This window comes from Pseudomonas sp. NCCP-436 (genome assembly GCF_019656335.1).
In the GTDB taxonomy this organism is placed as follows: domain Bacteria; phylum Pseudomonadota; class Gammaproteobacteria; order Pseudomonadales; family Pseudomonadaceae; genus Aquipseudomonas.
In genome coordinates this window covers 1-111,397 of sequence record NZ_BPLZ01000012.1, presented here as the reverse complement: position 1 = coordinate 111,397, position 111,397 = coordinate 1, and the positions used below count along the sequence as shown (strand labels likewise).

105 protein-coding genes (1 of these 105 cut by a window edge) are annotated in these 111,397 nt (G+C 62.4%); 43 read left to right on the top strand and 62 right to left on the bottom strand.

The genetic code is table 11. From position 1 onward, the window contains the following. Both NCCP436_RS13335 and NCCP436_RS13330 read right to left on the bottom strand, forming a co-directional pair. Positions 1–705, bottom strand: the 5' portion of a protein-coding gene (locus NCCP436_RS13335) for an ABC transporter ATP-binding protein (protein ID WP_220804484.1). The gene continues 411 nt to the left of window position 1, outside the view; the window shows 705 of its 1,116 coding nt (coding positions 1–705); it begins with the start codon at positions 703–705; its stop codon lies beyond the left edge, outside the window. A gap of 136 nt (positions 706–841) precedes the next feature. Next, positions 842–1,879: a spermidine/putrescine ABC transporter substrate-binding protein gene (locus NCCP436_RS13330; RefSeq protein WP_220804483.1), complete on the bottom strand. Its 1,038-nt coding sequence runs from the start codon at positions 1,877–1,879 to the stop codon at positions 842–844. Between the two features lie 228 nt (positions 1,880–2,107). Between NCCP436_RS13330 and NCCP436_RS13325 the strand changes: the two genes are divergently transcribed. Beyond that, on the top strand, positions 2,108–2,941 hold the full coding sequence (locus NCCP436_RS13325) for a MurR/RpiR family transcriptional regulator (RefSeq protein WP_220804482.1): 834 nt from the start codon (positions 2,108–2,110) through the stop codon (positions 2,939–2,941). A gap of 37 nt (positions 2,942–2,978) precedes the next feature. Here the strand turns inward: NCCP436_RS13325 and NCCP436_RS13320 are convergent, their stop codons facing one another. The 5 genes from NCCP436_RS13320 to NCCP436_RS13300 all read right to left on the bottom strand — a co-directional run bounded on the left by NCCP436_RS13320 (position 2,979) and on the right by NCCP436_RS13300 (position 7,760). Next, on the bottom strand, positions 2,979–4,595 hold the full coding sequence (locus tag NCCP436_RS13320) for a gamma-glutamyltransferase family protein (protein WP_220804481.1): 1,617 nt from the start codon (positions 4,593–4,595) through the stop codon (positions 2,979–2,981). Positions 4,596–4,657: 62 nt separating this feature from the next. Continuing rightward, complete coding sequence (locus tag NCCP436_RS13315) at positions 4,658–5,437, bottom strand: amino acid ABC transporter ATP-binding protein (protein WP_259651491.1); 780 nt, start codon at positions 5,435–5,437, stop codon at positions 4,658–4,660. 1 nt (position 5,438) lies between these two features. Further along, positions 5,439–6,206, bottom strand: coding sequence for an amino acid ABC transporter permease (locus NCCP436_RS13310; RefSeq protein WP_220804480.1), 768 nt, complete (start codon positions 6,204–6,206; stop codon positions 5,439–5,441). 9 nt (positions 6,207–6,215) lie between these two features. Further along, positions 6,216–7,022 (bottom strand): ABC transporter substrate-binding protein, encoded by an 807-nt coding sequence (locus NCCP436_RS13305; protein ID WP_220804479.1) that lies wholly within the window; start codon positions 7,020–7,022, stop codon positions 6,216–6,218. 63 nt (positions 7,023–7,085) lie between these two features. Then, a complete protein-coding gene (locus tag NCCP436_RS13300) occupies positions 7,086–7,760 on the bottom strand; it encodes a GntR family transcriptional regulator (RefSeq protein ID WP_220804478.1) in 675 nt (224 codons plus the stop codon). Positions 7,761–8,128: 368 nt separating this feature from the next. On the opposite strand from NCCP436_RS13300, the gene modA reads away from it, so the two are divergent. From modA to modC, 3 genes are read left to right on the top strand one after another with little or no spacing between them, the layout of a single operon-like run. After that, on the top strand, positions 8,129–8,884 hold the full coding sequence (gene modA, locus NCCP436_RS13295) for a molybdate ABC transporter substrate-binding protein (RefSeq protein WP_220804477.1): 756 nt from the start codon (positions 8,129–8,131) through the stop codon (positions 8,882–8,884). Positions 8,885–8,929: 45 nt separating this feature from the next. Continuing rightward, on the top strand, positions 8,930–9,610 hold the full coding sequence (gene modB, locus NCCP436_RS13290) for a molybdate ABC transporter permease subunit (RefSeq protein WP_220804476.1): 681 nt from the start codon (positions 8,930–8,932) through the stop codon (positions 9,608–9,610). Next, positions 9,610–10,734 (top strand): molybdenum ABC transporter ATP-binding protein, encoded by a 1,125-nt coding sequence (gene modC, locus NCCP436_RS13285; RefSeq protein ID WP_220804496.1) that lies wholly within the window; start codon positions 9,610–9,612, stop codon positions 10,732–10,734. The genes modB and modC overlap by 1 nt, the downstream gene beginning before the upstream one ends. Positions 10,735–10,889: 155 nt before the next feature. Here modC and NCCP436_RS13280 read toward each other — a convergent pair whose 3' ends face one another. Next, positions 10,890–11,714, bottom strand: coding sequence for a sigma 54-interacting transcriptional regulator (locus NCCP436_RS13280; protein ID WP_220804475.1), 825 nt, complete (start codon positions 11,712–11,714; stop codon positions 10,890–10,892). A gap of 97 nt (positions 11,715–11,811) precedes the next feature. After that, positions 11,812–12,393, bottom strand: a complete 582-nt coding sequence (locus NCCP436_RS13275; RefSeq protein ID WP_220804474.1) for an alpha/beta hydrolase — start codon at positions 12,391–12,393, stop codon at positions 11,812–11,814. A gap of 247 nt (positions 12,394–12,640) precedes the next feature. On the opposite strand from NCCP436_RS13275, the gene oscA reads away from it, so the two are divergent. From oscA to NCCP436_RS13245, 6 genes are all read left to right on the top strand, one after another. Beyond that, positions 12,641–12,823, top strand: a complete 183-nt coding sequence (gene oscA, locus NCCP436_RS13270; protein WP_220804473.1) for a sulfur starvation response protein OscA — start codon at positions 12,641–12,643, stop codon at positions 12,821–12,823. A gap of 101 nt (positions 12,824–12,924) precedes the next feature. Then, positions 12,925–13,926 carry a sulfate ABC transporter substrate-binding protein gene (locus NCCP436_RS13265; RefSeq protein WP_220804472.1) on the top strand — a complete coding sequence of 334 codons (1,002 nt, stop codon included), beginning with the start codon at positions 12,925–12,927 and terminating at the stop codon, positions 13,924–13,926. Between the two features lie 75 nt (positions 13,927–14,001). Then, positions 14,002–14,814, top strand: coding sequence for a sulfate ABC transporter permease subunit CysT (cysT, locus tag NCCP436_RS13260; protein ID WP_220804471.1), 813 nt, complete (start codon positions 14,002–14,004; stop codon positions 14,812–14,814). A gap of 9 nt (positions 14,815–14,823) precedes the next feature. Then, a complete protein-coding gene (gene cysW, locus NCCP436_RS13255) occupies positions 14,824–15,687 on the top strand; it encodes a sulfate ABC transporter permease subunit CysW (RefSeq protein ID WP_220804470.1) in 864 nt (287 codons plus the stop codon). A 56-nt stretch (positions 15,688–15,743) separates the two neighbouring features. After that, entirely contained in the window at positions 15,744–16,736 is a 993-nt protein-coding gene (locus tag NCCP436_RS13250) for a sulfate/molybdate ABC transporter ATP-binding protein (RefSeq protein ID WP_220804469.1), read from the top strand. A 263-nt stretch (positions 16,737–16,999) separates the two neighbouring features. Continuing rightward, on the top strand, positions 17,000–17,746 hold the full coding sequence (locus tag NCCP436_RS13245) for a hypothetical protein (protein WP_220804468.1): 747 nt from the start codon (positions 17,000–17,002) through the stop codon (positions 17,744–17,746). A 152-nt stretch (positions 17,747–17,898) separates the two neighbouring features. Here NCCP436_RS13245 and NCCP436_RS13240 read toward each other — a convergent pair whose 3' ends face one another. Further along, positions 17,899–18,423 carry a DUF962 domain-containing protein gene (locus tag NCCP436_RS13240; protein ID WP_220804467.1) on the bottom strand — a complete coding sequence of 175 codons (525 nt, stop codon included), beginning with the start codon at positions 18,421–18,423 and terminating at the stop codon, positions 17,899–17,901. 114 nt (positions 18,424–18,537) lie between these two features. On the opposite strand from NCCP436_RS13240, the gene NCCP436_RS13235 reads away from it, so the two are divergent. Both NCCP436_RS13235 and NCCP436_RS13230 read left to right on the top strand, forming a co-directional pair. Next, a complete protein-coding gene (locus tag NCCP436_RS13235; RefSeq protein ID WP_220804466.1) occupies positions 18,538–19,281 on the top strand; it encodes a Crp/Fnr family transcriptional regulator in 744 nt (247 codons plus the stop codon). Beyond that, on the top strand, positions 19,278–21,254 hold the full coding sequence (locus NCCP436_RS13230; protein ID WP_220804465.1) for an alkaline phosphatase D family protein: 1,977 nt from the start codon (positions 19,278–19,280) through the stop codon (positions 21,252–21,254). Before NCCP436_RS13235 ends, NCCP436_RS13230 begins: the two co-directional genes overlap by 4 nt. Here NCCP436_RS13230 and NCCP436_RS13225 read toward each other — a convergent pair. Both NCCP436_RS13225 and NCCP436_RS13220 read right to left on the bottom strand, forming a co-directional pair. After that, positions 21,196–22,524, bottom strand: a complete 1,329-nt coding sequence (locus NCCP436_RS13225) for an APC family permease (RefSeq protein WP_220804464.1) — start codon at positions 22,522–22,524, stop codon at positions 21,196–21,198. The genes NCCP436_RS13230 and NCCP436_RS13225 overlap by 59 nt on opposite strands. A 108-nt stretch (positions 22,525–22,632) precedes the next feature. Then, a complete protein-coding gene (locus NCCP436_RS13220) occupies positions 22,633–23,448 on the bottom strand; it encodes a carbon-nitrogen hydrolase family protein (RefSeq protein WP_220804463.1) in 816 nt (271 codons plus the stop codon). Between the two features lie 140 nt (positions 23,449–23,588). Between NCCP436_RS13220 and NCCP436_RS13215 the strand changes: the two genes are divergently transcribed. Then, the gene (locus tag NCCP436_RS13215; protein WP_220804462.1) at positions 23,589–24,374 is read left to right on the top strand and encodes a helix-turn-helix transcriptional regulator; all 786 of its coding nucleotides are present in this window, start codon (positions 23,589–23,591) and stop codon (positions 24,372–24,374) included. Positions 24,375–24,428: 54 nt separating this feature from the next. Here the strand turns inward: NCCP436_RS13215 and NCCP436_RS13210 are convergent, their stop codons facing one another. From NCCP436_RS13210 to glnK, 7 genes are all read right to left on the bottom strand, one after another. Beyond that, the gene (locus NCCP436_RS13210) at positions 24,429–25,742 is read right to left on the bottom strand and encodes an FAD-binding oxidoreductase (RefSeq protein WP_220804461.1); all 1,314 of its coding nucleotides are present in this window, start codon (positions 25,740–25,742) and stop codon (positions 24,429–24,431) included. Positions 25,743–25,849: 107 nt separating this feature from the next. Continuing rightward, positions 25,850–27,217 carry a glutamine synthetase family protein gene (locus NCCP436_RS13205; RefSeq protein WP_220804460.1) on the bottom strand — a complete coding sequence of 456 codons (1,368 nt, stop codon included), beginning with the start codon at positions 27,215–27,217 and terminating at the stop codon, positions 25,850–25,852. 401 nt (positions 27,218–27,618) lie between these two features. Beyond that, entirely contained in the window at positions 27,619–29,106 is a 1,488-nt protein-coding gene (locus NCCP436_RS13200; protein ID WP_375709494.1) for a methyl-accepting chemotaxis protein, read from the bottom strand. A gap of 442 nt (positions 29,107–29,548) precedes the next feature. Continuing rightward, positions 29,549–29,860 carry a transcriptional regulator SutA gene (gene sutA, locus NCCP436_RS13195; protein WP_220804458.1) on the bottom strand — a complete coding sequence of 104 codons (312 nt, stop codon included), beginning with the start codon at positions 29,858–29,860 and terminating at the stop codon, positions 29,549–29,551. 76 nt (positions 29,861–29,936) lie between these two features. Further along, the gene (locus tag NCCP436_RS13190; protein WP_220804457.1) at positions 29,937–30,362 is read right to left on the bottom strand and encodes a secondary thiamine-phosphate synthase enzyme YjbQ; all 426 of its coding nucleotides are present in this window, start codon (positions 30,360–30,362) and stop codon (positions 29,937–29,939) included. Positions 30,363–30,461: 99 nt separating this feature from the next. Continuing rightward, a complete protein-coding gene (locus NCCP436_RS13185; RefSeq protein ID WP_220804456.1) occupies positions 30,462–31,718 on the bottom strand; it encodes an ammonium transporter in 1,257 nt (418 codons plus the stop codon). 312 nt (positions 31,719–32,030) lie between these two features. Then, positions 32,031–32,369: a P-II family nitrogen regulator gene (glnK, locus tag NCCP436_RS13180; RefSeq protein ID WP_003096476.1), complete on the bottom strand. Its 339-nt coding sequence runs from the start codon at positions 32,367–32,369 to the stop codon at positions 32,031–32,033. Between the two features lie 409 nt (positions 32,370–32,778). On the opposite strand from glnK, the gene NCCP436_RS13175 reads away from it, so the two are divergent. The 4 genes from NCCP436_RS13175 (at position 32,779) to NCCP436_RS13160 (ending at position 36,443) form a co-directional block, all read left to right on the top strand. Further along, positions 32,779–33,039, top strand: a complete 261-nt coding sequence (locus NCCP436_RS13175; RefSeq protein ID WP_220804455.1) for an accessory factor UbiK family protein — start codon at positions 32,779–32,781, stop codon at positions 33,037–33,039. Between the two features lie 31 nt (positions 33,040–33,070). Continuing rightward, positions 33,071–34,564 (top strand): YifB family Mg chelatase-like AAA ATPase, encoded by a 1,494-nt coding sequence (locus NCCP436_RS13170; protein ID WP_220804454.1) that lies wholly within the window; start codon positions 33,071–33,073, stop codon positions 34,562–34,564. 162 nt (positions 34,565–34,726) lie between these two features. Then, positions 34,727–35,053 carry a thioredoxin TrxA gene (gene trxA, locus NCCP436_RS13165; protein ID WP_220804453.1) on the top strand — a complete coding sequence of 109 codons (327 nt, stop codon included), beginning with the start codon at positions 34,727–34,729 and terminating at the stop codon, positions 35,051–35,053. Between the two features lie 160 nt (positions 35,054–35,213). Then, positions 35,214–36,443: a nucleoside recognition domain-containing protein gene (locus tag NCCP436_RS13160; protein WP_220804452.1), complete on the top strand. Its 1,230-nt coding sequence runs from the start codon at positions 35,214–35,216 to the stop codon at positions 36,441–36,443. Positions 36,444–36,518: 75 nt separating this feature from the next. Here NCCP436_RS13160 and NCCP436_RS13155 read toward each other — a convergent pair whose 3' ends face one another. The 7 genes from NCCP436_RS13155 to NCCP436_RS13125 all read right to left on the bottom strand — a co-directional run bounded on the left by NCCP436_RS13155 (position 36,519) and on the right by NCCP436_RS13125 (position 43,631). After that, positions 36,519–36,734, bottom strand: coding sequence for a dodecin (locus NCCP436_RS13155; RefSeq protein ID WP_220804451.1), 216 nt, complete (start codon positions 36,732–36,734; stop codon positions 36,519–36,521). 194 nt (positions 36,735–36,928) lie between these two features. Next, entirely contained in the window at positions 36,929–37,834 is a 906-nt protein-coding gene (argB, locus tag NCCP436_RS13150) for an acetylglutamate kinase (RefSeq protein ID WP_220804450.1), read from the bottom strand. A 15-nt stretch (positions 37,835–37,849) separates the two neighbouring features. Continuing rightward, positions 37,850–39,244, bottom strand: coding sequence for a phosphomannomutase/phosphoglucomutase (gene algC / locus NCCP436_RS13145; RefSeq protein WP_220804495.1), 1,395 nt, complete (start codon positions 39,242–39,244; stop codon positions 37,850–37,852). Positions 39,245–40,454: 1,210 nt separating this feature from the next. After that, positions 40,455–40,910: a dUTP diphosphatase gene (gene dut / locus NCCP436_RS13140; RefSeq protein ID WP_220804449.1), complete on the bottom strand. Its 456-nt coding sequence runs from the start codon at positions 40,908–40,910 to the stop codon at positions 40,455–40,457. A gap of 2 nt (positions 40,911–40,912) precedes the next feature. Beyond that, positions 40,913–42,121 carry a bifunctional phosphopantothenoylcysteine decarboxylase/phosphopantothenate--cysteine ligase CoaBC gene (gene coaBC / locus NCCP436_RS13135; RefSeq protein ID WP_220804448.1) on the bottom strand — a complete coding sequence of 403 codons (1,209 nt, stop codon included), beginning with the start codon at positions 42,119–42,121 and terminating at the stop codon, positions 40,913–40,915. 873 nt (positions 42,122–42,994) lie between these two features. After that, on the bottom strand, positions 42,995–43,456 hold the full coding sequence (locus tag NCCP436_RS13130; protein ID WP_220804447.1) for an inhibitor of vertebrate lysozyme family protein: 462 nt from the start codon (positions 43,454–43,456) through the stop codon (positions 42,995–42,997). Between the two features lie 10 nt (positions 43,457–43,466). Beyond that, positions 43,467–43,631: a DUF1328 domain-containing protein gene (locus NCCP436_RS13125; RefSeq protein ID WP_220804446.1), complete on the bottom strand. Its 165-nt coding sequence runs from the start codon at positions 43,629–43,631 to the stop codon at positions 43,467–43,469. A 402-nt stretch (positions 43,632–44,033) separates the two neighbouring features. On the opposite strand from NCCP436_RS13125, the gene NCCP436_RS13120 reads away from it, so the two are divergent. Beyond that, positions 44,034–44,438, top strand: a complete 405-nt coding sequence (locus tag NCCP436_RS13120; RefSeq protein WP_220804445.1) for an acyl-CoA thioesterase — start codon at positions 44,034–44,036, stop codon at positions 44,436–44,438. A 70-nt stretch (positions 44,439–44,508) separates the two neighbouring features. Here NCCP436_RS13120 and NCCP436_RS13115 read toward each other — a convergent pair whose 3' ends face one another. Then, complete coding sequence (locus NCCP436_RS13115; protein WP_220804444.1) at positions 44,509–45,609, bottom strand: TRAP transporter substrate-binding protein; 1,101 nt, start codon at positions 45,607–45,609, stop codon at positions 44,509–44,511. Positions 45,610–45,852: 243 nt separating this feature from the next. Between NCCP436_RS13115 and NCCP436_RS13110 the strand changes: the two genes are divergently transcribed. The 3 genes from NCCP436_RS13110 to NCCP436_RS13100 all read left to right on the top strand — a co-directional run bounded on the left by NCCP436_RS13110 (position 45,853) and on the right by NCCP436_RS13100 (position 48,769). Next, on the top strand, positions 45,853–46,398 hold the full coding sequence (locus NCCP436_RS13110) for a TRAP transporter small permease subunit (protein ID WP_220804443.1): 546 nt from the start codon (positions 45,853–45,855) through the stop codon (positions 46,396–46,398). Further along, positions 46,391–47,767, top strand: a complete 1,377-nt coding sequence (locus tag NCCP436_RS13105) for a TRAP transporter large permease subunit (RefSeq protein ID WP_220804442.1) — start codon at positions 46,391–46,393, stop codon at positions 47,765–47,767. The genes NCCP436_RS13110 and NCCP436_RS13105 overlap by 8 nt, the downstream gene beginning before the upstream one ends. A gap of 99 nt (positions 47,768–47,866) precedes the next feature. Then, positions 47,867–48,769 carry a D-hexose-6-phosphate mutarotase gene (locus NCCP436_RS13100; protein ID WP_220804441.1) on the top strand — a complete coding sequence of 301 codons (903 nt, stop codon included), beginning with the start codon at positions 47,867–47,869 and terminating at the stop codon, positions 48,767–48,769. A 27-nt stretch (positions 48,770–48,796) separates the two neighbouring features. Here the strand turns inward: NCCP436_RS13100 and NCCP436_RS13095 are convergent, their stop codons facing one another. After that, complete coding sequence (locus tag NCCP436_RS13095; RefSeq protein WP_220804440.1) at positions 48,797–49,717, bottom strand: LysR family transcriptional regulator; 921 nt, start codon at positions 49,715–49,717, stop codon at positions 48,797–48,799. Between the two features lie 181 nt (positions 49,718–49,898). Here NCCP436_RS13095 and NCCP436_RS13090 point away from each other — a divergent pair, with 181 nt between their 5' ends. Both NCCP436_RS13090 and sstT read left to right on the top strand, forming a co-directional pair. Then, on the top strand, positions 49,899–51,287 hold the full coding sequence (locus NCCP436_RS13090) for an L-serine ammonia-lyase (RefSeq protein ID WP_220804439.1): 1,389 nt from the start codon (positions 49,899–49,901) through the stop codon (positions 51,285–51,287). Positions 51,288–51,523: 236 nt separating this feature from the next. Further along, on the top strand, positions 51,524–52,756 hold the full coding sequence (sstT, locus tag NCCP436_RS13085) for a serine/threonine transporter SstT (RefSeq protein ID WP_220804438.1): 1,233 nt from the start codon (positions 51,524–51,526) through the stop codon (positions 52,754–52,756). Positions 52,757–52,805: 49 nt separating this feature from the next. Here sstT and NCCP436_RS13080 read toward each other — a convergent pair whose 3' ends face one another. Further along, entirely contained in the window at positions 52,806–53,588 is a 783-nt protein-coding gene (locus NCCP436_RS13080; RefSeq protein ID WP_220804437.1) for a type IV pili methyl-accepting chemotaxis transducer N-terminal domain-containing protein, read from the bottom strand. A 276-nt stretch (positions 53,589–53,864) separates the two neighbouring features. Here NCCP436_RS13080 and NCCP436_RS13075 point away from each other — a divergent pair, with 276 nt between their 5' ends. Further along, positions 53,865–54,032, top strand: coding sequence for a rubredoxin (locus NCCP436_RS13075; protein ID WP_220804436.1), 168 nt, complete (start codon positions 53,865–53,867; stop codon positions 54,030–54,032). A gap of 43 nt (positions 54,033–54,075) precedes the next feature. On the opposite strand, the gene NCCP436_RS13070 is transcribed toward NCCP436_RS13075, so the two are convergent. The 7 genes from NCCP436_RS13070 to NCCP436_RS13040 form a co-directional block, all read right to left on the bottom strand. After that, positions 54,076–54,972, bottom strand: a complete 897-nt coding sequence (locus tag NCCP436_RS13070; RefSeq protein WP_220804435.1) for a peptidoglycan DD-metalloendopeptidase family protein — start codon at positions 54,970–54,972, stop codon at positions 54,076–54,078. Positions 54,973–55,147: 175 nt separating this feature from the next. Next, positions 55,148–56,068, bottom strand: coding sequence for a response regulator (locus NCCP436_RS13065; protein WP_220804434.1), 921 nt, complete (start codon positions 56,066–56,068; stop codon positions 55,148–55,150). A gap of 95 nt (positions 56,069–56,163) precedes the next feature. Continuing rightward, positions 56,164–56,886: a phosphate signaling complex protein PhoU gene (gene phoU / locus NCCP436_RS13060; protein WP_220804433.1), complete on the bottom strand. Its 723-nt coding sequence runs from the start codon at positions 56,884–56,886 to the stop codon at positions 56,164–56,166. A 113-nt stretch (positions 56,887–56,999) separates the two neighbouring features. Beyond that, positions 57,000–57,833 carry a phosphate ABC transporter ATP-binding protein PstB gene (gene pstB / locus NCCP436_RS13055; protein ID WP_220804432.1) on the bottom strand — a complete coding sequence of 278 codons (834 nt, stop codon included), beginning with the start codon at positions 57,831–57,833 and terminating at the stop codon, positions 57,000–57,002. 54 nt (positions 57,834–57,887) lie between these two features. Beyond that, positions 57,888–59,504, bottom strand: coding sequence for a phosphate ABC transporter permease PstA (pstA, locus tag NCCP436_RS13050; RefSeq protein WP_220804494.1), 1,617 nt, complete (start codon positions 59,502–59,504; stop codon positions 57,888–57,890). 200 nt (positions 59,505–59,704) lie between these two features. After that, positions 59,705–61,990 (bottom strand): ABC transporter permease subunit, encoded by a 2,286-nt coding sequence (locus NCCP436_RS13045; protein WP_220804431.1) that lies wholly within the window; start codon positions 61,988–61,990, stop codon positions 59,705–59,707. Positions 61,991–62,146: 156 nt separating this feature from the next. After that, on the bottom strand, positions 62,147–63,112 hold the full coding sequence (locus tag NCCP436_RS13040) for a PstS family phosphate ABC transporter substrate-binding protein (protein ID WP_220804430.1): 966 nt from the start codon (positions 63,110–63,112) through the stop codon (positions 62,147–62,149). 369 nt (positions 63,113–63,481) lie between these two features. Here NCCP436_RS13040 and algB point away from each other — a divergent pair, with 369 nt between their 5' ends. Together algB and NCCP436_RS13030 are read left to right on the top strand one after the other, a co-directional pair. Beyond that, positions 63,482–64,834 carry a sigma-54-dependent response regulator transcription factor AlgB gene (gene algB / locus NCCP436_RS13035; protein WP_220804429.1) on the top strand — a complete coding sequence of 451 codons (1,353 nt, stop codon included), beginning with the start codon at positions 63,482–63,484 and terminating at the stop codon, positions 64,832–64,834. 13 nt (positions 64,835–64,847) lie between these two features. Further along, entirely contained in the window at positions 64,848–66,647 is a 1,800-nt protein-coding gene (locus tag NCCP436_RS13030; RefSeq protein ID WP_220804428.1) for an ATP-binding protein, read from the top strand. Between the two features lie 20 nt (positions 66,648–66,667). Here NCCP436_RS13030 and NCCP436_RS13025 read toward each other — a convergent pair whose 3' ends face one another. The 6 genes from NCCP436_RS13025 to NCCP436_RS13000 all read right to left on the bottom strand — a co-directional run bounded on the left by NCCP436_RS13025 (position 66,668) and on the right by NCCP436_RS13000 (position 73,425). Continuing rightward, positions 66,668–66,853, bottom strand: a complete 186-nt coding sequence (locus NCCP436_RS13025; RefSeq protein WP_220804427.1) for a PA3371 family protein — start codon at positions 66,851–66,853, stop codon at positions 66,668–66,670. An 18-nt stretch (positions 66,854–66,871) separates the two neighbouring features. Beyond that, positions 66,872–67,165 carry a hypothetical protein gene (locus tag NCCP436_RS13020; RefSeq protein ID WP_220804426.1) on the bottom strand — a complete coding sequence of 98 codons (294 nt, stop codon included), beginning with the start codon at positions 67,163–67,165 and terminating at the stop codon, positions 66,872–66,874. Between the two features lie 182 nt (positions 67,166–67,347). Further along, positions 67,348–68,535 (bottom strand): hybrid sensor histidine kinase/response regulator, encoded by a 1,188-nt coding sequence (locus NCCP436_RS13015; RefSeq protein WP_220804425.1) that lies wholly within the window; start codon positions 68,533–68,535, stop codon positions 67,348–67,350. After that, positions 68,529–69,140, bottom strand: coding sequence for a chemotaxis protein CheB (locus NCCP436_RS13010; RefSeq protein ID WP_220804424.1), 612 nt, complete (start codon positions 69,138–69,140; stop codon positions 68,529–68,531). Before NCCP436_RS13010 ends, NCCP436_RS13015 begins: the two co-directional genes overlap by 7 nt. Further along, on the bottom strand, positions 69,137–69,946 hold the full coding sequence (locus NCCP436_RS13005; protein ID WP_220804423.1) for a protein-glutamate O-methyltransferase CheR: 810 nt from the start codon (positions 69,944–69,946) through the stop codon (positions 69,137–69,139). The genes NCCP436_RS13010 and NCCP436_RS13005 overlap by 4 nt, the downstream gene beginning before the upstream one ends. Continuing rightward, complete coding sequence (locus NCCP436_RS13000; protein WP_220804422.1) at positions 69,946–73,425, bottom strand: response regulator; 3,480 nt, start codon at positions 73,423–73,425, stop codon at positions 69,946–69,948. Before NCCP436_RS13000 ends, NCCP436_RS13005 begins: the two co-directional genes overlap by 1 nt. Positions 73,426–73,572: 147 nt before the next feature. Here NCCP436_RS13000 and NCCP436_RS12995 point away from each other — a divergent pair, with 147 nt between their 5' ends. The 5 genes from NCCP436_RS12995 to NCCP436_RS12975 all read left to right on the top strand — a co-directional run bounded on the left by NCCP436_RS12995 (position 73,573) and on the right by NCCP436_RS12975 (position 78,880). After that, positions 73,573–73,983, top strand: a complete 411-nt coding sequence (locus NCCP436_RS12995) for a response regulator (protein WP_220804421.1) — start codon at positions 73,573–73,575, stop codon at positions 73,981–73,983. A gap of 226 nt (positions 73,984–74,209) precedes the next feature. Then, a complete protein-coding gene (locus NCCP436_RS12990) occupies positions 74,210–75,103 on the top strand; it encodes a LysR family transcriptional regulator (RefSeq protein ID WP_220804420.1) in 894 nt (297 codons plus the stop codon). A gap of 90 nt (positions 75,104–75,193) precedes the next feature. Beyond that, positions 75,194–76,009 (top strand): formate dehydrogenase accessory sulfurtransferase FdhD, encoded by an 816-nt coding sequence (gene fdhD, locus NCCP436_RS12985; protein ID WP_220804419.1) that lies wholly within the window; start codon positions 75,194–75,196, stop codon positions 76,007–76,009. Next, the gene (locus tag NCCP436_RS12980) at positions 76,006–78,342 is read left to right on the top strand and encodes an FdhF/YdeP family oxidoreductase (protein WP_220804418.1); all 2,337 of its coding nucleotides are present in this window, start codon (positions 76,006–76,008) and stop codon (positions 78,340–78,342) included. The genes fdhD and NCCP436_RS12980 overlap by 4 nt, the downstream gene beginning before the upstream one ends. Positions 78,343–78,427: 85 nt before the next feature. After that, the gene (locus NCCP436_RS12975) at positions 78,428–78,880 is read left to right on the top strand and encodes a glycine zipper domain-containing protein (RefSeq protein ID WP_220804417.1); all 453 of its coding nucleotides are present in this window, start codon (positions 78,428–78,430) and stop codon (positions 78,878–78,880) included. Here NCCP436_RS12975 and NCCP436_RS12970 read toward each other — a convergent pair. From NCCP436_RS12970 to NCCP436_RS12955, 4 genes are all read right to left on the bottom strand, one after another. Continuing rightward, complete coding sequence (locus tag NCCP436_RS12970) at positions 78,874–79,614, bottom strand: DUF4824 family protein (RefSeq protein WP_220804416.1); 741 nt, start codon at positions 79,612–79,614, stop codon at positions 78,874–78,876. The two genes, NCCP436_RS12975 and NCCP436_RS12970, sit on opposite strands and share 7 nt — an antisense overlap. Further along, entirely contained in the window at positions 79,611–80,675 is a 1,065-nt protein-coding gene (locus NCCP436_RS12965; RefSeq protein ID WP_220804415.1) for a DUF2157 domain-containing protein, read from the bottom strand. The genes NCCP436_RS12970 and NCCP436_RS12965 overlap by 4 nt, the downstream gene beginning before the upstream one ends. A gap of 42 nt (positions 80,676–80,717) precedes the next feature. Beyond that, the gene (locus NCCP436_RS12960) at positions 80,718–81,152 is read right to left on the bottom strand and encodes a thioesterase family protein (protein ID WP_220804414.1); all 435 of its coding nucleotides are present in this window, start codon (positions 81,150–81,152) and stop codon (positions 80,718–80,720) included. 367 nt (positions 81,153–81,519) lie between these two features. Next, on the bottom strand, positions 81,520–81,690 hold the full coding sequence (locus tag NCCP436_RS12955) for a hypothetical protein (RefSeq protein ID WP_220804413.1): 171 nt from the start codon (positions 81,688–81,690) through the stop codon (positions 81,520–81,522). Positions 81,691–81,907: 217 nt separating this feature from the next. On the opposite strand from NCCP436_RS12955, the gene NCCP436_RS12950 reads away from it, so the two are divergent. Genes NCCP436_RS12950 through NCCP436_RS12935 form a run of 4 tightly spaced genes read left to right on the top strand, consistent with a single transcriptional unit; the run spans position 81,908 to position 85,340 of the window. Continuing rightward, on the top strand, positions 81,908–83,047 hold the full coding sequence (locus NCCP436_RS12950) for an ABC transporter permease (protein ID WP_220804412.1): 1,140 nt from the start codon (positions 81,908–81,910) through the stop codon (positions 83,045–83,047). Beyond that, a complete protein-coding gene (locus tag NCCP436_RS12945) occupies positions 83,044–83,829 on the top strand; it encodes an ABC transporter ATP-binding protein (RefSeq protein WP_220804411.1) in 786 nt (261 codons plus the stop codon). Before NCCP436_RS12950 ends, NCCP436_RS12945 begins: the two co-directional genes overlap by 4 nt. Further along, entirely contained in the window at positions 83,830–84,747 is a 918-nt protein-coding gene (locus NCCP436_RS12940; RefSeq protein WP_220804410.1) for an MlaD family protein, read from the top strand. Continuing rightward, the gene (locus tag NCCP436_RS12935) at positions 84,744–85,340 is read left to right on the top strand and encodes an ABC-type transport auxiliary lipoprotein family protein (protein WP_220804409.1); all 597 of its coding nucleotides are present in this window, start codon (positions 84,744–84,746) and stop codon (positions 85,338–85,340) included. The genes NCCP436_RS12940 and NCCP436_RS12935 overlap by 4 nt, the downstream gene beginning before the upstream one ends. A 66-nt stretch (positions 85,341–85,406) precedes the next feature. Here NCCP436_RS12935 and NCCP436_RS12930 read toward each other — a convergent pair whose 3' ends face one another. Both NCCP436_RS12930 and hslO read right to left on the bottom strand, forming a co-directional pair. Then, positions 85,407–86,948 carry a phosphoenolpyruvate carboxykinase gene (locus NCCP436_RS12930; RefSeq protein WP_220804408.1) on the bottom strand — a complete coding sequence of 514 codons (1,542 nt, stop codon included), beginning with the start codon at positions 86,946–86,948 and terminating at the stop codon, positions 85,407–85,409. 159 nt (positions 86,949–87,107) lie between these two features. Continuing rightward, positions 87,108–87,995, bottom strand: coding sequence for an Hsp33 family molecular chaperone HslO (hslO, locus tag NCCP436_RS12925; RefSeq protein WP_220804407.1), 888 nt, complete (start codon positions 87,993–87,995; stop codon positions 87,108–87,110). A gap of 213 nt (positions 87,996–88,208) precedes the next feature. On the opposite strand from hslO, the gene NCCP436_RS12920 reads away from it, so the two are divergent. Continuing rightward, positions 88,209–89,003, top strand: a complete 795-nt coding sequence (locus NCCP436_RS12920) for a phosphatase PAP2 family protein (protein WP_220804406.1) — start codon at positions 88,209–88,211, stop codon at positions 89,001–89,003. A gap of 140 nt (positions 89,004–89,143) precedes the next feature. On the opposite strand, the gene NCCP436_RS12915 is transcribed toward NCCP436_RS12920, so the two are convergent. Then, on the bottom strand, positions 89,144–89,572 hold the full coding sequence (locus NCCP436_RS12915) for an RNA-binding S4 domain-containing protein (RefSeq protein WP_220804405.1): 429 nt from the start codon (positions 89,570–89,572) through the stop codon (positions 89,144–89,146). A gap of 117 nt (positions 89,573–89,689) precedes the next feature. Between NCCP436_RS12915 and NCCP436_RS12910 the strand changes: the two genes are divergently transcribed. Together NCCP436_RS12910 and rimK are read left to right on the top strand one after the other, a co-directional pair. After that, the gene (locus NCCP436_RS12910) at positions 89,690–90,160 is read left to right on the top strand and encodes an ATP-dependent zinc protease (protein WP_220804404.1); all 471 of its coding nucleotides are present in this window, start codon (positions 89,690–89,692) and stop codon (positions 90,158–90,160) included. Beyond that, positions 90,157–91,062, top strand: a complete 906-nt coding sequence (gene rimK, locus NCCP436_RS12905; protein ID WP_220804403.1) for a 30S ribosomal protein S6--L-glutamate ligase — start codon at positions 90,157–90,159, stop codon at positions 91,060–91,062. Before NCCP436_RS12910 ends, rimK begins: the two co-directional genes overlap by 4 nt. A gap of 6 nt (positions 91,063–91,068) precedes the next feature. Here rimK and NCCP436_RS12900 read toward each other — a convergent pair whose 3' ends face one another. Together NCCP436_RS12900 and ompR are read right to left on the bottom strand one after the other, a co-directional pair. Beyond that, a complete protein-coding gene (locus NCCP436_RS12900) occupies positions 91,069–92,385 on the bottom strand; it encodes an ATP-binding protein (RefSeq protein WP_220804493.1) in 1,317 nt (438 codons plus the stop codon). 93 nt (positions 92,386–92,478) lie between these two features. Next, a complete protein-coding gene (ompR, locus tag NCCP436_RS12895) occupies positions 92,479–93,216 on the bottom strand; it encodes a two-component system response regulator OmpR (protein ID WP_220804402.1) in 738 nt (245 codons plus the stop codon). 286 nt (positions 93,217–93,502) lie between these two features. On the opposite strand from ompR, the gene NCCP436_RS12890 reads away from it, so the two are divergent. The 4 genes from NCCP436_RS12890 to rmf all read left to right on the top strand — a co-directional run bounded on the left by NCCP436_RS12890 (position 93,503) and on the right by rmf (position 98,194). Continuing rightward, complete coding sequence (locus NCCP436_RS12890) at positions 93,503–95,809, top strand: Tex family protein (protein ID WP_220804401.1); 2,307 nt, start codon at positions 93,503–93,505, stop codon at positions 95,807–95,809. Further along, positions 95,806–96,192 (top strand): PaaI family thioesterase, encoded by a 387-nt coding sequence (locus NCCP436_RS12885; protein ID WP_220804400.1) that lies wholly within the window; start codon positions 95,806–95,808, stop codon positions 96,190–96,192. The genes NCCP436_RS12890 and NCCP436_RS12885 overlap by 4 nt, the downstream gene beginning before the upstream one ends. Before the next feature lie 102 nt (positions 96,193–96,294). Continuing rightward, positions 96,295–97,878, top strand: coding sequence for a glutamate--cysteine ligase (gene gshA, locus NCCP436_RS12880; RefSeq protein WP_220804399.1), 1,584 nt, complete (start codon positions 96,295–96,297; stop codon positions 97,876–97,878). Positions 97,879–98,002: 124 nt separating this feature from the next. Continuing rightward, entirely contained in the window at positions 98,003–98,194 is a 192-nt protein-coding gene (gene rmf, locus NCCP436_RS12875) for a ribosome modulation factor (RefSeq protein ID WP_220804398.1), read from the top strand. 36 nt (positions 98,195–98,230) lie between these two features. Here the strand turns inward: rmf and argA are convergent, their stop codons facing one another. The 4 genes from argA to NCCP436_RS12855 form a co-directional block, all read right to left on the bottom strand. Continuing rightward, positions 98,231–99,529, bottom strand: coding sequence for an amino-acid N-acetyltransferase (gene argA / locus NCCP436_RS12870; protein WP_220804397.1), 1,299 nt, complete (start codon positions 99,527–99,529; stop codon positions 98,231–98,233). A gap of 66 nt (positions 99,530–99,595) precedes the next feature. Continuing rightward, the gene (gene argE / locus NCCP436_RS12865; protein ID WP_220804396.1) at positions 99,596–100,762 is read right to left on the bottom strand and encodes an acetylornithine deacetylase; all 1,167 of its coding nucleotides are present in this window, start codon (positions 100,760–100,762) and stop codon (positions 99,596–99,598) included. Positions 100,763–100,867: 105 nt separating this feature from the next. After that, positions 100,868–102,133: an inorganic phosphate transporter gene (locus NCCP436_RS12860; protein ID WP_220804395.1), complete on the bottom strand. Its 1,266-nt coding sequence runs from the start codon at positions 102,131–102,133 to the stop codon at positions 100,868–100,870. Positions 102,134–102,171: 38 nt separating this feature from the next. After that, the gene (locus tag NCCP436_RS12855; protein ID WP_220804394.1) at positions 102,172–102,849 is read right to left on the bottom strand and encodes a TIGR00153 family protein; all 678 of its coding nucleotides are present in this window, start codon (positions 102,847–102,849) and stop codon (positions 102,172–102,174) included. 173 nt (positions 102,850–103,022) lie between these two features. Between NCCP436_RS12855 and NCCP436_RS12850 the strand changes: the two genes are divergently transcribed. Next, positions 103,023–104,387 carry an inorganic triphosphatase gene (locus NCCP436_RS12850; RefSeq protein WP_220804393.1) on the top strand — a complete coding sequence of 455 codons (1,365 nt, stop codon included), beginning with the start codon at positions 103,023–103,025 and terminating at the stop codon, positions 104,385–104,387. A 69-nt stretch (positions 104,388–104,456) separates the two neighbouring features. Here NCCP436_RS12850 and NCCP436_RS12845 read toward each other — a convergent pair whose 3' ends face one another. The 7 genes from NCCP436_RS12845 to NCCP436_RS12815 all read right to left on the bottom strand — a co-directional run. Continuing rightward, a complete protein-coding gene (locus NCCP436_RS12845) occupies positions 104,457–105,335 on the bottom strand; it encodes an ABC transporter permease subunit (RefSeq protein WP_220804392.1) in 879 nt (292 codons plus the stop codon). Beyond that, positions 105,332–106,213: an ABC transporter permease subunit gene (locus NCCP436_RS12840; RefSeq protein WP_220804492.1), complete on the bottom strand. Its 882-nt coding sequence runs from the start codon at positions 106,211–106,213 to the stop codon at positions 105,332–105,334. Before NCCP436_RS12840 ends, NCCP436_RS12845 begins: the two co-directional genes overlap by 4 nt. A 23-nt stretch (positions 106,214–106,236) precedes the next feature. Beyond that, entirely contained in the window at positions 106,237–107,391 is a 1,155-nt protein-coding gene (potA, locus tag NCCP436_RS12835; RefSeq protein ID WP_220804391.1) for a polyamine ABC transporter ATP-binding protein, read from the bottom strand. 52 nt (positions 107,392–107,443) lie between these two features. After that, complete coding sequence (locus NCCP436_RS12830) at positions 107,444–108,535, bottom strand: polyamine ABC transporter substrate-binding protein (RefSeq protein ID WP_220804390.1); 1,092 nt, start codon at positions 108,533–108,535, stop codon at positions 107,444–107,446. 68 nt (positions 108,536–108,603) lie between these two features. Next, positions 108,604–109,698 carry a polyamine ABC transporter substrate-binding protein gene (locus tag NCCP436_RS12825; protein ID WP_220804389.1) on the bottom strand — a complete coding sequence of 365 codons (1,095 nt, stop codon included), beginning with the start codon at positions 109,696–109,698 and terminating at the stop codon, positions 108,604–108,606. A gap of 69 nt (positions 109,699–109,767) precedes the next feature. Then, positions 109,768–110,865, bottom strand: a complete 1,098-nt coding sequence (locus tag NCCP436_RS12820; protein ID WP_220804388.1) for an extracellular solute-binding protein — start codon at positions 110,863–110,865, stop codon at positions 109,768–109,770. Positions 110,866–110,979: 114 nt separating this feature from the next. Continuing rightward, a partial coding sequence (locus NCCP436_RS12815) for an aminotransferase class III-fold pyridoxal phosphate-dependent enzyme (RefSeq protein WP_220804387.1) occupies positions 110,980–111,397 on the bottom strand: 418 nt, incomplete at its 5' end.

Here is a 111,397-nt window from a genome sequence, read left to right as displayed (position 1 = left end):
GTGATAGATATCCGCCGGAGCGCCGATCTGCTGGATATGGCCGCCATTGAGCACGACGATGCGGTCACTCATGGTCAGCGCTTCTTCCTGGTCATGAGTGACGAAGACGAAGGCGATGCCCAGCTCGTGCTGCAGATTCTTCAGCTCGCGCTGCATGGCCTGGCGCAGCTGGCGGTCGAGCGCCGACAGCGGCTCGTCGAGCAGCAACAGCGCCGGGCGATCGACAATGGCACGGGCCAGGGCCACGCGCTGCTGCTGGCCACCGGAGAGCTGCCCCGGCTTGCGTCGCTCCATACCGGCCAAACCAACCAGTTCCAGCGCTTGGCCGACACGCTGACGCTTCTCGGACTTGCCGACACCGCGCACATCCAGCGCGTAGCCAACGTTGTCGCCGATGCTCATGTGCGGAAACAGCGCATAGCTCTGGAACACCGTATGCACCGGACGCAGATGCGGCGGCACCCGGTTCATCGGCCGGCCCTGAATCAGCAGCTCACCGTCGTCCAGTTGCTCAAAGCCGCTGATGGTGCGCAGCAAAGTGGTCTTGCCGCAGCCGGACGGCCCCAGCAGGGTAACGAACTCGTTGGCACCAACGCTCAGGTCAAGGCCGTCTAGGGCACGCACCAGGTGTCCCTCGGGGGCACGGTAGTGCTTTACCGCACCGCGGATTTCGACCACGGATGCAGCAGGGTTGATAACACTCATGGATGACTCCGGCAGAGAGCCCGGTCGCCAGCTATAGGGCGCAGCAGGCTTTGCAGGGTGAGCGAAACCGAAGGGCTTCGCTCACCATTGACAACTCCGGCTGTGCAGCGCCCGGAAAGGCCTGCACAACCCATCCTCAGTTGGCGGTACGCACACGCGTCCACACTCGGTCGTACTGCCTCATACCCTTGCCCAGATCTTCAAAGATCTGCAGCTTGGCCATTACTTCGGCCGGCGGGTTGACCTGCGGGTTGTCGCGCAGCTCGGCCGGGAGCAGCTTGATGGCTTCCTTGTTGGGCGTGCCGTTCATCTGCTGCGCGGTGTTCAGCGCGGCGATCTCCGGCTGCAGGAAGAAGCTCATGAAGCGCTTGGCGTTGGCCTTGTTCGGCGCGCTCTTGAGGACGCACATGTCCTCCTGGTACATGGTCGCGCCTTCCTTGGGGATAACGTAGGCGAGGTTCTGCGGATCCTGTTTCACGTACATCATGGCGCCGACGAAATAGTGCGAGGCAGCGGCGTCGCCGGACTGCACCATCGGCACGCTGTCGTAGGTGAAGGCGGAGATCAGCGGCTTGCGCTCGATCAGCCAGTCGGCGGCCTGCTTGAGTTCGGCTGGCTCGGTGCTGTTGACCGACTTGCCGTCCTTGATCAGGCCGACACCGAGGGTCTCGCGCATGTCGTCGAGCATGATGACCTTCTTCCCCTCCTGGGCCTCGGCGAAGAAGTCGTCCCAGCTTTCGATCGGCTTGGAGACCTTGTTCTTGTTGTAGAAAATGCCCACCGTGCCCCAGGCGTAGGGCAGGCAGTACTCACCCTTGGGGTCGGACTTGGCGCGCAGGAAGGCCGGATCGATGTTGGTAAAGGCCGGATCCTGATTGATGTCGGTCTTCTCCAGCAGTCCAAGGGCCGCCATGGTGTCGTGCATATGCACCGAGGGGAAAACGATGTCGTAACCTTGCGCGCCGGCCTGCAGCTTGGCCAGCATCTCTTCGTTGCTGCCATAGGTGTCGAGCGACACCTTGATGCCGGTCTCGGCGGTAAAGCGGGTCAGGACTTCGGGGTTGATGTAGTCGCCCCAGTTGTACAGGCGCAGCTCTTCGGCGGCCTGGGCGGTTGAGGCTACAAGGCCGCCACTGATGGCGACACAAAGGGCGAGATGACGCAGTGTGGGCATGTTCCTGTTCTCCACTGTTGTGGCCGCGCGGATGCGGCGTTTGCTTGTTGCGGCAGGAAGCGCGAGCGTCGGCTGCGGGCGGGAAGGCTTCTGACGGCCTGCCTCGCGGACGTGTCGGCCAGTCGACATCTCTTTGCGTGACGCCTGGAGGATAGAATATATTTCTTCCAAAGATCAACATCATGACATTTAAATGTCATTAAATCCGGCATGACATAGGATCCGGACATGCTCGATAGCAAGATGCAACACCTCGAAGGCAAGCTGACACCAGCCGAACGCACCCTCTGGGCCTACATCCAGGCCAACCTGGAAACCCTGGCTTTCGAGAACGGTGCCAGCCTCGCGGCCAAGAGCGGGGTCAGCCCCAATACCGTCAGCCGCTTCCTGCGCCGGCTCGGCTACAAGGGGCTGAAAAGCCTGAAGGACGAACTGCGCGACGAGGTACGCGTGCAGTCGCTGCTCAACACCACGCTGATCGACCGCGTCGAGCAACCGGAAGATCTGGTGGCCCATCTCAATGAGGAGATCGAAGCCCTGCGTGCCTTTGCCGATCTGCTTGGCAGCCAGCACTGGCGCGACATCGTGGCCCGCGTGGCGAACGCCGAGCGGGTGTTCGTCTGCGGTTTTCAGACCATCCGCGGGCTGGCCGAGGACTTTGCCAACCGCCTGGCGCTGGTACGTTCCGGCGTCGAGTTTCTCGACCTCTACAGCGGCGTGCTCGGGCAATGGCTGGACAGCCACAATCAGCGCTGCTGCGTGATTCTGGTGGATATCGCCCCCTATGCAGATGCCGGCATCGCCTTCGCCAACAACTGCCTCAAGCAGAACACCGATCTGGTGGTGTTCACCGACGAATACGGCATCGCCCGCCATATCGACACGCCGCATATCGTCACCATGAAGACCAAGACCGGGCTGATCCTCGAATCCACCGGCGGACTGACCAGCGCCCTGAACGTGCTGCTGCACTGCGTCGCCAGTGCGCACAAGGGCCAGCTCAAGGAGCGTCTCGACGCTTATCGGGCACGCGTCGAGAGCCTCAAGCTGTACCGCAGCTGAGCACCCTCCCGGCCATGCCGGCCGGGAAGGCCGCCAGTCAGTAAACGGCGATATGCGAGTCGGCGCGCGGCTCGGTGCCGCCGCAAAGCACGCCGGTCTGCGCATCACGCACGATGATCTGGCCACGCCCGTAGTCGGTACGGTCGCAGGCCACCTCGACCTGGTGACCGCAGCGGGCCAGGGCGAAGCTCAGGTCGCGTGAGGTTTCCTGCTCGATGCCGACCTTCTGCCCACCCAGCCATTGCCAGCGCGGCGCATCCAGGGCTGCCTGCGGGTTGAGACCGAAGTCGACCATATTCATCACCATCTGCACGTGCCCCTGCGGCTGCATGTAGCCGCCCATCACGCCGAACGGGCCGACCGCCACGCCGCCCTTGCTGAGAAAGCCCGGAATGATGGTGTGGAAGGTCTTCTTGCCTGGCAGCAGGTAGTTGGAATGCTCCGGGTTTAGGCTGAACTCCGAACCACGGTTCTGCAGGGCGATACCGCTGTCCGGCAGCACCACGCCCGAGCCGAAGCCGTGATAGGCACTCTGGATGAACGAGACCATGTTGCCCTCGCCATCGGCCGTGGCGATGTACACCGTGCCGCTGGCCCTGGGATCGCCATGGGCCGGCTCGCGGGCATGCTCGCTGATCAGCGCGCGGCGGCGGGCGCAGTAGTCATCGGCGAGCAGCTCCTCGGCGAGCACGCGCATGTGCTCGGGATCCGTGATGTAATGCAGGCCGTCGGCATAGGCCAGCTTCATCGCCTCGATCTGGCGGTGCCAGGTCTGCTTGCTGTCGCGGTGATCGAAATCGAAGCCTTCGAGGATCTTCAGGGTCATCAGGGCGATCAGGCCCTGGCCGGCCGGCGGGATTTCCCAGACATCGTAGCCGCGGTAGTTGACCTTGATCGGCTCGACCCAGCGCGGCAGGTAGCCGGCCAGGTCGGCGGCGGCGAGCTTGCCGCCGGTGGCGGCGGCATGGCTGGCCAGGCGCTCGGCGATGGCGCCGCGGTAGAAGCTTTCGCACTGGGTCTCGGCCAGTTCGGCCAGGGTCTGCGCCTGTGCCGGATTGCGGAACAGTTGCCCGGCGACCGGCACCTGGCCGTCGATCAGGTAGGTATCGAACCAGGCCTGCAGCTCGGGGAAGGCCTCGCGGCTGGCCTGGTATTCGTCAAAGGCGATGCGCCACTGGTGGGCAACCACCGGCGACACCGGAAAGCCGTCGCGGGCCAGCTCGATGGCCGGCTGCAGCAACTCGGCGAACGGCAGCTTGCCGAAGCGCCGCGACAGTTCGGCCCAGGCCGAGGGACAGCCCGGCACGGTGACCGGCAGCCAGCCATGCACGGGCAGGCGTTCGTGACCGGCAGCCTTGACTACCTCGCTGGACAGCGCCGCCGGTGCATGACCGCTGGCGTCGAGTCCGTACAGCTTGTCCCTGATCCAGACCAGGGCGAAGGCGTCGCCACCGATGGCGCAACCGGTGGGCTCGACCACCGTCAGCGCAGCAGCGGTGGCGATGGCGGCGTCCACCGCGTTGCCGCCACGGCGCAACATGGCAATACCGGCCTCGGCCGCCAGCGGCTGCGAGGTGGCCACCATGCCCTTGCGGGCAAACACGCTCTGGCGTTGAGACGCGTAGGGATATTCGTGAGCAGAAAACTTGAGCATGAATAGAACTCGATACGGAGATTGAGCGAAAGGCCGAGCGGCACAGGCGTGCCGCTCGCCGTTCACAGAACGCGACTGAGAAATTCCCGTGTACGCGGGTGATGGGGGTTACCGAACACCTGAGCCGGCGGCCCCTCCTCGATCAGCTCGCCCTGGTGCAGCACCACCACGCGATCTGCCACCTCACGGGCGAAGCCCATCTCATGAGTGACGACGACCATGGTCATGCCCTCTTCGGCCAGCTCCTTCATCACCTGCAGCACTTCACCCACGGTCTCCGGGTCGAGGGCACTGGTGGGTTCGTCGAAGAGCATGGCCTGTGGCTTCATCGCCAGAGCACGGGCGATCGCCACGCGCTGCTGCTGGCCACCGGAGAGCTGGCTGGGGTAATGCTCAGCCTTGTCCGCCAGGCGCACACGGCTCAGCAGCTGCCGCGCCTGTTCCTCCGCCTCGCGGCGGCCGATGCCGAGCACCTGGATCGGCGCCTCGATGATGTTTTCCAGCACGGTCATGTGCGGGAACAGGTTGAAGCGCTGGAACACCATGCCGATGTCGCGGCGCATGCGCGCGATGTTGCGCTCGGAGTCGCGTACGCGCTTGCCGTCGGGGCGCACGCTGTAGCCCATCGGCTTGCCGTTGACCAGAACGTAGCCGCCCTGGATGTCCTCGAGGAAGTTGAGGCAGCGAATGAAGGTGGTCTTGCCCGAGCCGGAGGCGCCGATCAGCACCACCACCTCACCGCGACGCACGTTCAGCGACACGCCCTTGAGGATTTCCAGTTCGCCGAAGCGCTTTTGCACATCCTGTGCCTGGATCACCCAGGCTTGATCCGATGCGTTCATCTCAACGCCCTCTCAGAAATTTCATGGCGCCCAGGCCGAACATCCGTCCACCCGCCTGCACATGCCCGTCGGTACGCCCGAAGCGCGCCTCCAGCCAGCGCTGGAACAGGCCCCAGAGCGTGGTCAGCAGCAGGAAGTAGATGGCCACCACCAGGTACAGCTCGAACACCCGGAAGGTCGCCGAGGTGATCATCTGGGTGCTGAGCAGCAGCTCCTGCACGCCGATCACGCTGACCAGAGTGGTGTTCTTGAGCATCACGTTGAATTCGTTGCCCAGCGGCGGAACGATGACGCGGAAGGCCTGCGGCAGGACGATGCGACGCATCAGCCGCGGATAGGTCATCCCCAGCGAGCGTCCCGCCTCGTACTGGCCGCGATCCACCGCATTGATCCCGGAACGGATGATCTCTGCCATATAGGCCCCTTCATTGAGGCCCAGGGCGATGATCGCTGCCTGGATGTTGCCGGGCAGGATGAACAGGCCCAGATCCAGATCCTCGAAGCGGAAGATGCCGCCAGCCGCCAGCGCGGTGTAGAGAAAGACGATCTGCACCAGCAGCGGCGTGCCGCGCATCAGCCAGATGTAAAAGCGCACCGGATACTGCAGCAGCGGATTGCTGGAGGCGCGCATAAGCGCCGCCAGCAACCCCAGGACGCATCCCAGCAGCATCGCCATCACCGCAATCACGCAGGTCAGCCAGAGGCCGTAGAGGTATACGTCGCTGGGCTGCAGCAGGTATTGCCAGAATATGTCCCAGTTGAAGTTCATCGTCTTACCTCAGTCCAGACGGTTGCCTTCGATGTGCCACTTGCCGAGCAGGGCCATGTAGCTGCCATCGGCGCGCATCGCGTCGAGCGCCTGGCTGACTGCTGTGCTCAGCTCGCCGTCCTCCTTGCGGATACCGAAACCGGTGAGAATCTTGGCGAAGGCCGGCACGCCGGTCTCGAACAGCTCGGGGGCCATGCTCTGGTAGTAGCCGGCGGTTTCCATGGTGGTGCCATAGGCATCAGCCTGGCCGACGCGCAGTGCCTGGAAGGCATCGGTATCGGCGTTGAACACCACCAGCATCATCGGTGCCTTGCCAGCCTGGCTCAGCTTTTCGTTGTGTGCTTCGAGCAGGGTGCGAATGGTGGAACCGTTGAGCACGGCAACGCGCTTGCCGGACAAATCGTCCAGGGTGTGAATGCCGACCGGGTTGCCCTTGAGCACGGTGACGGCCTGACTGGAATACATGTAGTTGACGATGTCGATAACTTCGCGGCGCTCGGGCTTGTCGAACAGTTGATCGACGATCATGTCGCACTGACGCGCCATCAGCGCCGGAATCAATCCGGAGAAGGGCGTCACCCGCCACTCCACGCGCTTGTCACCAAGGCGCCTGGCAATTTCATCACCCAGCTCGACGGTGATGCCGGCGGGTTTCTGCTTCTCATCAAAGAAGCCCATGGGCGGCGAGTCCATTGCGCCGCAGTAGACGATCTTGTCCACCGACTTCAACCGCTCGGGAACCGTGACATCCGCCTGGGCCAGAGCAGCCGTCAGGGAAAGGGTCACCAGGGTGGCTGCGAGGGTACTTTTGAACATGTTCGACTCCTGTGTGCAGTAAGGGGACATGGCAGTACAACAGTGGGCAGGAATGACGGGGTCTCAGGCGCCCGTCTTTTCCAGAAATTCGAGCAGGTCGGGCACCGTGCCCTCGATGTGCGCACAGAGAATGCGCTCGGCGTGCCGGGCATCCCCCGTGCGCAGGGCGTCGAGGATTACCTGGTGTTCCTCACGCGCACTCAGCGGCTTGTCGACGTGCTTGAGCCACAGACGCATGTAGGGTTCGAGCAGGGCGTAGAGCGCACTGATCTGGCGCATCAGCCGCGGCCGCTCGCTAAGGCTGCAGAGGTACTCGTGGAACAGACGGTGGCGCACCACCCACTCCGAGCTGTCCTCGCTGCACTCGTCCATTTCGTCGAGCAGGCGCGTCAGACGTGCCAGGTGACGCTCGTTGATCTTGGGCGTGGCCAGGCGAATCGCCAGACCTTCGAGAGCGCTGCGCATTTCGAATACTTCGCGCATCTGATCGAGATTGAGGCCACTGACCACTGCGCCACGGTTGGGTCGCAAGGTCACCAGCCCCTCGGCAGCCAGACGCTTGAAAGCCCCACGAACCGGCATGCGGCTCATCTCCAGCTCACTGGCGATGTCCTCGGCAATCAGCCGGTCGCCGGTGCGGTAACGCCCCTGACAGATGGCGTCCAGCAGGTGCTTATAGGCTTCGTCCTCGGCTGATATGGCCGGTTGGGCATTAAAGCTGGTAACGGCAAAAGGCATTCTGCGGATTCCTGAATTTTTGGATCCAAAAACACAATCATCCAATGCAGGAGCCATGCCAAAAACCGCAATCCATTGTTTTTCAATAAAAACTGACTTTCAGAGCGATTAAAGACCAAGGGAAATGCCCCAAATCGTTACCAAACGCCCCGTAACAGTGCAGAGGTCAGAGGGAGTTCACACGATCGACCCGTTCGGATAACTGCCACAAACGAGCACTGCTGGCCAAAGGAGATAGCGGGAATCCACTTTTCTTCTGAAATACAGTCCACCAACGCTATATACAAAACAATATAGCGATGTAGGATGGTCATCTTCGGCGTACCGCATGAGCGGCCTGCCAGCTCTAAATAAGAAAGGGATTCCAGATGCTCAAACCTCTCAAGCTCAGCCTGGCCGCTCTCGCCCTACTGCTTGCCGGTACCGCCAATGCCGGAGAAGTTCGGGTCGCGGTAGCTGCCAACTTCACCGCACCGCTCCAGGCCCTCGCGCCAGAGTTTGAGAAAGCCACCGGGCACAAGCTGACAGCCTCTTTCGGTGCCTCCGGCCAGTTCTATGCGCAGATCAGCCATGGTGCCCCCTTCGATGTGCTCCTCAGTGCCGATGACAGCACGCCGGCCAGGCTGGAGAAAGAAGGCCACAGCGTGCCGGAGTCGCGCTTCACCTACGCCATCGGCAGCCTGGTGCTGTGGTCGGCTGATGACAGTTACCTCGATGGAACCGATGCCGCACTGAAGGCCGGGCAGTTCAGGCACCTGTCTATCGCCAATCCAAAGGCCGCGCCCTATGGCCTGGCAGCAACCCAGGTGCTGGACAGGCTGGGCCTAAGCGAGGCAGTGCAGAGTAAGCTGGTCGAGGGCCAGAACATCACTCAGGTGCATCAGTTCGTTTCCACCGGCAATGCCGAACTGGGCTTTATCGCGCTGTCGCAGGTATACCGGGACGGCAAGCTCAGCAGCGGCTCGGCCTGGATCGTGCCGGAGGCGATGTACGACCCGATCAGGCAGGATGCGCTGATCCTCAGGCAGGGCGCGAACAATCCGGCTGCGACAGCGCTGGTCGAATACCTGAAAAGCCCGGAAGCCGCCAGGGTGATCGAGTCGTTCGGCTATAAACTGCCGTAACAGTCCGTCTGACTGGGTCTGGATCGCACCTTACGGAATCCGTACATGCCACTGTCGAGAAACGACCTTGATGCCATCCTCCTGACCCTGGAGCTGGCCTCGCTGAGCACCGTACTGCTGTTGATCATCGGCACGCCCATCGCCCTGTGGCTGGCCCGCACCGACTCCTGGCTAAAACGCCCGGTCGGCGCCGTGGTGGCGCTGCCGCTGGTACTGCCACCGACGGTGATCGGCTTCTATCTGCTGGTCAGCATGGGCCCCAACGGTTTCTTCGGCCAACTGACGCAGAGCCTCGGTCTGGGCACGTTCACCTTTACCTTCACCGGCCTGGTGATCGGTTCGATCTTCTATTCCCTGCCCTTCGTCGTGCAGCCGCTGCAGAACGCCTTCGAGGCCATCGGCTGCGGCCCGCTGGAGGCCGCCGCCACCCTGCGCGCCAGCCCCTGGGACAGCTTCTTCAGTGTGGTACTGCCACTGGCTCGTCCCGGCTTCATCAGCGCCGCGATCCTGGCCTTCGCCCACACCATCGGCGAATTCGGCGTGGTACTGATGATCGGCGGCAATATCCCCGGCAAGACCCAGGTAGTCTCGGTGCAGATCTACAACCACGTGGAGACCATGAACTACGCCCAGGCGCACTGGCTGGCCGGCGGCATGGTGGCGTTCTCCTTCATCGTTCTGCTGACACTGTACGGCGGGCGTAGCGGCAAGCTGAGGGCCTGGTGATGTTCGGACTCGGCAAGAGCGCGCCCCTGCCCATGACGGATGACGGACGCATCCGCGCACACTTTCTGGTGCAACGCGCCGGCTTTCGCCTGGACGTTGACCTCGACCTGCCGGCGCGGGGCGTCAGCGCACTGTTCGGTCATTCCGGTTCGGGCAAGACCAGCTGCCTGCGCTGCTTTGCCGGGCTCGAGCGACCGCAGCAGGGTTACCTGCAAGTAGCCGGAGAACTGTGGCAAGACAGCGCACAAGGCTTCTTTCTTCCCGCCCACCGGCGCGCCATCGGCTACGTGTTTCAGGACGCCAACCTGTTCCCGCATCTGAATGTGCGACGCAATCTGGAGTACGGGCAGAAACGCATCCCCACCGCACAGCGCAAGGTGGCGCTGGATCAGGCGCTGGAACTGCTTGGCATCGGCCACCTGCTTGAACGCATGCCCTCGGCGCTGTCCGGCGGTGAGCGCCAGCGCGTCGGCATCGCCCGCGCACTGGTGACCAGCCCACGCCTGCTGTTGATGGATGAACCGCTGGCCTCGCTCGATCTCAAGCGCAAGCAGGAGGTGTTGCCCTATCTGCAGCGCCTGCACCAGGAACTGGATATCCCGGTGCTTTACGTCAGCCATGCGCCAGACGAAGTGGCACGGCTGGCCGATCACCTGGTGTTGCTCGACGAAGGCCAGGTGCGCGCCAGTGGCCCGCTAAAGGAAACTCTGCTGCGCGCCGACCTGCCCTTCGCCAGCGATGATGATGCCGAGGCGGTGATCGACGGCCGGGTCAGTGCCCACGATCCGGCCTACCAGCTACTCAGCCTGACCCTGCCAGGCAGCGAGGCACAGTTGCGTCTGCCGCACGCACCATTGCCGATTGGCGCGCCGGTAAGGGTGAAGATCAAGGCGCGCGACGTCAGCCTCAGCCGACGTCGTGCCGAGGACAGCAGCCTGCTCAATCTGCTGCCTGTGACGGTGGAAAGCTGGCAGCCACTGGAGGCGCAGGTGCTGCTGACCCTGCGTCTGGGCGAGCAGCGCCTGCTGGCGCGGATCACCCGCTTCTCCTTCGATCAGTTAGCGATCAGTAACGGCCAGGCGCTCTGGGCACAGGTGAAATCGGTGTCGCTACTGGCGCCCTAGGGTCTGGATGAAAAGGCGTCGAGCGAAGGTCAGACAAGGCAAAAGCAGGCGAGGAAGCGGAGTTTAGATGCTGTAAATGAGCAGTCTGAGCCTGTTTTTAACGCAGCATCACCCAGTGCAGGCACTTTTCGTACAGGGCCTAAGTCGCAGCGCGCTCAGTCCACCCCTGGTAACTGCAGGTGCTCCGGAGTGATCTCGGCAGCACCGGCCTGCAGCAGGGCAAAGTGGATGACATTCTCCAGCTCGCGAGTGTTACCGGGCCAGCGATGGGCCTCCAGTACGGCCTGCGCAGCCGGGCTGATGGGCAGTACGGCCAGTCCCAGGCGCTGGGCATGAACACCAAGAAAGTATTCAGCCAACGGCAGTATGTCGCCAACCCGCTGGCGCAGTGCCGGAAACTCCAGCTGACCATCGCACAGGTAGCCGTACAAGCGCTCGTCAAAGGTGCCGGCCGCCACCGCACGGGCCAGGTCTATGCTGCTTGCTGCCAGCAGGCGCACATCTACCGGCAGTGCCTGGCTGGCGCCGACGCGGTACACCTCACGGGTTTCCAGCACGCTGAGCAACCGGCTCTGCAACGCGCGTGGCAGATCGGCAATCTCATCCAGATAAAGCGTGCCGCCGTTGGCCGATCCGTACCAGCCGGCCCGGCTGCCAGGCGAGGCGGCAAAGGCACCGGCAACATGGCCAAACAGCTCGGCCTCGCCCCATTGCGGGCTGATCGACGCGCAACTCACCGCCACAAACAGCCCACTGCGCTCACTGTGACGGTGGATATAGCGGGCCAGCAGTTCCTTGCCGGTGCCGGTTTCTCCGTAGATCAACAAGGGCTGGCCATTGCCGGCCAGCCCTTCAGCTTGCTGGCGCAGCCGCTGTGAAAGCGGATCGACGAACACCAGCGCCCGGGCACGAATGCTCAGCGGGCTGCGTTCCGAATCGGCAAAGGTCAGGGGCGTTAGCGGCCCGGCTGGAAGGCTCATTACTCATCCTCCACGACCCGTGCTGCGGCCGTATGAAGAAAAAGAGCGGACGGCTACCTGGCCCGTCTCCGCTGCGAAAAGTCTGACGACTGCCGGCTCAGGCGCGCAACCGCGACTGCCGTTCAATATGCCCCTGCAGCCGATAGAGATAACCAAAGCCCTGCTCCCACTGGTGATGGCCGGACTTGACGTTGATATGCCCTGCCCCGCTGAGGATGGCCACATCGCTGCCCCAATCGCGCGCCAGCTCCAGAGCGCGCAGGGCACTGGCGGCGGCATCGTTATCCGAGCCCACCAGCAGGCTGGGGAATGGCAGTGGCGAGCGGGGAATTGGGGCGAAGTTTTGCAACGCTTCCGGGCAGCCTGGGCGCTCCACATCGGCCGGAGCAACCAGCAGCGCGCCACACACACGCCGAAGCTGCTGCGACGACGCCTGGCGGGCCCAGTGCGCCACGGTGATGCAACCCAGACTGTGGGCAATAAGGATGACCGGACGTGGATCCGCACTAACGGCGCGGTCGAGCTCGGCGACCCAGTCACCGCATATCGGGTACAGCCAGTCAGCCTGCTCGACCCGCGCGCTATTAGGCAGGTTACGTTGCCAGTGACTCTGCCAGTGCTCCGGCGGCGAGCCTTGCCAGCCCGGCAGGATCAGGTAACGGATTGCTTGGCTAGTCATGATGGCGGCCCCTTAAGAATCGAATGGCCACAGTCTAGGCTGTCCCTTAGAAAACCAAAAAGAATAAGAACTTATTTGCTTATTCCAAAAATAAAGAGCTAACTCACCGCACACATATGCAAAAAACGAATATAAATGTTCAAAAACAATATTTTTAAGAATATCCCAGCTTCTCTACTATCCGCTCCACGCCAGCGGCCTCACCTTTCACCACTGCCGCGGCAACCTCACAACAAGGAGCCTGGAAATGACCGCGACGCTGAGAAACCTTGAAGGCCAGGATGAAGCCAGCATCCTGCGCGAGATCCAGACCGCCCTGCATGGCCTGAAATTCGGCTCGGTGGAAATCACCGTGCACAACAGCCAGGTGGTGCAGATCGAACGCAAGGAAAAGATCCGCCTGCAACAACCGGGCAGCAAGAACAGCTGACCAAACACCGCCGCCATGATGCAGCCCGACTGGACCACCAGAGGGCATGTAGCCAATCGCCCTACGCCAACAAAGAACTTATCCAGTCTAGGAGCTGCACCATGTCCATTCGCCATTTCGCCCTGGCCGCACTGGCCAGTACCCTGATCGCCGGCCCCGCTGTCGCCGAGACTTTGCTCAACGTGTCCTACGACCCGACCCGCGAGCTGTACGTCGAATACAACGCCGCCTTCAACAAGCACTGGCAGGCCCAGGGCAACCAGCCGCTAACCATCCAGCAGTCCCACGGAGGCTCGGGCAAGCAGGCCCGCGCGGTGATCGATGGCCTGCGCGCCGACGTGGTGACCCTGGCGCTGTCCGGTGACATCGACGCGATCAACCTCAACCAGCAACTGATCGACCCCAACTGGCAGGCCCGTCTGCCGGACAACAGCACACCCTACACTTCCACCATCGTGTTCCTGGTACGCAAGGGCAACCCGAAGCAGATCAAGGACTGGGATGACCTGGTCAAGGATGGCGTGGAAGTCATTACTCCGAACCCGAAAACCTCCGGCGGCGCACGCTGGAACTTCCTCGCCGCCTGGGCCTTCGCCCGCGAGAAATACGGCACTGAGGAAAAGGCTCTGGAGTTTGTCACTGAGCTGTACCGCCACGCGCCGGTACTCGACACCGGCGCACGCGGCTCAACCATCAGCTTCGTTCAGCGCGGCCTAGGTGACGTGCTGCTGGCCTGGGAAAACGAGGCCTACCTGTCGCTGGCTGAAGAAGGCGGTGACCAGCTGGAGATCGTCACCCCGTCGCTGTCGATTCTGGCCGAACCGCCGGTGGCGGTGGTCGATGCCAACGTCGACCGCAAAGGCACCCGCGCCGCAGCCGAAGCCTACCTGCAATACCTGTACAGCGAGGAAGGCCAGCGCATCGCCGCGAAGAACTTCTACCGCCCGCGCAACGAGAAGGTAGCGGCTGAGTTCAAGGAGCAGTTCAAGGAGCTGAAACTGGTCACCATCGACAAGGACTTCGGCGGCTGGAAGGAAGCCCAGCCCAAGTACTTTGGCGACGGCGCAGTGTTCGACCAGATCTTCACCCAGATCAACCAATAACCTTGTCCTCAGAGGGCATCGCCAGAGCGGCGGTGTCCTCTTTCGTCGTTTTCGCACTGACCACAAGGAAGCCTCATGTCACGGCGCACATCCCCAGTCATACCCGGCTTCGGGCTGACCCTGGGTTACACCCTGACTTACCTGGCGCTGATTGTCCTGATCCCCTTGGGCGCCATGTTCGTATACTCCCTGCAGCTTTCAGCCGAGCAGTGGTGGGGTCTTATCAGCAGCCGTCAGGTGCTGTTCTCTCTGAAACTTTCGTTCGGCACGGCGCTGCTGGCCGCGCTGCTCAATGGCGTATTGGGCACTGTAATCGCCTGGGTATTGGTGCGTTACAACTTCCCCGGCCGGCGCATTATCGATGCCATGGTCGATATGCCGTTCGCCCTGCCTACAGCGGTGGCCGGCATCGCCCTGACCGCGCTGTACGCGCCCAACGGTCTGATCGGTTCGCTGTTCCCGTTCAAGATCGCCTATACCCCGCTGGGCATCACCCTGGCACTGGTGTTCGTCACCCTGCCGTTCGTGGTGCGCACCCTGCAGCCGGTGCTGGCCGACATCCCCAAGGAAGTCGAGGAAGCAGCCGCCTGCCTGGGCGCCAAGCCGCTGCAGGTGTTCCGCCACGTGCTGCTGCCGAGCCTGCTGCCTGCCTGGCTGACCGGATTTGCCCTGGCTTTTGCCCGTGGCGTCGGCGAGTACGGTTCGGTGGTGTTCATCGCCGGCAACATCCCGCTGAAAACCGAGATCCTGCCGCTGCTGATCGTCTCCAAGCTCGACCAATACGACTACCCGGCTGCCACCGGCATTGGCGTGATCATGCTGGCGGTGTCGTTCATTCTGCTGCTGCTGATCAACGTGCTGCAGCGCCGCATCCAACCGCACAACTAAGGAGCCGCCATGAGCCTTGCATCCCTCGGCAATGACGCCGCTCGTCAACGCAGCCGCACGCCGGGCGCCATTGCCCTGATCGTGGTCGCCTGGCTGGTGTTCGCGGTGATTCTGGTGCTGCCGCTGTATATCGTCGCCACCCAGGGTTTGAGCCGTGGCCTTGAGTATTTCTGGGAAGCGATCCGCGAGCCCGATGCCATTGCCGCATTCAAACTCACCCTGCTGGCCACCGCTATTTCCGTGCCGCTGAACCTGGTCTTTGGCCTGGCCGCCGCCTGGGCGGTGACCAAATTCGATTTTCGCGGCAAGAGCATTCTGGTCACCCTGATCGACATGCCGTTTTCCGTATCACCGGTAGTGGCCGGCTTGATCTACGTACTGTTGTTCGGCACCCAGAGCTTTCTCGCGCCGTATCTGGACAGCTACGACCTGCAGATCGTCTACGCCGTGCCGGGCATTGTGCTGGCCACCATCTTCGTTACCTTCCCCTTCGTCGCCCGTGAGCTCATTCCGCTGATGGAGGAACAGGGCAGCACCGAGGAGGAGGCCGCGCGCCTGCTCGGCGCCAACGGTTGGCAGATGTTCTGGTATGTCACGCTGCCTAACGTAAAATGGGCGCTGATTTACGGCGTGGTGCTATGTACCGCGCGGGCGATGGGCGAGTTCGGCGCAGTATCGGTGGTTTCCGGGCACATCCGCGGTTACACCAACACGCTGCCGCTGCACATCGAGATTCTCTATAACGAGTACAACATCGTCGCTGCCTTCAGCGTGGCGATCCTGCTGCTCGTCATGGCCCTGGTCGTGTTGCTGCTTCGCCAGTGGAGCGAGGCGCGTCTGAGCCGCCAGTTGCAAGCCAACCGAGAAGATTGATAGCCGCAGCGCCGCCTGAAGGGCGGCCCGGCTTACGGAACTACCAGGGGTAAGTCATGAGTATCGAAGTCAAAGGCGTCAACAAGCAGTTCGGCCAGTTCAAGGCGCTGAACGACATCAACCTGAGCATCCAGAGCGGCGAACTGGTCGCCCTGCTCGGCCCGTCCGGCTGCGGCAAGACCACCTTGCTGCGCATTATCGCCGGCCTGGAAACCCCGGATAGCGGCAGCATCGGCTTCCACGGTGAAGACGTGTCAAACCACGACGTGCGCGACCGCAACGTCGGTTTCGTGTTCCAGCACTACGCGCTGTTCCGCCACATGACGGTGTTCGACAACGTCGCTTTCGGCCTGCGCATGAAACCAAAGCGCGAGCGCCCGAGCGAAGAAGTGATCAAGCAGAAAGTACATGAGCTGCTCAACCTGGTGCAGCTCGACTGGCTCGGCGACCGCTACCCCGAGCAACTCTCCGGTGGTCAGCGCCAGCGTATCGCCCTGGCCCGCGCTCTGGCGGTGGAACCCAAGGTGCTGCTGCTCGACGAACCATTCGGCGCTCTCGATGCCAAGGTGCGCAAGGAGCTGCGCCGCTGGCTGGCGCGCCTGCACGAAGAAGTGCACCTGACCAGCGTGTTCGTGACCCACGACCAGGAAGAAGCCATGGAAGTGGCCGACCGCATCGTGGTGATGAACAAGGGCGTAATCGAGCAGATCGGCACCCCGGCCGAGGTCTACGAGCATCCGGCCAGCGATTTCGTCTACCACTTCCTGGGTGATGCCAACCGGCTTTACGTCGGCGACGATCATCACGTGCTGTTCCGTCCGCACGAAGTCGATCTGACCAGCGAACCGAGCCCGGAATACAAGGCCGGCGAAGTGCGCGATATCCGTCTGCTCGGCGCCATTACCCGGATTACCCTCAAGGTCGAGGGCCAGGAAGAGCTGATCGAGGCAGAAGTGGCCAAGGATCACCTGACCCTCAACAACCTCGGCCGCGGCACCACCCTGTACTTCAAGCCCAAAGGTGGCAAGCCGGTAAACACCCCGGCCTGAGCCTTAACCTCGCGCTCCTGCCTCCCGCAGGAGCCGCGCCCCACGGCGGGCATCAGCCCTACCAGCCTGCCCCATTCACGTCGGGGCAGGCGTCCCTGCAGCAACCTCCGCTCTGCGGCGAACGCCACCTTCCACCGGCGATCCAAAAACGACGAAATCACTCTTTCGGGTCATGTCAGCTCCTGTCATGCGCAGTAGTCTTTGCGCCAGCATCACTGATACCCGTTTCCCGAAAGTTCATGACAATAACAAGGAGCACCCTGATGCGCCGTTATGCACTGTTGCGTCGTTTTTTTATTTGGACGCTGGGACTTCTGGCAGGTCTTTCACCGCTGGCCCTGGCCGAAGCGGTCAGCCTCCAGGAACAGATCCAGGTCCATGCCTGTCGCGCCACCAGCAGCCTGATGCTGCTACGTGGCGAAGGTTTCCAGAAGGCCCATCAGCAACGTCTGGATAACGATCTGGCTGCGCTGGAAAGCACTATACAAAGCCTGCCACAGCGCAGCGAAGCGCTTGCCGAAACCCACCAGGCACTCGTTACCCAACTGCGTAACGGTGTTTCCTATGGCCCCGGCGAAGACAACGTGCCCTGGCGCTTCCCGGAAGACCTCAGCCGTGCCCTGCGCGACTTTCTCAGCGCCGTCCGCGCCCTACCCAATAGCGACTCGTCGAGCGAACTGGCAGCCAGGATCGAATACCTCGGCGTGCAGTACCTCAGCCGCTCCTACCTGGGAACCTTCGAAATTGCCCGGGAACAACCCGCCACCTACCTGGGACAGGATGAACGGCTGCTGCTGCCGGCTATCGACAATGAACTCGCCGCCCTGGATGCCAAGGCCGACCCGCAAGTCGACCGGTTGCAGACCCGCTGGGCATATCTGCGCGCCGCCCTGGCGGACATGAACAGCCAGAGCAACACCCTGCAGAGCGTGTCCGGCCGGCCCTTCGCACCGATCACGGTAGATCGCCACACCCGCGCACTGACCAGCCAGTGGATGAAAATGCATTAAGGCAACCAGCCTGCGGGAGACTTCTCCTGACAACCGGCACCACAGACAGCCTCATTCATACCGGGGCGGTGCTCCTACGGAAAACCTCAGTCCTGTAGGAGCTGCGCCCTCGCGGCAAACAAGGTTTCCAGCACATTTCGCAGCCAACAGACTCAGGCCAGTGCCTTCTTCTGACGAATGCAGGTTGGCCCGGCAATTTCCACCACGGCCTGCTCGATCTCCTTGCGCAGATTAAGCAGGAAAGCCACCTCAGCCACCACGAACAGCGGGCCGATGGCCAGGCCCATGATGTCGTCGACGAACGCCGGCTTGCGCCCTTCGTAATAATGCCCGACGAACTGGATGATCCAGCCGATCACGAACAGGCCCAGCCCAGCCGCCAGCCACAGACCGGTGCTCGCCACCGCCAGCTTGGCAGCGGCCCATAGGCTCAGTACCAGCAAGGCGCTCATGACCAGACCGAAGCGAATGTCCAGACGCAGGTAGAACCAGGCCGCCGCCAGCGCCACCAGCGTTGCCGGGGCCAGCCACAGACCGGCCAGCTCGATACCCGGGCGTGACAGCAGCACGGCAACGGCCAGCACTATGATGGGGATGCCGATGAAATGACTGGCGATGTTGCGCCGGTCGCGATGGTAGGCGGCATACTGCGCCAGATGATCGACGAGGGTTTTCATTGTTATCGTCCTCAGGCTGGGAAAAGTCCCGCTCATCATCTCCGACAACGCTCTGCCGCTCTGTCAGCTAGCCGACAAAGACCGGCACGGCCTTCAGCATCCACAGGAGTCGTCATGACGGATCCCATCGCCTTTCTGCCCCGACTGCGCCAGGGACACTGGTTCGCCGGATTGCCGCAGCAGCTGCAGCAGGAGCTGCTGGACATGGCCCAACTGCAGATCCTCGCGGTTGGCCAGCGTCTGTTCCGCCGTGGCGACCGCCCCAGCGGACTGTATGCCGTGGTGGAAGGTGCAGTGCGCATCGGAGCGGTCGGAGCGAATGGCAAGGAGGCGCTGCTGACGCTGGTCGAGCCGCCCTACTGGTTCGGCGAGATCGCTCTGTTCGACGGCCTGCCACGTACCCACGACGCCTTTGCCGAAAGTGCCAGCACCCTGCTGCTGTTACCACAGGCCGAGCTGCTGGCCCTGCTCGAACGCGAGCCCCGGTACTGGCGCGACTTCGCCCTGCTGATGAGCCAGAAACTGCGCCTGGCCTTTGTCGCACTGGAGGATATGAGTCTGCTGCCAGCCGCGCAGCGACTGGCCCGGCGCCTGTTGCTGATGGCCGAGAACTACGGCGAGGGCGAGCCTCGCCAGGTACTGCACCTAGCTCAGGAACAGCTGGCGATGATGCTGTCACTGTCACGCCAGACCACCAACCAGATCCTCAAAGAGCTGCAGACTCGGGGTGTGCTTCAGTTGACCTACGGTGAGATCGCCATTCTCGATTTCGAGCGCCTGCGCCAGGCTGCCGAGCTGAACCACCAAGCTCCGGCTACTGTCCAAGCCCCGTCCCTTTTATCAGACACTACGCCGTGACCCAGCAACCCTTGCCCGATGTTCTTGCCGGCCCGCTACTGCGCCGCCTGGAGCCGACCCGGCTGGTACTCTGGCTGGTGGCCAGCCGGACGCTGAGTCTGCAGCTGTGGCTGCAGGCCGACGGCGAGCAGCCACAGACTCTGGTTCTCGACGGGCACTGCCGGCGTCTGCCACTGGGTCGTCATGCCGTGCTGCACCTGATCGACCTACCGCTGGAACAGGCCCTGCCGCAGGACGTGCACATCGCCTACGACCTGCAGATCGTCGAGCAGAACAACGCTCGCGGCATGGCCGACTGGGCGCCGCACCTGCTCTATGACGGCGCCAGCCATGCCGACTTCGTCCTGCGTTCACGGCTTGACCAACTGCTCCACGGCTCCTGCCGCAAACCACACCATCCGGCTGCCGACGGCCTGCTCTGCGCGGATCGTCTGCTGGCTGAACAGCGTTCGCCGGAGCAGCGCCCGGCCCTTTTGCTGATGAGCGGGGATCAGGTCTACCTCGACGATGTAGCCGGGCCGATGCTGTGCGCCATCCACCAATTGATCGAACGCCTGGAGCTGTTCGACGAGTTTCTTGAAGGCGCCGTGGTCGAAGACAGCCAGGCCCTCTACACCAGTTCGATTGGTTACTACCAGCGGTCCGAGCTGCTACCAGCGGTGAAGAACAACCAGACACTGCGCGACAAGTTTTTCGGCGGCGTGGAAAAGCCGGTGTTCACCAGCAACAGCGCCGACAACCATCTGGTGACCTTCGCCGAAATAATCGCCATGTACCTGCTGGTCTGGTCGCCGCTGCCCTGGACACTGATAACCGAAGACCCGCCAGTGCTGGACGAGGAGCAACGGCAGCGTTACGCCATCGAGCGCGAGTGCATCGATGCATTCCGCCGCAGTCTCGGCCAGATCGCCCGCGTATTTGCCCACCTGCCTACGCTGATGATCTTTGACGATCACGACGTTACCGACGACTGGAACCTGTCCGCTCGCTGGGAACAGACCGCCTACGGCCACCCCTTCTCCCGGCGCATCATCGGCAATGCGCTGCTCGCCTACCTGCTGTGCCAGGGCTGGGGCAACAACCCGGAGGTGTTTGAACAGCCGCTTCAGGATCTGTCCGAGCTGCTGGAGCAGCGCCAGGGCAACCATCTGCAGCGTGAAATTCAGGATGCGCTGATTGAGCGCCTGAGGCACTTCGAACAGTGGCACTACGTACTGCCAACCAGTCCGGCATTACTGGTACTGGATACCCGTACGCGCCGCTGGCGCAGCGAAGGACGCTTATCGAAACCCTCGGGGCTGATGGACTGGGAGGCGCTGTGCGAATTCCAACAGGCCCTGCTCGACCATCCCTGCTGCATCATCGTCTCGCCGGCGCCGATGTTCGGCGTCAAGCTGATCGAAGGCATTCAGAAGCTGTTCACCCTTGCCGGACATCCACTGATGGTCGATGCGGAGAACTGGATGGCGCATCGCGGCGCGGCCAACGTAATGCTGAACATCTTCCGCCACTCACGCACGCCGGGGGATTTCGTCATCCTCTCCGGCGATGTGCACTATTCCTTCGTCTACCGCATACGCATCCGCCACCGGCGCACCAGCCCAACCATCTGGCAGATCACCAGCAGCGGCATCAAGAACGAATTCCCACGCAGGCTGCTGGACTGGCTCGACCGCCTCAACCGCTGGCTCTATGCCCCCTGGTCGCCACTGAACTGGCTGACCAAGCGCCGTCGCATGCGCGTCACGCCGCTGATCCCGGATCGCAGCCGCGCCGGGGAACGACTGTGGAACAGTGCCGGCCTGGGCCAGGTGTTCTTCGACCAACAGGGCCGCCCCGAGCGAATTCTCCAGCTCAACGCCGACGGCTCGGCACCGGTGACCTTCCTCAGCGCCCGCGAATCAGGCACGCAAATCAGGCATCCGGGGCATCGAAACTCAGCTCCGGCGGACGGCGACGAAAGCCTCCGGTAAGCCAGGCCAGGCACAGGAAGCCGATCACCAGCCAGGCGCAGCCCAGCATGATCGCCAGGCGATCCAGACTGAGCATCAGCCACAGGGTCGCCAGCAGGCCAATTGCCGGGCACAGCAGATAGCGCAGTAGTTGCAGCGGGCCGCGTGCCTGCGGCTGACGGGCGAAATGCACGATCACCGCCAGATTGACCAGGCTGAAGGCCAGGAAGGCGCCAAAGTTGATGAAAGAGGTCGAGGTGGTGACATCCAGCTTCAGCGCCAGCAACGCCACCACCGCGCACACCGCAATGGCGCCTACCGGGGTGCCGAAACGCGGGCTCAGGGTGCCGAGCAGGGCACGCGGCAGCACGCCGTCGCGGCCCATGGCGTACATCAGGCGCGAGGCACTGGCCTGAGCCGAAAGCCCCGAAGTGAACTGGCCGACAATCAGGCCGATAAGGAAGAATGACACAAACAGATCGCCGCCAATGTTGCGGGCAATCTCGTAGGCCGCGGCATCACTGCTCTCAAAGATGGTGGACGGATGCGCCAGCTGCACGAAGTAGGCGGTGACGACGAAGATCAGCCCGCCAATCAGGGTGATCAGCAAAATCGCCCGTGGAATGGTACGCTGCGGCTCATGGGTTTCCTCGGTCAGGGTACTGACCGCATCGAAACCGAGGAACGAGTAACAGGCCACAGCTGCGCCAGCCATCACCAGATTCAGATTCATGCCCTCGCCAATGAAGGGGGCGAGCGACCACAGCGGCCTGCTCGCGTCGCCCAGCACGTAGTGCACGCACAGCGCCACGAAGGCCAGCAACACGAGAAACTGCACCAGCATCAGCACACCGTTGATGCCCTTGGCCAAGCGCAGGCCGATCATGTTGATCAGGCTGGTAACCAGGATGAAGGTCAGTACCCACAGCGCCTGCGGTACCTCGGGGAAAGCCGAGTGCAGGTAGGCCGCACCAATCAGCCAGATGGCCATGGGCAGGAAGAGATAGTCGAGCAACACGGACCAGCCGGCGATAAACCCCAGGTGGTCATTGATGCTGCGACGCACATAGCTGTAGGCCGAACCAGCTACCGGGAACAACCCGGCCATGCGTGCGTAGCTGAGAGCGGTGAACAGCATCGCCAGTGACGCGACGATATATACCGTAGGCACCGTGCCCTGACTAATTTCGGCGAGAATGCCGAACGTGCCGAGGACAATAATCGGGGTCATGTAGGCGATGCCGAACAGCACCACCGCGCCCAGAGATAGGGATCGTTGCAGACGAGCCATTACTTGCTACTCCTGTTTTGAAATTGTTATGGCAGAGCCGAAGTCAGCGAAAAGCAGGTGCGGCGAAGCCGCAGCGGGTGTCACAAGGACACCCGTCGAGAGAGGTACTCAGGGAATCAGCAGCTCGCGCAGACCGTTGTCGTGCTCGACACGCCGGCCCGGCATCGGCATGCGCCGTTCATCCAGATAACGATAATCGCGACGGGCCTCATCCAGGCGTTGGAAGTCCAGCACGATGGTTTGCCGACACGGCTCGCGTCCGGCCTCCAGCAGCAGATTGCCGGCCGGGTCTACCACCGCGCTGCCACCGGCGAATACCAGGCCGCCGTCCCCCTCGCCGACGCGGTTGGTCATCACCGCATAGGCCTGGTTTTCCATGGCCCGCGCCATGATCGCGGTGCGGTGCGTCGGCCCATAAGGATCCATGTTGCCGTTGGTGACGATCAGCAGTTCGGCGCCCAGCTCACCCAGGGCGCGGGCGCTTTCCGGAAATTCGATGTCGAAACACACCAGCAGACCGACACGCACACCATCGAGCAGTGTCGTGACGTAGCGGTCGCCGGGCTCGAAGACACCCCGGTCAGAGGCCCAAAGATGGGTCTTGCGGTAACTGAGCAGGATGTCATCACCATCGAGCAACACCGTGGTGTTGTAGAAACGCTCGCCGTCACGCTCGGCGATACCGATGGCCACGGCCAGGCCGCGCTCGGCAGCGGCGCGGCCAATGGCCCGAAGCGATGGGCCATCTAGCGGCTCAGCCAGTTCGGCGATGTTCTCGGTAGTGGGAAAACCCGTCAGGTAGGTTTCCGGAAAGACCACCAGGCGAGTACCGGCCGCACAACCGGCAATGGCCTCCAGCGCGGCGGCGAGGTTATGGGCGGTATCGCCATCACGGCCAGCGAGCTGGACGAGTTCGACTTGCATGACAAGGCTCCGGTTCTTGTTGTTGCACGGCGAGCGGCGGCTGCCCAAAATGCCGGCAGCCATCCGCCAGGGTTCAAGTATGGAGACAGGGCCGCCCGGGCGAAATCACGCACGTGGGGTAACCCCCGGGGGGTAGAGGCATGACCATGACCTTGCACGACATCGCCTTTCATCGCAGCGTAGGCGATCTCATCGACGCCCTGCCCAGCCCGCACTTCTGGCGCGCGCTGGTGCGCACGCTGGGGCAGTATGTGGCGCACGACAGCTGGGTGGCGCTGATTTTCAGTGAAGGGCGACCACAAGTACTGGCCGAGTGTGCCGGCGACGACGGCGAGCCCGACCTGCTGTTTCAGGATTACCTGCGTGGCCTATACCTGCTCGACCCCTTCTACATCGCCAGCCGTGAAGATCGCCGCGACGGTCTGGTGTGCCTGAGCGAGGTCGCCCCTGAATGCTTCGAACAGACCGACTACTACCGTCGTTACTTCAGCCTTAACGTCGTGGCCGACGAGGTGCAGATCAACCTGTCACTGGCCGGCGAACGCACCCTGTGTCTGTCACTGGGCTCGCGGCAAACCTTCCGTCCCGAGCAAGTCGCCCTGCTCAGTCTGGTACAGCCCTGGGTCACCGCACTGATGCGCCAGCGCTTGGCCTTCGAGCCGGAGCCGGGCGAACCCAGCGCGCCGCCGCCCTGGCAGGAACGCCTGGAGCAAATGGCCCAACAACTGCAAACGGCCCTCACCGGGCGTGAGCTGGAAGTGGTACGCCTGATGCTCAGCGGTCATTCGAGCAAGGAGGTAGCGCGCAAGCTGGCCATCTCGGCGGAAACCGTGAAGGTTCACCGCAAGCACATCTACAGCAAGCTGGGGATCAAGTCGCAATCAGAACTGTTTGCCCTGTTCCTGCAGGCGCAGGGCGGCGCATAAATGCCAAACGCCCTGCATGAACCTACAACGCACTTGTTTTAGGACAAACAGTTTTCAGCGCAGCTTTTCCATCATCTGGTAGTACCACATGCCGGCTGCCAGCATCGGGTTGCCGAGCTGGTCGCCCAGCGGCACCTTGATGTGCTTGCAGGCGGCGAAGGTGTCGAACTGCTCCAGGTCGCCGGTAATCGCCTTGGCCATGATCTCGCCCATGATGTGGGTAGTCGCCACGCCGTGGCCCGAATAGCCCTGGCAGTACCAGACATTGGACGACAGCTTGCCCAGTTGCGGGATGCGATTCATCACAATGCCCATGGCACAGCTCCACTGAAAGTCGATACGCACACCCTTGAGCTGCGGGAAGGTGCGCTCGATGCACGGCCGCAGCTCGCCGGCGATATCGCGCGAATCGCGTCCGGAGTAGTTGGCGCCGCCGCCGAACAGCAGGCGGCCATCGGCGGTCAGGCGATAGTAGTCGAGCACGAAGCGGCAGTCGTACACCGCCAGGTCCTGCGGGTTGATCTCGCGCGCCAGCTGGCCCAGCGGCTCGGTAGTGACGATGCCGCCCATGGCCGGGAAGATCAGGCCCTTGAGCTTTTTGCGTTCCAGCTTGTGGTAGACGTCGCCAGCCAGCAGTACCTGCTTGGCCTCGATGCGCCCACCTGCAGTGACGACGGCCGGCCGCGGGCCATGGACGATGTCGAGCACCTCGGAGTGCTCGAAAATCAGCGCACCGAGGCTTTCCGCCGCCTTCGCCTCGCCGATGCACAGGTTCAGCGGGTGCAGGTGCATGTTGCGCATGTTCTTGATCGCCCCGCAGTAGAGGTTACTGCCAAGCTGCGCACGAACACCGTCGGCGTCGAGCAGGGTTACATCGTCGCCCATGCCACGGCGAACTGCCTCATCGTAGGACGCCTTTAGCTCATCCATGTGGCTGGGCTTCATTGCCGCATGCAGGTGACCATGTTTCAGGTCGCACTGGATACCATACTTGGCCACACGGTTCTTGATGATCTCATGGCCGCGCCAGCGCAGGTGCCAGATGAAGTCGTCCACCTCGCTGCCAAGGGTATTGCGCATCTGCTTGCGCATGGCCTCGTCGCCGGACAGGCTGCCAGTGACCTGGCCACCATTGCGCCCCGAGGCGCCCCAGCCGATCTTGTTGGTTTCCACCACCGCTACCTTGAGACCACGCTCGGCCAGTTCCACGGCTGTGGCGATACCGGTGAAGCCGCCGCCGATGATGGCGACATCGACGGTGACATTACCCTGCAAGGTCGGATAGTCGGTTTCGAAGTTCAGCGTGGCCGAATAGTAGGATGGCGCGCGCTCAGGGGCTGGTTTGACGGACGGGTTGATCGCGTTCATGACAAATCCTTGGGTTATGGTTGCCTGCCGCTGCGTGAACGCGGCAAGGCAGTCTATTCGATCGCTGGCGGGAGCAACTGACGCTGCCAGCGGGTTTCAGGGCCTTGTCAGGCGTTACTCAGGTACCAGCGCCAGTCCTGCTCGCCCACCTCCCCCATAAACTGGCGGTATTCGGCACGTTTGACCGCCAGGAACACCTTGAGGAACTCGGCGCCGAATGCCTCACGCGCCCATGGTGAGCTTTCCAGCGCCTGGATCGAGGCCGACCACTCAGTGGGCAGCAGTGTAGTGGCCTGGGCATAACCGTTGCCTTCGACCGGCGCACCGGGATCGAGTTGCTCACGCAGGCCGCGATGGATACCGGCCAGGATCGCCGCCGCCGCCAGATAGGGATTGGCGTCAGCGCCGCAGATGCGGTGCTCGACGTGGCGCGTATTGGCCGGCCCACCCGGAATGCGCAGGCTTACCGTGCGATTGTCCACGCCCCAGGTCGGCGCCAGCGGCGCGTAACTGTTGGCCTGGAAGCGCCGGTAGGAGTTGGCGTTGGGGCAAAACATCAGCAGCGACTCATGCAGGCTGGCGAGCATGCCGCCGACCGCCTGGCGCAACAGCGGCGTGCCAGCCGGATCCTCGCTGGCAAACAGGTTGCGCCCCTGAGCATCAGCCACACTGACGTGCATATGCATGCCGGTGCCGGCAATCTCGGCGAACGGCTTGGCCATAAAACAGGCCTGCATCCCATGCCTGTGCGCCACGCCCTTGACCAGACGCTTGTAGCGCACGGCCTGATCCATCGCTGCCAGCGCCGGCCCGTGCTCCAGGGTGATTTCCACCTGTCCCGGGGCGTATTCGGAAATGGCCGTGCGTACCGGGATACCCTGGGCCTTGCAGGCCTCGTAGAGATCCTTGAGAAATGGCTCGATCTGCTCCAGCTCACGCAGGCCGTAGACCTGTGTCTGGTGCGGCCGGCCGCCATCAGCGTCCAGCGCCGGTTGCGGACGGCCGTTGGCGTCACGCTTCTGGTCGAGCAGGTAGAACTCCAGTTCGCAGGCCATCACCGGGTGGAAACCGTCGGCCTGCAGCCGCTCGATCACCCTGATCAGCAACTGGCGCGGATCCGCCGGGGTCGCCGGCAAGCCTTCGGTGGGGTGCATGGAGACTTGTACCGCCGCAGTGGGAATCTGCCGCCAGGGCAGACGTACCAGGCTGCCGGGCAGCGGATAGGCGCGACAATCGATGTCGCCCACCTCCCAGACCAGCCCGGAGTTCTCGACATCCTCCCCAAGGATCGACAGGCCGAGCATGGTGCTGGGCAGCGGCCGGCCGCTCTCGTACAGTGCCAGCAGCTCCTCGCGGTGCAGCAGCTTGCCGCGCGGCATACCGTTGGCGTCGATGATGAACAGCTCGATCAGCTCGATGTCCGGGTTCTGCTCCAGGAAGTCGCGGGCTTCCTGGACGGGTGCAAAGGTCGTCATGTTGCGCTCGCTTGCGCCACTGAGGCGCTCGGTGTCCGCACATGCCATCCGCTTTGCGGACGACTTGCTCAGACAGACAGGGTTGGCATAGACGGCTGCGGACATGGCGCAGCCATTGGAATCAGCAGGCGGGGAGCGCGTCAGGGGGCCGGGCGTGGCGGCAATGCCAAAGCGCCCAGAAGGCAAGGATGATGGTCAGCAGCGGATTCAACCGTTCCAGCAGGAGTCGACGCGCCGGGGCACGGTAAAGCGAAACGAGCTGTTGGCAAACCGGGATTGTCATGGCTTGGCAGCGTCGCACAGGCTTTGCGTCGTATTAAATCGGGTTTTTCAAACGCTTTGTTAAGTCCCGGCTAAACATTAGAGCTGTTTTGGATGTTCTCCTAAACCTTTGATCCGGCTCAGGGTTCCGGTCGATAACCGAGACGCAGTCCACCCCAGTGACGGCCATTGACCATGATTGGTACCGACAGATCGTGCATCAGTTCACCGGTGTCACGCATGTAGGTCTGCAACAGCAAAGCCTGGCAGTGACTGCCGCAACGCAGCCCGGTTCGATCATTGAACAGACGCTTGCCCCGGCTTCGTGCTGCATCCACCGCCGGGTTGCCGGTGGGCGGATGGTTGAACTCGGCATTGTGCGTCGGCACATAGCCTTCCGGCGTGGTACAGATGGCAAACACCAGCCCCTCATGCCGTTTCAGCAAGGGTTCCTGCAGACCTGGCAGCACCTGATCGGTGTAGCGGTCGAAACGGGTGGCGTACTTCTGCGGCTGAGTGCCAGGAATGGGCTGATAGTCGCGATCGAACAGATCAGCCTCGCTGATCCGTCCGGCGCGCAGATCTTCCTCGAACCGCGTGGCGATGGCTGTGGCAGCCTCGCGCGCCAGGTCGTAAGCGCGCTGGTGATAATTGTCCAGCCCCACTTCGGCAAGCTGCTCGCTGACCGTCTCGGCCTGGCCGACCAGATGTTCGGCGGCCTCGGCCAACTGCCGGGTCTGCTCCTCGCTGCCCTGCACATCATTTTGCAACTGCAATGCCGCAGCGGACAGACTGGCCAGGCGCTGATGATTGTCGGCTGTACCCGCGCTGATCTGCGCAACCTGCTGCTCGACCGCCTCGGCCTGATCGGCAATGCCGCACAGATGGCTGCCGGCCGCTTCGATCTGCTGCGCGGCCTGCTCCAGCTCGTCACTCTGGCGCTGAATGTGGGCCACTACCGCGGCGCTTTGCTGACGGATGTCGGCAACCATCTGGCTGACCTCTCCGGTAGCGCTGGCAGTACGCGCGGCCAGGTTGCGCACCTCATCGGCGACCACCGCGAAGCCACGTCCCATCTCACCAGCACGGGCCGCCTCGATGGCCGCATTGAGCGCCAGCAGGTTGGTCTGGCTGGCGATGGACTGGATCACCTGAGTAACCTGCTCGATCTGCTCGGTACGGCTGCCCAGGCCGTCGATCAGTTCACGACTGGCCAGATTCTGTGCACTGAGCTGCTGCATGCGGGCAATCGCCTGGCTCAGTTCGCCCTGACCATTGGCGCTGGCCTCACGCACGAGGCGGGCGGCCGCCAGGGTGCGCTCAGCCTGCTTGGCGCTGTCCTGTTCGGTGTGGGTGATAGCCTCGGCTGCCTGACTGACCTGCTGCACGGCCGTCAGTTGCGACTGCAGGCGACCGGCCAGATGCTTGACGGCATGCGCCACCTTGGCGGCGGACAAGGCATTGTGGCAAGTGTGCCGGGAAAGTCCGCGGCTGAATTCGACGAAGTCCCCTTGCTGGGACGCTGGATCCGACTGCTGCAGGTCATCATGCCGCTGCCAGGGCCCCAGCCAGGGCCACAGCGCCAGCAGCAGATAGGACGGAACGCTGACATAGGCTGGCAGTTGCATCATTTGGTAAGTCAGCATCAACCCGGCCAGGCCCGCGGCATGCAGGAAGAAGGTGAACGGGGAACGGATAAAAGCAGCTTGCATGACCGATCTCAGGGTTCTTGTTATCAAAGGCTGCGAGGCGTTACAGGCGAACCGGTTCACGACGGACTTTCTCCTCGAATGCCCGTACAGTCTGGCTGCAGGGTCAGCGAACCCCGTAGAAACTGCTTACGCAAGCGGGGCACAGTGAAGGGAATTCGAGCAGCTTGAAAGCAGCTACGCCATCGCACTTTGGTAGCACTCCGCCACGACTGTAGATCAGGTCAGCCAATCTCGCGACGTTGCCCCGGAGAATCACTCTGTCAGGCGCTTATACGATCCGGCGGGCACAAAAAATCCGATGCCGTCGACCGGCATCGGATTCTGGAAAACGGGAGGCGATATACCTCCTGCAAAGCCCTCAGATGGGGCGGCTGCCGTACTTGCTGTCCGGCTTGCGGGGCGGGTCGGCAACCACATTGGGCTCAACCTCCTGCACCTTGCCGCCACGAGCGAGAAACTCCTCCATGGCCCGGGCCAGTGCATCGCGCTCCTTCTGCTTGGCCTCAATGCTGGGCAGTTCGTCGACATCGGCAGCCTTGACCTTGCTCTTCTTGCTGCCAACTACGACATCAACCTCGTCGCCGTCATCGTCACCGGCGGCCACCAGCTCCTCGCCTTCGTCTTCCTCAGTCCCTTCCAGATCGTCTTGTTCCAGATCTTCGTCGCTCATGTTCAACCTCATGACTTGCGAAAAGCAGGTTAGTTATAGACCAGTCGTACAGGCTTTACTGCCCGACCGGGAAAATTCATCCGGCCTCGCCCTGCAGGGTGGCCACCACCCGCCGCGCCCCGCCATGATCACGGTGCTCGCCGAGGTAAATCCCCTGCCAGGTGCCCAGGGCCAGTTGTCCGTTGCTCACCGGCAGCTGCAGCGCAACACCCAGCAGACTGCCCTTGAAATGCGCCGGCAGATCATCCGGGCCTTCGTAATCGTGTTCGTAGCCTGGCTCGTCTTGCGGGACCAAACGATTGAAGAAACGCTCAAAATCACGGCGCACGGCCGGATCCGCATTCTCGTTGACCGTCAGCGACGCCGAGGTGTGCTGCAGCCAGAGGTGCAAAAGACCGACCCGTGCCTGCCGCAATTCCGGCAATTGCCCGAGGATTTCCTCCGTCACCAGATGAAAGCCCCGGCTACGCGGACGCAAGGTGAGCGTGCGTTGCCACCACATCCTATTTGCCTCCCACAGACCTCAGCGCGCGCATTCTAACGCGCTCCCGAAAAAAGCAAAGGGCGCCCGAAGGCGCCCCTGACTTTTACGAGCAAAGCATCATTTTCTGCTGCTGGTGAACTCCGGATAGGCTTCCATGCCGCACTCGACCAGATCCACCCCCTGGTACTCTTCCTCTTCGCTGACCCGCAGGCCAACCACTGCCTTGATGATCGACCAGACAATCAGGCTGGCGATAAAGACCCAGGCAAACACGCAAACGATACCGAGCAGTTGGGCGCCGAGGCTGGCATCAGGGTTGGTCAGGCATACGGCCAGAGTGCCCCAGATGCCGACCACGCCGTGTACCGAGATGGCACCGACCGGATCGTCGATCTTGATCTTGTCGAAGCCGAGGATGGCAAACACCACCAGCACACCACCGACACCACCGATCAGAGTGGCCTGCAGCGCAGTCGGGGTCAGCGGCTCGGCGGTGATGGCCACCAGGCCAGCCAGCGCACCGTTGATGGCCATGGTCAGGTCAGCCTTGCCGAACAGCAGGCGAGCCACAAGCAGCGCCGCGATCAGGCCACCGGCGGCCGCCATGTTGGTGTTGACGAACACCTGAGCGACAGCGTTGGCATCTTCAACGGTGCTCATCTTCAGCTGCGAACCGCCGTTGAAGCCGAACCAGCCCATCCACAGGATGAACATGCCCAAGGTTGCCAGCGGCAGGTTGGCACCCGGAATCGCGTTGATCTGACCGTTGGCGCCGTACTTGCCTTTACGCGGACCGAGCAGCAGTACGCCAGCCAGAGCAGCGGTAGCGCCGGCCATGTGCACCACAGTGGAACCAGCGAAGTCGAGAAAACCGGCTTCGTTGAGGAAACCGCTGCCCCACTTCCAGTAACCCTGAACCGGATAGATGAAGGCGGTCATCACCACTGCGAAGGCGATGAAGGGCCACAGTTTCATGCGCTCGGCCACCGCGCCGGAAACCACCGACATGCAGGTCGCGGCGAACACGATCTGGAAGAAGAAGTCTGCACGAGCGGCGTAGTAAGGAGCATCCTCGCCACCGGCCAGAACGGCCTCTACAGTGTTCTCATCGCCAATCAGGAAGCCCAGGCTCGGCAGAATTCCACCCTCGGGGCTGGAGTACATGATGTAGTAGCCGACCAGCAGATACATGACACAGGCTATAGAAAACAGCGCCACGTTCTTGACCAGGATCTCGGTTGTATTTTTCGAACGTACCAGACCGGCTTCGAGCATGGCGAAACCTGCCGCCATCCACATCACCAGAGCACCGCAAATCACGAAATAGAAGGTATCGAAGCCGTACTGCAATGCAGTCAATGCTGTGTTATCCATGTTTCACCTCTTGCCCGCGCATTTCACGCGTTTATCGGTCGATGCGCCCGGATTGGCTCCGGACGCGGTCCGCATGCTTTATCGCTAGTTGTTATCAGCAGCCTCCGCACGGACGCAGCCAGGAACGGCCATCACTCGGATAGTCGCGAGACCAAAGAGGGGCGGGAACAGCAGCAGAGAAGGCCTCACTGCTGGCGGGCTTTGCCATTGAAACCAGGGCCGGGCCTGAAATCACGGACAAAGGGGTTCCTAGCCCTGCGAAAGTTCGCAGAGTCATGGTTCTACTCCTGGGGCGTGGGGTTCTGAGGCTGCTTAGATCGCGTCGGTATCGGTTTCGCCGGTACGGATACGGATCGCTTGTTCCAGGTTGACGACAAAGATCTTGCCGTCACCAATCTTGCCGGTGTTGGCTGCCTTGGTGATGGCCTCGATCACGCGGTCGAGCTGATCGTCAGCGATGGCCACGTCGATCTTCACCTTCGGCAGGAAATCGACGACGTACTCGGCACCACGATACAGCTCGGTGTGACCCTTCTGGCGACCAAAGCCTTTGACCTCGGTTACGGTGATGCCCTGCACGCCGATCTCGGACAGCGACTCACGTACGTCGTCCAGCTTGAACGGCTTGATAATGGCAGTGACTAGTTTCATTAAACTTTCTCCCGTGTAAGGTGGACTTGCCCCAGGAATTGCGAACCCGGCTCAAGTCTAAGCGCAGTGTCTGGCTTTTGTAACGCGCTGCCCGCACCTGCCTGGCGTGGGCAACATCCACCATCCGCTCCCGACGAAACACTCCCTGCTTCGCCCGACGCACCGCTACTGCATCGGTGCATGCCTCACCCGGATCCAAAGCAGAAACCTTGCCAGATCTCTCAAAGCCCCGTACCACGGCACTTTCGAGCCTGTCACCGGAGATTTTCCGGATTCGACCGCCCCCTCATGCACAAAACAGGTGCACCGGCCCCGTGCAAAATATCCGAAACCGTGCACGCACATCGCCTGGCAGTTCACGCGGGCACTGCGTGCTAAACTGCCTGCCACCTGAATCCGGAATTTCTCCATGCTGCCGCCCAAAGCCCTGCTCGACACGCTCAGTAGCCACGCCTCCCGCCTCTTCGCAGGCGACAGCCCGCTCCCCCGCGCCGAACTGGAGGCCCAGTTCAAGGCCCTGCTGCAAAGCGGGTTCAGCAAGCTCGATCTGGTCAGTCGCGAAGAGTTCGACAGTCAGATGGTGGTGCTGGCTCGAACTCGCGCCCGTCTCGAGGCTCTGGAGGCTCGGGTTGCCGAGCTGGAAGCCCAGTTGAACCCGCCCGCCGACTGATCTCTCCGGCGGGACTGATCAAGGAGCGATCATGTCCCTGGCTATCGTCTACAGCCGTGCCCAGGTCGGGGTAGAAGCCCCGCCCGTCACCGTCGAAGCGCACCTGGCCAATGGCCTGCCTGCCCTGACCCTGGTCGGGCTGCCGGAAACCGCAGTAAAGGAAAGCAAGGATCGCGTGCGCAGTGCCATCCTCAACTCGGCCTTCGACTTTCCCGCCAAACGCATCACCCTCAACCTGGCTCCGGCCGATCTGCCGAAGGACGGCGGCCGTTTCGATCTGGCCATTGCCCTTGGCATTCTCGCCGCCAGCGGTCAGGTACCCTGTGCCAGCCTCGACGAGTACGAGTGTCTTGGCGAACTGGCGCTATCCGGCGCAGTACGGCCGGTGCAAGGCGTGCTGCCCGCTGCCCTAGCAGCCCGTGCGGCCGGACGCACCCTGTTGGTGCCGCAGGCCAACGCGGAGGAAGCCAGCCTGGCCTCCGGACTGAAGGTGATCGCCGTGGAGCACCTGCTGCAGATCGCCGCCCACCTCAACGGCAGTGCACCGCTGGCGTCCTATGAGTCTCAGGGGCTGCTGCGTCAAAGCCTGCCCTACCCGGATTTGGCCGACGTGCAGGGTCAACAGGCGGCCAAGCGCGCCCTGCTGATAGCTGCCGCAGGGGCACACAACCTGCTGTTCAGCGGCCCACCCGGCACCGGCAAGACCCTGCTGGCCAGTCGCCTGCCGGGACTGTTGCCGCCGCTGGACGAAAGCGAGGCGCTGGAAGTGGCCGCCATCCACTCGGTGGCCAGTCACACGCCGCTGCAGCACTGGCCACAGCGTCCATTCCGCACACCGCACCACAGTGCCTCCGGCCCGGCCCTCGTGGGTGGCGGCAGTCGCCCGCAACCGGGCGAGATCACCCTAGCCCACCTCGGTGTGCTGTTTCTCGACGAGCTCCCCGAGTTCGACCGCAAGGTTCTGGAGGTACTCCGCGAGCCTCTGGAATCAGGTCATATCGTGATTGCCCGGGCACGGGACAAGGTACGTTTCCCCGCCCGCTTCCAGCTGGTGGCCGCGATGAACCCCTGTCCCTGCGGCTATCTGGGCGATCCAAGCAACCGCTGCCGCTGCTCGCCGGAACAGATCCAGCGCTACCGCGCCAAGCTCTCTGGACCACTGCTCGACCGCATCGACCTGCACCTGACCGTCGCCCGTGAAACTACTCTGCTGGGCACTCCGCCAGCTCAGGGCGACAACAGTCGCCAGGCCGCAGCCCGGGTAGCACAGGCCCGACAGTTGCAGATACGCCGCCAGGGCGTGGCCAATGCCTTTCTCGACCTGCCCGAGCTGCGCCGCCACTGCGCCCTGGACATGGCAGATCGCCAATGGCTGGAGAGCGCCTGTGAACGGCTCGGTCTGTCCCTGCGGGCCGCTCATCGGGTACTCAAGGTAGCCCGCACTCTGGCCGATCTGGACGAGCAGCCGGCCATAACCCGGACACACCTGGCCGAGGCCCTGCAATATCGCCCGGCATCGGGTTGAAAATCATGCCGCCGTTCAGTCCATGTGCCAGCAAGGCGCCTCGTATTCATTGAGGAACGAGGCACAGGCCATTGACAGCTTCCTTCACCAGCGCCTTTCGAAGCGAGGTGAGGCGGGCTATGATGTGGCAACTTTTTGCTTCCGCATACTCGGAGAGTTTCCATGAGCGAATTCATCACCAACGTCAGCGATGCCAGCTTCGAGCAGGAGGTTATCCAGGCCGAAGGCCCGGTTCTGGTCGACTACTGGGCCGAATGGTGCGGCCCGTGCAAGATGATCGCACCGGTGCTTGACGAGATCGCCAAGGAATATCAGGGCCGCCTGAAGGTCTGCAAACTGAACATCGACGAGAACCAGGACACCCCGCCGAAGTATGGCGTGCGCGGTATCCCGACTCTGATGCTGTTCAAGAACGGCAACGTCGAGGCCACCAAGGTCGGCGCGCTGTCCAAGTCGCAACTGGCTGCCTTCCTCGACAGCAACATCTGAGTGCAGCCGAAGCAGTACCGGCGGCCTGCAGCCTTTACTGAAAATCCGATGCCCCGGCATCGGATTTTTTATTTACGCAAGCCGCAAAGCCCGACGAGTGCTGCGCAGCCACTGGATGGGCGCGTTATCATCCGTGCAGGACAATGAGGGGGGGTACGGCATGCTCAATGGCCTGTGGCTGAGCTTTTTCCTGGTAGCGGCAGCGGCCGGCTTTTCCCGCTGGCTGATTGGCGGCGACCCAACGGTATTCGGCGCCATGGTCGAGAGTCTGTTCGCCATGGCCAAGCTGTCGGTGGAAGTGATGGTACTGCTGTTCGGCACCATGACGCTCTGGCTCGGCCTGCTGCGCATTGCCGAACAGGCCGGCCTGGTGGACGGTCTGGCGCGGCTCCTCGGCCCGCTGTTCGCCCGCCTGATGCCGGAAGTGCCACGAGGCCATCCGGCGCTTGGTCTGATCACCATGAACTTCGCCGCCAACGGCCTGGGGCTGGACAACGCCGCCACGCCCATCGGCCTGAAGGCCATGCGCAGCTTGCAGGAACTCAACCCGAACAGCACCACAGCCAGCAATGCACAGATTCTCTTCCTGGTGCTCAACGCCTCCTCGCTGACTCTGCTGCCGGTGTCCATCTTCATGTACCGCGTGCAGCAGGGGGCGGCGGATCCAACCCTGGTATTCCTGCCCATCCTGCTGGCCACCAGCGCCTCGACCCTGGTCGGCCTGCTGTCGGTGGCGCTGATACAGCGCCTGCGCCTTTGGGATCCGCTAGTGCTGTCCTACCTGGTACCGGGCGCACTGCTGCTCGGCGGTTTCATGGCCCTGCTGGCCAGCCTCAGCGCCACCGCCCTGGCGGCACTGTCTTCGCTGCTAGGCAACCTTACCCTGTTCGGCGTGATCCTGGCCTTTCTGCTGGTGGGCGCACTGAAACGGGTCAAGGTCTATGAGCAGTTCATCGAAGGCGCCCGCGAGGGCTTCGATATCGCCAAGAGTCTGCTGCCCTATCTGGTGGCCATGCTTTGCGCCATTGGCGTGCTGCGTGCTTCCGGGGCACTGGAATTCTGTCTCGACGGTATCCGCTGGATGGTGGATACCCTGGGCTGGGACACCCGCTTCGTCGAGGCGCTGCCTACAGCCCTGGTCAAGCCGTTCTCCGGCAGTGCGGCGCGGGCGATGCTGATCGAAACCATGCAGACCCACGGGGTCGACAGCTTCCCGGCGCTGGCTTCTGCGACCATCCAGGGCAGCACGGAAACCACCTTCTATGTGCTGGCCGTTTATTTCGGCGCAGTGGGTATCCAGCGGGCACGCCATGCGGTGGGCTGCGCTCTGCTGGCAGAGCTGGCCGGCGTAGTGGCGGCGATCAGCGTAACCTACTGGTTCTTCGGCTGACGGCCCGTCTCAGTCGGCAGTCAAGAATCGCTCTCGCACAAGTCTGCCAATACGGGGAATTATTGTCCGCGCCAGCTAGCTGTCACTCACTCGGAAGCCAACCTTGAGCGTCACCTGATAGTGGCCGACCCGGCCGTTTTCGATGTGCCCGCGGGTATCCACCACCTCAAACCAGTCCATATTTCGAACGCTGCGGGCGCACTCAGCCAGGGCGTTCTCGATGGCATCCTCGATACTGGAGCGGGACGAGCCCACGATTTCGAGCTTCTTGTAGGTGTGATGGTCGGTCATGGCGCTCTCCCGGTTCAGGTCTACGGTTTCCTGAGACTAGTCGAGTCTGGCCACTGCGGTGGATTGAATGCGGCCGAGGCCGCGCTGGCGGGTATTTCAGAAATAACAGGACAGGCCTTTCGATGGCCCGTAGCAGGCGAAAAGCACAGCGGAAAGACCGCAGGCGCCGCCTCTTTCGAGGCGGCAAATGCAGCTCAGGGACGCTTGCGGTTGGTAATCAGGGTGCCGACGCCGGTATCGGTGAAGATTTCCAGCAGCACTGCATTGGGCACCCTGCCGTCGATGATGTGGGCGCTGTGAACGCCGCCCTGGACGGCCTCGAGTGCGCAGCGGATCTTCGGCAACATGCCACCGTAGATGGTGCCGTCTGCGATCAGTTCATCCACCTGCTCGGTAGTCAGCCCGGTGAGCACTGCGCCCTGCTTGTCCATCAGCCCGGCGATGTTGGTCAACAGCATGAGTTTTTCGGCTTGCAGCGCCTCGGCCACCTTGCCGGCCACCAGATCCGCGTTGATGTTGTAGGACTCACCATCAGGTCCGACCCCAATGGGGGCGATGACCGGGATGAAGTTGCCCTTGACCAGCATGCCCAGCAGCTCGGTATTGACCCCGGTGACCTCGCCGACATGGCCGATATCGATAATCTCCGGCTTGGTCATTTCCGGCGTCTGGCGGCTGACCTTGAGTTTCTTCGCGCGGATCAGGCCGGCATCCTTGCCGGTCAGGCCGATGGCACTGCCGCCATGCTGGTTGATCAGGTTGACGATGCTCTTGTTGACCTGCCCGCCGAGCACCATTTCCACAACGTCCATGGTGGCGGTGTCGGTAACGCGCATGCCATCGATAAAGTGGCTCTCGATATTCAGGCGCTTGAGCAGATCCCCGATCTGCGGGCCACCGCCATGCACCACCACCGGGTTGATGCCAACCGCCTTCATCAGCACGATGTCACGTGCGAAGCCCTGCTTGAGCTCTTCGCTTTCCATGGCGTTGCCGCCGTATTTGATCACCAGGGTCTTGCCGACGAAACGGCGGATATAGGGCAGGGCTTCGGACAGTACCTTGGCAACCTGGGAAGCGGCGTCACGCTCTAGGGTCATGCAGGGGCTCCTGGATCAGAATGGCAGTTGCAGGTCGGGAGCGACCTTGAGAAGTTGGGTGCGGAAGATACCCTGGATACGCTCCAGTTCCTCCTGATTGTCGGCTTCGAAGCGCAGTACCAGTACCGGTGTGGTGTTGGAGGCACGGATCAAACCCCAGCCCTTTGGATAGTCAACCCGAACCCCGTCGATGCTGGTGATGCAGGCTTCGCCCCACTGGCCTTCGCGCTGCAGGCGCTCAATCAGGCTGAACTTGTTCTGCTCCGTCACCTGGATATTGATCTCCGGTGTGGAGATGTCGTTGGGGAAGGCGCTGAACACATGCTCGGCACTGCGCTTATCGAGGCTGAGGATCTCCAGCAGCCGCGCAGCACTGTAGATGCCGTCGTCGAAACCATACCAGCGTTCCTTGAAGAAAATATGGCCGCTCATCTCACCGGCCAGCAGGGCGCCGGTTTCCTTCATCTTCTTCTTGATCAGCGAGTGACCGGTCTTCCACATGACCGGGCGACCTCCGTAGCCGCTGATCAGCGCCGTCAGGCGACGGGTGCATTTGACGTCGAAAATGATGTCGGCACCCGGGTTGCGTGACACCACATCCTTGGCAAACAGCATCAGCAGACGATCCGGATAGACGATGGTGCCGGCATTGGTCACAACGCCCACGCGGTCGCCGTCGCCGTCAAAGGCCAGCCCGAGATCGGCGTTCTCGCTTCTCACCCGCTCGATCAGATCGACCAGATTCTCCGGCTTGCCCGGATCCGGATGATGGTTGGGGAAGGTGCCATCCACCTCGCAGTACAGCGGGATAACACTGCAGCCCAGGGCCTCGATCAGTTGTGGGGCGATCACCCCGGCGGCACCGTTGCCACAGTCGACCACTACGCGCATCGGCTTGGCCAGGGCAATATCGTCGCGGATGGCCTTGAAGTAGCGCCCAAGCACGTCAACCTGCTGCACACTGCCAACGCCGCTGACTAGATCGTTATTGTCCAGGCGGGCCTTGAGTGCCTGAATCTGCTCGCCGGCCAGAGTGTCCCCGGCGATGACGATCTTGAAGCCATTGTAATCCGGCGGGTTGTGACTGCCGGTAAGCATCACTGCCGAGCGCCCCTCCAGCACATTGGCGGCAAAGTACACTACCGGAGTCGGCACCATGCCGACATCGGTGACTTCACAGCCGCAATCCAACAGCCCCTGCACCAGTTGCTGCAGCAGCTCGGGACCGGACAGGCGCCCGTCACGCCCGACGATGACCCGCGGCTCCCCCTGAGCCAGACTCTGCGAGCCGACCGCACGGCCGATCCAGTAGGCGAACTCGGGGACCAGGGTATCGCCCACCACACCACGGATGTCGTAGGCGCGGAAAATGTCGGCTGGCAGTTGCGGGATGCTCGAGGTGTTGCTCATCGGGGGGCTCTGCTCCAATCCCAGTAGATCCTGGTCTTCATCGAGAATGTCGATATCGAGGATATCGGTGTCCTGAAACAGTGGATTGACCAGCTCCTCCGGACGGACAGACGGTTGCGCAACAGATGACGCCAGCGCTGCCTTGGCGCTGTCACCTTCTGCTGCACTGCGCTGCGGCAGCCGGGCCAAGGCCTGAGCCAGTCCATCGAGAGCCGGAACGCTGAGACTGAAGGGCTTGACGCGCTTGCCGGCAGCGAGTTCTTTAAGCATTTGCCCGAGTTGCCGGGCGTCATTGCTGACACGGCGCTGCTGCGCCCTCTGCACCAGCATCAGGCCGATCAGCGCGCCGCCCAGGGCGATCAGTGCGGCCAATGCCAGCAGCAGTGGTGACGGCAAGGCTCCGCTCAAACCCGGCCCGGCACTGAAGGTGAGCTTCCAGTGCGGGTTGCCGGTGGGAAATACCAGAGGACTGCCCTCGCCGGCCTGACCGCGCTGCAGCAGGATTTGCTCAGGAGTGTTGGCAAACTGCTGTACCAGTTGCAGCTGGCCGTAATCAGCCGGCAATGGCGGCAAGGCCGCCAGCAAGCGCTGCAGATCCACCGCCAGCAGGAGCGTGCCCTGCGTCGGCAGGTTGTCCCCCGGACGCAGCGCCACGGCACTGTAGACCAACCAGCGCTGACCAACCCGGTAGGCCTCCGCAGGCGGCTGCTGACCGGCCTCCACCCGACGAAGCAGATCCAGCCCGGCAAAATTCATGGGCGCCGCACGATTGGGGTTCTGCGACGCCTCGCCACGGCGATTGAGGTGTACGTCGACCACTCCGTCCCAGTACCGCAGGCGCCGCTCGACGCTGCCAATCTGTGGATTCTCAGCCTGCTGCAGTGCCTGCAGTAGTTCAGGATTGCGCGCAGCGGCCAGGGCATCGGCCTGCAGCTGCCGCAGGGCCTGCTGCACCGCAGCAGCCTGGCTGCCACCAATAGCCTGAGCCAGTTCCTCCTGGCGCGCCTGCTGGTGACTCATCTGAGCCAGCCACAACAGAGCGGCGGCAGCAGCGACACCGAGCAGAGCGACGAGCAGACCGGGCAGCAGCGGCCCGAGATCCCCGGTTTTGCCGGCGTTGGCCGGTGTTGCGGGGATATCGACTTCCTTGGCTTTACGCTTGAAGAGTTTCACGCAGAGGCTCCTCGGCGAGATCCAGTAGACGCGAGCGTCAGTGACTGCCGGAGTGACCGAAGCCGCCACTGCCGCGTTGGGTTTCATCGAATTGCTCGACCAGCTCGAAACGGGCCTGCACCACCGGCACCAGTATCAGTTGAGCAATGCGCTCGCCAACAGCAATGGTGAAAGGGCTCTGCCCGCGATTCCAGCAGGACACCATCAGTTCACCTTGGTAGTCCGAGTCGATCAGCCCCACCAGGTTGCCGAGGACGATGCCGTGCTTGTGGCCCAGCCCCGAGCGCGGCAGGATCATCGCGGCCAGGCCGGGGTCGCCGATATAGATCGACAGGCCGGTGGGAATCAACAGGGTCTGACCCGGCTCGAGGACGCAGTCCTCCTTGAGCATGGCGCGCAGGTCGAGGCCCGCCGAACCGGGAGTGGCGTACTGCGGCAGGGGGAAGTCCCGGCCGAGGCGCGGGTCGAGGATCTTGGCTTGCAGGGCGTGCATGGTCAGCTCTTGTTCAGTCGGTCGGCAATAAGGGTGATCAGTTGGCGGGCGATCTTGCCCTTGCTGGTCTGGGCAAAGCTGGTCTGCTGCAGCCCCCGGTCGATCACGGTGATGGCATTTTCCTCACTGTTGAAGCCGATGTCCGGGTTGGCCACGTCATTGGCAACAATGAGGTCGAGGTTCTTGTCACGCAGCTTGCGCGAAGCGTACTCCAGCAGGTTCTCCGTCTCGGCGGCAAAGCCGACACTGAACGGACGATCCGCGCGGCCAGCGATAGTGGCGAGGATATCCGGGTTGCGCACCATTTGCAGGACAAAACCCTCACCACTGGCAGGGTCTTTCTTCAGTTTGTGCGGCGCAACCACTTCCGGCCGGTAGTCGGCCACCGCCGCAGCGGCGATCAGGATGTCACAGGGCATGGCCGCCTCGCAGGCTGCCAGCATGTCGCGAGCACTGACCACGTCGATGCGCTCAACCCTATCCGGAGTACGCAGATGTACCGGACCGCAGACCAGGGTGACGCGCGCACCGGCTTCGGCCGCCGCCTCGGCCAAAGCAAAGCCCATCTTGCCGGAGCTGTGGTTGGTGATATAACGCACCGGATCGATGTTTTCCTGGGTCGGACCGGCGGTAATCAGCACATGCTGACCATCCAGTGCCCGGCGCTGGAAGCTGTCGGCGGCCAGTTGGGCCAGTTCGGCGGCTTCAAGCATGCGACCGAGGCCGACGTCGCCGCAGGCCTGGCTGCCGGAGGCAGGGCCGAACAGACGCATGCCACGCTGCTGCAGCAGCTGCAGATTGTCGGCAGTGGCTGGATCGCGCCACATGGCCTGATTCATCGCCGGAGCCAGAGCCACAGGCGCATCGGTGGCCAGCACCAGGGTGGTCAGCAGATCATTGGCCAGCCCCTGGGCCAGGCGCGCAATCAGATCCGCAGTGGCCGGAGCGATCAGCACCAGGTCGGCCCAACGTGCCAGCTCGATATGCCCCATGGCCGCCTCGGCAGCGGGGTCGAGCAGGTCGAGGTGCACGGGATGGCCGGAAAGCGCCTGCAAGGTCAGCGGAGTGATGAATTCGCGGCCGCCCTGAGTCATGACGACACGGACTTCCGCGCCCAGATCCTTGAGGCGACGAACCAGTTCGGCACTCTTGTAGGCAGCAATACCACCCCCCACGCCGACGATGATGCGTTTGCGATAAAGCCGCTGCATAGATCTGCCTTTTGTTTACCGGTGAATGTGCGTCACGCTGCCAGTGCCTCCCCAGGCTGGCCGCGTGCAGAGTCGGGTCGGACGCCCCGCCCGGGAGTCGCCTCGTTTCGGGGCCATAAGCGCACCCTGTGCCCGGCCCGCGTACCCGTGCGACACCTGACAGCTGAACCGGCGGAGCACGGAGACAGCGTCGGATTCTACAGCCATCGGCAGGGAAACCGTAGCGTTCTCTCCTGTGCAGCTGGTGTCGGCTTCTGCACCGGATCTGCGTCCTTAATGTCTCGTGCGCCGAGCTCCGGGCCAAGGCTCGGCCAACGGAGACAGCAGCGATAGTGGCGCTGAGAGATTGTCGAGAATCACCCTGTTGAAGGAAGGTCTGGACTGCGCTGTTGAGCTACTTGCCCCGCGCATGCACCAGAAAACCGGCACGACCGGTACGCTAGCTGAAACGAATCTGCCCGCTGTCGGGCATTTCCTTCAGCCTGAAGACCAGCCCCCGAGTCTTCGGTTGAGCGTCAGGATTAGTGATTGTAGATCAGCATGTTCGATGGACGACTGTAGGGACAATGGCCTGGGCACAGCCTGGGTACAAATGATGCTGATGGTATTCCGGCATGGGAGTGACGGATACGCGCCATGCCCTGCCTCTGCGGCTGCGGCTGCGGCTGCGACTGCGACTGCGACTGCGACTGCGATGAAGCATGCAGCCCTTCAGCTGCGCGGTTCAGCGCGAGGTGGATCGGCCGATCTTCAGCTGGAGCACTCCGCTCGACTACGCCTACATGGTCACCATGCACCACGAACATTATGGTCACGTGTAAGCGGCCATAACCGCGCCGACCGGACTATGCAGTTCCGGCCGGCATTTCACTGCTAGTACCAGTTCGGGTCGCTGCGCAACTGTTCCAGCAGCATCCGCCGAATCTCCTCGTTCGGATCACCCAGCCAGCGCAGGCTGGCATGCTCGCTGGGCGCCCGATCCTCCGCCAGTCCATCCGGCACCTGAACATAGAGCGCATAGGCGTCGTCGTCCTGCCATTCGAAGGCCACATAAACGCGCTGCGCAAAGCAGTTGTGCGCCTCGCATACCTGACCGACCAGATAGCGGTCGCTGTCGACTTCCACCACCTGTATCGACGTAGACGGGCCGCTTAGATTGATCAGCCAGTCGGGTAATCGCTGCTCATCGCTCAACAGCTCCTGCCAGGCCTCGCGATACTCGGCATTGCTGCCCAGCAGTTCGGCAGGCAGGAAAGCGGCGTCATGATCGGCGGCCTGCGCCGTCAGCACACCGCCCAGCAGAAGGGCGGCGACAGTGACGTTTAGACGCTGCATCTATTTCTCCTCAAATACGCGGTCGACGCCCCATGACCAGCGAGATGACGAACAGCACCAGAAAAACCACAAAGAGGATTTTGGCAATCCCGGCGGCGGTACCGGCAATGCCGCCAAATCCCAGGACAGCAGCGACAATGGCAATAATCAGGAAGGTAATGGCCCAGCTCAGCATGGCGTTTCTCCTTGCGACTCTGCGGTATGAAAGCCGAAGACCCCATATCCCTATGGACATGACAGGACTCCGGGCCGGAGACGACAGCATGTGTCTCCCATTGCCAGACCGATACGTACCGATCCGTTAGCTAAGACTCTGCATCCCCCATGCCAGCCTGTAGCAAACGAAAAATGTCTTAAGAAACAACCATTTGTTTATTGGCCTGGAAATCAGCAACGGGCATCCTGCACGAATATTCCTCATCGGCCCTTGCGTTTTGCCCGAAGACCAGGCCCGCCGGCACTTTTGAGCCATTGCGCAATGGTCGCCCGGCGACCGTTCAGTCGGTATACTCACGGCACCCACCTACCCATAGGGTGCGCGTCTAAAAACAGCAACCGCGCCGCGAGTCTTGAGCCGATGAACGACTACGAACAGGAAGACCCGATTCCCCAGGGCGACCTTGCCCTGCAGATCACCGCCCTACCGCGCGAGACCAATGGTTTCGGAGATATCTACGGTGGCTGGCTGGTCGCGCAGATGGATCTGGCCGGTACGGCCATGGCCAGCAAGATCGCTGCAGGACGCGTGGCCACCGTAGCCATCGACCGCATGGCCTTCCTCGTACCTGTGGCCGTGGGTGCGCAACTGTCGTTCTACACCCAGGCACTGGAGGTAGGACGCAGCTCCATCCAGATGATGGTGGAAGTCTGGAGCGACGACCCGCTCTCAAACGAGTGGCGCAAGGTCACTGAAGCGGTATTCGTCTTTGTCGCCATTGACGGCAGCGGCCGAACCCGTCCTCTACCGCCACGTCGGGGCTGATGCTCCAAGAGCGCAACACCGAATACGAAAACGCCGGCCCTCAAGGCCGGCGTTTTTCATGGCGGACAGATCAGCCGCGGATATTGTAGATATCCTTCTCGTTGCTTTCGGCGTAGTCGTACAGCCGCTGCAGATAGGCCTTCTGGTGATCCCAGACCTTCTTCGCCACAGGGTCGGCATTGGCCGAGGCCTCGACCACTTCGGTGGCGACTTCCTTCAGGCGAGCCAGTACTTCGTCAGGCAGGCGACGGACATCGACGCCTTCGGACTTGAGCTGCTCCATGGCCTCCATGTTCTTGGCGTTGTAGTCGTCGAGCATGTCGCCATTGATCGCGCGAGCGGCGCTGCGAACGATGGCTTGCAGGTCGGCCGGCAGGGTTTCCCAGGCCTTGAGGTTGACGTCCAGCTCGAACTGTACGCTCGGCTCCTGCCAGCCCGGGGTGTAGTAGTACTTGGATGCCTTGTGCAGACCCAGGGCCAGGTCGTTGTACGGGCCGATCCATTCGGTGGCGTCGATGGCGCCGGTCTGCAGCGCGGTGAAGATCTCGCCGGCCGGCATGTTGACCACGGTTCCGCCCATCTTGGTCAGCACTTCGCCGCCCAGGCCCGGGGTGCGCATCTTCAGACCCTTGAAGTCGTCGACCGAAGTGATTTCCTTGTTGAACCAGCCGGCGGTCTGTACACCGGTGTTGCCGCAGGCCATCGGCAGTACGCCGAACGGTTTGTACACCTCTTCCCACAGCTGCATGCCGCCGCCGTAGTGCAGCCAGGCGTTCATTTCCAGTGCGTTGGGGCCGAACGGCAGGGCGCAGAAAAACTGCGCTGCCGGTACCTTGCCCTTCCAGTAATACGGTGCGCCGTGGCCCAGTTCGGCTGTGCCACGGGAAACTGCATCGAATACTTCCAGCGCCGGCACCAGCTCGCCTGCAGCGTAAATGCGGACTTTCAGGCGACCGTTACTCATTTCCTCCACGAGCTTGGCGAAGCGCTCTGCGCCTACGCCTACGCCGGGGAAATTCTTCGGCCAGGACGTAACCATCTTCCAGGTGAAGGTTTGCGAGCTCGAGCCCTCTTGAGGCGCGGCGGCGCTTTTCGAATCTTCTTTGCAACCAGCCAGGGCGGTTGCGGCAAGGCCTACGCCCGCTGCGGCGAGTATGTCGCGACGTTTCATTCGATGCTCCTTTTTTGTTGTATTGGTCTGACCACGGGATCGCCGGCGTCAAACCCGACCTGAGTAACATAAGGCGGCGACACCCTCAAGCCACGGAAGTGCGACTAAAGTTGTAGTGGCATTGCTGATCCGCGCGCAGCCCGCATAAAATCGCCGCCCGCACCCCACAAGGATGCGCTCGGCGCGACGACATGCCAACAGGCTCGTCGTCATGTCCATAAACCATAACGATAAGGACTCCCTATGTCCGACAAGCCTTCAGTACCCCTCAAGCTTGCATGCCTCATCGACAGCCTTAACGGCTGGATCGGCAGAGTAATCGCCTGGCTCACCCTGTTCCTGGTCTTAGGTACCGCTGTTGTGGTGGTGCTGCGTTATGGCTTCGGTATTGGCGCCACTGCCCTGCAGGAGGCCGTTCTCTACGCTCACGCGCTGGTCTTCATGGGCGCTTCTGCCTGGGTTCTGCAGCGTAACGGTCACGTGCGCGTAGACATCTTCTTCCAGAAATTCAACGGTCGTCGGCAGGCGGTGGTGGAGCTCTTCGGCACACTGTTCCTGCTGCTGCCGGTCTGCCTGTATCTCGGCTGGGCCAGTTGGGACTACGTGGCCAACTCCTGGGCGACCAAGGAGATTTCCAACGAAACCGGCGGGCTGCATTTCGTCTACCTGCAGAAGAGCATCATCCTGGTGCTGGCTGCGGCCATGAGCCTGCAGGGCCTGTCCAATCTGATCAAGGCTGCGTACATCATCGCTGGCCGCATTCCGGCGCCGGAGGTGAAGCATGGCTGAGGTGATGGCGATTCTGTTGTTCATCAGCATCTGTGTGGTGCTGATGGCTGGCTTCCCGGTGGCGTTTACGCTGGCGGGTGTTTCCCTGTTGTTCGCCGGCCTTGGTGTGCTCACCGGGACCTTCGATCCGGGATACCTGAGCGCACTGCCCAACCGTCTGTTCGGGATCATGAACAACCAGACCATGCTGGCTGTGCCGCTGTTCGTGTTCATGGGGGTGATGCTGGAGAAGTCCAGGGTCGCCGAAGATCTGCTTGAGTCCATGTCGCGCCTGTTCGGCCGCCTGCGTGGCGGCCTGATCATCTCGGTCTGCGTAGTGGGCGCTCTGCTGGCCGCATCGACTGGTATCGTCGGCGCCACCGTGGTGACCATGGGCCTGCTGGCCCTGCCGACCCTGCTCAAGCGCGGCTACGACCCGGGCGTAGCCACCGGTACTCTGGCTGCCACCGGTACTCTGGGCCAGATCATTCCACCGTCGATCGTGCTGGTGCTGCTGGGGGACGTGATGTCCAGCGCCTACCAGCAGGCGCAACTGAAGATGGGCATCTTCTCGCCCAAGACCGTGTCGGTCGGCGACCTGTTCATGGGCGCGCTGATTCCCGGCCTGATGCTGGTCGGCCTGTACGTCACCTACCTGATCGTGATGATCTTCCTCAAGCCGGAGAAGATGCCGGCGATTCCCAAGGAAGAGCTGGGCGAGGTGCAGTGGGGCAAGCTGCTTGGCGCCCTGGTGCCGCCGCTGGCGCTGATCGTCATCGTGCTGGGGTCGATCCTTGCCGGTTTTGCCACCCCCACCGAAGCGGCTGCTATCGGTGCCGTTGGTGCGACCCTGCTGGCGCTATTCAAGGGCCAGCTGAACATCCCTCAGCTACGTAATGTGGCTCATGGCACCACCGAGATCAGCTGCATGGTGTTCCTGATCCTAATCGGTGCCTCGTTGTTCTCGCTGATCTTCCGCGGCTTCGGTGGCGAGCATCTGATCGAAGAGGTGTTCCACTCGCTGCCGGGCGGCGTGCTGGGTGCTTTCTTCCTGGTGATGCTGGTGATCTTCCTGCTCGGCTTCATCCTCGACTTCATCGAAATCATTTTCGTGGTGGTGCCGATTGTCGGGCCGGTACTGCTGGCCATGGGGCTCGACCCGATCTGGCTGGGTGTGATGATCGCGCTGAACCTGCAGACGTCGTTCCTCACACCGCCGCTGGGCTTCTCGCTGTTCTACCTGCGTGGCGTCACGCCACGTTCGGTGACTACCGGCACCATGTATCGCGGTGTGATGCCCTTCATCGGTATCCAGTTGCTGATGCTGGTGATCGCCTACCTGTTCCCGGGCATCATCACCTGGCTGCCGGAGCAGATTTACGGCAAATAAGCGTCACTGGTGCGGTTTGGAAAACGCCCGTCCTCGTGACGGGCGTTTTGCTTTTTGCGTTGTCACACTATGCATCATCCATCTCAAGGAGAGGTCGTAATGAGCGCTGCCCAAGTCGAACGCGTGGAACTGGATCAACTGATCTGCTGGCGAATTCGTGCTGCTGGCAGCGAACTGCTGGTGACGCAGCAGGGCGCGCAGATACTCGGTTACCGACAGGCCGAGCAGCCACCGCTGATCTGGCTGAGCCCGGACGCGGCTTATCGAACCGGGCAAAGCGTGCGCGGTGGTGTGCCGGTGTGCTGGCCCTGGTTCGGCGACCTGCGGCGCAATCCGCAGGCGGTGCAGGCGCACTACCGGGCGGACGAAGCCCCGGCCCACGGCCTGTTGCGCACACTGCCCTGGGAACTGCAGGACATCCAGCAGCAGGCGGGCGGCGTCAGCCTCAGGCTGACCTACGACACAATCCGCCATCCCCTGCCGCACTGGGACGGCGAGGCCAGCCTGAGCCTGACGCTGGAGCTGACCGAGCAACTGCAACTGCATCTGGAAACCCACAACCTGGGGCAGTCACCACTGACTTTCAGCCAGGCCCTGCACAGCTACTTTGCCGTCAGCGATGTGCACACAGTACGTATCGAAGGATTCGACGGCTGTCGCTACATCGATACTCTGCAGGACTGGCAGATCCTATTGCAGGAGGGCGAACCACTGATCGAAGGCGAAACCGACCGCCTCTACCTCAATGTCCCGGCCCGCCTTGTCATCAACGACCCTGCCTGGAACCGGCGCATCCTGCTGGAAAGCCGCGGCTCGGCGTCAGCCGTGCTATGGAATCCATGGACAGACAAGGCCCGTCGCCTCTCGCAGTTCCCGGACTCGGCCTGGAAAGAGATGCTGTGCATCGAAACCGGCAATCTGTGGGATGACATCGTCAGCCTACTACCGGGACAACGACACCAGCTAAGCCTGCGCATTTCCAGCGAACCTCTGGACGACTGACATACTCTGGACGCCCCCGTACAAAGCCTAGCGCGCCAGTTGGTACTGGCTCAGCACCTTGTCTGCCGTATATACGGCCTCGTCGATAAAGACGTTGACCGCCGGGTGATCGCGCTCCCCTTTGCGATAGGCAAGGAATACCCCACGACGAATACCTGGCAGTAGCGGCACGGCCATGACCCCGTGCAACGGGTGAACCAGGCGCAGGCCCGATACCACGGATATGGAGTTACCGGATGCGACCATTGCGGCGACCATCTCGAAGCCGGTGCAATGAGCATTGATGCGCGGCGCATAGCCTGAGCGGCGGCACAGATTGGTGATGAATTCACCAAAAGAGCTACTGGTCGAATCCAGCGCCCAGGCTTCGTCGCGCAGATCCGCTATGGACAGTCCCTCGCGACTGGCCAGTGGATGATCAGCAGGCAGCAATACATGCAGCAGATCCTGAGTCAGCGGGATCAACCCGTAGTGCTCGTGCTTTTCGTCAGGCTCAACGGCCAGATCATCGATCACCGCCACATCAATCTGCCAGCCGCCCAAAGCGCTGAGGCTTTCCTGCGGCTCCAGCTCCACCACTACCACTTCCAGCTTCGGATAGGCACTGCGCAGGGCACGCACGGTCTCGGCCACCACGGCCACGGCGATGGAAGGAAAGGCGGCTACCCGCAACTCTCCGGCAATTTCGCTGCGCATCTGCGCCAGTTCGGAGCGCGCCTCGTCAAGCACCACCATGATCCGCTCCACATGCCCCGCCAGACGCTCACCCGCCGGGGTCAGAACGACACCGCGCCCGCGTCGCTCGATCAGCGCCACCTCGGCCTCGCGCTCGAGCTGGGCGATTTGCTGTGAAACCGCGGACGGTGTGAGGTGCAAGGACTCGGCAGTGGCCGCCATAGTGCCGCAACGGGCCAGCTCTCTCAGGGTACGCAGACGGGTTATGTCCATGAGCGGATTTCAATAGGTAAGAATTGCTAATTAATACATTAAAAATAAATCAGTATACATAATGATAAAGCCGTTCTTAGATAGGGTTATCCACATGTGCGTGACCGGGCACATGGTTCATCCACAAAACGGCCCTGCCGCCCCGTGCTGCGCAGGCGCCCCATAAGAAAGAACACTTGCCATGGCGATCAGCGTATTCGACCTTTTCAAAGTAGGCATTGGCCCCTCCAGCTCCCACACCGTCGGCCCCATGCGTGCCGCAGCCCTGTTCACTCATGCCCTGGAGAACCACGGCTACATGCCGAAGGTGACCCGTGTTGCCGCTGAGCTGTATGGCTCGCTGGGAGCCACCGGCAAGGGTCACGGCAGCGACAAGGCAGTGCTGCTCGGTCTCAGCGGCCATGAGCCGGATACCGTCGACGTGGATCGGGTAGCGGGCTATATCGAAGCAATTCGTCGCGACAAGCGCATCGTCCTTGACGGCAAGCATGCCATCAGCTTCGACGAAAAGACCGATCTGAAGATGTTCCGCAAGGCCCTACCGCTGCACGCCAACGGCATGCGCTTCGCCGCCTATGACGCCGCCGGCCTGCAACTGCACGAGGCCACCTACTACTCGGTGGGCGGCGGTTTCGTAGTCAGCGAGGCAATCCTGGCCGATGGCAGCAAGCACAAAGTCATCGCCCCCGACGCCACCACTCTGCCACTGCCGTTTCGTACCGGCGCCGACCTGCTGCGCCTGAGCCGCGAGCACGGAATCGGCATTGCCGAGATCATGCGCCGTAACGAACGCCACTGGCGCAGCGATGAAGAAACCGATGCCGGTCTGCTGGAGATCTGGAAGGTAATGCAGGCCTGCGTCGAACGCGGCTGCCGCACCGAAGGAATCCTGCCGGGCGGCTTCAAGGTGCGCCGCCGGGCCGCGATACTGGCACGCAAGCTGGGCGGCTTCCAGCGCAGCCACATGGAAGACCCGCTGCGCATGCTCGACTGGGTCAATCTCTGGGCCCTGGCGGTGAACGAAGAAAACGCCGCTGGCGGTCGTGTAGTAACCGCACCAACCAACGGCGCCGCAGGCATCATCCCGGCAGTGCTGCACTACTATGCCAACGCCATCTCCGGCGCCAGCGAGCGCGGCATCATCGACTTCCTGCTGACTGCAGGCGCCATCGGCATTCTGTACAAGGAAAACGCCTCTATCAGCGGTGCAGAGGTGGGCTGCCAGGGTGAAGTTGGCGTGGCCTGTTCGATGGCCGCCGGCGCACTGTGCGCGGTACTGGGCGGCACCCCGGAACAGGTCGAGAACGCTGCCGAAATCGGCATGGAGCACCATCTGGGACTGACTTGCGACCCGGTCGGCGGCCTGGTGCAAATCCCCTGCATCGAGCGCAACGCCATTGCCTCGGTCAAGGCCATCAACGCCGCGCGCATGGCCCTGTACGGCGACGGCTCGCACTACGTGAGCCTGGACAAGGTGATCAAGACCATGCGCGAGACAGGTGCCGACATGCTTACCAAATACAAGGAAACCGCTCGTGGCGGTCTGGCGGTGAACATCATCGAGTGCTGAAGCGGCACATTCCGATTTCCCCGGTCATCCGGCGCGCCGCGCCGGAGCCGGCTGCACAACAACAATAAGCGAGACCCTACCATGCTCATCGAACCGACGTAATACCCTGCGCTTTTCTCTCCCACTCCTATAATCACGCCTTCTTGCCGCCATTCGCCCCTGCACGCTCATCTGCGTCGCAGTGGATGCGCTTTGGCGCTGCATACGACACGCAATACGGAAAAGCCCAAGCTCACATGAACGTCTTCAAACTGCTTCTCGAACGCTACACCAGTATCAGCCTGGTGCTACGTATCTTCATCGGCCTGGTGCTCGGCATCCTGCTGGCCTGGATAGCCCCAGCCATCGCCCTCAAGGTGGGGCTGCTCGGCGAACTGTTCATTCTTGCCCTGAAGGCGGTGGCACCAGTTCTGGTACTGGTACTGGTAACCGCCTCGCTGGCCTCGCGCCAAGGCAGCCAGCCAACCCATGTTCGCCCGGTGCTGATGATGTATCTGATCAGCACTTTCTGCGCCGCTGCTCTGGCGGTTTGCGCCAGCTTCCTGTTCCCCACTACCCTGGCACTGGATGTGAGCAAGGCCGAAGGCAATCCACCCGGCAGCATCCTGGAAGTACTGCACAACCTGCTGGTAAGCATCTTCGTCGGTCCGGTACAGGCGCTAAGCAGCGCGAACTTCATTGCCATCCTCGCCTGGGCCGTGCTACTCGGCGTATTCCTGCGGCATGCCGCGCCATCGACCCGAACCCTGCTCAGCGACCTGTCCGATGCCCTGACCCGTGCGGTGCAGTTCGTCATCAACCTGGCGCCGTTCGGCATCTTCGGCCTGGTGGCCAATACCCTGGCCGATGCCGGCTTCGGCGCCCTGGCCAGCTATGCCCACCTGCTGGCGGTGATGGTCGGCTGCATGCTGATCATGGCCCTGCTGATCAACCCGCTGTTGATGTACCTGAAGTTGCGCCGTAATCCGTACCCGCTGCTACTGACCATCCTCCGGGAGAGTGCGATCACTGCCTTCTTCACCCGCAGCTCGGCGGCCAATATCCCGGTCAACCTGCGGCTGTGCGAGAAGCTCAGGCTCGACCGCGAGACCTATTCGATCACCATTCCGCTGGGTGCCACCATCAACATGGCCGGCGCGGCGGTGACCATCTCGGTAATGGCGCTGGCAACCACTCACACGCTGGGTATCCCGGTGGATCTAGCCACCGCCCTGCTTCTGTGCGTGGTCTCCTCGCTGGCTGCTGCCGGAGTGTCGGGCGTCGCCGGTGGCTCGCTGCTGCTGATCCCGATGGCCACCAGTCTGTTCGGCATCGATGCCGAAATTGCCATGCAAGTGGTCAGCATCGGCTTCGTCATAAGCGTGGTACAGGACTCCTTCGAAACTGCCCTGAACTCACACACCGACGTGGTATTTACCGCTGTGGCGTCCTATGACGCCGAGTCCGCCAAGGCCAACCGCGGCGCTTGAAGCTCCGCCCCTGGGCGTCTCCACGACGACGCTCGGGGCTGCTGCCGGCTCAGGAGTCGCCGGCATCCAGCCCGGCATACAGACGAGTCAGTTCGTTAAGCTGGCGGAACAGCGAATCAGTGCTGACCGTAACCATAGTCGGCACAAACTCCTGCGAGGCATGCAGATCAATGCCCTTGAGGGTGAAGCTCCAGTGAGCCCGGGCGCGACGCTGGGCGCTGGCGATTTCCTCGTTGGGCGCGCCGCGTGCCTCCAGCTCCTTGAGAATGCCCTCAAAGTCTCGCACCGATTGATCCAGCGCAACATCCAGATCCGCTGCAGGCACGCGCCAGGCCTTGGCCATGTATAGCATGGCAATCCGCTGGGTCTGCACCCGTGCCCAACCGGCTCGGTTGACCATGGCGCCCATGGCACCGTGATGCTCGGCCATCAGGTCGGTAACGGCCTGAGTCTGCTGCAGCAGTTGCTCGCCGGTTTCCAAAACCTCCAGAGCACGATCTGCCTGCGGTTTGTCCTCCAGCAGCCTGCGGTAACCTGCCCAGGTGCCATCGACTGCATTGAGCGCATCACGGATCGCCACGTTCGGAGCGTAAGCCTGAAGCGCCTGCTGGCTGGCCTGGAAACGCTCGATGGTTTCCTGCAACTGGCGCTCGGCCACATCCACGCGCACCTCGGCGCCCAGCATCAGGTAATCCTTGGCCATACGCTGGGTCAGCGAACGCTGCAGCCCGGCCATATTCATGGCCTCGGCGTCACTTATCCGGGCCATGCCGGGCAGGCTGGTCAGCAAGGTGCCGGCAAGTAGAAAGAGGGACAGGTACTTTTTCAACACATCGATACTCCAAATCGAGAACAAGGCAAGGCACCGGGAGCAGCGCCACCGGTGACGGAATAAACCCTTGGGCGGGGTTTTTATTGGAATGCGCAGAGGCAAAAAGGCTGGACGCAAGGCCCGGGTACTGCGGAAAAAGGGCGCGATGTTAGTGTCTGATACCGCGCCATGCTGCGCGCCGTGTCACGAACTGGCGCCGATCTCAAACCTGCTTGGCGCTTCCGGGCAATTACGGTAGCTTTCCCGCGCCAAACCGTGAGATTTCCTGAGGTCGATATGAAGAAGTGGCAGTGCGTGGTCTGCGGGCTGATCTATGACGAAAGCCTGGGCTGGCCGGACGACGGCATAGCGCCCGGTACCCGCTGGGAGGATGTACCGGAAGACTGGCTGTGCCCAGACTGCGGCGTCGGCAAGTCGGACTTCGAGATGATCGAGATCAGCTAAAGCTCCCAGCTCAGGCTGGCTCCGGAGCCTGGCGGGTTGCCGCTTACTCGCCGCCCACAGCGAAGTTGGGCAGGCTGTTGACCGGCTGGCGGAAACTGAAAGGAATCGACTCCACCGCCAGGCCGACGTTGCGCTGCACCACAAAGTGCAGGTGCGGTCCGGTACTGTTGCCGGTGTTGCCAGAGCGCGCCAGCAGCGTGCCGGTTTCCACTCGCTGGCCCTCCCGCACAACCACCGAGCCCTTCATCAGGTGCAGGTAGACACCCATGGTGCCATCATCGTGCAGGATCCTGACGAAGTTGCCGGCCGGGTTGTTTCCCCGACCACTCTGACGGTTTTCCGTCTTGACCACTACACCGCCCCGCGCGGCAATGATGGGTGTGCCTTCTGGCATGGCGATGTCCACCGCGTAACGGCCCTTGGGCGTGAAGTGACTGTAGGTGCCGTTGGCGCCCTGAGTCTGACGGAAGGGGCCGCCACGCCAAGGTAGCGGATAGCGATGAATGCTCGGCTTTAGCCGCGGGTCACCCAAGGCATAGCGCAGCTTCGGCTTGTAGCGCAGCGGCTTGTCGGCATCCTGCGCTGCCAGGGTGGCCAGGCGGATATGACTGCGCGGCGGCAACACCCAGCGAATCGGCTTGTCCGGCGCGCCGATGGCGTTCTCCACCTGCTCCAGCTTCAGCTCGATCTCCACCGGCGCATACAGATCGTTTCGCACCAGCAGGGTTTCGCCGGCCTGATGCTTCTTCGTCTCCAGCTTCACCTGGTCGTCCAGGCGTTCCACCATGCGGTCGTTGAACACGAACACCTGGGCACCTGGCGCCGCCTGATCGCTATAGGTCACCACGCCGTTCTTGTCGACGTACTTGTAAATGGTCAGCGCAGCCGCATGACTGCTGATAAGCAGCAGGCCACAGAGATAGATCAGACGCCCTAGCATAACGACTCGGAGCTTGGCCCATTCACCCTGCGCAGGCGGCACGGCAGTGCCTGCAGGGAGCAAACAGAACCTTATGATTCTTTGATATTCCAGCAGGCAAGCCTAGCAGTGCCGGCGGCCGATCGCGAGCCAGCAAACCTCAGGCTGTGAAGCGGCTCACCGCCGCCCGTCGGGCTCAGGCGCCGGGAATAAAATGCTTCTGCGCCGTCCCCCGGGCAATCAGCCGCGACAGGTAGTCGAGCTTCTGCGGATCGCGGTCGACGAAACGCAAGGTCAGTTGCAGCCAGTCGCTATCGGGCCTTGGCTCAAAGGCCGCCACAGCGTGCAAATAGCCATTGAGGCGAGCGATCTCGGCGGCTTCGCCCTGCTCCAGATCAAGCACCGCGCTTTCCAGCACCTGCGGCAGCGCCTCGCCACGCCTAACCACCAGCAGTGCTTCTTTCAGACTTAGCGCCTTGATCACACAGGCCATGGTGCCGGAAGGCAAACGCAGCTGGCCCTGACCACGGCCAGCCGGTGCTCGTGCCGGTGTCGGCGACGGAGATCGCAAAGCCGCAGGAGTCGGAGCAGGAAGCGGTGCTGCGACTGGCGTCGCAGGAGCGCTCGGCTGGGCGGATTCGACCCTGCCGCCAGTCAGTACCGCCAGCGAGTCATTGGCCAGCGCTCCGCTGCTAAGCAGTTTCGGTGAGATGCTGGCAAGCAGCTCCTGCAACTTGCCGGTGCGGCTGAGGGCCTTGCGCACCTTGGACACCAGCTGTTCGTTGGAAAACGGCTTGCCGATATAGTCGGAGACGCCAGCCTGGATGGCCTGCACCACGTTCTCCTTGTCTCCACGACTGGTAACCATGATGAAGGGAACGCTCTTCAGAGCATCCTGCGCGCGACACCAGGACAGCAGCTCCAGCCCGGATATTTCCGGCATTTCCCAGTCACAGAGGATCAACTCTATGCTCTCTCGGGCCAGAATCTGCTGGGCCTTGCGCCCGTTGACCGCCTCAACGATCTGCACACCGGGAAAATGGTCGCGCAACCCCTTTTTGACCAGATCGCGGATAAAGGTCGCATCGTCCACAACCAGCACACTGACTTTGCTCATCGGCCACTCCTGTACGAATGACGATAAGGATAGTCATGGCTAGTGGCCAAAGGCCAACGGAAAACGCCGAATAGCCTGCAAATCCCGTCGGAGCTTCAGTCCCTGGTGTGTCCCTCCACCTCTTCACGCATGCGTGTCAGGCCGATATGCCGGACATCGGTGCCGCGTACCAGATAGATTACCAGTTCGGCGATGTTGCGTGCGTGGTCACCGATCCGCTCCAGCGAGCGCAACGCCCAGATCACGTTGAGCACACGGGAGATCGAACGCGGATCCTCCATCATGTAGGTGACCAGCTCGCGCAGCGCTGTCTTGTACTCGCGATCCACGCTCTTGTCGTGCTGGGCTACGGCCAGCGCCTGATCGACGTCGAAGCGGGCAAACGCATCGAGGGCATCACTGACCATCTTGCGCACCTGATCACCGATATGCCGCACTTCGACATAACCGCGTGGCGACTCGCCTTCTTCGGTTAGGAGGATGGCGCGCTTGGCGATCTTGGTCGACTCGTCACCGATGCGCTCAAGATCGATCACCGACTTGGAAATACTGATGATCAGACGCAAGTCGGAGGCTGCCGGCTGACGACGAGCCAGGATGCGCACACACTCTTCATCTATGTTGCGCTCCATCTGGTTGATTTGCTCGTCTATCTCACGCACCTGCTGAGCCAGGCCGGAGTCGGCCTCGATCAATGCGGTAACGGCATCGTTGACCTGCTTCTCCACCAGCCCGCCCATGGCCAGCAGATGGCTGCGCACGTCCTCAAGCTCGGCATTGAACTGCTGGGAGATGTGTTGGGTATGGTTGTCTTTCATGGTCGAGCCCTTGTGCAGCGAATCAGGTTCTTGAAATCCAGTCGTCCCGGCCTTGGCGAAAGTGCTCGGCTCAGGAGGCGCCGCGCAGAAAGGCGGCCTCACCCCAGCAGGCGTTAGCCGTAGCGACCGGTGATGTAGTCTTCGGTCTGTTTCTTCGCCGGGTTGGTGAACAGCGTGTCGGTATCGCCAAACTCCACCAGCTTGCCCATGTACATGAAAGCGGTGTAGTCGGAGACCCGCGCCGCCTGCTGCATGTTGTGGGTAACGATGACAATGGTGTACTGGCGCTTGAGCTCGTAGATCAGCTCCTCGACCTTGAGTGTGGAGATCGGATCGAGCGCCGAGCAGGGTTCGTCGAGCAGCAGGACTTCCGGCTGAACCGCCACGGTTCTGGCGATCACCAGACGCTGCTGCTGACCGCCGGACAGGCCCAGTGCCGACTCGTGCAAACGATCCTTGACCTCGTCCCACAGCGCCGCGCTCTGCAACGCCCACTCTACGGCCTCGTCCAGCACCCGCTTGCTCTTGATACCCTGGATACGCAGGCCATAGACCACGTTCTCGTAGATGCTCTTGGGAAAGGGGTTGGGCTTCTGGAACACCATGCCGACGCGGCGGCGCAGCTCGGCCACATCCTCACCCTTGGCGTAGATGTTGCGCCCGTCGATATTCACCTCGCCTTCAACGCGGCAGCCATCGACCAGATCGTTCATCCGGTTGAAGGTGCGCAGCAGGGTCGACTTGCCGCAGCCGGACGGGCCGATGAAGGCGGTCACCCGCTGTTTCGGGATGTTCATGCAGACATCGAACAGCGCCTGCTTCTGACCGTAGTACAGGTTCAACCCCGGCACTTCGATAGCGGTGGTTTCGCTGTCCAGGCTCAGGTTCTGGCGGCTGCGGCCCAGTGCACTGAGGTCGATACCGCGGGAATGGGCTTCTTGTTGCATACATTCACTCCGTTCGTAGCCACGAGCGGCAAGCGCCAGGCGCTCGCAGCCGCATTAGTGATCCAGCGCCTTGTATTTCTCGCGCAGGTGGTTGCGGATATAGACCGCGCTGATATTGAGCAGGGCGATGACTACCACCAGCAGCAGCGCGGTGGCGTACACCAGCGGCCGTGCAGCCTCGACGTTGGGGCTCTGGAAGCCGACATCATAGATGTGGAAGCCCAGGTGCATGATCTTCTGATCCAGGTGCAGGTAAGGGTAGTTGCCGTCCAGCGGCAGGCTCGGTGCCAGCTTGACCACCCCCACCAGCATCAACGGTGCCACTTCGCCGGCAGCACGCGCCACGGCGAGGATCAGGCCGGTCATCATCGCCGGGCTGGCCATCGGAATCACCACTTTCCAAAGCGTCTCGGCCTTGGTCGCACCAAGCGCCAGCGATCCTTCGCGCACCGCCCGCGGGATACGCGCCAGGCCTTCCTCGGTGGCAACGATGACCACCGGCAGGGTGAGGATGGCCAAAGTCAGCGAGGCCCACATCAGCCCGGGTGTGCCGAAGGTGGGTGCCGGTGCTGCCTCCGGGAACAGCAGGCGGTCGAGGGAGCCACCCAGTACGTAGACGAAAAAGCCCAGGCCAAACACCCCATAGACAATCGACGGCACCCCGGCCAGGTTGTTCACGGCAATGCGGATGATCCGCGTCAGAGTGCCCTGGTGGGCGTACTCACGCAGGTACACCGCAGCAATCACACCGAACGGCGTGACGATCACCGCCATCAGGATGACCATCAGCACGGTGCCGAAGATCGCCGGGAAAATACCGCCCTCGGTGTTGGCCTCGCGCGGCTCGTCACTGACAAACTCCCAAAGTTTCGTCCCGTAATGTCCCAGCTTGTCCGTCATGCTCATGGCGTTGGGACGGAAAGCCCGTACCACCTTGCCCAAGGCAATCTCGCTGACACGGCCGTCACTGGCGCGCAAGGTCACGCTGTCACGGTTGACCTGGCCGACCAGCTCAACCATCTGCTCCTCCAGCTGGCGGTATTCGGCGTTCAATGCTTCACGGCGGGCATCCATGTCGGCCTGGGCCGCCTCATCCAGACGCCCCTCCAGCGCCAGCTTGCGCCCCTCCAGACGGATGCGCTCAAGAGCATGGTTGATCCGGCCAATATCGCGTTTTTCCAGTCGCACCAGCCGCGCATGCAGCTGCTCGACACGCTGCAGACGCTCCTGCAGAGCCGTCCAGGCAGCTTCGCCCTCGGCAACGACCTGCCCATTTTCCTTCACTGCCAGCAGGTAGCCGTAGTAGTTACCCCACTCGCGCCGTTCCAGTACGGTCACCTCGGCGGGCTTGCGCGGATTGCTCAGCCACTCGCCCACCACCCAGGAGAAATCGGCACCAAACAGCTCGCGGTTGCCCACCTTGAGCAGCTCGCGAGTCATGAACTCGCCGCCTTCCTCGGCTACCGGCAGCCCTGCGGCAGCCAGGCGCGCGCGCGGCACCTCCTCACGCTGAACCACCTCGCCCAGCAGCACCTGGCTTTCCTGCTGCGGTACTTGGTAGTCGGCCTCAAGCACATCGGCTGGCCAGAAGTGCCCCAGCCCGCGCGTGGCGATCACCGCCAGCAGACCGAGGGTCATGATGATGGCGATGGCGACGGCACCTCCACTCATCCACACGCCGGGGGCGCCGCTCTTGAACCAGGTTTTCAGGTTGTACTTTTTCACGGCATGACACCTTGAATGAAATCGTTCTCTACCTAGCCTCTCCCGCTTACGGGAGAGGGGGCGGGGTATAGAGCCGTGGTGTCCACACTACCCTCCCGCCCTGCAAGCCCTCTTTCGCAAGCGATAGAGGGTCATCTGTTGGTTTGCTATAGCGACGAATAACGAGTGCGCAGGCGCTGGCGGATCAGTTCGGCCAAGGTATTCATCACGAAGGTAAACAGCAGCAGCACCAATGCAGCGAGGAACAGCACGCGGTAATGGGTGCCGCCCACTTCCGACTCGGGCATTTCCACCGCAACGTTGGCCGCCAGGGTACGCATGCCTTCGAAGATATTGATGTCCATGATCGGCGTATTGCCGGTGGCCATCAGCACGATCATGGTCTCGCCCACTGCGCGGCCCATGCCGATCATCAGCGCCGAGAAGATTCCCGGGCTGGCAGTGAGGATCACCACCCGCGTCAGGGTCTGCCAGGGAGTGGCGCCAAGCGCGAGAGAACCGAAGGTCAGGCTCTTGGGCACGCTAAACACGGCGTCCTCGGCGATTGAGTAGATGTTGGGAATCACCGCAAAGCCCATCGCCAGGCCAACAACCAGGGCATTGCGCTGATCGAACGGGATACCCAGGTCATTGCTTAGCCACAGGCGCATGTTGCCGTCGAACAGCCAGTTCTCCAGATGTCCACTGAGAGCCAGGGACAACCAGCCCACAGCCAGCACCACCGGGATCAGCAGAGCTGCCTCCCAGCCATCCGCCATCCGGTGACGCAGTGCGTCCGGCAGCCGGCTCCACAAGTAACCGGCCAGCAGAATACCCACCGGCATCAGCAGCAACAGACTGAAAATTCCGGGCAGGTGGCTCTCCAGGAAGGGCGCGAGAAACAGGCCGGCGAAGAAACCAAGGATCACCGTCGGCAGTGCCTCCATCAGCTCGATCACCGGCTTGACCTTGGTACGCATGCGCGGGGCCATGAAGTAGGCGGTGTAGATAGCCGCGGCAATCGCCAGCGGCGCAGCCAGCAGCATGGCGTAGAAGGCTGCCTTGAGCGTACCGAAGGCCAGCGGAGAAAGGCTCAGCTTGGGCTCGAAATCGGTGTTGGCCGAAGTCGACTGCCAGACGTAATCAGGTTCTGCGTAGTTTTCATACCAGACCTTGCCCCACAGTGCGCTCCAGGAAATCTCCGGGTGCGGGTTGTCCACCACGAAACGGCGTAGCTGCCCGTCGGCCTCCACCAGCAGTCGGGTGGCCCGCGGTGACAGGGTGGCGAGAGCCGCGCCCTCAGTCACGGAAGTTCTGAGCAGGGTGCGGTGTGCGGTGCTGTGGAAAACCCCCAGACGGCCTTCGGCATCCATCGCCATAAAGCCCTTGCGTCGCTCCTCCGGCAGTATCTGGGTAATGGCGCTGTCTCCCAGATGGAAGCTGCGCACCGCCTGGAAGCTGGACTTGCCGTCCTTGTCGCGCACCATGAACCACTGCTGGATGCCGCCTTTGGCATCGCCGATCATCACCGAGGTGCCACCGAGCAGGCCGGTGACACTGGTCACGCGATTGCCGGCATCACGCAGGACATCGTAGCGGCCGTTGAGGCTGCGCTTGCGCAGGTCGAACACATCGACAGCGGACTCGCCATTGAATACATACAACCATTGCTGACGCGAATCGAACAGCAGTTGATTGACCGGCTCGCCGATCTGCGGCAGTTGGATGCGCTGCTCATCAACGCTGGCTTCACCAGTAAAAGGGTTTTCCTCGCGGCGAATGGCGCTCAGGTTCAGCTCGCTGCCACTGCTGCCTGCCAGCATCAGGCTGCCGCCATTGAGACTCAGCGCCACATGGCGCAATGCCCGGCCCTGCGGATCCAGCGGCAGTGGCGCCTCGCCATAGGGGTAATCGATCTGCGGCGTGATGGTACGTACATTGTCCGGGTAGCTGACCCGGTAGTTGTGCTGAATTACCAGCACTTCGCCATTGGACAGGCCCAGAGCAACGCGCCGGCTGCCCGGCTGATCCTGGCTCACGGCAGTGATGCTGGTGCCGGCCGGCAGCGGCAGTTGTACCTGCTGCAGCATCTCGCCACTACGCAGGGCAAAGAAATGCACGTTGCCGCCACTGTTCAGACGCAGGCCGACCTGATTCTGCTCCTCCAGCGCCAGCAGCAGTGGCTCCCCGGCCTCGGCCAGCCAGGCTGGCTGCTGTGCCGGCCGCGCCTCGATGGAGGCGCCCTGAAACATCGGCAGCACCACATGGGCCAGGTAGAAGAAGATCAGAGTGATGGCGCCGAGCACAGCCAGACCACCAACGGACACGTACCAGCGGGCTAGCCGATCCTTCAGCGTGCGCAGCCGGCGCTTGCGCTGCAGGGCAGGCGTGTTGAAGTCGATACCCAGGGGATTGGGCGACGGGTTCACCGGGTCTTTGGCCAAGTCATTCATGCGAAGCGGTCTCTGCGCGAGCGAGTTAGCAGCGCCTGCGGCTGCCCATACTGGACAATCTAGCGAAGCTGTGTGACAGAAAGATGACAACCCGCCGACACGCCAATGCCTGTCGCTCGCAACGAGCGACAGGCATTCGACGATACAGCGGAAGGGTTACAGCCCCAGTTCCTTGAGCGCCTTCTGAGCCACATTGGACGGCAGCGGGATATAGCCATCCTTGAGCACTACCTCCTGGCCCTGCTTCGACAGCATCAGCTTGACGAATTCGGCATCCAGCGGGCTCAACGGCTGGTTCGGCGCCTTGTTCACATAGACATAGAAGAAGCGCGCCAGCGGGAACTTGCCAGCCAGGGCGTTTTCCTCGGTTGCCTCGTAAGCCTCACCATCCTGCTTGGCCAGCGGTACGGCACGCACGCTGGAAGTGCGGTAGCCGATGCCCGAATAGCCAATGGCGTTCAGGGTGCTGGAGATCGACTGCACCACCGAGGCCGAACCCGGCTGTTCGTTGACGCTGGGTTTGAAGTCACCCTTGCACAGGGCCTCTTCCTTGAAATAACCGTAGGTGCCGGATACCGAATTGCGACCGAACAGCTGGATCGGCTTGCTTGCCCATTCACCGGTTAGCCCCAGATCGCCCCAGGTACGAATATCCTTACCACCGCACAACAGGGTGCTGGAGAAGATGCCGTCAACCTGCTCAATGGTCAGGCTCTTGATCGGGTTGTCCTTGTGCACGAACACCGCCAGAGCATCGATGGCGACCGGAACCGCAGTAGGCTTGTAGCCGTACTTTTCCTCGAAAGCCTGGATCTCGCTGTCCTTCATCGGCCGGCTCATCGGACCCATGTTGGCAGTGCCTTCAGTCATGGCCGGTGGCGCGGTGCTGGAGCCGGCCGCCTGGATCTGGATGTTGACGTTGGGATAGTTCTTCTTGAATTCCTCGGCCCACAGAGTCATCAGGTTGGCCAGCGAATCGGAACCGACGCTGGACAGATTGCCCGATACACCCGAAGTTTTCTCATAGTTCGGCAGAGCCGGGTCGACAGCGGCGATCGCCGAGGCGGCGCCTACGCCAGCGGCGGCGAACGTCAGGGCCACCATCAAACGCTTCAGTTTCATGCCTTGCTCCTAGCAGGATTAGTGTTGGGTGGAACGGGGCCCAGTATTGGCAGGCCACGTGAACACTCTATGAAACTAATGTGACAGTTGGATGACGAAGGAGCTGGCAGGCTCATGGCGCTTGCATTGTTCCGCAGCAGGAGGGCCTCTATGCTCATGAGCATCGGCTGACAGACATCCCTCCTGCCGTCCTGCGGATCGGCCAACTGACATGACCTGTTGTAAGGTCGGCACGGAACCATGGGTCGGCTTTAACCGCGTCAGGGAGATATGACGCGTGCCCCAAGGCGTTGGCTGAACGCAAGACCCATGCAACTTGCACGGACATTTCCTGACTAACCTGCATCAACCAGGTAATGGAGTACATCAATGGCAGATTCAGCGCAGACCAATGGACGTATCCTGCTAGTCGACGACGAAGCAGCGATCCTGCGCACCTTCCGCTACTGCCTGGAGGACGAGGGATACGAGGTCTCCGGAGCCGGCAGCGCGGCACAGGCCGAGGCTCTGCTGCGCCGCCAGGTATTCGACCTGTGCTTCCTCGACCTGCGCCTGGGTGAGGACAATGGCCTGGATCTGCTGGCACAGATGCGTATCCAGGCCCCCTGGATGCGGGTAGTGATCATCACCGCGCATTCAGCGATAGACACCGCCGTGGACGCCATCCAGGCCGGTGCCGCCGACTACCTGGTCAAACCCTGCACACCGGATCAACTGCGCCTGGCGGCCGCCAAGCAGCTGGAACTGCGCACCCTGGCCGCACGTCTGGAGGCCCTGGAGGGCGAGGTGAGCAAGAGCAAAGACGGGCTCGACTCGCACAGTCCGGCGATGATGTCCATTCTTGAGACTGCTCGTCAGGTCGCTACCACCGATGCCAATATCCTCATTCTCGGCGAGTCCGGCACCGGCAAGGGCGAACTGGCCCGCGCCATTCACGGCTGGAGCCGACGAGCCCGACGCACCTGCGTGACCATCAACTGCCCATCGCTGACCGCAGAGCTAATGGAGAGCGAGCTGTTCGGCCATGCCCGCGGCTCCTTCACCGGCGCCAGCGAAAGCACCCAGGGCCGGGTCAGCCAGGCCGACGGTGGCACCTTGTTTCTCGACGAGATCGGCGATTTCCCGCTGGCCCTGCAACCCAAGCTGCTGCGTTTTATCCAGGACAAGGAGTACGAACGTGTCGGCGACCCGGTAACCCGCCATGCCGACGTGCGCATCGTCGCCGCCACCAACCTGGATCTGAACGAGATGGTGCGTGAAGGACGTTTCCGCGAAGACCTGCTCTATCGCCTCAACGTCATCACCCTGACCCTGCCGCCACTACGCGAGCGCCACGAGGACATCCTCCCGCTGGCCGAGCGCTTCCTGGCCCGCTTCGTCAGCGAATACGGTCGCCCGGCCTGTGCCTTTGGCCCCAAAGCCATCACCGCGCTGCAGAACTATCACTGGCCGGGCAATATCCGCGAACTGCGCAACGTCATCGAGCGCGCCAGCATCATCTGCCAGCAGGAAAGTGTCGAGGTATCCCACCTCGGTCTTGGCGGTGCTACGGAAGCCCCAGTCAGCACGCCACGCATCGGCGCGGCACTAAGCCTGGAAGAGCTGGAAAAGGCACACATTGCGGCAGTACTGGCCAACAGCAACACCCTGGACTTGGCAGCCAGAACACTAGGCATCGACTCCTCTACGCTGTATCGCAAGCGCAAGCAGTACAACCTCTGATCCGGGAAACCCAATGAGGCTTCCAATAAAGCTTCGCACCCGCCTGTTCCTAAGCATCTCCGCGCTGATCACCGTGGCGCTGCTGGGCCTGCTGCTGGGTCTGTACAGCGTCACGCAAATGGCCAACCGTCAGGGCGATCTTATTCAACGTGGCTTCAATGCTGTAGAGATCGGCCAGAAGCTGCGCCAGCATCTGGGTGACGAACTGCTGGTGCTGATCGACCAGGAGCCGGATCCTCAGCGTCTGGGCGAGATCCGCCAGGCCTTTCAGACCACCTTCGAAGAGGGCATCGCCGCCGGCATGGGCGAAAGTTACGAGGCTGGCCTGCGCACTGCAATGCGTCTGCACGAGGAGATGGAACAGGCCGCCGCCAGCGGCATGACAAACGGCCTGGCCCCCCATAACCTGGCCGCCTACGAGCCCTTTACCGAGGCATTCCAGCGCCTGCGCAACCACCTTCTGGAGGAACAGGACAAAATCGTTCGCTGGGTCATCGAGACCGAACAGCATACCGGTGAGCGCTCTCGACTGATCGCCGTGCTGCTCGGCTTTATCGGCCTGGCCGTTCTGACCATCGGCGTGCTCACGGCCAACGGCATCGCCCGCCGCTTCGGCACTCCCATCGACATGCTGGCCCGCGCTGCCGACCAGATCGGCCGAGGCAAGTACGACGTGGTGCTACCGGTTTCACCGGTGGTGGAGCTGGCCGTACTTAGCCGTCGCTTCGGCTTGATGACCGAAGCGCTGCGCGAATACCACTCCAGCAACCTCCAGCAATTACTCAGCAGTCAGGGACGCCTGAAGGCGGTACTGGACAATATCGACGACGGCCTGGTGATCCTCGATGCCCAGGGCCGGGTGGAACACGCCAACCCGGTAGCCATGCGTCAGTTGGCCTGGAGCGCCGACAGCCTCGAACAGCCCATCGCCACCCTGCTGCCCGAACACGCGATAGACGAGGCGCTGCGTCTGGTGCTGGCCGGCGAACTGTTGCGTGAGCCGCCGGCTGACCTGCAAATCGAACGCGACGGTGAACTGCGCCTGCTGGCCTGGGCCCTGACCCCGGTGAAACTGCAACAGGGCGGCAGCGTCGGCGCGGTGATGGTGCTGCGCGACGTGACCAAACAGCGTGCCTTCGAGCGGGTTCGCAGTGAATTTATCCTGCGCGCCTCGCATGAGCTGCGTACACCGATCACCGGCATGCACATGGCCTTCAGCCTGCTGCGTGAGCGCCTGAAGCTACAGGATGGCAGCCGCGAACAAGATCTGGCGCAAACCGTGAACGAGGAAATGCGTCGACTGGTTCATCTGATCGACAACCTGCTGGACTTTTCCCGCTACCAGAATGGCCTGCAGCCCCTGGAGCGCAGTCCCTGCGATCTCGCCGCATTGTTGGAACAAACCCGAGCGCTGTTTGCTGACGAAGCCGCAGAGCGCGGACTGACTTTGCTCACCGAGGTGGAAGCACCGCTGCCGCCTCTGATCGCGGATCGCAACCAACTGCAGCGCCTGCTGGACAACCTGGTCAGCAACGCGCTGCGTCACTGCAATCCGGGAGGCACAGTGCGCCTGCAGGCCAAACGCCAGGGCGAAAAGGTGATTGTAAGCGTTCAGGACAACGGCGAAGGTATCCCTTTCGGCCAACAGGCAAGGATCTTCCATCCCTTCGTCCAGCTCAGCCGGCGCAAGGGCGGTGTCGGTCTGGGACTGGCGATGGCTCAGGAAATCGTCCAGCTGCACGGTGGGCGCCTAGGCGTAGAATCACGCCCTGGCGAGGGCGCATGCTTTCACTTCAGCTTGCCGCTGCAGTGAACCGGCGCCCAACATCTGACTCAGCGCAGTTGAGGATCGAACTTGATACGCCGACCAGCCAGCAGAGCCACCAAGGTCGCCAGGCCGAACAGGCCGCTGGCACATTTGAGCAACAGAGAAGAAACGACTCCCAGCTCCGGGGCCAACCACAACACGGCCAGACACAGGCAGGTTAGGATCAGCAGGCACAGGGCGGTTCTGGACATGTCATGGCTCCTTGCGACTCAGAACACCCAGCGCGGGCTATTGGCCAGCGGCTGTGCAGCCTCTGCACCATGGGTATGAGGCTGAAGCTCCGAGGCATTCACCCAGCCACCCTCCTCATCAAGGACCTCGGCAGTCCGTGGACGCACCTTGTGGGTGTCATCTCCTACTGCATATCCCCCCATCGCCTGACCGGAAGCATTGAACTCTCCGGTAACGGCACAGGCTGCAACCGTCTCGACAGACTGGGCGGCAAAAGCCCCACAGGAACACAGGGCAACGGCACAGAACAAATTCAGGCGGACGATGGACATGGCGCTTCTCCATTAGCTAACTGGCAGATCAGTCAGGTTTTCCTTGCCTCTTCTCTGCACCCTGCATGCCAACTTGATAGCACCAATAAAAGATTAAAAATCAATCACTTAAGAAACAAATAGCAGATCGCCTGCATGCACTTTGCAAGAACCGTGAAAACCAATGCATGCAATTTGCACGATCACTCATGCTGCGGCAGCACCACACTGAAGCAGGAGCCCTCGCCCGGCCGGCTACTCAGCTCGATATGCCCGCCGTGAGCCAACACGATCTGCTCGCTGATAAACAGTCCCAGGCCCAATCCCTGCGCCATGCCACTGCCAGGCACTCGCTCAAACTGCTCAAACACCCGTCGCTGATCGACTTCATCGATACCGATACCCTGATCCTGTACCTCGACGCGAACCAACCCATCCGCAACCCGCACCCGAACCGTCACTGGCTTGCCGTTACCGTAGCGCTGGGCATTGGTCAGCAGATTCACCAGTACCTGCTCGATACGGAACTCGTCCATCAGCACGGGAGCAGGGCCGTCGACCTGTAGCTGTATCGATGTTCCGGTACTGACGAACTGCGCGGCCAGGCTATCCACCACACGTCCGGCCAGTGTGCCCAGATCCGCGGGCTGCGGACGCACCGACAGCCTGCCCGTGCGGATTCGCGAGATGTCCAGCATGTCGTCGATCAACCTGCCGAGACTGCGTATCTGACGCTCGTCACGAGCGATCATCTCCTGCAAGCGCTCGGGTGTGAAGGCATCCATACGCCCCTGTTCCAGCCGCAGCCGGCGCAGCTGCACGTCGAGAATCAGACCGTTGAGCGGTGTGCGTAGTTCATGCGAGGCAATCGACATAAACACGTCGCGCATCTGCACCGCCTTCTGCAACTCGGCCTGGGTATCGCGCAACTCCGCCAGCAACGCTTCCTGCTCGCGGTGAGCAGCTTCGACTACTTCCAACTGCATGCTTAGCGCCTTGCGGTGACGGTACAGGTCGACAAACATGCTCACTTTGCTGCGCACCTCGAACGGCGACAGCGGCTTGTGCAGAAAATCCACCGCACCGCTCTCGTAGCCGCGAAAGGCATAGTCCATGTCACGACTGGCGGCACTGACGAAGATGATGGGAATGTTCCGGGTCTTCTCCGTTCCACGCATCAGCGATGCCAGCTCGAAGCCGTTCATGCCCGGCATCTTCACATCGAGAATGGCCAGAGCGAACTCGTGCTCAAGCAACAGCGACAGCGCTTCATCGGCATTGCCGGCCTCGAACACCGTTCGATCCGGTGTCTGAATCAGCGAGCGTAGCGCCAGCAGGTTTTCCGGCAGGTCATCGACCAGCAACAGCTTGGCTTCGATCTTTTTCAACATGATGCGACGTCCAGTTCGCTCAGCACTCCACGCAGGGCACTGATAGGCAGTACAAAGTCCGGTTTCAGCAGCGCCAGCGCAGCTTCCGGCATAACGGGTACCAAAGCATCGGTCGGCTCCTGCACCAAGGTCAGGCCGCCACGCCGATGGATTGCCAACAGCCCGGCGGCGCCGTCCTCATTGGCTCCGGTGAGCAGAGCCGCAGCCAGATGCTCACGGTAGGCATCGGCGGCAGACTCGAAAAGAATGTCGATGGCCGGACGGGCATAATGCCGCGGTGCTTCCCGACTCAGGGAAAAGCTGCGGTCGGCCTCAATGGACAGGTGATAGCCCGCCGGCGCCACATACACCTGCCCGCCGCGCAGGTATTCCTTATCTTCCGCCTCCTTGACCGGCAACTGCAGGCGTCGCCCCAGCAGCTCGGCCAACAGGCTGTCGCGACGATCCGGCACATGCAGCAGACACACCACCGGCAGCCGGTAGCTGGCCGGCAGTTCCTGCAGCAGTTGCAGTAGCGCGTCCACGCCGCCGGCAGATGCACCGATCAGTAGCGCTTCCGGGGCCGGACGCAGACGCCCGCGCAGGGAAATCCGACGTCCGCTCATCTCTTGCGAAAAATCCTTTCTTTCCGTGAAACCGCCTCGAAATGCCGCGAATAAGCAGAAAAATCCAGACTTTCTCTGCTGCCAAGACCAAGAAAGCCACGATGACAGAGCGAATCGTGAAACAGTCCCAGGGCACGATCCTGCAGATCACGGTTGAAATAGATCAGCACGTTGCGACAGGACACCAGATGCGTCTCGGCAAACACGCTGTCGGTGGCCAGGCTGTGGTCGGCGAAGGTGACGTTGGCACGCAGCGACTTGTCGAACAGCACCCGGTCATAGGCCGCCGAGTAATAGTCGGAGAACGCGCCCTTGCCGCCGGAAAGCTGGTAGTTCTGGGTGTAGGTACGCAGGTTGTCGAGAGCGAAGATGCCCTGCTCGGCCCGCTCCAGCGAGTAAGGGTTGATGTCGGTGGCGTAGATCATGGTGCGCTCCAACAACCCTTCCTCACGCAGCAGAATGGCCAGGGAATAAACCTCCTCGCCGGTGCTGCATCCCGCCACCCAGACCTTCAGCGAGGGGTAGGTGTGCAATACCGGCACCACCTGCTGGCGCAGGGCGAGGAAGTAATCAGGATCGCGGAACATCTCGCTGACCGGAATCGTCAGGTACTGCAGCAACTGCATGAAGGCCTTCGGCTCGTGCAGGATGCGCTCCTGCAACGCCGACAGGGTTGAGCAGCCCAGCTGTATCTGCGCCTGTTGCAGCCGACGCTTGAGCGATGCCCGCGAGTAGTCGCGAAAATCGTAGCTGTAGCGCAGGTAGATCGCCTCGATCAGCAGGCGCAGTTCGATCTCGTCCGGCATCAGAGGCGCTCCAGTTTAGGCATCCAGACACGGATCAGAGAAAACAGCCGATCCAGGTCGATGGGCTTGGCCAGGTAATCATTGGCTCCGGCCTCACGGCAGCGCTCCTGGTCGTCCTTCATGGCCTTGGCGGTCACCGCGATGATCGGCAGTTCCTTCCAGCGGGCCTCCTGGCGAATGCGCCGGGTGGCCTCGTAGCCATCCATCTCCGGCATCATCACATCCATCAGCACCAGGTCGATATCGTTGTGCTCGTTGAGCTTGGCCAACGCCTCGAAGCCATTGCGCGCCACTTCCACCGAGGCACCCTTCTGCTCCAGGGCACTGGACAGCGCAAAGATGTTGCGCACGTCATCGTCCACCAGCAGCAAGCGACGGCCCTCGAACAGCTTGTCGCGACTGCGCGCGTTCTTGAGCATGCGCTGGTGCTCGCTGGACAGCTCCGATTCCACCTTGTGCAGGAACAGAGTGACCTCATCGAGCAGCCGCTCGGGCGAACGCGCCCCTTTGATGATGATCGAGCGCGAGTAGCGCAGCAGTTCGGCCTCTTCGTCGTGGCTCAGATTGCGTCCGGTGTAGACGATTACCGGCGGGAAGGAACAGATGTCCTCTTCGGCCATGCGCCGCAGCAACTCGTTTCCGAGCATGTCCGGCAGTTTGAGGTCGATGATCATGCAGTCGAACACCGTGGTGCGCAGCTTCTCCAGCGCCTCACCGGCCAGCGCCACGGGGGTAATCTCGATGTCGTCGTCGCCGATCAGGCGCGCGATACTGTCGCGCTGCAGCGGGTCATCCTCCACCAGCAGCACCCGTTTGACCTGCTGGTTGAGCTTGGCCTCCAGCTTGCCAAAGACCTCCTTGAGCTGTTCGCGACTGGTAGGCTTGAGCGCATAACCCACCGCGCCGAGGTGCAACGCAGCCTCGCTGTGATCGTCAACCGAGACCATGTGCACAGGAATATGACGGGTCTGCGGGTCGTCCTTCAGACGCTGCAGTACACCCAGACCGGAGCCGTCCGGCAGGCGCATGTCAAGCAAGATGGCATCGGGACGGAACTGACGCGCCAGCTCCAGCCCCTCCTCCGCCCGCATGGCCACCAGGCAGGCATAACCGAGCTCATGAGCCAGATCGAAGAGTATGCGGGCAAAGCGCGCCTCATCCTCGACCACCAGCACACGCCGGCCGCTGCGCTCGCCAAGCCGCTCGCGGTCATCCTCGAAGGGTGCCGGCACCCGCATTACGGACGGCTCGGGAGAAGCTTCGGCCGGTATCGGCGCCGACGGCTGCGGTAGCGGAGCCGGAATCGGCGTCGACCGTACAGTCGGCGCGTCGGCCACCAGGCGCTCGGGCAACAACAGCGTGAAGGTGCTGCCTTCGCCCGGCACGCTGCTGACCGTGATGGCACCGCCCAGCAGCCCGGCCAGATCCTGCGAAATGGACAATCCCAGGCCGGTGCCGCCGAAGCGCCGGTTACTGGTGCCGTCGGCCTGACGGAATGCCTCGAAGATCACCTCCTGCTGGTCGGCGGCAATGCCGATACCTGTATCGGTAACAGCAAAAGCCAGGCGGTGCTCGTCGTGGCGCGAAACACTCAGAGTAACGCTGCCACGCTCGGTAAACTTCAGGGCATTGGACAGCAGGTTGCGCAGGATCTGTTCGGCGCGCTGGCGATCGGTGAACAGCACGGCGGGCAGCTTGTCCTGAGCCACGATCTGCAAGCCCAGCCCACGCTCGCGAGCCTGCGGTCCGAACACGTCACGCAGGCTCTCCAGCAAGCTGTTCAATGGCATCCGCTCGGGACGCACCTCCAGTTTGCCGGCCTCGACCTTGGCGATATCGAGGATGTCGTTGATCAGGTTGAGCAGATCGTTACCGGCCGAATAGATGGACTCGGCGAAGCGCACCTGTTCCTCGTCCAGATTGCCTTTGGCGTTTTCCGCCAAAAGCTTGGCCAGGATCAAAGAGCTGTTCAGCGGCGTGCGCAATTCGTGGCTCATGTTGGCAAGAAATTCGGACTTGTAGCGGCTGGCACGCTGCAGTTCCTCGGCCCGCTCCTCCAACTGCAGCTGGATGCGACCGAGGGTGACATTGCGCTGGTTCAGCTCATCGCGCTGATCCGCCAGCACCTGGGTCTGCTCGGCCAGTTTCTCGTTGGTCTGCTCCAGCTCGGCCTGCTGTGTCTCCAGATGGGCCTGTGACTCCTTGAGGACACGGGCCTGCTGCTCCAGCTCTTCGTTGGCGGCGCGCAATTCCTCCTGCTGGGTCTGCAACTCCTCGTTGAGCTGCTGTGTCTCGGCCAGCACCGCCTGCAGCCGCTGGCGGTAGCGTGCAGCCGCCAACGCAGTGCCGAGGCTGGTGGCAATGGACTCGAGGAACTCGCGTTCGCGAGGCTGCAAGCTATGCATAAAGGCCAGCTCAAGAACGCCATTGACCCGATCCTCGGCCTGCAGGGGCACCAGGGCGACACTGACCGGCTCACCCTCGCCGAGGCCGGAGGCTACCTTGATGTAATCTGCCGGCAGGCTCTCTAGGCAGAGCAGGCGGCGACTACGGGCGGCCTGTCCGACCAGACCCTCGTCCCGATAGAAGTGCTCGCGTCCCTGAACACTGCCACTGAACCCCTGACTGGCCACCAGCTGCAGGTCGCCGCTGGATGGATCGCGCAGGTACAACGCCGCCACCACGCAGTCCAGGTATTCGCTCAGGAATGTCAGCGAGTGATCGGCCAGTTCCTGCACCTGCAACTCGCCCAGCAACCGCTCGGACAATTGCGTCTGGCCGGCGCCGAGCCAGGCCCGGCGATGCTGCTCGTCGGCATATTCGGCCTGCCGCCCCATGGCCTCGGTATAGCGCTGCGACAGGTTCAGCAGCTCACGACGGCCGAACAATGCCAGCAATGCACTAAACAGCAGGCTGATCAGCAGGTAGGCGCCAACGCCCCAAATCGCGGTATTACTCACCTCGGCATTGCGTAGCCTGCGCAAGTCGCGCTCGCTGCCGATAAAGCCGTCCAGCTCACTGCGCATGCCGTCAGTCAGGCTCTTGCCCCGACCACGGCTGACCTCCTCCTGGTAGTCCCCCCCGCTGCGCCGCTGAGTGATTACCTCCTGGGCATATTGATCCCACTGCAGCCGCAGACTTAGCAGACGCTCCAGTCGCCGTGCTTGAGGCGGGTTATCGGCCACCATGGTAATGAGCTGTTCGGTCAGTGGCTGGTACTTGCTGCGCGCCAGCTCGTAGGGCGCAAGAAAGTCAGCGTTGCCACTGAGCAGGTAACCGCGCATGCCGGTTTCCATGTCCAGTGTCAGCTTGTACACCTCACTGGCGCGGTTGAGCACCTGATCCGTATGTTCTACCCAACGAATTGCATTGATCAGATAACCGACCACCACGGCGAAAAACAAGGCGCTGGCCAGCCCCAGAGCAAGCGGCAGGCGGACGTTGCGATTGAGGATTCTGCGAAAGCCTTCCTCATCCATGACAGACGCGTTCGACGCTGGCACATCCATAATGATTGTCTCGCTGTTTCTTGTTTAATAAGCGCAGGCATGTGGCACACTGACCGCGCACAGGCCTTGAAGTTTGCCAGACATGCGCACTTTCTGCGCTGCCTGCCCGGAACCCCCATGACCGACACCCAATCCACCACAAGCAAGACCATTTTGCTGGTCGAAGACGACGACCTGGTACGCCAGCTAACTGCGGAGGTTCTGGAGGAGTTCGGTTATACAGTGATCGCCTGTCGCGATGCTGCCAGTGCTCTGCAGCAGCTCGACTCTGCGCAGCCGCTGGCACTGCTGATGAGCGATGTGGGCCTGCCCGATATGGATGGCCGTCAGTTGGCCGAAACCGCACGCCAGCTGCGGCCGACCCTGCCGGTACTGTTTGCCAGCGGCCACCACGAGCGAGAGTTGCTTGCCTCCCAGCCTGACGGTGGGCACGTCACAGCCTGCGCAAGCATCATCAAACCCTACGACCTCAACCAGTTGGCCCGACAGGTGGCCGAGCTGGTGCGGGACACTCCGGCACAGGACTGAGCTGAGGGGCAAAATTCGCCCACCATCAGGCCGAGCACTGCGCCAGTGCTCAGCGGCCACACGATCTACGTCTACCACAGTCATACAGCGCTGCTCGAGGTGCACGAAGTAGGCGGCAAGGTACCATTGAAGGCCGATGCGAACAGCGCAGTCTGACACCAGACGCCCCAGCACCACCCCTCTGCCCGCAGAGAGCCGCTAGAATCCGTGCAGAGCAGGAGAGCCCATGGACATCAAGCAGCTGAAATTTCTCGTTGCCCTCGACGAAACCCGCCACTTCGGCCAGGCGGCGGCACGCTGCCACGTGACCCAACCTACACTGTCGATGCGCCTGCGCCAATTGGAGGAAGAACTGGGGCTGGCCTTGGTCCGGCGCGGTCAGCGCTTTGAGGGCTTTACCGCCGAGGGCCAGCGAATCCTGGCCTGGGCACGCAGCGTGCTGGCGGCACAGGATGGTCTGCTGGCCGAGGCCGCCGCCTGTCGCGGCCATCTGGTAGGCACCCTGCGCCTGGGCGTGGTACCACTGGCAAGCTTCGACCCGATGCGCCTGCTCGGGCTGTTCGCTACCCGCCATTCCGGACTGCGCTTCCAACTGCAGGCACTGAGCAGCGACCAGATCCTTGAAGGTCTGGCACGCAACCAGCTCGATCTCGGCCTGTCTTACCTCGACCGTCTCGATCGCGAGCAGTTCGCCAGCCTGGAACTGGCCGAGGCTCGCATGGGACTGCTCTACGACAGCCGGCATTTTCACTTCCCCAACCCCAGCCTGCGCTGGGAACAGCTGGCCGACCTGCCGCTGGGGCTGCTGAGCAGCGGCATGCATTTTCGCCTGTCCATCGATCACAGCTTCCGCGCCCGCGGGCTCAGGCCGCAGGTACTGCTGGAAGCCGATGCCGTCCATCACCTGATCCAGGCCGTCAACGCCGGGTTGTGCTGCAGCATCATGCCGTTGCCGGCCAACGACAGACAGAACGACAGCCATCTGCACCTGCGGCCCATCGAAGATGCCAACACACTAGCGCCACTGGGGCTGATCATGCGCCGCAGCGCACCCAGTTCGCCGCTGGCTCAGGCCTGCTTCGAAGAGGCAAGGGACTGGCTGGCAGCAATTGATAGATAGCATCGATCAAAATATCAAAGCCAACGATTAGACGCTTCCGTCACACCGGCCTAGGCTTAGCTGTGTCAATCTGTCACAGAGACCGTGTCGATGGCCGAGCCTGCCTCCCAGCCGCATCCTGCCGGTGCCTACAGCTACACCGAGATTGGTGCTGGCCAGGCATTGCGTGCCGTGCTGGCCGAGGAGTGCGCGCTAGCTATAAGCTACAACGGACTGAACCAGGCGGTAATGATGGTTTCACCCCATCATCTGGAAGATTTTGCCGTCGGCTTCAGCCTCGGAAACGACCTCGTCGACTCAATCGACGATATCTATGACATTCAGCTGCTTGGTAGCGGCGAGCGTCGCGAAGCGCGCCTGCAGGTCAGCAGCCGCGCCTTCTGGAAGCTCAAGCAGCAGCGCCGGCAGCTGGCCGGCACCAGTGGCTGCGGCCTGTGCGGGGTCGATGCCCTGGAGCAGGCCCTGCCAGGGCTCGACGCCCTACCCGGCAGCAGCCTGCCACGACCAAAACATCTGGCCGGTTTGCGCGAGCGCATCGCTGCCGAACAGCAACTGGGCCGTCACAGCGGCGCACTGCATGCAGCCCTGTTTATCGATGCGGCTGGCGAGATCCGCCTGTGCCGCGAAGACATCGGCCGGCACAACGCACTGGACAAGCTGATCGGCGCCCTGGCCCGGCAGCGTATCGAGCGCGCTGGCGGCTTCACCCTGGTCACCAGTCGCTGCAGCCTGGAGCTGCTGCACAAGGCGGTACGCGCCAGCATCGGCACTCTGGTAAGCCTCTCGGCTCCCACCGCGCTGACCGTCGACTGGGCGCGCCGCCACCGCCTCAACCTTATCCACCTGCCTCATCACAGCACAGCACGGGTCTATAGCCCCGCGCCAGACGAAGAACAACGACCATGAGCCTGCAACCCGTCAACCCCCGCTACAAGCCCTACAAAGGCCCGGCCGCCGGCTGGGGCGCGCTGAATGCCGTCACACGCTTCTGGCTCGACAGCAAGCAGCCGTTCAAGAACCTGCGCGCCCTGCTCAAAACCAACCAGAACGGCGGTTTCGACTGCCCCGGCTGCGCCTGGGGCGACTCGCCCGAAGACGGCCGCATCAAGTTCTGCGAGAACGGCGCCAAAGCGGTGAACTGGGAGGCCACCAAGCGGCGAGTGGATCCGTCGTTCTTTGCCCGCTACAGCGTCAGTCAGCTGCGCCAGCAGAGTGATTACTGGCTCGAATACCAGGGCCGCATTACCCACCCGATGCGCTACGACGCCAGCACCGACCACTATGTACGCACCACCTGGGCCGAAGCCTTCGCCCTGATTGCCCGCCATCTGCGCGCCCTGCCGGATCCGCACCAGGCCGAGTTCTATACCTCCGGCCGGGCCAGCAACGAAGCAGCGTTTCTCTACCAGCTATTCGTCCGCGCCTATGGCACCAACAATTTCCCGGACTGCTCAAACATGTGCCACGAGGCCAGTGGCGTGGCTCTGGGCCAGAGCATCGGCATAGGCAAGGGCACGGTGACCTTCGACGACTTCGCCGAGGCCGACGCCATCTTCGTGCTCGGCCAGAACCCGGGTACCAATCACCCGCGCATGCTCGAACCACTGCGCGAAGCGGTCAAGCGTGGCGCTCAGGTGGTCTGCTTCAACCCGCTGAAGGAGCGCGGACTGGAACGTTTCCAACACCCGCAGCATGCGCTGGAGATGCTCACCAACGGTTCCGAGCCACTCAACACGGCGTTTTTTCGCCCGGCCCTGGGTGGCGACATGGCCGCCATGCGTGGCATCGCCAAATTCCTCCTGCAATGGGAGCGTGAGGCGCAAGCCAAGGGTGAAACGGCGGTGTTCGACCATGCCTTCATTGCCAAGCACACCGAGGGTGTCGAGGCCTATCTGCAATTGCTCGACGATACGTCCTGGGATGCCCTGGAGGCCCAGTCCGGCCTGAGCCTGCGCGAGATCGAACAGGCCGCGCGAATGTACCGCCGCGCCAAGCGAGTCATCATCTGCTGGGCCATGGGCATCACCCAGCACCACCATTCGGTGGCAACCATCCAGGAAATCGTCAACCTGCAATTGCTCTGCGGCAATATCGGCCGTCCCGGCGCCGGCCTGTGCCCGGTGCGCGGCCATAGCAACGTGCAGGGCGACCGCACCATGGGCATCAACGAGCGCCCTCCAGCCGCACTGCTCGATGCCATCGAACGGCGCTTTAGCTTCAAAGTGCCGCGCGAGCACGGTCACAACACGGTGGAAGCCATCAACGCCATGCTCGAAGGGCGTGCCCGGGTGTTTATCGGCCTCGGCGGCAACTTCGCACAGGCCACTCCGGACAGCCCCCGCACCCATCGCGCCCTGCAGAACTGCGATCTTACCGTGCAGATCAGCACCAAACTCAACCGCAGCCACCTCACCGTCGGCCGCGAAGCACTGATCCTGCCCTGCCTGGGCCGCACCGACATCGACCGCCAGGCCAGCGGCCCGCAGGCGGTTACAGTGGAAGACTCGTTCAGCATGATTCACGCCTCCTACGGCCAACTGGAGCCGATGGCCGATAGCGAGATGCGCTCTGAGCCGGCCATTGTCGCCGGCATTGCCAAGGCCACCCTGGGCAACCATCCGGTGGACTGGGATGCGCTGGTGGCCGACTACGCCCGAATCCGCGAGCTGATCGCCGATACCATTCCCGGTTTCCATGACTTCAACCGCCGCGTGGCTCATCCCGGCGGCTTCTACCTGGGCAACTCGGCCGGTGCACGGGAATGGAAAACAGCCTCCGGCAAGGCCAACTTCAAGGCCAACGCACTGCTCGACGACCTGCTGCCGCCCCAGGTTCGCGAAAGTGGCGAGATACCGGATCTGATCCTGCAGACCCTGCGCTCCCACGATCAGTACAACACCACGGTCTATGGCCTGGATGACCGCTATCGCGGCGTGCGTGGGCAGCGCAATGTGCTCTTTGCCAACGAGGCAGACATCCTGCGCCTGGGCTTCAAACCGGGGCAGAAGGTGGACATTCGCTCGCTGTGGAACGACGGTGTCGAGCGCAGCGTCGCAGGTTTCACCCTGCTCGCCTTCGACATTCCTGCCGGTCAGGCAGCCGCCTATTTCCCGGAGGCCAACCCGCTGGTACCGCTGGAAAGTGCCGGAGTCGGCAGCAGCACCCCGACCAGCAAGTTCATCGCCATCCGCCTGCAGCCGGCTGCCGCCGATAACCTGCTGGGCAGCACGGCAGGCTGAGCGGCAGCGGGGAACCTCGCCCACGACTTGCCGGTCAATGGCGTGACAAATGCCACGGGCCGGCGAAGCCCCTGATCGAGGAACCATGAAGTCTCTGCAACTGCTGTTTCTTTCCCTGGGCCTGGCCAGCGGCGGACAAGCCGTGGCCGGCAATACCGAAGCCGGACTGGGCGGCGCACTGGGTGGTGCCCTGGGCGCAATGGTCGGCCAGCAGGTCGGCGGCAGCAGCGGAGCCGCCGTCGGAGCCGGGTTGGGCGGCGCCGCCGGCAGCATGGTCGGCGCGGATCGCCACAGCCGCACCGAGGCGGCCATCGGCGGCGCGCTGGGCGCGGCCGGCGGCAGCGTCATCGGCCAGCAGGTCGGCGGCAATACCGGAGGTCTGCTCGGCGCCGCGGTCGGCGGTGGTGCCGGCGGGGCGCTGGGCAATCACATGGGCAACGCCAGCTACGAAGACGAACGGCGTGGCAAGCCCCATCACCGCCATGTCCACGGCAAGCCGCACAAGCCCCCCCATCACCGGCACTGGCGCCGTCACTGAGTGACGCCGGTCACCCACGGCTCGTAACGCTGACCGAAGCTCACATCCACCAGCATGCCTGACGGCTGTCGCCAGTCGCGCAGTAGCTCCCGGTAAGGCAGGGGGATGCTGATAAAGTCGTTGTCCAGATCGATTCGCGCGTAGTAGCCGGGCAGAGCACCTCGCACATATGGCGTAAGTCGCGCCGGCAGCAGCAGATGCTGCCGGCGATCCGGCCACTGGCGCCGCAGAACCTCGGCATCCAGCCCTACGTCCACAACCAGCAGGCGGCTGGCCTCCTCTTTCTCACGCTTCAGCTCCAGCCGCAGTTGATCACGCTGCTGCAGTAATCTCTCCTCATCAGGACGCAGCGCAAGAGCCGCCTCGGCCTCGGACAGCCGAACCCGGGCCTTGTCCAGATGTTCATGATAAGCGGGGCCGTTCAACTCCAGTACCAGCCAGACCGGTCGGGAAGCACCACGCTCTAGATGCTCAGGATCAAAACCAAGCTGGATCAGCTTGGCATCGTCCAGCCAGGCTTCGTCGTAAACATTGTGCGGATGCCGCCAGACCAGTTGCAGGCGCACGCTATCATCAGCACCGCCGCGCAGCCAGCCGTAACTACGCCGCAACTCGCGCTCGCTGAACTGCAGTTGCGCCAGCGGTTCACCGCTGCGGTTGTACCAGACACCACCAAGCGTCACGGCATTGCTCAGCAAGATCAGCCCCAGGCCGAGCCAGAGCGGTCGTCTCATGCCGCACCTCCCTGCGCGTCACGGCGCCAGCGCTGCAATATCACCAACAGCAGCAGGGCTATCAGCCCGATCAGCAGGAAGAACAGATAGCGCGGCAGCAGCTCCCACCACCAGTCAAACAACTTGCAGAGCAGCAGCACCAGGGCGTAGCCGGTACCGCAGGTGGTCACCTCGCGCCAGCCACGGTCAATGCCCAGCCAGATCACCAGCCCGGCCAGACCGAACCCCAGGACTTGGTAGAAGACCTCCACCCAGCGGGTCGGCCAACCGAGGTAACTGCCCTCGCCCCAGTAGCCCAGCAGCAGCACCGGAACCAGCAGAAACAGCAGGCCGATAATCCGGTAGCAGGCAGCGAAGCCTGGGTAGCGGGCCTGTCCGAAGAGCAGCGGAATCAGGGACAGCAGTACCGCCGGCATAAAGTTTTCCAGCCGCTCCCCCATCTCACTCCAGTGCCAGCCGCTCAGGGCGCTGACCCGAGCCGCGATAAACAGTCCGAAGCAAAGCAGCGCACTGACCAGCAGTATCCGCCAGCGGCACTGGTAGGCCAGTAGTAGCGCCATTGCTCCCCAAGGCAGCAGGGCCTTATCCGATGGTGCGATGTTGAAGATTTGCCCGAGCATCGTCAGGTTCAGCACGAAACAGACGAGCGCCAGCACTGCCGCCAGCCCGGAGTAGTAACCGGTACTGTCGCGGCGCTGCAGCCAAAAGCACAGCCACAGGCTGCCGAGCGAGCTGCCCATCAGCAGACCAACCTGTACCGGGGTGTCGAACAGTCCCCAGAAACGGTGGAAGAGGAAGAACAGTCCCGCCGCCAGGGCCAGCGCACCGAACAGCGAAGCCAGACGCATGCCTAGGGACAGCTGACGGGCGCGGTCGTCGGCATCGATGTCCAGGTTCTGCCGGTAGTGGCACAGCAGGCGCTCATGGTACTCGTGAAGCGCCTTTTGCTGGACGTCACTGAGCGACAGCACCTGCTCCTGCTGCAGCTCGGCCAGCTCCTGGCGAAAGGCAGCGACACGCTCGGCGCGGCGTTGCGCCTGCTCGCGCGGTAAATCGGACATGGACTCTCCCAAGCATTGGCAATGCCCAGAGCCTAGCATGCCTCAGCCCGGCAGGAGACGCTCCAGCGCACGGCGCAGCGTGGCCGGGATGGCCACCGGGCGGCTGCTGCTCCGCTCCACAAAGACGTGAACGAAGCGTCCGGCGGCGCAGGCCTGTGGCTCGCCGGCGCGGAAGATCGCCAGTTCGTACTGCACCGAGCTGTTGCCCAGCCGGGCAACCCTCAGCCCCACCTCGATGACATCGGGAAAGGCGATCGAGGCGAAGTAGTCGCAGCTGGAGCTGACCACAAAGCCCACCACCTCGCCTTCGTGGATATTCAGCCCGCCTTCGGTGATCAGGTAGGCGTTCACCGCGCTGTCGAAGTAACTGTAATAGGTCACGTTGTTGACGTGACCGTAAATGTCGTTGTCATGCCAGCGTGTAGTAATCGGCTGGAAGTGGCGGTAGTCGCCACGCCGGTGTTCAGTTTCGCTCATATGCCTTTCCTGCAGGAGCGCGTCTCAGTAGGCGGCGCGTCAGATGGCCAATGTCTGCTGCTTGTTCATATCACACGGATTGTTCGCCAGCAGGCGCTGCTGCAGCATGGCGTCCGCCGCCAGGAGCGGCAACATCGACTCGCTCCCCCGGGCATTGTGCAACCGGACGGGAGGACCGCTGCGGTTGTATAAGGCGGTCAGAGCCTGAGTCAATCGGGATGGGCCAGCAAGGCCACATCCTGCGGGCTGCCCGGCATCATCTCAGTGCCAGCGAGTAGCAAAGCGGGCGCTGACTACGGCGATACCCGGGGACAAAAACGCCACTGCGCCGAGGCTGAAATCGTGGCGCAGCAGATAGGGAAAGCGGTCAGGCGGCACGGGACGAAATGGAGTCGCTAATGAGCATGCCGTGGGATACCAGGTAACAACGCTGACCATTGCGCAGGGTCAGCGGGTCGCGGCTGGCAATGATCCAGCCCTTGCTCAGCAGGTGGTCGATATGCGCTCGCAAGCGGGGAAGCTGGCGTTGTTCCTTCATGGCCATTCTCTGATTATTGGATCTATGTGGCGCCACACCGGACATCCGTGACACGAATCACAAAATTGTAGTGGCGTATTGCCAGAATTGAAAGTCCGACAATCGTACAAAGCCCGTGTAGGACATTTGCCATGTCACGCCCCTCGTCGTCAGCCAACAGGGGATGCACCGCGCAAAGCTGGCTAGCGGCCCCAGGACAAGGCTAAGCTCTCGTCCCATGACACCAACCGAGCCCTATATCACCCCCCCGCCGGCCGGTCGCATGGATGCCCCCTGGCAGATCGGTGGCGACTGGACGCTTTCCCACTACGCCAGCCTGGAGCCACAGGTTCAGGCGCTGCAGACGCACCTGCAAAACGCCACGGCAGTCGTATTCGCCAACCTGGAGGCAGTAGACACTGCCGGGGCGTCTTTACTGGTGCAGCTGTTGGGCAGCCAGCGTCTGCGCCAGCTCGTCCAACAGCCCGATTTCGATGAAGGCCGGCGAGCCCTTCTGCTGGCGGTGGCCAACGCCATGGCCGACGAATCACCGCAGCCTGCCGCACCACGCAGCTCGGTTCTGCACGAGCTGCTCGGTCATATTGGCGAGGCAGTAGAAAATCTCTGGCACCAAGGCCGCGCCCTGCTTGGCTTCATGGGCCTGACCCTGGCCAGCATGCTCGGCGTACTGCTGCGCCCGCGACGCTGGCGGATCACCTCGCTGGCGGCCCATCTGGAACAGTGCGGACTCAATGCCGTACCGATCATCACCCTGCTGACCTTCCTGGTCGGCGCCGTGGTGGCTTTTCTCGGCGCCACCATCCTGGCCGACTTCGGCGCCAGCATCTACACGGTCAACCTTGTGGCCTTCTCCTTCCTGCGCGAGTTCGGTGTCTTGCTCACCGCCATCCTCATGGCCGGCCGTACCGCCAGTGCCTTCACCGCGCAGATCGGTTCGATGAAGGCCAATGAGGAGATCGACGCCATTCGCACCCTGGGCCTGAGTCCGATCGAGCTGCTGGTGCTGCCGCGGGTGTTCGCCATGCTCATCGCCTTGCCGATCCTGACCTTCATCGCCATGCTCAGCGGCATGCTCGGCGGCGGCCTGGTCTGCGCCCTGTCGCTGGACATCCCGAGCACCCTGTACCTGTCGATACTGCAGGACAGTGACCTGTTGCGGCACTTTTTGATCGGCATGCTGAAGGCACCGCTGTTCGCCTTCCTGATCGCCCTGATCGGCTGCCTGGAAGGCTTCAAGGTCAGTGGCAGCGCACAATCGGTCGGAGAACACACCACCTCGGCGGTAGTTCAGTCGATCTTCATGGTGATTCTGCTCGACGCTCTGGCGGCGCTGTTTCTCATGGAGATGGGCTGGTGAGTCGCAACAAGGTCATCGAGGTGCGCAACCTGAGCAATCGCTTCGGCAACCAGGTTGTCCACGAACATCTGGATTTCGACCTGTATCGAGGCGAGATTCTCGGTGTAGTCGGCGGCTCCGGCACCGGCAAGTCGGTACTGCTGCGCAGCATCGTCGGCCTACGCCAGCCCAATGCGGGTACCGTACGGGTATTCGGCGAGGAGTTGCTGAGTCTGCCAGTCGAGCGCCGCTCGCAACTGGAGCGGCGATTCGGCGTGCTCTACCAGCGCGGCGCACTGTTTTCCTCGCTAACCGTGACCGAGAACATCGCCCTGCCGCTGATCGAACATGCCGGCCTGTCGAGGCCAGCCGCCGAGCGCCTGGCGCAGGTCAAGATTGCCCTGGCCGGGCTACCATCGAATGCCGGCGACAAGTACCCGGCCTCACTGTCCGGCGGTATGGTCAAACGTGCAGCCCTTGCCCGGGCGCTGGCGCTGGATCCGGAGATCCTGTTCCTCGACGAACCCACTGCAGGCCTCGATCCCATCGGCGCTGCCGCCTTCGACCAATTGATCCGTACCCTCAGCGACAGCCTGGGCCTGAGTGTGTTCCTGGTCACCCATGACCTCGACACCCTCTACAGTATCTGCGACCGAGTTGCAGTGCTGGCACAGAAAAAGGTACTGGTGGCCGACCGCCTCGACGTGGTGGCCGCTACTGACGACGCCTGGATTCAGGAATATTTTCACGGCCCGCGCGGACGCGCGGCCGCACAGGCCGCCACGGCGGCAGGGAGTCAATGAATGGAACCCAGAGCCCATCACGTACTGATCGGCCTGTTCACCGTACTGACGCTGGGCGCTGCGCTCCTGTTCGGCCTGTGGCTGAACAAGAACGGCCGTGACAGTGCCTTCAGTGATTACGAGGTGATCTTCAATGAAGCAGTCACCGGCCTGTCACAGGGCAGCTCCGTGCAATACAGCGGGATCAAGGTTGGCGACGTGGTCAGCCTCGGTCTCGACCCACAGGATCCACGTAGCGTGCGCGCACGCATCCGCATCGTTGAGCACACCCCAATCAAGCAGGACACCCGAGCCCGCCTGGCCATCACCGGCGTCACCGGCCTGGCGGTGATTCAGCTGCACGGTGGCAGCCCGGAGAGCCCGCCGCTGGAAACCAGCAACAGCCAGCCCGGAATCATCATCGCTGACCGTTCGCCACTCTCGCGGCTGATGGCCAACGGCGAGGATCTGGTCAGCAACCTTACCCTGCTGCTCAACCGCGCCAACCGCATGCTCTCCCACGAAAACGCCGAACATGTCTCTCACACCCTGAAAAATCTTGAGCAGCTCACCGCCGGCATGGCCGAGCAACGCGATGAACTTGGCAATGTCCTCAAACAAACCGCTGCCGCTGCCCGCGAAGCCACCGAGCTGATGCACAGCGCCAATCAACTGCTCGACGGTCAGGGTCGCCAGGTGCTGGAAAATGCCGAACGACTGATGGCTTCGCTCGATCGCAGCAGCCGCAGTATCGAGCAACTCCTGCAGAACAATCGCAGTGCTCTGGACAGCGGCATGCAGGGACTCGGCGAGCTGGGCCCGACGATAGCCGAACTGCGCGACGCTCTCGGAGCCCTGCGCGGCTTTTCCCGGCGCCTGGAAGAAGACCCTGCCGGCTACCTGTTGCGCAACGAAAGCATCAAGGAGTTCCAACCATGAAGTCTCTGTCTCTGCTCCTGGCAGCCAGTCTGCTGTCGGCCTGCTCGATCCTGCCGCAGAGCGAACCTCTGGACATCTACCAACTGCCGGCCAGCGAGCTGCCGGCCCGGAATCAGCCCGTCGACTGGTCGCTGCGACTGCACAGTCCGGGCAGCAGCCCGCTGTTCGACAGCAATCGCATCGTAGTGCAGCCCGAGCCAGGCCGGATCAATACCTATCAGGGCGTGCGCTGGAGTGAGCGCGCCCCGCAGCTGCTGCGTGCGCGACTGCTCGACGCCTTCCAGGATGACGGCCGGATTCAGGCACTGAGCCACGAGGATCAGCACCTGCATGCCGATCTGGAACTGGTTGGCGACCTGCGTAGCTTCCACAGCCAGTACCGCGACGGCCTCCCCGAGGCACTGATCCAGCTCGACATGCGCCTGGTCAACAGCCGCGACCAGCGCATCCTCACCAGTCGCCGCTTCAGTGTCCGCCAGCCGGCCAGCGACAGCTCCATCAACGCGGTGATACAGGCCTTCGGCCAGGCCGGCGACCGCCTTGCCCAGGAGCTGGTGGACTGGACCCTAACCGAGGGTCAGAGCAACCGCTGAGACACATAAACAACAGCCATGAAAAAGCCGCCCTCAGGCGGCTTTTTCATGGCTTGAGCGTCCGGCTCAGAGCTGCGGGCCGGCGTTCTTGATTGCATCGCTGACATCGAACTTGGCGAAGTTGTCGATGAACAGCTTGGCCAGACCACGGGCAGCCTCGTCGTAGGCGGCCTTGTCAGCCCAGGTATTGCGCGGATTGAGCAGCTCGGTATCGACACCCGGAACAGCCTTCGGCACGTCCAGATTGATGATCGGCAGATGCTCGGTTTCCACACCAACCAGCGCGCCGCTCTGGATGGCGGCAATTACGGCGCGAGTGGTGGGAATGTTGAAGCGCTTGCCAACACCGTAGCCACCGCCGGTCCAGCCGGTGTTGACCAGGTAGACCTTGGAGCCGAAAGCGTTGATGCGCTTGATCAGCAGTTCGGCGTAGACACCAGCCGGACGCGGGAAGAACGGTGCGCCGAAACAGGTGGAGAAGGTCGACTTGATACCGCTGCCCGAACCCATCTCGGTGGAACCAACCAGTGCGGTGTAGCCGGACAGGAAGTGGTAGGCCGCCTGCTCGTTGTTGAGGATCGACACCGGAGGCAGTACACCGGTCAGGTCACAGGTCAGGAAGATAACGGCGTTCGGCTCACCGCCGAGGTTCTTTTCGCTGCGCTTCTCGACGTATTCCAGCGGGTAGGCGGCGCGACTGTTCTGCGTCAGGCTGTCATCGCTGTAGTCGGGGACGCGCTGCTCGTCGAGCACGACGTTTTCCAGCACGGTACCGAACTGAATGGCTTTCCAGATCACCGGCTCGTTCTTCTCAGACAGGTCGATGCACTTGGCATAGCAACCGCCTTCGATGTTGAACACCACGCCCTCGCCCCAACCGTGCTCGTCGTCGCCGATCAGGTAACGCGATTCGTCAGCCGACAGAGTGGTCTTGCCGGTGCCGGACAGGCCGAAGAACAGGGTCACGTCACCTTCTTCGCCGATATTGGCAGCGCAGTGCATCGGTAGCACGTCTTTTTCCGGCAGCAGGAAGTTCTGCACCGAGAACATGGCTTTCTTCATTTCACCGGCATAGCGCATACCGGCAATCAGCACCTTGCGCTGGGCGAAGTTGATGATCACGCAACCGTCGGAGTTGGTGCCGTCACGCTCGGGCACGCACTCGAAGTTGGCGACGTTGAGGATCTGCCACTCAGCCTTGGCTGAGGGGTTGTAGGCTTCCGGGTTGATGAACAGCTGACGGCCGAACAGGTTCTGCCAGGCGGTGGCAGTGGTCATCTTGACCGGCAGGTAGTGTTCTTCGGCAGAGCCTACGTGTACGTAGGAAACGAAGTGTTCCTGGGCGTTGTTGAAGGACTCGACACGCTCCCACAGGGCATCGAACTTGTCGGCCGGGAACGGACGGTTGATGCTGCCCCAGGCGATCTGCGCCTCGGTGCTCGGCTCCTGCACGATGAAACGATCGGCCGGAGAACGGCCGGTGCGATGACCGGTACGTACGACCAGAGCGCCATTGGTGGCCAGTTCGCCCTCACCGCGGCGAATGGCCTCTTCGACCAGTTGCGCGGTGCTGATATTGGTGTATACGGCGTTGTTGGCTTGCGTCATGAGGTTCCCCGTCGGCCGCTGGCCGAATCTTCCGAACGTTGTGTAGTACAGGGGCAACTGAACTACACGGTAAGAAAAAGTTGCGGAATTATGCCAGAAGCATGCGGAGTTTGGCAGCCTCCTACTTAATAGAGAAAATCTATAACTTGAAAACAGCCATCAGTGGCGTGTCTGTGAAGGCTCGTCGGTGCCTGCGCCGGCGAACAGCTGAGCGATGTCGGCGGCATCAAACAGATAGCGTTCGTTGCAGAACTGGCAATCGATCTCCACGCGCCCCCCCTGCTCGGCCAGCAACTGTTCGGCATCGGCCTGGCCCAGGCTGACCAACGCCCGGGCGGAGCGTTCACGTGAACAGCTGCAGCGGAACTGCAGCGGCTGCTCGTCGAACAACCGCACATCCTGCTGGTGGTAGAGACGGTGCAGCAGGGTTTGGTTATCCAGCCCCAGCAGCTCTTCGGCGGTCAGGGTGTCAGCCAGGGTCAGCAGATGATTCCAGCTCTCCTTACGCGCGTCGGGATCGGTCTGCACTTGCGCCGGCATTTGCTGCAGCAGCAGGCCGCGCGCGCGCTGGCCGTCGGCTTTGAGCCAGAAGCGGGTGGGCAATTGATCGGAGCTGGCAAAGTAGTTGGACAGGCATTCGGCCAGGTCGACGCCATCAAGTTCAACAATGCCCTGGTAGCGCTGGCCATGGGCCGGATCCACGGTAATGGCCAGTACACCACCGGGCATCAGAGTCAGCAGATCGGCGTCGGCGCCGATGCCCTGCTGATCATAGCGGGCGATACCACGCAGCTCGCGGGAGCTGGAACACTCAACCATCAACAGCGACAGCGGCCCCTCGGCGCGCGCCTGCAGTATCAGCAGACCGTCGAACTTCAGTGTGCCAACCAGCAGTGCCGCCGCAGCCATCATCTCACCGAGCAACTGTGCCACCGGCTGCGGATAGCTATGCTTGGCCAATACGTGGGCGTAACTCTCGCGCAACGCAACCATTTCGCCACGCGCGTCGGCATCGTCGAAGAGAAAGCGTTGACTGAAGTCGTTCATAGCGGCCGGCCCGAGGTCTGTGCGAATGGGCCGGCGATTTTATGCACAAATGCCGCCCCAACCAAGGCCCGGACGTCATGTGAGCTGGCGCAAGGAATACACCGACACATCTGAACCCGGGCTGAACGGCCGAAGTACGTCGCTTGTAATGCTTCTGACGCCGCACAATCATCGCGCGCCCCTGCACGGCCCACATTCGCAAAGGGATTTACCATGTCGAGCTCATTTCTCAACAACCGCTGGCGCCTCGGCCCCATGCTTGTCTGCCACCTTATTGCCTTTCTGCTGCTTGGCAGCTGGCTCTGGCAGCCCAGCCGGGAATTGTGGGATGCCTTCGATCTGTGGCTGTTTCGCCTGCTCAATGATCCGGTACACGCCGCTGGCCTGTGGGCCCGGACGTGGGCCATCGGCAGCATGCGCCCGGTGGATGCCGCGGTGGGGCTGGTGATGCTGGCCGTGATGCTGCGCAGCGGCCTGATACTCCAGGGCTGGCAGGTACGCCGCGCACTGTTCGCCTTTCTGACGGCACTGGTAACCCTGCTGCTGCTGCGCGTGGGCTTCGCCGATCTGGTCGAGGCCATGGACTGGCAGCGTCCGAGCGCCTCGCTGGTGGTCGAAGGCAGCGCCCGTCTGAGCCAACTGTTTCCAGACTGGGAAGCGCGCTGGGACATGAAGGACAGGGCCAGTCGCAGCTTTCCTGGCGACCATGCCTCGGTACTGCTGATCTGGGCCGCATTCATGAGTTTCTTCGCCCGTCGCTGGACGCTGCTGCTGGTCTGGGCCATTGCCTTGATCGGCATCATGCCGCGCCTGGTGGCCGGCGCGCACTGGGGATCCGATGCCTTCGTCGGCGGCGTATTCCTCTGCCTGCTGGCACTGGCCTGGAGCTGCTACACACCACTGGGCCAGCGTGCCAGCGACTGGCTGGAAAAGCTCACCCTGCCGCTCACATCACGCCTGGCCGGACTACCACTGCTGGGACGTCTGAGCGTTATCAGCGGTCGCTGAGGCTGGCGGGCAGAAACAGCCCCAGACTCTGCGCCGAGTGAAGCTCAAACAAGGGAAAACAGGCGAAGAAGAGCAGTTTGCCCGCGGCAAATAAGCATTCCGAGCCTGTTCAACCCCACACCACCTTGAGCAGGTACTTGTCAGTACTCATCTGCCCAGGGATGACTCAGTCCCCCCTCCTGCTGCTCATTGAACTGATGGATCTGCCGTCGTTGCTTCTTGCTCGGCCGGCCGTCGGTTTGTATGCCCAGCGCCCCAGCCTTGCGCAAGGCCGCGGCCTGTTCACGGCGGACAATGCTTTCCTCGGTCTCACGGTAAAGCTGCTGCGCTTCAGGCGCTCCCCGGCGAACGTCGGAAAGCCCCAGCACCACCACGGTGCGCTCGTCAAAGCCAGTGCGCAGTACGTACTCGTCACCAATCTTCGGTTCCTTACCCGGCTTGCAGCGCTCGCCGCGATGGTGCACCTTGCCACCCTCGATGGCGGCCTTGGCCAGTGCACGGGTCTTGTAGAAACGCGCCGCCCACAGCCACTTATCCAGGCGAATCCTGCCTTCGTCCTTCTCGCTCATCTCACACTCTGTCGGTTTCATCCTCCGCCGGCCCCTACCGACGGATGCAGTTGTCACAAGGTGCAACTAGAATGCGCCGAATCATAGGCCCTGCCAGCGCCCGGGAACACCACCGTTTTGAACACCTTCGACCAGCTCTGCGTGATCGGCCTGCGTGAGTGGATCAATCTGCCGGCGCTCGGCATCGTCGGTCTGCGCGCCAAGGTCGATACCGGCGCCCGTACCTCAAGCCTGCATGCCAGCGACATTCAGACGTTTCGCCGTGACGGTGAGGACTGGGTGCGCTTCACCGCCTACCTGGGCACCCGCGTACAGCGGGGCCATCGTTGCGAGGCCCCGCTGGTCTCGCTCAAGCGCGTTAAAAGCTCCAATGGCCAGGTGCAGAACCGCTACGTGATCCGCACCGAGCTGGCACTGGGCGAACGGCTATGGCCGGTTGAATTTACTCTGGCCTGTCGCCGCACCATGCGCTACCGCGTGCTGCTGGGCTCGCAGGCACTGATCGCCGGCCGACTGCTGGTCGACCCGGCACTACGCTACGTCCAGGACAAGCCCACTCTGCCTCCCTCACTTTCAGGTGCCCCATGAAAATCGCCGTGCTGTCGCGCAACCCGCGTCTGTATTCCACCCGTCGTCTGGTGGAGGCCGGTCAGCAACGGGGCCACGAAATGGTGGTGATCGACACCCTGCGCGCCTACATGAATATCGCCAGCCACAAGCCGCAGATCCACTATCGTGGCCAGGCTTTGGAGGGCTTTGACGCGGTAATTCCGCGCATCGGCGCCTCGGTGACCTTCTATGGCTGCGCAGTGCTACGCCAGTTCGAGATGATGGGCGTGTTTCCACTTAACGAATCGGTGGCCATCAGTCGCTCGCGCGACAAGCTGCGCGCGCTGCAACTGCTTTCGCGCAAGGGTATCGGTCTGCCGGTTACCGGCTTCGCCCACAGCCCGGACGACATTCCGGACCTCATCCAGATGGTCGGAGGTGCACCGCTGGTGATCAAGGTGCTTGAAGGCACTCAGGGTATGGGCGTGGTACTGGCCGAGACGCAGAAGGCGGCCGAGTCGGTGCTCGAAGCCTTCCTCGGCCTCAAACAGGACATCATGGTGCAGGAATACATCCGCGAAGCCGGCGGTGCCGACATCCGCTGCTTCGTAGTGGGTGACAAGGTCATCGCGGCGATGAAGCGCCAGGCCAAGCCGGGCGAGTTCCGCTCCAACCTGCACCGCGGCGGAAGCGCCAGCCTGATCAAGATCACCCCGGAGGAACGCATGACTGCGGTGCGCGCAGCGCGGGTGATGGGCCTGAACGTGGCCGGGGTGGATATCCTGCGCTCCAATCACGGTCCGCTGGTAATGGAGGTCAACTCCTCACCCGGCTTGCAGGGCATCGAGACCACCACCGGCAAGGACGTGGCCGGAATCATCGTCGATCATTTGGAAAAACACGCCACGCACGGTCAGACACGCACCAAGGGCCGCGGCTAAAGCGCACTACACCGCGTCACGCGGCAACAACAGTCCCAGCGGCAGACGAACCCGCGCTTCAATGCCACCGCCGCTGCGGTTGCGCAGCTCGACACTGCCGCCGTGCAGCGCGGCGATGCGCTTGACGATGGCCAGACCGAGGCCGGTACCGCGTCCGCCCCGCGCTCGGTCGCCGCGAATAAAGGGGTTGAAGATGCTGTCCAGCTCACTCGGATCGATGCCGGCGCCACGATCGAGCACACTAAGCACCACATAGGGCGCACTGTGGTCGCCGGCCAGGCTGGCCACCACTTCCACCGCATCGCCGCCACCATGATTGAGGGCGTTCTCCACCAGGTTGGTCAGCAAGCGCTTGGTCGAAACCCGCCGCAGCGGGAAGGGTGGAATAGGCTCCAGACAAAGGCGCACGCGCTCACCGCCCTGGTTGTACGGTGCCAGTGTCTCGCGCACCAGCTCGCAAAAGTCGGCCTCCTCCACCGGCTCATCGCGGCCGTCACGGATAAAGGCGAGAAACTGGTCAAGGATGGCGTCCATGTCCTCGATATCGCGCACCATGTCCTCGGTCAGTTCCGAATCGTTGTCCATGAATTCCAGCGCCAAGCGCAGGCGAGTCAGCGGCGTACGCAGGTCGTGCGACACCCCGGCCAGCATCAGCTCGCGCTCACGGGCGGCCTGTTCGACATCCTCGGCCATCTGGTTGAAGGCACGGTAGACCTCGGTCATCTCACTCGGCGTATCGCTCACCGGCAGCCGCACACTGCGTCCCTGGCCCAGTTGGCGGGCGGCGTAAACCAGGCGCTTGAGCGGCGCGTTGAGCTGACGCACGAAGATCCAGGCCGCGGCGGTGGAGAGCAGGCCGATGCCGAGGAACCAGCCGAGCACACTCCAGATCCGCTGGCCACGCAACGGGTGCGGGTACATCGGCACCCGTACCCAGTCCTCTCCGAGACTTGGCGCATGTACCCAGAGCGCCGGCGGCGAGGCGGCCCGCACCCGTATTTCGGTATCCGGGCCCAGCTCGGTCTGCATCTGCCGCTCGAAGATCTCGCTGTACGGCCAATGCTGTTCACTCGGCGGTACCTTGTCGCGCGCAATGCGCTTGAGGCCGGCGGCCTCGGCGATATGATCGCGATCCTCGGGGCTGGCCGCCCAATAGGCGCGCAGGGTCAGCGCAGCGCCATGGCTGTACTGACGATCGAGCAGCACGTCCTCATTCATCATCAGATAGACCAGGGTCAGTGCCTTGGAGAACAGCACCACGATCAGCACCAGCCATAGGGTGCGGGCGAAGAAGCTCTGCGGGAACCAGTAAGGGGTTTTCATCGGCTCGGTTTGCCACCAGGAAAATTTCTGCACGAAGGATCACCCGGCAGAGAAAGAGCGCCTGCCACATGAGCAGAGCAGACGCCAGGCGTGCTACGACTTGCTGCCGTCCGGAACAAACACATAGCCCACACCCCAGACGGTCTGGATATAGCGCGGCTTGGACGGATCCGGCTCGATCAGCCGGCGCAGGCGGCTGATCTGCACATCGATGGAGCGCTCCAGCGCATCCCACTCGCGACCGCGTGCCAGGTTCATCAGCTTGTCGCGCGTCAGCGGCTCGCGGGCATGCTTGACCAATGCCTTGAGCACGGCGAACTCGCCGGTGGTGAGCATGTGCACCTGGTCGCCCTTCTTCAATTCGCGGGTGGCCAGCGACAGCACATAGTCGCCGAAGCTGACGCTCTCGTCCTCACTGCCCGGCGCCCCCGGCACCACCGGTGCCTGACGACGCAGCACGGCACGGATTCGCGCCAGCAGCTCGCGTGGATTGAACGGCTTGGCCAGGTAATCATCAGCCCCCTGCTCCAACCCCTGGATACGGCTGGCTTCGTCACCCTTGGCGGTAAGCATGATGATCGGCACCTGGTTTCCCGCCTCGCGCAGGCGCCGACAAGCGGACAGACCGTCTTCGCCGGGCAGCATCAGATCCAGCACCACCAGATTGAACAGCTCTCGCGCCAGCAGGCGATCCATCTGTTCGACGTTCTCCACCGCGCGCACGCGGTATCCCTGCTCGTCGAAGAAACGCTCGAGCAGGCGACGCAGACGGGCATCATCGTCGACGATGAGGATCTTCTCGCCTTCGGCGGTAGTGCTGGACTGGGTCATGGCTTCTCCTTGGACGGACCGTCGCACGACGGCAGGTGGCCGCATTATCGCTCAGGCTCCGGAAGCGGCACTTGGGCCATTGTTAGCAGATTTTTCCCCGAACGGTTTCCAGCAGCGACGGATGCGATGTTTATAATGCGCCGCTTTCGCGTCCGGCCGGCATTCATGCGGCCACTTTGTCGTACAGGGCACTGCCGCACCCGGGCCAGACTGTCCGTGCCAGCGCAGCTGGTAGGATATGCCGGCACAGGATCTCGCAGTGCCTCTCAGTGTGGGTAGCTTTATCATGGACAGCATCAACAACCGCATCGCCAACGAACTGGGCGTGCGCCCGCAGCAGGTCGCCGCCGCCGTGGCTCTGCTCGACGAAGGCTCCACCGTGCCCTTCATTGCCCGTTACCGCAAGGAAGTCACCGGCAGCCTCGACGATACCCAGCTGCGCCATCTGGAAGAACGCCTGCGCTATCTGCGCGAGCTGGACGAGCGCCGTGCGGCGATCCTCGCCAGCATCGAGGAACAGGGCAAGCTGACGCCCGAACTGAAACGCGAGATCGACCTGGCCGACACCAAGACACGCCTCGAAGACCTGTATTTGCCCTACAAGCAAAAGCGCCGCACCAAGGGCCAGATAGCCCTGGAAGCCGGCCTCGGCGAACTGGCCGACGCACTCTTCAACGACCCGAGCCTTACGCCGGAACAGCAAGCCGAGCGCTTCATCGATGCCGAGAAGGGCTTCGCCGACATCAAGACCGTGCTCGAAGGCGCCAAGTACATCCTGATGGAGCGCTTCGCCGAGGACGCCACCCTGCTCGACAAGCTGCGCACCTTCCTCAAGGACAACGCCATCCTCAGCGCCCGAGTGGTACCGGGCAAGGAGAGCGAAGGGGCCAAGTTCAGCGACTATTTCGAGCACGACGAACCGCTCAAGAGCATGCCGTCACACCGGGCGCTGGCGATCTTCCGTGGGCGCAACGAGGGCATCCTCAGTACCAGCCTGAAGGTCGGCGAAGAGCTGCCGGGCACTCTGCACCCCTGCGAGCTGATGATCGGCGAGCGCTTCGGCCTGGAGAACCGTGGCCGCGCCGCCGACAAGTGGCTGGCCGAAGTGGTGCGCTGGACCTGGAAGGTCAAACTGTACAACCACCTGGAAACAGACCTGCTCGGCGAACTGCGCGAACGCGCCGAAGACGAGGCCATCAGCGTCTTTGCCCGCAACCTGCATGACCTGCTGCTGGCCGCCCCGGCCGGCCCACGCGCCACCCTGGCCCTCGACCCGGGACTGCGCACCGGCTGCAAGGTGGCCGTGGTCGACGCCACCGGCAAGCTGCTGGAAACCGCCACCGTCTACCCGCACGCGCCGCGCAACGACTGGGACGGCACCCTGGCGATCCTTGCCAAACTCTGCGCCAAGCATGGCGTCGACCTGATTGCCATCGGCAACGGCACCGCCAGCCGCGAGACCGACAAGCTGGCCGGCGAACTGATCCGCAAGGTTCCGGGCCTGAAACTGACCAAGATCATGGTCAGCGAGGCCGGCGCCTCAGTCTACTCGGCCTCGGAACTGGCCGCGCGCGAATTCCCGGATCTCGACGTGTCGCTGCGCGGCGCCGTAAGCATCGCCCGCCGCCTGCAGGATCCGCTGGCCGAACTGGTGAAGATCGACCCGAAATCCATCGGTGTCGGCCAGTACCAGCACGATGTCTCGCAGCTGAAACTGGCCCGTTCGCTGGACGCGGTGGTAGAAGACTGCGTGAACGCCGTTGGCGTGGATGTGAACACTGCCTCGGCCGCCCTGCTGGCACGCATCTCCGGCCTGAACAGCGCCCTGGCGCAAAATATCGTCCAGTACCGCGACAGCAACGGCGCGTTCAAATCCCGCGCCGAGCTGAAAAAAGTGCCGCGTCTGGGTGAAAAGACCTTCGAGCAGGCCGCCGGCTTCCTTCGCGTAATGAACGGCGACAACCCGCTCGACGCCTCGGCAGTGCACCCGGAGGCCTACCCGGTGGTGCAGCGCATTGCCGCCGACACCGGCCGCGATATCCGCTCGCTGATTGGCGACTCCAGCTTCCTGAAGAAGCTCGACCCGGCCAGGTTCACCGATGAACAGTTCGGCCTGATCACCGTCGGAGATATCCTCAAGGAGCTGGACAAGCCGGGGCGTGACCCGCGCCCGGAGTTCAAGACCGCCGAATTCCAGGAAGGCGTGGAAACCCTCGCCGACCTCAAGCCGGGCATGGTGCTGGAAGGCGTTGTCACCAACGTCACCAACTTTGGTGCCTTCGTCGATATCGGCGTTCATCAGGACGGCCTGGTGCATATCAGCGCGCTATCGGAAAAATTCATCAAGGATCCGCATGAAGCGGTCAAGGCCGGCGACGTGGTCAAGGTCAAGGTGATGGAGGTGGACATTCCGCGCAACCGCATCGGCCTGTCCATGCGCATGGGCGACACGCCCGGCGAGAAGGTCGAAGGCAACCGCGGCAGCCGTGGCAACGCGCCGCGCAGCGAACGCCACTCACGCCAGGACAAACCCGCACCAGCCACTGGCGGCATGGCCGCCCTGTTTGCCAACGCCAGGCAGTTGAAGAAATGAGCACAACTGACAACGTAGGCGCCAGCAGCGCCTTTTCCCGCCTGCTCGGCCTGGAAATCCTCCAGGTTGGCGGCGGCGAGGCGCGCGTGCGCCTGACCCTTACCGACGAATTGCGCAACCTGCACGGCAAGCTGCATGGCGGCGCCCTCTTCTCGCTGATCGACACTGCCATGGGCCAAGCCAGCCACAGTCTGGGCGATGGCAGCCCGAGCAGTGTGACGCTGGAGTGCAAGATCAACTACATTCGCCCGGTCAGCGACGGCAGCGTGCTGTGTCACGCTCGAGTGCTGCATGCCGGGAGACGCACCCAGGTGGTGGAGGCCGAAGTGCTGCAGGGTGACAAGCTGGTTGCCAAGGCACAAGGCACCTTCGCCTGCGTGTAACCAGCAGGGCCACAGCTTGTCTAAGCTGGCGACATCGACGCCCCTTGCAGAGTGTGACGATGATCCCCATATTGGCGTGATTGCCCAGTTAGGAATAGCAACTTGAGCGACCTTCTCTCACGCCGCCTGGCGCAGCTCGGCGAGCCGGCCCACCTGTCCCTGTTGAGCGAGTGTCTGCACGGCATCGAGCGCGAATGCCTGCGCGTCGATCACAACGGCCAACTGGCGCTGACGCCGCACCCGCAAGCACTGGGCTCGGCGCTGACCCATGCGCAGATCACCACCGACTATTCCGAGTCACTGCTGGAGTTCATCACTGGCACGGCCAACGATCCGGCCAGCACCCTCGACGAACTGGAACGCATTCACCGCTTCACCTACGCCAAACTCGACGGCGAACTGCTGTGGAGCCCGTCGATGCCCTGCGCCCTGCCGGACGAGGAGACCATCCCCATCGCCCGCTATGGCAGCTCCAACATAGGCCGCCTCAAGTACGTGTACCGCAAGGGACTGGCGCTGCGCTACGGCAAGACCATGCAGTGCATTGCCGGAATCCACTATAACTTCTCCCTGCCCGAAGGGTTGTGGCAACTGCAGCAACGTGCCGAAGGCGATACGCAAAGCGCACGCGACTATCAGTCGGCACGCTACATAGCCCTGATCCGCAATTTCCGCCGCTATAGCTGGCTGCTGATGTATCTGTTCGGTGCCTCGCCGGCGCTGGACAAAGGCTTTATGCGCGAACGCCCGCATCAGTTGCAGGAGCTGGACGCCAATACCCTGTACCTGCCCTGGGCCACCAGCCTGCGCATGAGCGACCTTGGCTATCAGAGCAGCGCCCAGTCCGGCCTGACTCCCTGTTACAACAACCTGGCCAGCTACACCGACAGTCTGCGCCAGGCAGTAGCCACGCCCTACCCGCCTTACGTAGCGGCCGGCATCAAACGCGGCGACGAATGGCTACAACTGAACACCAATATCCTGCAGATCGAGAACGAGTACTACTCGAGCATCCGGCCCAAGCGCGTCACCTATAGCGGCGAACGACCGATCCAGGCTCTGATGAGCCGCGGCGTGCAATACGTGGAAGTGCGCTGCCTGGACATCAATCCGTTCCTGCCCCTAGGCATCGACCTGACCCAGGCCCGCTTCATCGACGCCTTCCTGCTGTACTGTGCGCTGGAGGACAGCCCACTGCTGGAGAATGGCGAATGCGCCAGTTGCACCGACAACTTCCTCAGCGTGGTTCGCGAAGGTCGCCGCCCTGGCCTGCACCTGCAGCGTCGCGACGGCCAGTCGGTTGAACTGAAGGCCTGGGCCGGCGAGCTGCTCGAACGTATCCGCCCGATCGCCGAACTGCTTGATCGCAGCTGCGCTGGGCAGGCCCATATCGAGGCCCTGACACTGCAGCAGGCCAAGGTTGACGATCCGGATCTGACCCCTTCGGCGCAGATACTCAAGCAACTGCGCCAGGGCCAGAGCTTTACCCAGTTCGCTCTGCAACAAAGCCGACGGCATGCCGAATACTTCCGCGCCCACCCTCTGAACGCCGAGCATCAGGCAGCCTTCGAGCAGGCGACACACCAATCACTGGCCGAACAGGCCGAGCTGGAGGCCCAGCCGACCAGCGACTTCGATGCCTTCGTCGCGGCCTATCAAGCCAGCATCCTCGCTGTGGCGGTGTGAATCGATAGAGCATCGACTGTTTCACAAAGCCTCTCAGCGGTGCAAAAGCCGGGATGGGCGGCCATGAATTTTGCCGTTCGCCCAGCTAGCATTGCCAGCCAACGATGACGCACGAGCACCATCCATGGCCGCCGATGCCACGCCGCAGTGGAGCCTGGAGAGGCTGAACAAGGCCTACCAGCAAGGCTACATGGCCGGTCTCACGGGCCAGCCCATGAGCCGCCAGCCCTATGCCGACGACATCCCCGCCGCCGCCTGGGAGGCCGGCTGGGATGACGGTCGCGAACAAATGCGCCTGCAGCAGCACAGCGCCTGATCTCGGGCGCTGTGCTGGCTCCCTTTCTGTAACGCGCTAGAGCGCTTTCTCGAAGACCTTGGAATTGCGCTGGTAGTTGTACAGCGAGGCGCGTGCGGCCGGCATGCGCTCGACGCTACTGGGCTGGAATCCACGCTCGCGGAACCAGTGAGCGGTGCGCGTGGTGAGCACGAACAGGGTCTTGATGCCCTGCGCCCGGGCCCGCGCCTCGATCCGTGCCAGCAGTTCGTCACCACGCCCGCCGTGACGGTAGTCCGGGTTCACCGCCAGACAGGCCAGCTCGCCGCAGTCGGAGTCAGCGATGGGGTACAGCGCTGCGCAGGCGATAATCAGCCCCTCGCGCTCGACAATGCTGAACTGCTCGATCTCCCGCTCCAGCACCTCCCGCGAGCGCCGCACCAGAATGCCCTGCTCCTCCAGCGGTCGGATCAGTTCGATCAGCCCGCCGACATCCTCGATGGTCGCCTCGCGCAGCGACTCGAACTGCTCCTGCGCCACCAGTGTGCCGTTGCCGGTCCGGGTGAACAGCTCACTGAGCAGCGCTCCGTCGGCGGCATAACTGACGATGTGGCTGCGCTTGACGCCACCACGGCAGGCCTGGGCGGCAGCATCGAGCAGCTCGCCCTGGTAATTGCTGCCCAGTCGTGCCAAGTGCGCCGGCACCTGCTGCGGGCGCAGTTCGCGCACCAGGTTGCCGTGCTCGTCGAGCAGGCCGTCCTCGGCGCCGAACAGCAGCAGCTTGTCCGCGCCCAGATCGATGGCGGTACGGGTCGCCACGTCCTCGCAGGCCAAGTTGAAGATTTCCCCGGTCGGCGAATAGCCAAGTGGGGACAACAGGACAATGCTGCGCTCGTCGAGCAGGCGGTTGATGCCCTTTCGGTCGATGCGCCGCACCTCGCCAGTGTGGTGATAATCGACGCCGTCGACCACGCCGATCGGCCGCGCGGTGACGAAGTTGCCACTGGCCAGGCGCAGGCGCGAGCCCTGCATCGGCGAGGCAGCCATGTCCATCGACAGGCGCGCCTCGATGGCGATGCGCAGTTGGCCGACCGCATCGATCACGCACTCCAGGGTCGGTGCATCGGTGATCCGCAGGTCGCGGTGAAAGTGCGGGGTCAGGCCGCGCGCAGCCAGACGCGCCTCGATCTGCGGGCGCGAGCCATGCACCAGCACCAGACGCACGCCAAGGCTGTGCAGCAGCACCAGATCATGGACGATGTTGGCGAAGTTCGGGTGGGCGACACCCTCGCCCGGCAGCATGACCACAAAGGTGCAGTCGCGGTGGGCGTTGATATAGGGCGAAGCGTGGCGTAGCCAGGTAACGTAGTCTTGCATGGGGAATCCGTAAGCGTCGAGACGTGGGGTTTGACGATCCGTCGGGGTCGGTTCGGGTCTTTTGTCTCATCGTCGCTGCACGTCTTCACTCCGGGTCAGGCAGTAGTGTTGGATCAGTTGGCGCAACAGGGCCACAGTCGGCTCGATACGATCGAGCTGCAGGTATTCGTCAGGCTGGTGCGCACAATCAATGTCGCCAGGACCGAGCACCAGGGTTTCACAGCCCAGTTGCTGAAGATAGGGCGCTTCGGTACCGAAAGCCACAGCCTGTGCCGTATGCCCGGTCAGGTGTTCGGCCAGGCGCACCAACTCCCGGTCGGCGGCCTCCTCGAAGGGCGGCACGGCAGGGAACAGCGGGCCGTAGTCGATGCGCACCTCGTGCTTGAGCGCCAGCGGTTGCAGTTTGCCACGAATGGCCGCACGCAACAGCTCCGGATCCATGCCGGGTAGCGGCCGCAGATCGAACTCCAGCGCGCACTGGCCGCAAATGCGGTTGGGATTGTCGCCACCATGAATACAGCCCAGATTCAGTGTCGGTTGCGGCACGCCGAACTGCGGGTTGCTAAATTCGCGCTGCCACTGCGCGCGCAGACCGAGCAGTTCGCCCATCACATCCTGCATGGCCTCCAGTGCGCTGCGTCCCAGCGTCGGATCCGAGGAGTGCCCGCTCTGACCAAGGATGTCGATGCGCTCCATCATCACCCCCTTGTGCAGGCGAATCGGCCTGAGCCCGGTTGGCTCGCCGATCACCGCAGCGCGGCCAAGCGGCCGTCCGGCCTCGGCCAGAGCGCGGGCACCGGCCATGGAGCTTTCCTCGTCGCAGGTGGCGAGTATCAGCAGCGGCTGACGGAAAGGCTGATCGAGCAACGGCAACAGCGCTTCGATAATCAAAGGGAAGAATCCCTTCATATCGCACACACCGAGACCGACCCAGCGATCACCCTGCTCGCTGAGGCGTAGCGGATCGCTGTGCCAGAGAGATTCGTCGCAGGGTACGGTATCACTGTGCCCGGCCAGCACCAGGCCGCCAGGCCCTGAACCATAACTGGCCAGCAGATTGAACTTGCCGGGACTGACCTGCTGAATCTCGCAGGCAAAGCCGAGATCGCTCAGCCAGCCGGCCAGCAGGTCGATCACTGCACGGTTGGACATGTCCAGCGCGGGCTGGGTGCAACTGATCGACGGTGCAGCTATCAGCGCCGAGAATTGCTCACGCAGGGAGGGAAGTGACATGACTCGGCTCTCTCACAAAGGAGCCTCATCATAACAACAGAACCGCTAACACAGACCAGCCTGCCTTCGCACAGGCGGCCCGGCAAAGCCGGGCCGCCTGTGCGATCAGAGGAAAATCAGCATCATCAATTCAAAATAGAGGATTGCCAGTGCCGCACCAACTGGCAGGGTCACCACCCAGGAGGTGAAGATCTTACCCACCACAGACAGGTTCAGCGCACCGATACCACGGGCCAGGCCGATGCCCAGTACAGCACCAACCAGAGTGTGTGTGGTGGAAATCGGCAGGCCGATGCCGGAAGCTGCCACCACGGTACTGGCGGTGGCCAGTTCAGCAGCAAAGCCACGGCTCGGCGTAAGCTCGGTAATACCCTTGCCAATGGTGGCAATCACTTTCCAGCCGTAAGTGGCCAGGCCGACCACGATACCCACGGCGCCGAGCAACAACACCCAGCCGGGCACTGCGGACTTGCCGCCAACCACCATGTCGCCGCCGGCTTCGATCACCCCGACCACCGCTGCCAGCGGGCCGACTGCGTTGGATACGTCGCTGGCGCCGTGGGCGAAGGCCATGGCGCAGGCGGTAAAAATCATCAGCACGGCGAAGACACGCTCGACACTGGCGAACTGGAAGTTCTTGTTGGCTTCCGGATCAACCTGGATGCGGGTCAGCAGGGCGATGCCCAGGGCCGCGACGATGAAGCCGACCACACATGCCAACATCACCGACTGCGAGGTGCTGAAGTGCCAGCCGACATGCTTGAGGCCCTTGGTGAAGGTCATCAGCGCCAGCATGAAGCCGGTCAGGAACATGTACACCGGCACCCAGCGCTTGGCATTGCCGAAGGGATCATCGGTATCCATGATCAGCCACTGCACACTCTTGAACAGACCAAAGGCGAGCAGGCCGGAAAGGAAGGGCGTAACCACCCAACTGGAGACAATGGGCACCAGGCCAGGCCAGTTGACCGCCTCGACCGACACCCCTACCGAGGCAAAGCCGATAATGGCGCCAACGATCGAGTGAGTGGTCGAGACCGGCCAGCCACGCAGCGAAGCGATCAGCAGCCAGGTACCGGCTGAAAGCAACGCCGACATCATGCCCAGCACAAACATATCGGGCGGGATCACCGTGCTGTCGACGATACCATTCTTGATGGTCTCGGTTACCTGCCCTCCTGCAAGGTAAGCTCCGCAGAACTCGAATACCATGGCGACCAGGATCGCCTGCTTGATGGTCAGCGCCTTGGAGCCGACCGAAGTGCCCATGGCATTGGAAACATCGTTTGCCCCTACGCCCCAAGCCATGAAAAAACCGAAGCAGCAAGCGAGCACGAGGAGTACGAAACCGTATTCCGCGACAAGAGTCATAAGAAATTACCTGTGGGTTCCTGAATGGCAGCCGGCGACTAGCGCGCCAGCAGTTGTTCCAGTCGGTTGCCGACACGCTCGGCACGGTCGGCAACGTCGCCAACCCAGTCGATGATCCGGTAGAGGAACATCACATCAACGGCAGGTAATTCCTTTTCCAGCCCGAACAGAGCCCGGCGCACTTCGATCTGCTGCCGATCCGTGTCCCGCTCGATATCTTCCAGCTCCTCGACCATGCGTTGGATCAGCGCGGCCTCACGGCCACCAAAGCCGGTTTCCAGCAGCTCATCCAATTCGTTCATTGCTTTCAGCGCCTGGGCACTGGCGTCCACACAGCGCTTCACGTAGGCCAGCATCAGCGGCTGCAGCTGCTCAGGAAGAGTCATCTGACGCCCCAGAATCAGTCCGGCGATATCCTTGGCGCGGTTGGCCACCTTGTCCTGAACGCTGAGCAGCTCCAGCAGATCCGAACGTGGCACTGGCAGGAACAAGCTCTTGGGCAACTGCATGCGTACGCTTTTCTTGAGCTTGTCGGCTTCGTGCTCCAGGCGCACCATTTCCTGCTGCACCTGCTCGACACGAGCCCAGTCTTCAGCCATCACCGCCTCAAACAACGGAACGAGATTGGCCGCGCACTCGTGCGCCTTGGTGATATGTTGCTGCATCGGCCCAATGGGAGAGCGGCCGAACAGACTGACGAAGGGATTGGTAGGCATAGGGTTGCCCCTGGTTGAAAATAGGCGGCAAGTATACGAGTGCTACCCGGCCCCCGCCAGCACATGTCATCGATTGCCCGCAGACGTGGCCTGGCGACCTGACAGCGCAGCACCTTTGCACTACCCTTGTCCTCCCCGCGTCGCCCTACCGCCGCTTCGAGCCTGTCACTGCAATGAATAAAGAAACCGAAATCAAACTGCGCGCCAGTCGCACCACCCTGGCCGCACTACGCGAACACCCGCTGCTGAAGAAGCGCAACAAAAGTGGCTGGCAAAGGGTGGAGCTGTTCAACCAGTACTACGACACGCCGCAGCGCGATCTGGCTTCGTCCAAGGTAGCCCTGCGCATCCGCCGCGACGGCGAGCAGTTCATCCAGACGCTCAAGAGCCGCGGCCAGAGCGTGGCCGGACTGTCCGAACGCAATGAATGGGACTGGTATCTGGACGCACCAGTGCTGAATCTGCACAAGCTCGACGACAGCTGCTGGCCAGCCAGCCTGGCCGGGCTGGACAAATCCACCCTGCAACCGCTGTTCTCCACCGACTTCATCCGTGAAAAAGCCGAGATTGCCTGGGGCCAAGGCAAGGCACGCGTGGTGATCGAGGCAGCGCTGGATCTGGGCAAGGTGGCGGCCGGTGAAGGCGAGGAAGAAATCTGCGAGTTGGAGCTGGAGCTGCGCCAGGGCGAACCGGCTGCGTTGCTGGAGCTGGCCTGCGAGCTGGCCGCCGAGCTGCCGCTGATGCCCTGCGACATCAGTAAGGCTGAGCGCGGCTACCGTCTGTTCGACGCCGGCAGCTACAGCCTGAGCCTGGCCCTGCCGGCACTAACCGCCGAGCTACCACTGGATGAAGCCTTTGCCGCCTGCGCCTGGCACCTGCTCGGCGCCAGCCAACGTCTGGCCGAACAGTACCGTTTCAACGGCCACTGGAGCCTGTTGCAGGACTGGCTCCAGCAACTGGTGGAGCTACGCGCCCTGCTTGCCAGCCTCGGCCAGGCTGCACCGCGTGCCATCACCCGCGAGCTACGCGAGCAGCTCGACGCGCTGCTCGCCGACTGGCGCCCACGCCTGGCTGCCGGTCAGGACAACGAAAACCTGCGCCACAACGCCCCGGCGCTGTTTGCTGCAGAGCTGGACGGCTGCCGCTGGGGACTGCTGTCACTGAAGCTGTCACTGTGGTTGCTGCAACGCAACTGGACGCAGGGCCGCAACAGCCGCGGCGAACGTCAGGGCGCTGCGCCTCTTGGCAGCTGGCTGGGCACCTTGCTCGGCGAAGAAGGTGCGGCCCTGCAGCTGCGCCGTTATCAGCAGCGTCCCGAAGAACTGGCCGAGCAACTGCCGCGACTGGAACGTCTTCTGGTGTGGCTGCGACTGGCACGCAGCGTGCTCGAAGTGGTAGAGGTGGATCGCCTGTTCGGCGAGCTGAACAAGCTGTACGTGCTGATCCTGCAGCCGCTGGATGAGGCGCAGCGTCAGTTGCGTGCTAGCCAGGTACAGATAGTGCAAAGCCTCAAACCCTGGAAGGCACTGGTGAAATAAGGCCAGCACCAAATAGCCGTAAACAGAAACGGGCCCCGAGGGCCCGTTTCTGCTCTTGCATGATCGCAGTCAGTTGCTGCGACGACTGTCGATCACCTGCTGCCAGGACGGATTGGCAGTTTCGTCCATGGCCTGCTGCAGGGCCTTCTTGCGCTTCTCCTCGGCGCGGTGGGCGAAGAACCAGGCCAGGAAGGTGGCAAACGACACCACCAACAGGATCAGGCTGGCTACTGCGTTGATCTCCGGCTTAACCCCCAGACGCACGGCAGAAAAAATCTCCATCGGCAGGGTGGTGGAGCCAGGACCGGAGACGAAGCTGGCCAGAACCAGGTCGTCCAGCGACAGAGCGAAGGACATCATTGCCCCTGCTGCCAGCGACGGCGCGATCATCGGCACGGTAATCAGGAAGAATACCTTCCACGGCCGCGCGCCCAGATCCATGGCCGCCTCTTCGATGGACAGGTCCAGTTCACGCAGGCGCGACGACACCACCACAGCCACGTAGGCCGAGCAGAATGTGGTGTGGGCGATCCAGATGGTGGCCATGCCGCGCTGTGCCGGCCAGCCGATCAACTGGGCCATCAGCACGAACAGCAGCAACAGCGACAGACCTGTGATCACCTCGGGCATCACCAGAGGTGCGGTGACCATGCCACCGAACAGCGTTCGCCCCTTGAAACGAGTGACACGAGTCAGCACGAAGGCCGCCAGCGTGCCCAGTGCCACCGCCGCAATGGCGGTGTACAGGGCGATCTCCAGCGAGCGCATCACCGAGCCCATCAACTGGGTGTTGTCCAGCAGGCCGACGTACCACTTCACGGACCAGCCGCCCCAGACCGTTACCAGGCGGGAGGCGTTGAACGAATAGATCACCAGAATGACCATCGGCAGGTAGATAAACAGCAGACCCGCCCAGAGCATCAGGTTGGAAAAACGAAAACGCGTCATGGGCGACCCTCCAGTTCCTTCGCCTGGTTACGGTTGAACAGGATGATGGGCACGATCAGGATCGCCAGCATCACCACCGCCAACGCCGAGGCTACCGGCCAGTCGCGGTTGTTGAAGAACTCCTGCCACAGCACCTTGCCGATCATCAGGGTCTCCGGACCACCAAGCAGTTCAGGGATGACGAACTCACCCACCACCGGGATGAACACCAGCATGCAGCCGGCAATGATGCCGTTCTTCGACAGCGGCACGGTGATCTTCCAGAAGCTGTTGAAGTGGCTCGACCCCAGGTCGGAGGCAGCCTCCAGCAGGCTCGGGTCGTGCTTCACCAGGTTCGCGTAGAGCGGCAGGATCATGAACGGCAAATACGAGTAGACGATGCCGATATACACCGCGGTATTGGTGTTGAGGATCTGCAGCGGTGCATCAATCAGGCCGATGCCTTGCAGCAGCGAGTTGAGCAGCCCGTTGTTGCCAAGAATGCCCATCCAGGCATAGACGCGGATCAGGATCGCGGTCCAGGTCGGCATCATGATCAACAGCAGCAGCACGGTCTGCCGTTCCTTCGGCGCACGGGCAATGGCATAGGCCATCGGATAACCGATCAGCAGACACAGCAGCGTGCTGAAGGTGGCGATCTTCAGCGAACCCAGGTAAGCCGACAGATACAGGGCGTCCTCGGACAGGAAGATGTAGTTGCCGAAGTTCAGCAACAGCGTCAGCTTGTTGTCCGCCCATTGGTATATTTCCGTATACGGCGGGATGGCGACATCGGCCTCGGCGAAGCTGATCTTCAGGACGATGACGAACGGCAACAGGAAGAACAGGAACAGCCACAGGAACGGGATGCCGATGACGACATGCCGCCCGCTGGGCACATAACGCGAAAGCTTGGCCAGTTTCATGATTGCAGTACCACGCCGCTGTCATCTTCCCAGTACACCACCACCGGATCATCCCAGGTCGGGCGCTTGCCGCGACGCTCGGCATTGGCAATGAAGCACTGAACCACCTGGCCGGAGTCGAGCTTGACGTGGTAGACCGAATGGCCGCCCAGGTAAGCAATATCGTGTACGTGCCCACGACTCCAGTTGTACTCCGGATGCTCGTGATCGGCCGGCAGTTCGGTGGCCATCAGCAGCTTTTCCGGACGCAGGGCGTAGGTGACCTTCTTCTCCTCGGCGCGGGTGCTGATGCCGTGACCGATGTAGATCGGCTTGTCCAGGCCCGGGCAGGTGATGACCGCATGATCCGTGTCGTCGGTAGTGATCTCGCCTTCGAACAGGTTGACGTTACCAATGAACTCGCAGACCAGACGGTTGGCCGGAGTCTCGTAAACGTCCACCGGGCTGCCGGTCTGGGCGATCCAGCCCAGGTGCATGATGGCGATACGCTGGGCCATGGTCATGGCTTCTTCCTGGTCGTGGGTCACCATGACGCAGGTCACGCCGACCCGCTCGATGATCTCCACCAGCTCCAGTTGCATCTGCGAGCGCAGTTTCTTGTCCAGTGCGCCCATCGGCTCGTCAAGCAGCAGCAACTTGGGACGTTTGGCCAGCGAACGGGCCAGTGCCACGCGCTGGCGCTGGCCGCCGGAGAGCTGGTGCGGCTTACGCTTGGCGTACTGGGTCATGTGCACCAGCTTGAGCATCTCGGCCACGCGCTCGTCGATCTCGGCCTTGGGCAGGCCATCCTGCTTCAGCCCGAAGGCGATGTTGTCGGCCACACTCATGTGCGGGAACAGCGCGTAGGACTGAAACATCATGTTGATCGGGCGCTTGTACGGCGGCATGTCGGTAATGTCGACGCCATCGAGAATGATGCGACCTTCGGTGGGCCTCTCAAACCCGGCGAGCATGCGCAACAGGGTTGACTTGCCGGAACCCGAACCACCCAGCAGAGCAAAGATCTCGCCTTTGTTGATGGTCAGAGAAACATCGTCGACAGCTACCGTCTCGTCGAACTTCTTGGTCACCCGGTCGATCTTGACCAACACCTCTTTCGGTGTCTGATCCCCTTCGAGGGCTTTTTTGTAGGCGCTGGAGGCAACAGCCATTTAGGAAAACTCCCGGAAGATTGTGCCCGACCGCATGGCCGGGCGTGAACGATTACTGACCCGATTTGACCTTGGTCCAGGTACGAGTCATCAGACGCTGCACGTTGACCGGCAGTTCGGCGGATATGTACAGCTTGTCCAGCACCGCTTGTGGCGGGTACACGGACGGGTCGTTGCGCACTTCCTCGTCCATGAACTCGTCCGCCTTGGTATTGGGGTTGGCATAACCGACGTAGTCGCTCACCTCGGCGATCACCTCGGGGTCGAGGAGGAAGTTGATGAAGGCATGCGCCTGCTCGACGTTCTTCGCGTCGGCTGGGATGGCCATCATGTCAAACCAGAGGTTGGCCCCCTCCTTGGGAATGCTGTAGGCGATCTCGATACCCTTGCCGGCCTCTTCGGCGCGGTCTGCGGCCTGCAGGATGTCGCCGGAAAAGCCGGCGGCTACGCAGATATTGCCGTTGGCCAGATCGCCGATGTACTTGGAGCTATGGAAGTAGGTGACGTACGGGCGCACCTCCAGCAGCTTGGCTTCGGCTTTGGCGTAGTCGTCGGGGTTGGTGCTGTTGGGGTCCAGGCCGAGGTAGTTGAGCATCGACGGGATCATCTCGTCTCCAGAATCGAGGAAGGACACACCGCACTGGCTGAGCTTCTTGATGTTCTCCACCTCGAAGATTGCTGCCCAGGAGTCGATTTCGTCGACACCCAGCACCTCCTTGACCTTCTCGACGTTGTAACCGATGCCGTTGGTACCCCACAGGTAGGGCACGGAATACTGGTTGCCCGGGTCATTGGTTTCCAGCTGTTTGAGCAGCGCCGGGTCGAGATTTTCCCAGTTGCTCAGCTTGGAACGATCCAGCGGCTGGAAGGCGCCGGCACGGATCTGCTTGCCGAGAAAGTGATTGGATGGCACAACCACGTCATAACCGCTGCGGCCGGCCAGCAACTTGCCCTCAAGAGTCTCGTTGGAGTCGAAGACGTCGTAGACCGGCTTGATGCCGGTGCTGGCTTCGAACTTGGCCAGAGTCTCCTCGCCGATGTAATCGCTCCAGTTGTAGATATGCACCGAGGGCTGAGCCAGGGCCGCGCCGCAGGCGGCAGAAGCCGCCAGGGCGATCAGGGTCTTGGGCAGGTTAATTCGCACAGTGTCATCCTCGTATTGGTGTGCCGCCCGCAAAAGGCGCGGCACTTTATCGGAAAATTGATCGCCGATCAGCGGCCACTCTTGATTCGCGTCCAGTCGCGGGTCAGCCAGCGCTGTACCTCTCGCGGTCGCTCTTCGGCCACGTACAGCTTGGCCATAACTTCGGCGCTCGGATACACGCCCGGGTTCTCCCGCACGGACTCGTCCACCAGCTCGGTAGCCTTGATGTTCGGGTTGGCATAGGCCACGTAGTTGCTGATCTTGGCGATCACTTCAGGGCGCAGCAGGTAGTTGATGAAGGCATGTGCCTCGTCAACGTTCTTGGCATCCTTGGGAATGGCCAGCAAATCCGCCCACATGGCGGTGCCTTCCTTGGGAATGACGTAGATGATCTCGTCGGTGCGCCCGGCTTCCTCAGCACGGTCAGCGGCCTGCAGGACGTCGCCGGAATAGCCGAAGGCGGCGCAGATGTTGCCGTTGGCCAGATCCGAGATGAACTTGGAGCTGTGGAAATAGGTGATGTAGGGACGCACCTTCATCACTTGTTCAAAGGCCTTCTCGTAGTCCTCACGCTTGGTGGTGTGCGGCGAACGACCGAGGTAATTGACCGCCTGCGGCAGCACCTCGTCGCCAGAGTCGAGTAGCGCAATACCGCACTTGCCGAGTTTTTCGGCGTATTGAGGATCGAACAGCAGGCCCCAGGAATCCAGCGACACGTCGTCGCCAAGCACTTCACGGGCCTTGGTGGCATTCAGACCGATGCCGTTGGTGCCCCAGAGGTATGGCACCGAATATTCATTGCCGGGGTCACCCGCAGCCAGGTTTTCCATAATGGTCGGGTCGAGGTTGACCAGATTGGGCAGCTTGGATTTGTCCAGCTTCTGGTAGGTGCCGGCACGCACCTGCTTGGCCAGGTAGTGGTTGGTCGGCACTACCACGTCGTAGCCGCTCTGGCCGGTAGCCAGCTTGCCGTCGAGGGTATCGTTGGAATCGAAAACGTCATACACCACCTTGATGCCGGTTTCCTTCTCGAACTCGGCAATGGTCTCCGGGGCGATGTAGTCGGACCAGTTGTAGACATTGACCACGCGGTCGGCAGCCTGAGCTGCGGAAATACCAATGGCGGCACTAATCAGGCCAGCCAGCAAGGTAGTACGACGCATAACGTTTCCTCTATCTCACGATTTGGGTACCTGGCGGGACAAACCCGCCAGGTGGCGTTGCTACGTTGTTTAGCGACCGGACTTGATCTTGGTCCAGCTGCGGGTCATGTTGCGCTGCACTGCCGGAGCCAGATCCGGGAAGGTGTAGATTTTCTTCAACACTTCTGGAGTCGGGTAAACACCCGGGTCGTTGCGCAGGGCTTCGTCAGCCAGCGGAACGGCAGCGGCGTTTCCGGTGGGGAACTGGGTGAAGTTGCCGATCTCGGCAATGACTTCCGGACGCATCAGGTAGTCAAGGAAGATATGCGCGGCTTCGACGTTCTTGGCGTCGGCCGGGATAGCAAGCATGTCGAAGAAGCTGCCGGCTCCCTCGTTCGGGATGTTGTAGCTGACATTCACGCCGTTACCGGCTTCCTCGGCACGGCTCTTGCTCTGATAAACGTCACCGGAGTAGCCCACTGCCACACAGATGTTGCCGTTGGCCAGATCCGAGATGTACTTGGAACTGTGGAAGTAGGAGATCGACGGACGGACGCTGAGCATCAGCTCCTCGGCCTTCTTCAGCTCTTCGGTACTGCTGCTGTCCGGAGCAAAGCCGAGGTAATGCAGGGCGGCCGGCAGGATTTCGGTCGGCGAGTCAAGGAAGGACACGCCACAGGATTTCAGCTTCTCGATGTTTTCCGGCTTGAACACCAGATCCCAGGAATGAACCGGCGCATCATCACCGAGCACCTCCTTGACCTTGTCTACGTTGTAACCCAGACCGATGGTGCCCCACATGTAGGGAATCGAGTACTGGTTGCCCGGATCGCTCGGCTCCAGCGCCTTGAGCAGATCGGTGTCGAGGTTTTTCCAGTTCGGCAGCTTGGACTTGTCCAGCTTCTGGAATACACCGGCCTTGATCTGCTTGGCCAGGAAGGGGTTGGACGGAACCACTACGTCGTAACCGGAGCTGCCGGCCAGCAACTTGGCTTCCAGCACTTCGTTGCTGTCAAAGACGTCGTAGACGACCTTGATGCCAGTTTCCTTTTCAAAGTTGGCCAGGGTGTCCGGGGCGATGTAGTCGGACCAGTTGTAGACATGCAGCACCTTGTCGTCAGCCTGGGTAGCACCAGCCATGACCGCGCTCAGGGACAACGCAAGAAGGGTCTTGCCGAATGTTTTCATGCGTACAGCTCCAGTTTGTTGTGTCAATATTCCAGAAATTGCGCAGCCGTTAGGCCGGCTTTCGCAGTCTGGCAAGGTCATGGCACCGCTGACAACAATCCGTGGAAGCGGATTTCATGCAGACAGCTGACGCCAGGTCAGATCCAGGCACTTGCGTGCCTTTTCCACCAACTCGTCAATCTCCGCCTCGCTGATTACCAGCGGTGGTGCAATGATCATGGTGTCGCCCACTGCACGCATCACCAGCCCGTTGTCGAAACAGTGACCACGGCAGATCATGCCCACACCAACCTCACCCGGATAACGCTGGCGTTTGGCCTTGTCCTGCACCAGCTCGATGGCACCCAGCATGCCGAGACCGCGCACTTCACCCACCAGCGGATGATCCGCCAGCTCGCGCAGACGCTTTTGCAAATACGGTGCCGTTTTTTCCCGCACGCGTTCGACGATGCCTTCTTCGCGGAGAATCCGCAGGTTCTCCAGACCCACCGCCGCCGCCACCGGGTGGCCGGAATAGGTGAAGCCATGGTTG

What these genes read in the sequence shown, in the direction of transcription:
- NCCP436_RS13330 (WP_220804483.1), bottom strand. Translation starts at nt 1,879, where the DNA reads ATGCCCACACTGCGTCATCTCGCCCTTTGTGTCGCCATCAGTGGCGGC.
- NCCP436_RS13325 (WP_220804482.1), top strand. Translation starts at nt 2,108, where the DNA reads ATGCTCGATAGCAAGATGCAACACCTCGAAGGCAAGCTGACACCAGCC.
- NCCP436_RS13320 (WP_220804481.1), bottom strand. Translation starts at nt 4,595, where the DNA reads ATGCTCAAGTTTTCTGCTCACGAATATCCCTACGCGTCTCAACGCCAG.
- NCCP436_RS13315 (WP_259651491.1), bottom strand. Translation starts at nt 5,437, where the DNA reads ATGAACGCATCGGATCAAGCCTGGGTGATCCAGGCACAGGATGTGCAA.
- NCCP436_RS13310 (WP_220804480.1), bottom strand. Translation starts at nt 6,206, where the DNA reads ATGAACTTCAACTGGGACATATTCTGGCAATACCTGCTGCAGCCCAGC.
- NCCP436_RS13305 (WP_220804479.1), bottom strand. Translation starts at nt 7,022, where the DNA reads ATGTTCAAAAGTACCCTCGCAGCCACCCTGGTGACCCTTTCCCTGACG.
- NCCP436_RS13300 (WP_220804478.1), bottom strand. Translation starts at nt 7,760, where the DNA reads ATGCCTTTTGCCGTTACCAGCTTTAATGCCCAACCGGCCATATCAGCC.
- modA (WP_220804477.1), top strand. Translation starts at nt 8,129, where the DNA reads ATGCTCAAACCTCTCAAGCTCAGCCTGGCCGCTCTCGCCCTACTGCTT.
- modB (WP_220804476.1), top strand. Translation starts at nt 8,930, where the DNA reads ATGCCACTGTCGAGAAACGACCTTGATGCCATCCTCCTGACCCTGGAG.
- modC (WP_220804496.1), top strand. Translation starts at nt 9,610, where the DNA reads ATGTTCGGACTCGGCAAGAGCGCGCCCCTGCCCATGACGGATGACGGA.
- NCCP436_RS13280 (WP_220804475.1), bottom strand. Translation starts at nt 11,714, where the DNA reads ATGAGCCTTCCAGCCGGGCCGCTAACGCCCCTGACCTTTGCCGATTCG.
- NCCP436_RS13275 (WP_220804474.1), bottom strand. Translation starts at nt 12,393, where the DNA reads ATGACTAGCCAAGCAATCCGTTACCTGATCCTGCCGGGCTGGCAAGGC.
- oscA (WP_220804473.1), top strand. Translation starts at nt 12,641, where the DNA reads ATGACCGCGACGCTGAGAAACCTTGAAGGCCAGGATGAAGCCAGCATC.
- NCCP436_RS13265 (WP_220804472.1), top strand. Translation starts at nt 12,925, where the DNA reads ATGTCCATTCGCCATTTCGCCCTGGCCGCACTGGCCAGTACCCTGATC.
- cysT (WP_220804471.1), top strand. Translation starts at nt 14,002, where the DNA reads ATGTCACGGCGCACATCCCCAGTCATACCCGGCTTCGGGCTGACCCTG.
- cysW (WP_220804470.1), top strand. Translation starts at nt 14,824, where the DNA reads ATGAGCCTTGCATCCCTCGGCAATGACGCCGCTCGTCAACGCAGCCGC.
- NCCP436_RS13250 (WP_220804469.1), top strand. Translation starts at nt 15,744, where the DNA reads ATGAGTATCGAAGTCAAAGGCGTCAACAAGCAGTTCGGCCAGTTCAAG.
- NCCP436_RS13245 (WP_220804468.1), top strand. Translation starts at nt 17,000, where the DNA reads ATGCGCCGTTATGCACTGTTGCGTCGTTTTTTTATTTGGACGCTGGGA.
- NCCP436_RS13240 (WP_220804467.1), bottom strand. Translation starts at nt 18,423, where the DNA reads ATGAAAACCCTCGTCGATCATCTGGCGCAGTATGCCGCCTACCATCGC.
- NCCP436_RS13235 (WP_220804466.1), top strand. Translation starts at nt 18,538, where the DNA reads ATGACGGATCCCATCGCCTTTCTGCCCCGACTGCGCCAGGGACACTGG.
- NCCP436_RS13225 (WP_220804464.1), bottom strand. Translation starts at nt 22,524, where the DNA reads ATGGCTCGTCTGCAACGATCCCTATCTCTGGGCGCGGTGGTGCTGTTC.
- NCCP436_RS13220 (WP_220804463.1), bottom strand. Translation starts at nt 23,448, where the DNA reads ATGCAAGTCGAACTCGTCCAGCTCGCTGGCCGTGATGGCGATACCGCC.
- NCCP436_RS13215 (WP_220804462.1), top strand. Translation starts at nt 23,589, where the DNA reads ATGACCATGACCTTGCACGACATCGCCTTTCATCGCAGCGTAGGCGAT.
- NCCP436_RS13210 (WP_220804461.1), bottom strand. Translation starts at nt 25,742, where the DNA reads ATGAACGCGATCAACCCGTCCGTCAAACCAGCCCCTGAGCGCGCGCCA.
- NCCP436_RS13205 (WP_220804460.1), bottom strand. Translation starts at nt 27,217, where the DNA reads ATGACGACCTTTGCACCCGTCCAGGAAGCCCGCGACTTCCTGGAGCAG.
- NCCP436_RS13200 (WP_375709494.1), bottom strand. Translation starts at nt 29,106, where the DNA reads ATGCAACTGCCAGCCTATGTCAGCGTTCCGTCCTATCTGCTGCTGGCG.
- sutA (WP_220804458.1), bottom strand. Translation starts at nt 29,860, where the DNA reads ATGAGCGACGAAGATCTGGAACAAGACGATCTGGAAGGGACTGAGGAA.
- NCCP436_RS13190 (WP_220804457.1), bottom strand. Translation starts at nt 30,362, where the DNA reads ATGTGGTGGCAACGCACGCTCACCTTGCGTCCGCGTAGCCGGGGCTTT.
- NCCP436_RS13185 (WP_220804456.1), bottom strand. Translation starts at nt 31,718, where the DNA reads ATGGATAACACAGCATTGACTGCATTGCAGTACGGCTTCGATACCTTC.
- glnK (WP_003096476.1), bottom strand. Translation starts at nt 32,369, where the DNA reads ATGAAACTAGTCACTGCCATTATCAAGCCGTTCAAGCTGGACGACGTA.
- NCCP436_RS13175 (WP_220804455.1), top strand. Translation starts at nt 32,779, where the DNA reads ATGCTGCCGCCCAAAGCCCTGCTCGACACGCTCAGTAGCCACGCCTCC.
- NCCP436_RS13170 (WP_220804454.1), top strand. Translation starts at nt 33,071, where the DNA reads ATGTCCCTGGCTATCGTCTACAGCCGTGCCCAGGTCGGGGTAGAAGCC.
- trxA (WP_220804453.1), top strand. Translation starts at nt 34,727, where the DNA reads ATGAGCGAATTCATCACCAACGTCAGCGATGCCAGCTTCGAGCAGGAG.
- NCCP436_RS13160 (WP_220804452.1), top strand. Translation starts at nt 35,214, where the DNA reads ATGCTCAATGGCCTGTGGCTGAGCTTTTTCCTGGTAGCGGCAGCGGCC.
- NCCP436_RS13155 (WP_220804451.1), bottom strand. Translation starts at nt 36,734, where the DNA reads ATGACCGACCATCACACCTACAAGAAGCTCGAAATCGTGGGCTCGTCC.
- argB (WP_220804450.1), bottom strand. Translation starts at nt 37,834, where the DNA reads ATGACCCTAGAGCGTGACGCCGCTTCCCAGGTTGCCAAGGTACTGTCC.
- algC (WP_220804495.1), bottom strand. Translation starts at nt 39,244, where the DNA reads ATGAGCAACACCTCGAGCATCCCGCAACTGCCAGCCGACATTTTCCGC.
- dut (WP_220804449.1), bottom strand. Translation starts at nt 40,910, where the DNA reads ATGCACGCCCTGCAAGCCAAGATCCTCGACCCGCGCCTCGGCCGGGAC.
- coaBC (WP_220804448.1), bottom strand. Translation starts at nt 42,121, where the DNA reads ATGCAGCGGCTTTATCGCAAACGCATCATCGTCGGCGTGGGGGGTGGT.
- NCCP436_RS13130 (WP_220804447.1), bottom strand. Translation starts at nt 43,456, where the DNA reads ATGCAGCGTCTAAACGTCACTGTCGCCGCCCTTCTGCTGGGCGGTGTG.
- NCCP436_RS13125 (WP_220804446.1), bottom strand. Translation starts at nt 43,631, where the DNA reads ATGCTGAGCTGGGCCATTACCTTCCTGATTATTGCCATTGTCGCTGCT.
- NCCP436_RS13120 (WP_220804445.1), top strand. Translation starts at nt 44,034, where the DNA reads ATGAACGACTACGAACAGGAAGACCCGATTCCCCAGGGCGACCTTGCC.
- NCCP436_RS13115 (WP_220804444.1), bottom strand. Translation starts at nt 45,609, where the DNA reads ATGAAACGTCGCGACATACTCGCCGCAGCGGGCGTAGGCCTTGCCGCA.
- NCCP436_RS13110 (WP_220804443.1), top strand. Translation starts at nt 45,853, where the DNA reads ATGTCCGACAAGCCTTCAGTACCCCTCAAGCTTGCATGCCTCATCGAC.
- NCCP436_RS13105 (WP_220804442.1), top strand. Translation starts at nt 46,391, where the DNA reads ATGGCTGAGGTGATGGCGATTCTGTTGTTCATCAGCATCTGTGTGGTG.
- NCCP436_RS13100 (WP_220804441.1), top strand. Translation starts at nt 47,867, where the DNA reads ATGAGCGCTGCCCAAGTCGAACGCGTGGAACTGGATCAACTGATCTGC.
- NCCP436_RS13095 (WP_220804440.1), bottom strand. Translation starts at nt 49,717, where the DNA reads ATGGACATAACCCGTCTGCGTACCCTGAGAGAGCTGGCCCGTTGCGGC.
- NCCP436_RS13090 (WP_220804439.1), top strand. Translation starts at nt 49,899, where the DNA reads ATGGCGATCAGCGTATTCGACCTTTTCAAAGTAGGCATTGGCCCCTCC.
- sstT (WP_220804438.1), top strand. Translation starts at nt 51,524, where the DNA reads ATGAACGTCTTCAAACTGCTTCTCGAACGCTACACCAGTATCAGCCTG.
- NCCP436_RS13075 (WP_220804436.1), top strand. Translation starts at nt 53,865, where the DNA reads ATGAAGAAGTGGCAGTGCGTGGTCTGCGGGCTGATCTATGACGAAAGC.
- NCCP436_RS13070 (WP_220804435.1), bottom strand. Translation starts at nt 54,972, where the DNA reads ATGCTAGGGCGTCTGATCTATCTCTGTGGCCTGCTGCTTATCAGCAGT.
- NCCP436_RS13065 (WP_220804434.1), bottom strand. Translation starts at nt 56,068, where the DNA reads ATGAGCAAAGTCAGTGTGCTGGTTGTGGACGATGCGACCTTTATCCGC.
- phoU (WP_220804433.1), bottom strand. Translation starts at nt 56,886, where the DNA reads ATGAAAGACAACCATACCCAACACATCTCCCAGCAGTTCAATGCCGAG.
- pstB (WP_220804432.1), bottom strand. Translation starts at nt 57,833, where the DNA reads ATGCAACAAGAAGCCCATTCCCGCGGTATCGACCTCAGTGCACTGGGC.
- pstA (WP_220804494.1), bottom strand. Translation starts at nt 59,504, where the DNA reads ATGAGTGGAGGTGCCGTCGCCATCGCCATCATCATGACCCTCGGTCTG.
- NCCP436_RS13045 (WP_220804431.1), bottom strand. Translation starts at nt 61,990, where the DNA reads ATGAATGACTTGGCCAAAGACCCGGTGAACCCGTCGCCCAATCCCCTG.
- NCCP436_RS13040 (WP_220804430.1), bottom strand. Translation starts at nt 63,112, where the DNA reads ATGAAACTGAAGCGTTTGATGGTGGCCCTGACGTTCGCCGCCGCTGGC.
- algB (WP_220804429.1), top strand. Translation starts at nt 63,482, where the DNA reads ATGGCAGATTCAGCGCAGACCAATGGACGTATCCTGCTAGTCGACGAC.
- NCCP436_RS13030 (WP_220804428.1), top strand. Translation starts at nt 64,848, where the DNA reads ATGAGGCTTCCAATAAAGCTTCGCACCCGCCTGTTCCTAAGCATCTCC.
- NCCP436_RS13025 (WP_220804427.1), bottom strand. Translation starts at nt 66,853, where the DNA reads ATGTCCAGAACCGCCCTGTGCCTGCTGATCCTAACCTGCCTGTGTCTG.
- NCCP436_RS13020 (WP_220804426.1), bottom strand. Translation starts at nt 67,165, where the DNA reads ATGTCCATCGTCCGCCTGAATTTGTTCTGTGCCGTTGCCCTGTGTTCC.
- NCCP436_RS13015 (WP_220804425.1), bottom strand. Translation starts at nt 68,535, where the DNA reads ATGTTGAAAAAGATCGAAGCCAAGCTGTTGCTGGTCGATGACCTGCCG.
- NCCP436_RS13010 (WP_220804424.1), bottom strand. Translation starts at nt 69,140, where the DNA reads ATGAGCGGACGTCGGATTTCCCTGCGCGGGCGTCTGCGTCCGGCCCCG.
- NCCP436_RS13005 (WP_220804423.1), bottom strand. Translation starts at nt 69,946, where the DNA reads ATGCCGGACGAGATCGAACTGCGCCTGCTGATCGAGGCGATCTACCTG.
- NCCP436_RS13000 (WP_220804422.1), bottom strand. Translation starts at nt 73,425, where the DNA reads ATGGATGAGGAAGGCTTTCGCAGAATCCTCAATCGCAACGTCCGCCTG.
- NCCP436_RS12995 (WP_220804421.1), top strand. Translation starts at nt 73,573, where the DNA reads ATGACCGACACCCAATCCACCACAAGCAAGACCATTTTGCTGGTCGAA.
- NCCP436_RS12990 (WP_220804420.1), top strand. Translation starts at nt 74,210, where the DNA reads ATGGACATCAAGCAGCTGAAATTTCTCGTTGCCCTCGACGAAACCCGC.
- fdhD (WP_220804419.1), top strand. Translation starts at nt 75,194, where the DNA reads ATGGCCGAGCCTGCCTCCCAGCCGCATCCTGCCGGTGCCTACAGCTAC.
- NCCP436_RS12980 (WP_220804418.1), top strand. Translation starts at nt 76,006, where the DNA reads ATGAGCCTGCAACCCGTCAACCCCCGCTACAAGCCCTACAAAGGCCCG.
- NCCP436_RS12975 (WP_220804417.1), top strand. Translation starts at nt 78,428, where the DNA reads ATGAAGTCTCTGCAACTGCTGTTTCTTTCCCTGGGCCTGGCCAGCGGC.
- NCCP436_RS12970 (WP_220804416.1), bottom strand. Translation starts at nt 79,614, where the DNA reads ATGAGACGACCGCTCTGGCTCGGCCTGGGGCTGATCTTGCTGAGCAAT.
- NCCP436_RS12965 (WP_220804415.1), bottom strand. Translation starts at nt 80,675, where the DNA reads ATGTCCGATTTACCGCGCGAGCAGGCGCAACGCCGCGCCGAGCGTGTC.
- NCCP436_RS12960 (WP_220804414.1), bottom strand. Translation starts at nt 81,152, where the DNA reads ATGAGCGAAACTGAACACCGGCGTGGCGACTACCGCCACTTCCAGCCG.
- NCCP436_RS12955 (WP_220804413.1), bottom strand. Translation starts at nt 81,690, where the DNA reads ATGAAGGAACAACGCCAGCTTCCCCGCTTGCGAGCGCATATCGACCAC.
- NCCP436_RS12950 (WP_220804412.1), top strand. Translation starts at nt 81,908, where the DNA reads ATGACACCAACCGAGCCCTATATCACCCCCCCGCCGGCCGGTCGCATG.
- NCCP436_RS12940 (WP_220804410.1), top strand. Translation starts at nt 83,830, where the DNA reads ATGGAACCCAGAGCCCATCACGTACTGATCGGCCTGTTCACCGTACTG.
- NCCP436_RS12935 (WP_220804409.1), top strand. Translation starts at nt 84,744, where the DNA reads ATGAAGTCTCTGTCTCTGCTCCTGGCAGCCAGTCTGCTGTCGGCCTGC.
- NCCP436_RS12930 (WP_220804408.1), bottom strand. Translation starts at nt 86,948, where the DNA reads ATGACGCAAGCCAACAACGCCGTATACACCAATATCAGCACCGCGCAA.
- hslO (WP_220804407.1), bottom strand. Translation starts at nt 87,995, where the DNA reads ATGAACGACTTCAGTCAACGCTTTCTCTTCGACGATGCCGACGCGCGT.
- NCCP436_RS12920 (WP_220804406.1), top strand. Translation starts at nt 88,209, where the DNA reads ATGTCGAGCTCATTTCTCAACAACCGCTGGCGCCTCGGCCCCATGCTT.
- NCCP436_RS12915 (WP_220804405.1), bottom strand. Translation starts at nt 89,572, where the DNA reads ATGAGCGAGAAGGACGAAGGCAGGATTCGCCTGGATAAGTGGCTGTGG.
- rimK (WP_220804403.1), top strand. Translation starts at nt 90,157, where the DNA reads ATGAAAATCGCCGTGCTGTCGCGCAACCCGCGTCTGTATTCCACCCGT.
- NCCP436_RS12900 (WP_220804493.1), bottom strand. Translation starts at nt 92,385, where the DNA reads ATGAAAACCCCTTACTGGTTCCCGCAGAGCTTCTTCGCCCGCACCCTA.
- ompR (WP_220804402.1), bottom strand. Translation starts at nt 93,216, where the DNA reads ATGACCCAGTCCAGCACTACCGCCGAAGGCGAGAAGATCCTCATCGTC.
- NCCP436_RS12890 (WP_220804401.1), top strand. Translation starts at nt 93,503, where the DNA reads ATGGACAGCATCAACAACCGCATCGCCAACGAACTGGGCGTGCGCCCG.
- NCCP436_RS12885 (WP_220804400.1), top strand. Translation starts at nt 95,806, where the DNA reads ATGAGCACAACTGACAACGTAGGCGCCAGCAGCGCCTTTTCCCGCCTG.
- rmf (WP_220804398.1), top strand. Translation starts at nt 98,003, where the DNA reads ATGGCCGCCGATGCCACGCCGCAGTGGAGCCTGGAGAGGCTGAACAAG.
- argA (WP_220804397.1), bottom strand. Translation starts at nt 99,529, where the DNA reads ATGCAAGACTACGTTACCTGGCTACGCCACGCTTCGCCCTATATCAAC.
- argE (WP_220804396.1), bottom strand. Translation starts at nt 100,762, where the DNA reads ATGTCACTTCCCTCCCTGCGTGAGCAATTCTCGGCGCTGATAGCTGCA.
- NCCP436_RS12860 (WP_220804395.1), bottom strand. Translation starts at nt 102,133, where the DNA reads ATGACTCTTGTCGCGGAATACGGTTTCGTACTCCTCGTGCTCGCTTGC.
- NCCP436_RS12855 (WP_220804394.1), bottom strand. Translation starts at nt 102,849, where the DNA reads ATGCCTACCAATCCCTTCGTCAGTCTGTTCGGCCGCTCTCCCATTGGG.
- NCCP436_RS12850 (WP_220804393.1), top strand. Translation starts at nt 103,023, where the DNA reads ATGAATAAAGAAACCGAAATCAAACTGCGCGCCAGTCGCACCACCCTG.
- NCCP436_RS12845 (WP_220804392.1), bottom strand. Translation starts at nt 105,335, where the DNA reads ATGACGCGTTTTCGTTTTTCCAACCTGATGCTCTGGGCGGGTCTGCTG.
- potA (WP_220804391.1), bottom strand. Translation starts at nt 107,391, where the DNA reads ATGGCTGTTGCCTCCAGCGCCTACAAAAAAGCCCTCGAAGGGGATCAG.
- NCCP436_RS12825 (WP_220804389.1), bottom strand. Translation starts at nt 109,698, where the DNA reads ATGCGTCGTACTACCTTGCTGGCTGGCCTGATTAGTGCCGCCATTGGT.
- NCCP436_RS12820 (WP_220804388.1), bottom strand. Translation starts at nt 110,865, where the DNA reads ATGAAAACATTCGGCAAGACCCTTCTTGCGTTGTCCCTGAGCGCGGTC.